Source organism: Pseudomonas sp. BIC9C (assembly GCF_034541995.1).
Classification (GTDB): domain Bacteria; phylum Pseudomonadota; class Gammaproteobacteria; order Pseudomonadales; family Pseudomonadaceae; genus Aquipseudomonas; species Aquipseudomonas fluorescens_CC.
Genome location: NZ_JAWDGM010000002.1, coordinates 864798 through 977290, shown reverse-complemented (window position 1 = coordinate 977290; position 112493 = coordinate 864798). Strand labels below are relative to the sequence as shown.

Here is a 112493-nt window from a genome sequence, read left to right as displayed (position 1 = left end):
ATCGGCCCCGCGCACGGCGCCCACAGCAGGCCGGTGGCCACGCCGACCAGAAACGAAGCAGCGGGACGTGGCCGCGCATCGGCGCCCGCCGCCTCCGACAAACGGCTGCCCGCCGCCACCAACGGCCGGGTCAGGCGCTCGGCCAATTGCGGCAGCAGCAGCGTCAGACCGAACAGCGCGACGAACACCAGCGCCAGCCAGCGCCCGTACTGATTGAGCTGCACCACCCAGCCGCCGCCCACCGCCGCCAATGTGGCAACCAGCGCAAAGGTCAGTGCCATCCCTGTCAGCAGCGGCAATCCGCTTTTGACGAAGGGTTGCCCGGTGCGGGCGAAGACAAACGGCAACACCGGCAGAATGCACGGGCTGACAATCGTCAGCACACCACCGAGATAAGCCAGAACCAGCAGCCACATGGCGATTACCTGCAAAGAGTGAATGGGAGGGAATCACACCGTCTTCGGCACGAATTTCATCGCCAGGCCGTTCATGCAGTAACGCAGGCCGGTAGGTTTCGGGCCGTCATCGAAGACATGGCCCAGATGCCCGCCACAGCGCCGGCAGTGAACTTCTTCGCGAACCATGCCAAACGTACGGTCCTGGCGGGTGGCCACGGCCTTGTCCAGCGTCGCCCAGAAACTCGGCCAACCGGTGCGGCTGTCGAACTTGGTCGCCGAGGAAAACAACGGCAGGTCGCAACCGGCGCAGGCGAAAGTGCCCTCGCGGTGCTCGTTGTTCAGCGGGCTGCTGTAGGCCCGCTCGGTGCCTTCTTCGCGAAGGATTTCGTACTGCTCATCGCTCAGGATCGCGTGCCATTCGCTGTCGCTGTGGGTCACTTCGAATACCTCCGCTGCGCTGGCTTCACTGATCAAGGCGGAGCCTGTGGAAAACTTCGGCAACAGGCCGATCGCCAGGGCTGCAACCCCCAGACCGCCACTCGTTACAAGAAATTGCCGTCGTGAAAACATGCTCGCCTCCAAAAAATCCAGGGGTGTTTCATGGAACACAGCCTAGGCTTTGGGTGATCGCCAAATCCTCACGGGAAGTTAAACAATTCGTGATAACTCGGGCCCCGAAAAACCCGCACAATGCCTGTGCCACTGTAGGAGCGAGCCTGCTCGCGATGGAGGCCAACGATGACGCGGGGCACCTGACACCCCGTTGCGCCCTCAGGTTCTTCGCGAGCAGGGCTCGCTCCTACAGTAGTGGCAATACGCACAATGCGCCGAAGGATGGAAGTGGATGGAACAGACCAAACGAGTCCTCCTGGTCGAGGACGACCTGCACATCGCCGACCTGATCTGCCTGCATCTGCGTGATGAGCAGTTCGAGGTGGTGCACAGCGCCGATGGCGATGAAGGCATGCGCCTGCTGCAGCAAGGCAGCTGGGATGCACTGATCCTCGACCTGATGCTGCCCGGTGTCGACGGCCTGGAAATCTGCCGCCGCGCCCGCGCCATGGCGCGCTACACGCCGATCATCATCACCAGTGCGCGCTCCAGCGAAGTGCACCGGATTCTCGGCCTCGAACTGGGTGCCGACGACTACCTGGCCAAGCCCTTTTCCATGCTGGAACTGGTGGCCAGGGTCAAGGCGCTGCTGCGCCGGGTCGATGCCATGGCGCGCAACCTGAAGATGGATGCCGGCAGCCTGCTCACCGACGGCCTGGCCATCGACCCGATCACCCGCGAAGTGTCCCTCGACGGACGACGCCTGGACCTCACGCCCCGGGAGTTCGACTTGCTGTACTTCTTCGCCCGCCAGCCCGGCAAGGTGTTCTCGCGCATGGACCTGCTCAATGCTGTGTGGGGCTATAGCCACGAAGGCTACGAGCACACGGTCAACACCCACATCAACCGCCTGCGCGCCAAGATCGAGGCCGATCCGGCGCAACCGGTGCGCATCCTCACGGTCTGGGGCCGCGGCTACAAATTCGCCACCGGTGAGGAGCCGCAGCCATGAGGCTGACCCTGACGCAACGCCTGTCCCTGGTGTTCGCCGTGCTGCTGCTGGTGTGCTGCGGCACGTCGGCGTGGATGCAGGTGCGCTCCAACCAGATGCATGAGCAGGAGGTGGTGCAAGGGTTGTCCCGGGACCTGGCGCAGCACATCGCCCGTGACACGGTGCTGATGGACACCCAGGGCCTGATGCCCAACGCCGTGCGCGATCTGTTCAGCAAACTGATGCAGGTCAACCCCAGTGTCGAGGTGTACCTGCTCGATACCGAAGGCAAGATTGTCGGCAGCGCCGCGCCCGAAGGCCGGATCCGTCGCGAGCGGGTCGACCTGGCGCCGATCCAGCGCCTGTTGCGGGGCGATGCCCTGCCGATTCTCGGCGACGACCCGCGCAGCGTCGATGCACGCAAGGTGTTCAGCGCCGCACCGCTGAAGGTTGATGGCAAGCCGGCGGGTTATCTCTATGTGGTGCTGCTCGGTGAGGATCACGACCGCCTGGCCGAACGTGGCGCGACCAGCGCGGCGCTCAACACGGCATTGCTGTCCATCGGACTGGTGGCGCTGCTGTGCCTGATTGCCGGTCTCACGGCATTTGCCTTGATCACCCGGCCGTTGCGCCGCCTGACCGAAACCGTCAGCCAGTTCGACATCGATGGCGCTCCAGTCACACCGGCCCTGCCCGTCACGGTGGAAAAAGCCGCCAGCCACGATGAAATCGCCGTGCTCGATGCCGCGTTCCGGCAGATGCAGGCCCGCCTGGGCGAACAATGGCGCTCCTTGACCCGCCAGGATCAGGAACGCCGCGAACTGGTGGCGAACATCTCCCACGACCTGCGCACGCCGCTGGCCTCGTTGCACGGTTATCTGGAAACCCTGTCGCTCAAGGACGCCACGCTGTCCCCTGCCGACCGCCGTCGCTATCTCGGCATCGCCCTGGACCAGAGCCGCAAGGTCGGCGGTCTGGCGCAGTCGCTGCTGGAACTGGTGCGGCTGGAGCACGGCTTCGTGCAGCCGGTGCTGGAACGTTTTTCCCTGACCGACCTGGCCCAGGATATCTTCCAGAAATTCGAACTCACCGCCGAAGCTCGCAAAGTCGAACTCAAGGCCACGTTCGCGCCAAATGCCTCGGCGGCCTGCGCGGACCTCGGGTTGATCGAGCGGGTGCTGACCAACCTGTTCGACAATGCCCTGCGCCATACCCCGCCCGGTGGCGAGGTCGAACTGGGCCTGCGCCCGCAAGGGTCTTTCATCGAAGTCACGGTCAGCGATACCGGCCCCGGCATTGCCCCGGAACTGCGCGAAGGTCTGTTCCTGCGCCCGTTCAACATCGGCGGCGCACGGCGCGATGGCGGGCTGGGGCTGCGGATCGTGCACCGCATCCTGCAATTGCACGGGCGCGAGATTCAGTTGATCGATGTGCCGGGACGGGGTGCGACCTTTCGTTTTTCGTTGCCGATTGATGAGGAAACGGCAACTGCGTTGGCGGTTCGGTCGATGAACCTCAATACACCGAGGCAGGCCTGAAAAACTTTGGTGCCTGACCGGGCCCTATCGCGGACAAGCCCGCTCCCACAGGGTAAGTGGCTGTACGCAAGATCTGCGAACAACCAAAAACACTGTAGGAGCGAGCTTGCTCGCGATGGACGTTAACGATAACGCGTTCATTCTGGATGAACGCGGTGCCCTTGGGACCATCGCGAGCAAGCTCGCTCCTACAGAAAGGCAAAAACATGACCAGCCGCCCGTTGATCCGTGACAACACGGCGTCGGTCCAATAGATTAGTCGACCTGAAAAAGCCCCCGGGCTTTTTCGCCCCTATTCAAGTTCAAAGAAGTAGTGAAATTTCAATGTCCGATTCCAACACCGCTGAATCCGTAGTCACCTTGTCGTCCAAAGCGGAATACGAAAACTCCATCAATCTTTCACAACACGTACCCCAGGCGAAAACCATCAGCGAGATGGTGCTGGACGCTTTCCAGTCCACCCGCGAAAGCGACCAGATTCGCGAACTGCGCGCTGCGATCCGCCAGGCCCACGACAGCTTCGATGACGACAAGGCCTACGAACTGATGGGCCAGCTCAAGCAGCTCAAGGACGCCGAAGCGGCCGACATTGCCGCCCTGGAAGACTTGAGCAGCAAGTTCCCGATCAGCCGTATCCTGTCCAGCTTCAAGGACGATCCGGCGTTCCAGGAAATCGTCTACGGCCTGGCCCTGAAGGTGCTGAACCAGACGCATCAGGCCATCAGCAACCCGAGCGGCGGCAAGAGCAAAGCCGCCAAGGCGAAGAAAGAAGTCGAAGTGTTCACCATCAGCAAGGACGGCATCAGCGTCACCCTGCCGCTGCGCACCCCGCGTTCGCGCCTGAACGTCGACCGTGAGGCCCTGGAGTTCCTCGGTTTCACCTTCGTTGGCGAAGGCGAAGAGGCGGAACTGGAAAGCGAGACCTTCCTGGACAACAACGGCGCCGAGCAAGCGGTCAACCGCAAGAACATCATCACTGCCCTGCAGCAGCAGACCGCATTCGACGGCTACAGCATCGCCGCGCAGTAATCCAGACCCTTGTGGCGAGCACTTTCCTGTGGCGAGCGAGCTTGCTCGCGTTCGGCGGCGCAGCCGTCGTAAACCCTGTGAATTCGGTTTTTCTGAAGTAACGCGGGTGACTTGATCAGGGCGGCTTCGCCACCCAGCGGGAGCAAGCTCCCTCGCCACAGGTCAATCACTCAAGAGCCCCGCCATCCGTGCGGGGCTTTTTATTGCCCGTGATTCGGGCAAATCCGCGATTACTCTTCCAGTATCGACGCAGAACAACACTTCCCTTCACCCATGAGCACCACGGGTCCGCCTGCGGGGAGCGTCAACTCACTTTCCAGCCCAGACCTCTGTGGTGCAACTGCCGAGGTCAGCATGAACACGCCCCCCTTGTATCGCCAACTGGCCAGCCACTACCTGGACGCCATCCGCAGCGGCACCTTGAAAACCGGTGAACGCTTCCCCTCGATCCGGTTGATGATGGAAAAACACGCCGTCAGCCTGTCGACCGCCGTGCAGGTGTGCCGGGAACTGGAAGACTACGGTGTGCTGGAAGCCCGGCCGCGTTCCGGCAACTACATTCGCCAGCCCGACAGCGTGCCCAAGCCTGCCCCGATTGCCTTGGCGCCAGCACTGGATACCAGCGCGTATGTCGGCATTCATGAACAAGTCTCAACGGTGCTCAAGGCCAGTCAGCGCGCGACGATCAAGGTCAATTTCGCCAGCGCCTACTGCGCGCCGGAGCTGTATCCGCTCAAGACCTTGCAAGACAACATGATCAAGTCGCTGCGCTACGACGCCCGCCTGCTCGGCAGCGCGGGCCCGACCTGCGGCAACAGCGCATTGCGCAGCATCCTGGCCCGGCGGGCACTGGCCAGCAAGACCCACCTGGCACCCGAGCGGATCGTGATCACCAACGGCGCCACCGAAGCGATCAACCTGGCCTTGCGTGCGGTCACCCGCCCCGGTGACACCGTGGCCGTGGAGTCGCCGACGTTCTACGGCCTGCTGCAAATCCTCGAAAGCCTGAACCTGCGGGTGCTGGAAGTCCCGGCTTCAGCCCACACCGGGCTCAATCTGGCGGCCCTGCAACTGCTGCTGCAAGGCCCCGAACGGGTCAAGGCATTGATCGTCATTCCCAACCTGCAAAACCCGCTGGGCAGCATCATGCCCGACGCCAACAAGGCACGGCTGGTGAAACTGTGTGCCGAGCACAACACCGTGCTGATCGAGGACGACACCTACGGCGACCTGGTGGACACCGCGCAGCCGCTGTCCACGCTCAAACAGTGGGACCGCACCGACAGCGTGATCTATTGCGCCTCGCTGAATAAAACCCTGGCACCGGGCATGCGCCTTGGCTGGATCAGCGCCGGCAAATGGCACGACCGTGTGGAGATGCTCAAGCATACGCAGTCACGGGGGTGCGAGGCGTTATCGCAACTGGCCGTCAGCGAATTCATGCGCACACCGTCCTACGAACGTTACCTGCGCCGGTTGAGGAAAACCCTGACCGTACAACGCGAGCAAATGAGCGCAGCGATCACCCGCCAATTTCCCATCGGCACCAGCGTGACCCGTCCCCAAGGCGGCACGCTGTTATGGGTGGAATTGCCTCGCCGGCATTCATCGATGGCGTTTTTTCACGAAGCACTGAAGGTCGGCATCCAGATTTCCCCTGGGGATATCTTTTCCAATGCCGGGCGATTCGATCACTTTGTGCGCATTGGTTGCGGCGCGCCGTATTCGCCACGGATCGATGAGGCCCTGCAGACCTTGGGGCGCATCCTGAAAAATCAGGGTTAACCGCGACCCTGTGGGAGCGAGCTTGCTCGCGATGGCGGTGTGTCAGTTACATCAATGTTGGATCTGCTGCCGTCATCGCGAGCAAGCTCGCTCCCACAGATTGAGGGGTCATGAGAGAGGTGGCTGGTGCAGGCAAATGATATGAGGGTCGTCATTCCAGTGCGGAAAGCACTCGGCGATCAGCGGGTCGTGGCCGGGGATGACGTGGTCTTTGCCATCGGCCAGGCGATCGATCTCGGTGAACGCTTCAAGGGTTTGCGCCAGGTCATCGAGAATCGGAAACGGACTGCGCTCACGAATGTTGACCCACAAATGCGCGGCATCCGAGGCCAGCACGATCCAGCCGCGTTCCGTGTTCACCCGCACGACCTGACTGCCGGGCGTATGCCCGCCCACCGGGTGCAGGGTCACGCCAGGCACGACCTCGACAACACCGCTGTGCAAACGCATCCGCCCTTCGAACAGCGGCGGCAGCGCCGACATCACGTCTTCGACCTCGTAGGTTTTGTTCACCGTGCGATGGACCATTTTCGGCCCGGTGCAGAAACGCAGCTCCGCTTCCTGCAAATGCACGGTCGCCTTCGGGAACAACCCGAGGTTGCCGGCATGATCCCAATGCAAATGGGTCAGGATCAGGTGCTCGACCTGCGTCGGATCGATGTCCAGTTGCCGCAGGGATTCTTCCGGCAGGCGATACATCTGGCGATTGCGCCGGTGCGCCGTGGCCGGTTGAAAACAGGTGTCGACCACGATCACCTGCTGCTCGTTGCGGATGACCCAGAAGTAGTAATCCAGTGGCATCGGCGCATTCGGATCACCACAGCAGGCGTCGTAGAGAAAATTCTCCCTGGCGGTGCGCTGGGCATTGGCACCGACACGGATGGCGAACACTTCGTACACAGGCGTGGACATAAGCACCTCCGGGTTCAGGCGGCCGCCGTGGTTTTGAGGGTCGGACGAAAATCGAAATCGATCTGGTCGCTGATCCCCAGGTCATGGGCCAATTTATGCAGGCCACTGTAGTCACGCATGATGGCCGCGTTCTTGTTGCTCTCGCGGGTGTCGGCAATGATCAGCGCCGCATCCTCGACCCCGAGCTGCGTCAGAATCGCCTCCCACATGGAGTAGTCCTGAGCGATAAAGGCACTCAGCGCTACCGACAGGTTGCGTGCGAAAAATTCCCGCTGGGCGGGCTGCATGTTGGCGTACATGACCTTCGCCACTTCGGCCAGCACCTTGCTGTGGGCATATTCGTCACGGTTGTGCAGTTCGGCCACCCGGCGGTTCTGCGGCTGAATGGTCTGGTCGTCTGCCAGCAAGTCCAGATAGGCGTTGACGCTGATCTCGGCCACCACCGCAAAAGTGATCGCCGCCAGATCCCGCTGCCATTGCTCTGGCAGTTCTGCATGCAGGGCCTTCAGGCGCAGGTAAGTGACGGACGGCGGCAGATCCAGATCCTGATCCAGCGCCCGGTCCAGTTTGGTCCGCTCGATGGCGCGCAGGTGCATCAGCGTGTGGTAGTGCTCGTCGATCAGGGTTTGTTGCATGGCCTCGCGAAAATGCCAGTCATCCTTGCCCAGGTACTGATTGGCGATGACGCTCAGCGCCGGATTGACCACGTGTTCTTCAGCGGTGACGGTGCGCAGGTTGTAGCCGATCCAGCCCCAGGTCACCACGCTGCTCTTGAGTTCTTCGCTCAAGGCCTGGAATTTCGGATGATGGAAGAACGGCACCATGCACTCCGGGTAGTCCGGACGTGCGGGATCGAATGCCTCGTTGACGACGCCTCTATCCGGCGAACACACCGTGGCGCGCTTGGTCCAGGCCTGGTTGAGCCGCACGATCAGTTGATGATCGACCTGGGCGATCTCGATTGCTGTTTGCATGACGCGATACCTGTAAGGCGCGTACCCGCCAGGGGTACGCTAAAAGAATGTAGGGCGACGGAAAAATCAGGCCAGCCAATAGCGGGTCAGGTTGCGCGCCGGGTCAGTGTAACGACTGCGGGCGTGAATCATCCGCCAGTTATCCCAAATCAGCAGGCATCCGTCGGGAATCAGCACCGGAACGTTGTGCTCGACGAAGTACGCTTCGCCGAGCACGGCAAACCTGGCCAGCGGCGAGGTGCTGTTGGCGACCAGGGATTGCTGCAGGGCTTCTTTGGACGGGTTCACGTCACCGTAGTGAAACTGGTTGTAGCTGAAGCGGAAAATATCCCCGTCTTCCGTAGGCGTGAGGATGTACTCCCTGACCCGTCGTTGCCCCGGTTCGCCCGGTTTGGCAGTGGCGACAAATTCTACCGGCGTGTCATCCAGCCACTCACGCAGTTCCGGTTCGCTGTGCTCCAGGGACTTGAGAAACTCATAGCCATCCACCAATCCGGTATGCCCGCCGCCGCACGTGGCCTGTTTATGGCAATGCAACGCCAGATAGCGCGGCGGCGGCCCGTACACCGGCGCCTCGGTGTGCGGGCCGATGCCGTTCATGCTCTGGGAATACGGCAAGTCTTCGTAACCCGGCTTGCGGGTAATGGCAAAGGCCATCTGGCCGTTGAACTGCGGAATGATCCGACCGAACTCTTGCAAGGTGCCTACGACATCGTCGGCAAATTCGTCGGGGGTCAGTACCGTCCAGCCCACCGTCGACAGTTCTTCATGACGATGGCCGAGCGAAATGTAAGGTCGAGACGCAACAATCCCTTGATCTGACATGGTGAGATTCCTGGCAGGTGATCAGGCGTTTACGGTTGAGGTGTAGGCGGCAATGAAGTCGCGGCAGGCGCCACCCGGTCGATAGCGCTGCTCATCGATGCTCTGCACCGGAGTGATTTCGGCGGCGGTGCCGGTGAGAAAACACTCATCGAAGTCGCCAAGTTCCGTAGGCAAAATCGTGCGCTCGACCACCTGATAGTCCAGCGCTTTGGCCAACTCGATCACGGTCTGCCGGGTGATGCCGTCGAGGAAGCAATCCGGCAACGGGGTGTGCAGCGTCCGGCCTTTGACGAAAAACACATTGGCGCTGGTGGCTTCGGCAACGTGGCCGCGCCAGTCGAGCATCAGCGCATCGTGGTACCCCGTGTTCTCGGCGTCGTGCTTGCTCAGCGTGGCGATCTGGTAATGCCCGGAGGCCTTGGCCTGGAACGGGCTGCTGCTCGGCGGCGGGCGGCGCCAGCTCGCGGTTTTCAAGCGGATGCCGGCCATGCGCGCCGCCGGGTCGAAATAGCTCGGCCACTGCCAGCAAGCGATTGCCACGTGCACACGGTTGAAACGCGCCGAGGTGGAAATCATCTCACTACCGCGCCAGGCCACCGGGCGCAGATAGCCGTCGACCACCTTGTTGCGCTGCAGCAGTTCATGGCTCGCCGCTTCCAGTTCCGCCAGCTCATAGGGGATGGCAAAGTCCATCCATTGTGCCGAGCGATACAGGCGCTCGCTGTGCTCGCGCAGCTTGAAGACCTTGCCGTTGTAGACCCGCTCGCCTTCATACACGGTGCTCGCGTAATGCAGGCCATGGGTCAGCACATGCAACTGCGCCCGGGACCACTCGACGAACTCGCCGTCGAGCCAGATAACACCCTCGCGCTGATCAAACGGGATACTGCTCATATCCATATTTCCCCATTGTTCATGAATTTTCCTACGCCGTTTCCAGCAACACAGGTATCAATTCCGTCACGGCGGCGAGCTCGGCTTGAAAGAAGAACGAACGCTCGCCGAATGCCGGTTGCAGGTCGTCGAACCAGGTCACGTGCGGATCGAAGCGCGCATGGAACGTGCGCAACACCCATTGCGGATTGCGTGCCTGGAGGAACTGCAGGACGAAGACCTTTTCCCCGGCGACGGTCTCGATGCCGTTGATCAACACCTTGCCGTAGAAGGTGCTCATCGACGGCCCGCGCACCGTGCGCGCAAGCCCCGATACCGTGCGGTACGCCGCCTGAAAGATCTCGAAGGCCCGGGCCAGCGGCATTGCGAAGTAGTGGCTGGGGCCGGTGTCACGCTCGACGAACATGTAATAAGGCACGGCCCCGAGCCGCACGCCTTCGGTCCACAGCGCTGCCCAGTCGGCCGGGTTTTCGTTGATGTGGCGGATCAGCGGCGCCTGCATGCGCACCGTCGCGCCTGTCGAGCGAATGCGCTCGATGGCCTGACGGGCGATGGCCGGGCGGATCTCCACCGGGTGGTTGTAGTGCCCCATGATCGACAGGTTTTTCCCCGCCGCAACGATTCGCCGGAACAGTTCCAGCAGCTCAGGTGCATCCTTGTCGCTGACAAAACGCTGCGGCCAGTACGCCACGGACTTGGTGCCGATGCGGATGCTCTTCAGGTGTGGCAATTGCAGCAGCGGCTCGATGTAACCGGCCAGTGAACGGGTGTTCATGATCATCGGATCGCCGCCGGTAATCAGCACGTCGGTCACTTCGGTGTGCAGCCTCAGGTAACTCAGCAGTTCCTGGGACTCACGGGCGTTGAACTTGAGTTCTTCTTCGCCAATGAACTGCGCCCAGCGGAAACAGAAGGTGCAGTACGCGTGACAGGTTTGACCGGCACCGGGGAAAAACAGCACGGTCTCGCGGTATTTGTGCTGGATGCCCGGTAGGACTTTGCCGTTGAGGGTGACACCGTTGTGGGTCAACTGCCCGGCCGGATGAGGATTCATGCGCAACCAGATCGCCTCGATCCGACGCTTGATCGCCGCGCTGTCGTCCTGCTCGATCAGTTGTTTGAGCGAGGCATATTCCTCCGGCAGCAGCATGTCCTTGTGAGGAAAGGTCATGCGGAAAACCGGATCGTCGGGAATGTTGTTCCAGTCGATCAGCGTGCCCAGCACGTATTCGTTGGTGCGAAACGGCATGACCCGGGCGACCACGGTCATGGCCTCCTGCAACGCCGGCGTCAGTTTGTGCCAGTAAGGTGAGTCGCGGATGGTGCGTGAGTTATAGGGTTTGTAGCGTTCGTGCTCCGACAGTCCTTGCATGGCCGCGCTCCTGGTGATTGCCCTGAGAGTTGTTACGCAATGGCCGGCGCTTTGCGCTCTATGTCCATCCATGCCCGGACGCTGTCGCGATCCCACTGGCGGCGCACATAGGCCGAGAGCCGTGCCGGCACCGGATCGCCGTTGGCAACCAGTCGGTTGAGCATGATTGCCAGGTCGGTGTCGGCAATGCTCCAGTCACCGAACAGATGCTCGGCGCCCTCCTCCAGCAAACGGTCGGCGACGAAGAACAGGCGCTCGACAGCGGCTTGGGCATCGGCGCTCAGGGGCACATTTTTTTTACCGAAGTAGACCAGGTCAAACGGGCGCTCCTTGCGCACCACCAGCAAGTCACTGCGCAACCAGGCCTGCAGTTGACGGGCACGGGCGCGCTGCTGGATGTCCTGCGGATAGAGCTTTTTATGCCCTGGGGAAAGTTCATCGAGGTATTCGGCAATCGCCGATGATTCCGACAAGGCAAAATCTTCGTGAACCAGCGTTGGGATTTTGCATGTCAGAGAAAGATCGCGATAACTCGGCATATAGTTTTCGCGGCTTTTTAGATCCACCACAACAAGTTCAAATGAAAGTTGCTTTTCCTTGAACGCCACAAAAGCCGACATCGCAAAAGCGCTGACATAATCGGCGCCAACATACAGTTTTAGCTTCCTGTTTTCCATAGAACACTCCATTCACTGACTGCAGGGATTAACGTGCATTGGAAGTGATCGTAGTTAGTTGAATGAAGGCTGAATAGATACAGAATTTGTTCGTTTCAATCGATACAGAAAGTTGTTTTTCACCGGCAGATACGCAGCCAAAACCCCGGCAGTACCGCTGTAAAAGGCGATACCTAGGCAGGTTTTGAAAACAAAAAAAGGGAGCCAACGACGGTTGGCTCCCTCGGCTGATGCGCTGGGAAATTACGGCTGGGTAGTGATCAGGCCTTGGCTGTCGGCAAAGTTCGAGAGCAGTGCCATTTGTGGCATGTTGCTCATGTTCAGCATCGCCAGAGGCTCGTATTTGCTGGTATTGACGAACCCATGTCGGGTCCAGGCCGGCACCAGCAGCACGTCGCCGCTGCTGACCTCGACCTCGTCGGCATCGCCGAGGGTCAACACGCCGCTGCCACACTGGATAACGAACAGATGCCACCAGGAATGGGCATGACCGTTGAGCGTCACGCCGGGGTTCAGCCATTGCATGGCGATCGCCATCCCAGGCGTTACTTCACAGCCTTCAATGCTTTTGTCGTGAGCCAAAGCGACAATATCAATGTCGCTGGCTTCAAGGGCCTGACGCATACCCGCTAGTTCGGCGCCTTTCCATACCTTGGGACTTGGCGTTCTATGGTGCAGGCTTTGACGAAAATCCCTATATGAGAAAAACGCACCTTGAAAGTTATCCATTCGCACGTCCCTTCTTCTTATTTCCCATACTTTAGCGCTAAACCTTAAGTTAACGGTTCAGCACTGTAAAGTCGGGAGATAATTTATAAAGCCGATGGGCGCAAGGCTGCAATCATGTCCACTTCTATCGCGGCATTCTTGGGTAACTGATAAACACCGACTGTAGTGCGCGTATGTTTACCGGCATCGCCCAGTACATGGCTGAACACATCCGAGGCGCCATTGGCCACTTCACTCAAATCGACAAAGTCCGCCGTGGACTTCACATAGACCGTGACCCGGATCAATGACTTGATCTTGTCCAGCGAACCAATGGCATCGACGATCAACGCCAGCCCACGCATCGCACTGATGCTGGCGGCCGCTTGCGCATCGGCCATGGTGAGGTCCAGTCCAACGCGGCCGGGGTAATGGATTTTGCCGTTCATGCGCGGCACCAGGCCGCTGATGTACAGCTCATCGTGATGCCGGATCAGCGGCGCGTAGTGCCCACCTGCGGTGTTTTCGCCGTAGATGTCATAACCAAACTCTTTGGCCAGGGCGATGAAGCGTTCATCGCAGGTCATGTGCTGGATCATTGATCGAACCCTCTTGATCAGTAATGCAAAAAACGGGTGCTTGCTGGCTCAACACACGGCGGTGGCCGGTGCCAGACAAGTCACCTCAGTGCGTGACTCAATTGCCTCGGCCAGACGCAACAGCTCGTTGCTCAGTTGCCCGTAGTGTTCGTTGAACAACACGATGTGGCCGATGAATGAGAAGTTGTCCTTGACCAGCGCACTGACCGAGTCGCCGATTCGCTTGGCGTACTGCCCTTCCACCAGGTCGATATGCAGTGTGCGGGCCAGGGCCTCGATGTCAGGCGTTGCGCGCAGGATGCCGCCGCTCGGCGCCCTGAGCAGGCGAATGCCGCAGTAGCCGCGAGCCACTGGCTGGTGCTGTTCGGTCTTGCCTTCCACTGCCCAGCGCACCCAGCGCTCCCACGGATCGAAATTGACGAAGGCGCGTTTGGCCAGGTCCCAGATGTGCATGCCGCCGGGGCGCATGTTGGTTTCCACGGCGGAGGTCAGGTTGTCGCTGCGCAGGAACACTTCGTTGTGCCAGGCGCCATTGTCCTGGGACACCAAAGACGACATATGCCGACCGGCTGCCATCAAACGCGTCTGTACTTCAGCCGGAAGCGGTGCGGGTACGACTTGCTGGATCTCTGCACGATAGGCGCCTTCGGTGGTGGTCTTTTCAGTGACCCAGGTGCTGCCCGCCACACAGTCCCAGCTGTATTCGCGGGCGTTCTGCACCAGTTCTTCAAGGACGATGCCGCCTTCGCGGTAAGGTTTCAGGGCGAGCCAGGCGTCATCGCATTCCGAAGGGTGCTGGATGACACGACAGCCCCGGCTCGCGCCTTCGCACGCGGGTTTGATGAAGGCCTTGCCGCCCAGTTCGACGACGCGTTGGCGCAGTTCCGGCAGGCTTTCGACCCGCGCGGAAAACACCGGCCGGTATTCTTCGGGGGAGGTGCCGGCCGCCGCTTCGAGCCGGCGAAAGATCTGCTTGTCGAGGCCCGCCCGGGCTTCGTCGGGGGTAATGCCCGGCAGACCGAAGTGACTGGCCAGTGCGGCACCGAGCAGCACGCCACGGTCGGAGAACGGCAGCACGCCGATCAGCTTCCAGCTGTCGGCATTCAGGCACCCGACCACCAGTTCAAGGGACGCCGCCACATCTTTCTCGGCCAGCGAAGTGCTGCAGACGTGATCGGCTACCTGATCGTCATGGGGCTGAATCTTCTCGACCAGCAGGATGAGCCTGGCGTTGTAGAGCGACTTGCACAGCTCGCGCAGTTTCTGGATGTCGTGAACGCGATTGCCGTTGTAACCAACCACTACTACACATGAAGTCGTATTCATTGATGCCCCCGACCTGCAAGTGAAAACCGCAACGACGCTGACTCAGTCATGCAGCGACGCATTGGATTTACGGTTGAGCCAGTACCAGGCCAGGATCCCGCCGGCGCCGATGGCGGCGAGGACCAGCACGTTGTACGGCGCCGGCACCACTCGCATGATCAACACGGTCAGCCCGGCCCCCACACCCAGGGACACTTCCTTGACGAACATGTTGTTTTGCTTGACCGAGAAGTAATCGAGGTAGCTGAAGGCGCATTCGGCGATCGACAGCAGCGCCACCCAGATCAGCGCCCCGGCGAGGGTTTCGACGCGGAACGCGGCTGGCGAAGACAGCACGGCAAAGCCGCCGACGATGATCCCGATCACCGCCACGACCTTGAAGCGCCCGGTGCGCTCGATCAGTTTCATCACCGGCACCTGGGCGAACACCACCACGGCGCTGTTGAGAATCAGCATCAAGCCGTACCAGGCCGGCAGCTCGCCGGTCTTGAGCAGGATCGCCTGTGGCAGGATGGAGAACACCCCGAACAGCTTGATACCCATGATGATCCCGGCAATCACCCAGGGCAGTTTGTTGCCCCGGTTGCTGCCGACCTGACTGGCCGGGCGGGCGACCACCGGTTCGCTGGTGAAGGTGGCGCCGAGGGCGATCGGCAGGCACAGCAACACGAACGCCGCCGCACCGAGGAAAAACATCGTAGGCGTGAGAAGCGGCGACAGCAGGATCAAACCGGCCACCAGGCTGCCCATGTTCATGGCCACGCGGTTGTAGGCCGCGCCCTCCTTGGTCTGGGCCGCTTCGCTCTTGATCAGGTACCCGGCAATGGCAATGCCGTAGGCAAACAGGGCCGCAGCAAACATCACCATGCCTTGATTGCTGGTCAACGCCAGCAACACCAGCCCGAGGCCGGCACACAGCAGCGTAACGCTCAGGGAGCGGCGGCCAAGCACCAGTAAAGTCAGGGGCAACAGCAGCAGCAAGGCGCGATATCCGAGGGCCAGGATGCTGTTGGTGGCCGTGTCGAGCCAGACGTTGGCCTTGCCCAGCACCGCGAACAGCGAGACAGCGGTGATGATCCGGATCGTGAATAAGCGCAGGTTAATGACCGGTTTGGCCACCGCGACCGTTGTTTCGACACTCATGCAACACCTCAAGAACCGGGTGAATGCCCGCCGACAAAGGCCGACACCCAGAAAAGTCTGTAAGGGCATGGTAGTGAGAGAGGCGTGTCCTGATCAGGGCAAGTTCGTATAGAATCCAACGAACTTTACTGCCGCAGAGACCAGTAAAATGCAGGTTCAACGTGCAGTCATTGCCGCCATTGAATTCCAGCCCGGCATGCCGCTGGTGCAGCAGATCGTCGATCAACTGACCCAGGCGATCAGTACCGGTGGCCTGCCCCATGGCGCCAAGCTGCCACCGATTCGCGAACTCTCCGACTTGATGAATGTGGGCAAATCCACGGTGGTCGATGCACTGGACCGCTTGCGGGCCAAGGGGCTGGTGGTGTCACGCCAGGGTTCGGGGCATTACGTGCATCGCTCCAGCGCCGCGCTGCAAAGCGGCACCGGCCCGGACCTGCAACCCCAGGACACCCTCAGCGTGGTACGCCGCGCACTGCTGCTGGACAACGGCGCGCTGCGCCCCGGCTGCGGTTTTCTGCCGACCTCCTGGCTACCCGCCGAAGAATTGCAGAAAGCCGTGCGCAGTACCCTGCGAGCGACGTCGTTGCGCATGGGCGAGTATGGCGTGGCCGGCGGTTACTTGCCGTTGCGCCAGGCCTTGCGGGTCAAACTGGCGACCTTCGGCATCGAAGCGCCGGTGGACCAGATCATCACCACCGCCAATACCATGCAGGCCATCGACCTGCTGATGCGCCTGCTGGTCAAACCCGGCGACACCGTGCTGCTCGACGACCCTTGCTACTTCAACATGCACGCCAACCTGGCGCTGCACGGGGCCAGGGTCATCACCATCGCCCGGGATTGCGACGGCATGGACCTCGACGCGTTCGAGCAACTGCTGATTGCCCACAAACCCGTGCTGTACATGACCAACAGCACACTGCATAACCCCACCGGCCACTCGTTCAGCCCGGCCCAGGTTTACCGCCTGGTGGAGTTGAGCCACCGTTACGGTTTCCACATTGTCGAAGACGATCTGTACTGCGACATCCAGCAACGCCGCACCCCGCGCCTGGCGGCCAGCGGGCTGGACAACGTGAGTTATGTCTCCGGCTTCTCCAAAACCCTGACCGCCAACAGCCGGGTCAGTTATACCGTGCTGTCGCCGCAACTGGCGGCACGCATGGTCGCCCTGAAAATGGCCTGCGGTGGCGTGACCTCGGAACTGGCGGAACAGATCACCTGCACCATGCTCAGCGATGGCAGCTATGCCAAACATGCGCGGCGCACGGTGGATCGGCTGTATGAATCCAATAGCCGCGTGGCCAGTTGGCTGGCGCAGGCCGGGTGTTCATTGTCGTCGTTGCCGGGCGAAGGCGTGTTTATCTGGGCAAGACTGCCGGACGGCTTGCATGCCGAGCATCTGGCTCGACAAGGGCTGGAAAACAATCTCGTATTGGCGCCGGGCACGTTGCTCAGCAAAGGGCCGGATGCCAGCCATTTCCTGCGATTCAACGTGGCGCACAGCGATAGCCTGCAGGTGCGCGAGCGGTTTTTCCGGTTGCTTGATAAACAAAGTAAATAACCGTCGACCCCAAATCCTGTGGGAGCGGGCTTGCTCGCGAAGGGGCCGTAACATCCAGCATCACTGTCGCCTGACACACCGCCTTCGCGAGCAAGCCCGCTCCCACAGGGATTGCGGTGTCCAATGAGATCCCCGGCCACCAGATCGCTACGATTGCCGACCTCATCCTTGCCGGCTAACTTCGCCCCCCGTCGCTGCCAATTCAGCGACCGGGCCTGATAACCCGAGTAAGATACGGGCGCACAAGCGCCACCAATCACGATTGCCGGCGCTTTTTTGTGTCTACACACTCGTGCAATGGCGGCTGTGCGTGGGAGACCTTCGGGTCTGCCGGGTTCCTGTATCTCCGGTTTATCAGCCCGCGCATAGCTGCCACCCATTCGCCTGATAACGAACGTGGTAGCTCTCAACTTGATACGGGAGTTTTACTCATGAACGCTATTGATCAGTCTGCTACACCAGTCACGCCCCTCCACCCCCAGCCCAACAGGAGGTGAAGCCCAATGACCAATCCCCAAGACCTGAAAACCATCGGCCTCACCCCCTTCTCCTATCACGCCAACGAACCGCTGTTCCGCATCAACGCCGGTGTCCCGGTGATTGAAGCCCTCTACCACGCCTCCGACCTGCTCCACGTAGCCAAACTGCTCGCCTCAGACGCCGCCATGGTTCGCGACTCCGACCGTCACGCCTGGGCCTCACATTTTTTGCAGGACATGAGTAAGGCAATTATCGATGACGTGGTGAAGGTGCTCGATGCACCGTGTAACAACCGCGCATGAATGAAAAAACCCCGCGTTTCGTTTGAAACGCGGGGCTTTTCAGATATTCGACGATGTGATCAAACGACTGCCAGTCGATCAACCATATCCGGGAATTTCTCAACCAACCTGATCAGCAAGGCGGCCTGAGCGTTGGGCTTCGACTTTTCCTGCTCCCAGTTTCTCAGGGTGCTGGGACTGGTTCGAATTCGCTTGGCAAAAACAGCCTGGGACATGTGTAGCTTTTCCCGTAGCGCAACGATCTCTTGCGCCCCCACCTCAGGTGCAGGAATGTCCTCCACTGTCGTGTTGCGCAACGTGATCTTGCCTTCGCGTTGAGCCGCCATCTCATCAACGCCCTGCATCAACTCTGCAAACAGGTCGCGTTTTTTCATGGGGTACCTCGTTTTTTCAACTCTGTCTCTATGGCTTTCTTGAGCACCTTCTCTTGGTCGGCGGTCAAGTTCTCAAGCTCATCTTTGTCATAAATTGCAAACATCCAGAACTGGCCATCATTCATAAGCCAATAATAGATAACCCGCAAGCCACCTCGCCTACCTTTACCTCGGCGCCCGTCTGCCCAACGCAGCTTTCGAAAACCGCCTGTTCGAGGCATGACATCACCCGCTTGTGGGCTCAGCTGCATGTGCGACTGCAACGCACGATACTCATCATCCGTCAGATAATCGCCAACGGTAGAAGTGAAAGATGTGGTTTCGAAGAATACAGTTCGCATCGGAAAACTATATGCAATTTGCTTATAGTTGTGCAACCAACGAATCATCTTCCTGACGAGCAGCCCTTGCGATTTGCACCAACAAAAAGCCCCGCTCTTCTCTCGAAGGCGGGGCTTTTCTTTACAACATCCGACGCTTAAGGCGCGTACGTCAGCAGCAGCTCGGTCGGCACTTTGAAGTCCAGGGACATCATCACGCTCAACGCGGTAATGGTGAAGATCGAGAACACGAACAGCTTGCGTGCCCAGACCGTGTCATCCACTGCCTTGTAGCCGGTCCAGGCCATGTACAGCCAGTACATGCCCATGGCCGCGGCGACGGCGAGGTAGCTCATGCCGGCGTAGCCGCTGAAGGTCAGCATCAAGGTCGCCACGAGGAAGGCCAGGATGTAGATCAGGATGTGCTTCTTGGCCACCTGGATCCCGCGCTTCACTGGCAGCACCGGAATCGATGCGGCCAGGTAATCGTTGAAGCGGAAGATCGCGATGGCGTAGGAATGCGGCATCTGCCACAGGCTGAACATCACCAGCAGGGTCAGTGCGGCCATGTCGAAAGTGTTGCTCACCGCGACGTAACCGATCACCGGCGGCATGGCGCCCGACAGACTGCCCACCAGCGTGCCGTGAACCGACTTGCGCTTGAGGTACAGGCTGTAGAAGCCGACGTAGATGATGAAGCCGATGACTGCGAACAGCGCGGCCAACGGATTGGCCACCTTGTACAACAGGGCAACGCCGGCGACACCCAGGACGGTCGCATAAACCAGGGCCAGTTTCAGGGAGATCAAGCCCTGGACCAGCACCCGGTTCTTGGTGCGTTCCATCTTCAGGTCGATGTCGCGGTCGATGCAGTTGTTGAACACGCAACCGGAGGCAACCACCAGGGATGTGCCGATCATGGCGGCCAGGAAAATGGCCAGATCGACATGCCCTTTGGAGGCCAGGAAAAATCCGCCTGCCACAGAAAGCACGTTACCGAAAATGATCCCCGGTTTGGTGATTTGGATAAAGTGCTTGAGGGACATGCGGATTTACCTCACTTCGCCATCATGAACGTGTGGATGCTGAACATGATCCACAGCGACAAGCCAACCAGCAGGACAATCACGATCGCGGCAAAGACAAACGCGATCACGTTGTTACGCTGCGCAGCCGAGCGGTCCAGATGGAGGAAGTACACCAGGTGCACCAGCACCTGGATGACTGCGAACGCGACGACGATCATCAGGGTGATCGACTTCGGCAGCGTCGGGTACATCACCAGACCGAACGGGATCAGGGTCAGGATCACCGACAGGATGAAACCGATGGCGTAGGACTTGACGCTGCCGTGACCGGCGTCATCGTGGCCATGGTGGGAATGAGCTGCGTTAGCCATTTACATAGTCCCCATCAGATAAACAACGGTGAATACACAGATCCACACAACGTCCAGGAAGTGCCAGAACAGGCTCAGGCAGCTCAGACGGGTCTTGTTGGTCGCCGTCAGGCCTTTTTTCTGCACCTGGTACATCATGATCGCCATCCAGATCAGACCGCTGGTCACGTGCAGACCGTGGGTACCGACCAGGGTGAAGAACCCGGACAGGAAGCCGCTGCGGTTCGGACCGTAGCCTTCGGAGATCAGCATGTGGAACTCGTTGATCTCCATGCCGATGAAGCCGGCACCGAACAGGAAGGTCATGGCCAGCCAGCCCAGGACCTGCTTCTTGTTGCCACGGAAGAACGCCAGCATGGCGAAGCCGTAGGTGATCGAACTGAACAGCAGCAGAGCGGTTTCGCCCAGTACGTATGGCAGTTCGAAGATGTCGTGGCCCGACGGGCCACCCGCTACGTTGTTAACCAGTACCGCGTACGCCGCGAAGATCGATGCAAACAGAATGCAGTCGGTCATCAGGTAGAGCCAGAAACCGTATACGGTCATCTCGCCCGAGTCGTGGTGATGGTCATCATGCCCATGTCCATCGACATGGGTGTGTCCAGCATTGGTCACTAAGTTCGACATGGTTTAAGCCTGTTCCAACGAGGTTTCAACACGGGTGGCAGTGGCCGGGATTTTCCCTGCCGCGACCAGACGCTTGTGCTGCTCGGCTTCGATGCGCTCGATCACGTCGACCGGCACCATATAGCCTTGATCATCACGGGCCGCGTGGATCGCAAAGTAGATCACGGTGCCTGCCAGGCTAGCGATCGCCAGCCACCAGATGTGCCAGATCATCGCGAAACCGAACACGGTCAACAGCGCGCCCATGACCACACCGGTCGCGGTGTTGTTTGGCATGTGGATCGGCTCGTACTTGGCCGCAACCTTGTACGCGGTGCCGTTTTCCTTGGCTTCGGTGAACGGGTCGACAACGTCGGCTTTCGGCAGCACGGCGAAGTTGTAGAACGGAGGTGGTGACGAGGTCGACCATTCCAGGGTGTGTGCATTCCACGGGTCGCCGTGTTCGCACATGTTTTCCGGCTTGTTGCGGTCACGCACGCTGACGTACAACTGGATCAGCTGGCAAGCGATACCCACGGCGATCATCACCGCACCGAACATGGCGACGTACAGGTACGGCACCCACTCAGGGTTGGTGGTGGCGTTCAGGCGACGGGTCATGCCCATGAAGCCCAGTGCATAGAGCGGCATGAACGCGACGAAGAAGCCGCTGATCCAGAACCAGAACGCTGCCTTGCCCCAACCTTCGTGCAGCTTGAAGCCGAACGCTTTAGGGAAGTAGAAGCCGAAGCCGGCGATGTAACCGAATACCGCACCGCCGATGATCACGTTGTGGAAGTGCGCGATCACGAACAGGCTGTTGTGCAGAACGAAGTCGGCACCCGGGATGGCCAGCAGTACGCCGGTCATGCCGCCGATGGCGAAGGTCACCATGAAGCCCAGGGTCCACAGAACCTGGCTGGTGAAGCGCAGACGGCCCTGGTAGATGGTGAACAGCCAGTTAAACAGTTTCACACCCGTCGGGATGGAAATCAGCATCGTTGCCAGACCGAAGAAGGCGTTGACGCTGGCACCCGAACCCATGGTGAAGAAGTGGTGCAGCCAAACCATGAAGCCCAGGATCGAGATCGCGCCCGAAGCGTAGATCATCGAGTGGTGGCCGAACAGTTTCTTGCCGGTGAAGGTCGAGATGACTTCGGAGAAGATACCGAATGCCGGCAGGATCAGGATGTACACCTCAGGGTGACCCCAAGCCCAGAACAGGTTGACGTACATCATCGGATTGCCACCAAGTTCATTGGTGAAAATGTGGAAATCCATGTAACGGTCAAGCGTCAGCAGCGCCAGGGTAGCGGTCAGGATCGGGAACGAAGCCACGATCAGGACGTTGGCCCAGGTGCAGGTCCAGGTGAAGATCGGCATGTCCATCAGCTTCATGCCAGGGGTACGCATTTTCAGCACGGTGGCCAGGAAGTTGACCCCCGTCAGCGTTGTCCCCAGACCCGATAGCTGTAGCGCCCAGATGTAGTAATCCATCCCCACGCCAGGGCTGTATTGCAGGCCCGACAGCGGCGGATAGGCAACCCAGCCGGTCTTGGCGAATTCGCCGACGCCCAGGGACAGGTTGATCAGCACCACGCCGGAAACCAGCAGCCAGAAGCTCAGGGAGTTCAGGAACGGGAAGGCAACGTCACGCGCGCCGATCTGCAGCGGCACTGCAAGGTTCATCAGGCCAGTGAAGAATGGCATCGCCATGAAGATGATCATGATCACACCGTGGGCGGTGAAGATCTGGTCATAGTGTTCAGGTGGCAGGTAGCCAGGCGAACCCTCGGTGGCCATGGCCAACTGGGTACGCATCATGATGGCGTCGGCAAAGCCGCGCAGCAGCATGACCATGGCGACGATGATGTACATCACGCCGATTTTCTTGTGGTCGACCGACGTCAGCCACTCGGTCCACAGGTAGGTCCACTTCTTGAAGTAGGTGATTGCAGCGAACAACGCCAGACCACCGAGCGCGATCATGGAGATGGTCACCATGACAATCGGCTCGTGGAACGGGATCGCTTCCCAACTTAATTTACCAAACATCGTTTACTCCTCTGCCCCGGCAGCTGAATGCGAGTTCATGTCCGTAGCGGCCACTTCTTTCTCTTCTTTCTCGTGGTGCACCTTAGGACCCGGTTTCATGCCTTCGTACTTGTCGACGATGGTCTGGAACAGGTTCGGCGTCACCGAGGAGTAGAGCTCGACTGGGTTGTTCTGGCTTGGCTTGGAAAGGGCTGCGTATTCAGCTTGTTCAAGCTGTTTAGGTGCCTTTTTGACTTCGCTTACCCAGGCGTCGAATTCTTCCTGGGTCGTTGCGATCGCTTTGAATTTCATGCCGGTGAAACCAGCGCCGCTGTAGTTGGCGGAGATACCGTCCATTTCAGCGTTCTCGTTGGCGATCAGGTGCAGCTTGGTCTGCATGCCCGCCATCGCGTAGATCTGGCCGCCCAGAGCAGGGATGAAGAACGAGTTCATCACGGCGTCGGAAGTGATCTTGAAGTTGACCGGGGTGTGCGCCGGGAACACGATCTTGTTGACCGTGGCGATGCCTTGTTCCGGGTAGATGAACAGCCACTTCCAGTCCAGCGCGACCACTTCGATGGTCACCGGCTTGACGTCCGATTCCAGCGGCTTGTACGGATCCAGGGCGTGGGTCGACTTGTAGGTGACGTAACCCAGGGCAATGATGATCAGCACTGGAACAGCCCACACCGCGATCTCGATCTTGGTGGAGTGGTTCCATTTCGGGGTGTAGGTGGCGTTGGTGTTGGAGGCGCGGTATTTCCAGGCGAACAGGAAGGTCATGACGATGACCGGAACCACGACCAACAGCATCAGCAGCGTTGCGGTGATGATCAGGTTTCGCTCGTCCAGACCAACCTGGCCCTTGGGATTGAGCAAGGTCATGTTGCAGCCTGACAGCAGCAACGTGCCGATCAGCGGCAATAAGCCTAGTAGTCTGGGGTACCTGTTTTTACTCATCTCACGACCTCTAAAGCAGCTTGCGCAATGCAGTTGGGTTTTGATCGCCAACACTTCACCCTGCCAAGGGTTGGCATTTTTCTTGGATTGAATAAGGGCATGCCCGTCGTGCGTCAGACGCTTTTCGACAAATCCTGGGCCTGCGGTGAGTTCTTATTCGAATTCGTGGTCAAAGGCCTTGTTACAGACCAATTCCATTTGGTGCGGGTAGTTGGAGACTCCGACACCTGGGCATCGCATGAAGCCACCAGACTTCTCGACACCCTGTTTCTGCTCACGCCTGGTTAAGATTTGAGCAGTGCCGGGGGAATTCAGTGCGGGCGATTGTAGATATGTAACGTTTCATAAACCATGTCTCATCCCGAAATAATTTTTATCCGAACCGGCAACAATCATTAACCGTTTTCGCAAAAGTGGCGCATCTTATCGAAATTAATTCTCAACAAAAACACCAAAATTAGTAGGTCTTCCGCCCACAGTTCAGACAGTATCGGTTCCCTCTTCACTGCCCTTGACCTTGCCCTAGGCCCGATATGACGGGGCTCTGGCTATTCGCCAGACCGTGTTAAAACTGCCTGCTTGCGTTCGGAACGGAAAAACCGGAAGCCTGCAATACAGCCCAATTTCGTTACGTTTCCATGCACCAATCCGGCCTCCTCGAACGCCCTGCGACACCGGCTCTGTGACAACATGTCGCACATGTGTCGCACCCTCGACTGCCCTGCATCACGGTCTTTTTATCTGGCCTCCGAACTGTGCTCGGCAAGACAAAAAAAGCCCCGGTCCTCTCTGCGAGGAACGGGGCTTTTTTGTCCGACAATGCGTGGCGGCAGATGACCTCAGCGCAGCGCTTTGCGGTTACGCGACGTCAGCAATGGCACCAGCACCACGATCAGCACGAAGGCGACCAGCGCCCACTGCGCCAGCGACAGACCAAGGATCGGCGGGTATGGCGTGGAACAGAAGCCATCGACCTGGAAGCCCAGCGGGAAGATCTTCGCCAGCGGCAACCCATCGACAATCGGTTGCAGCACATCGATGCCGCAGCTGACCGCCGGATAGAACTGCGTATAGACGTGATGCCCGGCAACGCCTGCACCTGCCAGCGCGCAAATCACCACCAGGGTTTCGAACACCGTGATGCTGCGGCGGGTGCTCATGGCCGCGCCGATGAAGGCGAAGATCGCGATCAGCAGCAACGCATAACGTTGCAGGATGCACAGCGGGCAAGGCGCCTCGCCCAGAACAATTTGCATGTACAACGCGCCGCCGATCAGCGCCAGGCAAATGATGCCCAACAACACCAGGTAGCGCCGTTCACGCCCCAACCGCATGGATTCATCGCTCATCGCGTTTCCCTTCAAAATTTCGAGTGCCCGCCAGTCTACACGCTGACCCGGACCTTTGAGAGTCTGGAGCGTGTCGGGGGATTCGGGGGGAATAGACGACAAGGCGGTTAAGCAGGGATTAACTTTCTGACTTTTTTCAGTTCAAGACCGAGGGAAGCAATCGCGGGCAAGCCACGCTCCCACAGGTTTGCGTCGTTCACATCAATTTGGATCGACATAAATCCCTGTGGGAGCGTGGCTTGCCCGCGATGAAGGCGACGCGGTGAGGCTGACCCACCGCGCCAGAGCCTTACTCCAGTGCCGCTGCCGGCCCGAAGAACTCGTAACGGCATTGCTTCTCCGGTACGCCCAGCGCCTTGAGGTGGCGTTTCATCGCGGCCATGAAGCCTTTCGGCCCCAGGAAGTAAGCGTCCAGGTCACGCTGCTCCGGCAGCCATGCGTTCAACTGCTGCTGGCTCAACAAACCAACCTTGTGCGCCGCCGGGCTCACACCGTCATCTTCGGCGTAGCAGTAGAACCGCTTGAGTTGCGGGTGACGCTCGGCCAGGCCGTCGATCCAGTCGCGGAAGGCATGCACACTGCCATTGCGCGCGCAGTGGATGAAATGCACCGGCCGCCGGGTCTCCAGCGCCGCTTCGAGCATCGCCAGGGTCGGGGTAATGCCGACGCCACCACTGATCAGCACCAGCGGCTTGTCGCTGGCGCTCAGGGTGAATTCGCCCCGATGGCGGGAACAACTGGATGCTGGCTCCGACATGCAACTGGTCATGCAGGTAGTTGGAAACGCGACCACCGGCTTCACGCTTGACGCTGATGCGGTACTGGCCTTTGTTCGCCAGCGCCGACAGCGAGTAGTTACGACGAACCTCTTCACCGTCGAGGATCAGTTTCATGCCGATGTACTGGCCGGGTTCCGCCACCAGGATCGGGCCTTTGTCCGCGGGTTCGAAGTAGAACGAGGTGATCTCTGCACTCTCCTCGACCTTTTCGGCCACGATGAACTCCCGCGCCCCGCGCCAGCCACCGTGGGCCTGCTCCTTCTGGTCGTAGATGCTGGTTTCGGCACCGATCAGAATGTCCGCCAGCTGGCCGTAAGCCGCGCCCCAGGCCGCGATCACTTCAGGGGTGGCGATCTCTTCGCCCAGCACTTCGGCGATGGCCCGTAGCAGGCAGGTGCCGACAATCGGATAGTGTTCCGGCAGGATCTGCAGGGCCACGTGCTTGTTGATGATCTTGGCCACCAGGTCGCCCAACTGGTCGAGTTGGTCGATATGGCGCGCATACATCAATACGCCGTTGGCCAGGGCACGCGGCTGATCACCGCTGGCCTGGTGGGCCTGGTTGAACAGCGGGCGGACTTCCGGGTATTCGGAGAGCATCATGCGGTAGAAGTGCGTGATCAGCGCTTCGCCACCGCTTTCGAGCAGCGGTACGGTGGATTTGACGATGGCACGGTCTTGAACGCTCAGCATAAGGTGACTCCTGGTCTTCTCGGGTTGCTAACGGATTACCCTATGCTTATCAGCTTCCATGCCAACTATTTAATCGTTATAAATCAATAAGTTGAAAACTTAATAGTCATTTCGACACAGCCTGCCTTATAGTCATACCGACTACATGGAGTCACTATGACTGCAAAACCCCTGCTCACTGCCTTGCTGCCCCTGGTCTCCGACCTGTCCCGCGAACTGCCCGAGGGCGAGCGTTATCGCCGTCTGCTGGAAGCCATGCGCGCCCTGCTGCCGTGCGACGCCGCCGCCCTGCTGCGCCTTGATGGTGAATGGCTGGTGCCGCTGGCCGTCGACGGCTTGAGCACCGACACCCTCGGTCGGCGCTTCAAGGTCAGCGAGCACCCGCGTTTCGAAGCGCTGCTCAGCGGCCCCGGCCCGACCCGTTTCGCTGCCGATAGCGACTTGCCTGACCCCTATGACGGTCTGGTCGACGGCTTGGATGATCATCTGGAAGTCCACGACTGCATGGGTTGCCCCTTGTTCATCGACGAGCGGCCATGGGGTCTGCTGACCCTCGACGCCCTCGATCCGGAGCGCTTCGAGCCCATCGAACTGGACGCCCTGCAAGCCTTCGCCAGCCTCGCGGCCGCCACGGTCAACGCCGCCGAACGCATCGAGCGGTTGAACAACCGGGTCGAAGATGAACATCAGCGCGCCGAGGTCTACCGCCAGGCCAGCGGCCAGCAGAGTCGCGAGATGATTGGCCAGAGCAAGGCCCACAAACGCCTGGTTGAAGAAATCAGCCTGGTGGGCGGCAGCGACCTGACCGTGTTGATCACCGGCGAAACCGGGGTCGGCAAGGAGTTGGTGGCCCAGGCCATCCACGCCGCCTCGCCCCGTGCCGACAAACCGATCATCAGCCTCAACTGCGCCGCGTTGCCCGACACACTGGTGGAAAGCGAGTTGTTCGGCCATGTCCGCGGCGCCTTTACCGGGGCGATGAACGACCGTCGTGGCAAGTTCGAACTGGCCAATGGCGGCACGCTGTTTCTCGATGAAGTCGGTGAGTTGTCGCTGACCGTGCAGGCCAAGTTGTTGCGGGTGTTGCAGAGCGGTCAACTGCAGCGACTGGGTTCTGACCAGGAGCATCAGGTCGACGTGCGCCTGATCGCGGCGACCAACCGCGACCTCGCTGAAGAAGTGCGCAGCGGCCGTTACCGCGCCGACTTCTACCATCGCCTCAGCGTTTACCCGCTGCTGGTGCCGGCCCTGCGCGATCGCGGGCGCGATGTGCTGCTGCTCAGCGGTTACTTCCTGGAGCAGAACCGCTCGCGCATGGGCCTCAACAGCCTGCGCCTGAACAGCGACGCCCAGGCCGCGCTATTGGCCTACGACTGGCCCGGCAACGTGCGCGAGCTTGAACATCTGATCGGCCGCAGCGCCTTGAAAGCCCTGGGCAATTGCAAGGAACGGCCGAAGATTCTCAGCCTGAGCGCCGCCGACCTGGACTTGCCCAGTGCCAGCATTGAAGCCGCTACCGAGCAGCCCGCTGCCACCGTCACCCAGGTGGTGACCGGCGACTTGCGCGAGGCGACCGAAAACTATCAGCGCCAGTTGATCGGTGCGTGCCTGGAACGGCACAACAACAACTGGGCAAGCGCAGCCCGTGAACTAGGCCTGGATCGGGCGAATCTTGGGCGGATGGCCAAGAGGCTGGGGATGAAGTGACCCGGCATTGAATGGTGTGAGTTGTTTTTTGTAGGAGCCGGCTTGCCGGCGATAGCGTCCTTAAGGGCGCCTTCGCCAGCAAGCCGGCTCCTACAGTTCGAATCACCATTTGGTGGGCAATGGAGGCATTTGCCCTAAAGCCTGCCCCTATCAAGTCGATAACCCGGCATCGATAGCTTTTGGCGATTGCTTACTCGCCCATCACCTTTTTCCACAGAAGGTTTTTATGTCCACCACCAAAGCCCGCGCAGACTCACTTTCGCTTCTGCTGTTTACCTTGCGCAGCGGCAAGCTGATGGCGATCAACCTGCTCAAGGTCAGTGAAATCATTCCCTGCCCGCCGCTGACCCGGCTGCCGGAGTCGCACCCCCACGTCAAAGGCATCGCCACCCTGCGCGGTGCCTCGCTGTCGGTGATCGACCTCAGCCGCGCCATCGGCGAGCGGCCACTGGAAGACCCGAACGGCGGCTGCCTGATCGTCACTGACGTCAGTCGCTCCAAGCAGGGCCTGCACGTGCAGGCAGTGAGCAAGATCGTCCATTGCCTGACCACCGACATCCGCCCGCCGCCCTTCGGCTCCGGTGGTTTGCGTGCCTACATCACCGGCGTGACGTCGGTCGATGGCACCCTGGTACAGGTGCTGGACATCGAAAAAGTCATCCACGCCATCGCCCCGGCACAAATCGAAATGGCGCCGACCGAACTGAGCATGGAAGACGCCGAACTGCTCGGCAACGCGCGCATCCTGGTGGTCGACGACAGCCAGGTCGCCCTGCAGCAATCGGTGCACACCCTGCGTAACCTTGGCCTGCAATGCCATACGGCCCGCAGCGCCAAGGAAGCCATCGACTGCCTGCTGGACCTGCAAGGCACCGCGCAGCAGATCAACCTGATTGTCTCGGACATCGAAATGTCCGAGATGGACGGCTACGCCTTCACCCGCACGCTGCGGGAAACCCCGGATTTCGCGCATCTTTATGTATTGCTGCACACGTCGCTGGACAGTGCGATGAATGCAGAGAAAGCACGACTGGCCGGGGCGAACGCGGTGCTGACCAAATTCTCTTCGCCGGAATTGACCCAGTGCCTGATCACTGCGGCCAAGGCGGTTGCCGAACAGGGTTATTGAGTGTTGAGCGAAGATTTCTGCTGGCTGATGCGGCGCAACCTCTCTGTCGTCGTGCCGCCCCCCGATTGGCCAGCCGGCCTGCAATTGAGCGAATACCGCCCCGAACTGGGTGCCGCCGTGCACCGGTTGATGGAGTTCGGTTATCTCGACGGCGGTGGGCGCGTAGCCGCGCTGGACATGTGGCAACGGCAGTTCGAAACCGATCCGGAATATGACCCGAGCCTGTGCTTCATTGCCTGGGATGCCGAAGGCGTGGTGGGTGTGTGTCAGTGCTGGACCAGTGCTTTTATCAAGAACCTGGTGGTGCACCCGCGGTTTCAGGGCAAAGGGCTAGGGCGTGCGTTGTTGCTGCAGGCGTTCAAGGTGTTCCAGCAGCGACGCGAAGGATTTGTGGATTTGAAGGTGCGGGAAGACAATCATCGGGCGCGACGGTTATATGAAAGCGTGGGGATGCGCGCAGTCCGCCGAGAGCCGGTTCCGCTCTGATAGGCCGCCTTCGCGGGCAAGCCCGCTCCCACAGTGAACGAGTGCAGCCACAAACTCTGTGCACGACAAATAACCTGTGGAAGTGGCGGTGCGACGATTCGACTTGCCCGCGAAGAGGCCTGCACAACCTCCCCAAAACCGTCAGGCATACTTCTCCCTTGGCCATTGCATATCCAAGGACACCGGAACCATGAAAGTAGCAACCCTGACTTTTCTCTGCCTCACCGCCCTCGCCACCCAGGCCCACGCCTCAAGCCCTGATGCCTGGGCCACCTACGATAAAGCCGTACTCGCCAGTTGCACCAAGGCCAGCGGTCTGAAGGATGCCAAACCCGTGGGCAACGCCGCGCAGTTCGATGACCGGGTCGGCTACACCGCACTCCTGCTCCAGGGCCAGTACCCGCAAAAGCACATGAAAGGTGCACAAGGCACCGAGCTGTGCCTCTACAACAAAAAGGGCAAGACCGCGTACGTTACCGAATGGGACTCCATCCGCCCTACCGGCAAGGCAAACTGAGTGGCGCATTATTTGCTTGGATAGCGGCTTTTACGGCGGCATTCTGTCGCCGTTTCATGCCCTGTAATACGAATACACGTTCAATGAATACGACGTTTTCCTGCGTAGGCTGCGGCAAATGCTGCAACGACCACCATGTGCCCCTGACCTTGAGCGAAGCCCGGATGTGGGCAGCCGACGGTGGTCAGGTGATCGTGCTGGTGGAAGCGTTTCTGGATAACGGCCTGGGTCTGCCGGCGCAACAACGGGAACACGCCGAACGCCGCTCGGTGGCGGTGCGCAGTGGCGAATCCGAGGTGTACGTGGCCATCACCTTCGCCGCCTACAATGTCGGCCCCTGCCGAAATCTTGACGACGACAATCTCTGCCGCATCTACGAACGCCGGCCATTGGTATGTCGCATCTATCCGATGGAAATAAATCCGCACATTACGCTGAACACTGCCATCAAGGAGTGCCCGCCAGAGTCATGGGAAGCAGGGCCGGACCTGATCGTCGGCGGCAATCTGGTCGATCAGGAACTGATGCAATTGATTCAGCACTCGCGCCAGGCGGATCGCGATGATATTCAGACCAAGGATGCGATTTGCGCCTTGCTGGACATTCGCACGACGGCCCTGAAGGGCGACGGGTTTACCGCTTATCTGCCGAATATGGCGGAGTTCGCCAGAGTCATCGACGAACTGACCGGGCAAACTCTGCCTGAGTGGGTCAGCGAATGGCAGTTTCATGTGTCGGGCGACGATATCGCCGGGCAAGTAATGGCGGCTGGCGCACAGGTGACGACGGATGTGCCGGTGAACTATGCGTTTATTTCGTTGCGGGTGGCCTGATCCGGGAATGGCGATGTTTGTGCCGGCCCCTTCGCGAGCAAGCCCGCTCCCACATTTGCTCGCACTCTCATGAAAGAACGCAGATCCCTTGTGGGAGCGGGCTTGCTCGCGAAGACGGCAGATCAGGCACCGCAGAGCTAAAAGCTCAGCGCTTACCCATCGACCGGCGAGTCCCCGGGGGCGCCATGCCCGGGGTCTTGGTATGGCCGTTCTTGGCGCCGTTCTTGTACCACGGCTGGTTCGAGCCCTTGGCGGCCGCCAGCTCACCCGGCTTGAACGGGAATTTGAAGGCCGGGATCCCGGCCTTGGTTTCGCTGTCGGCGCTGGAGTCGACGCTGTCTGGCAGCTCTGCCTGTACGTCGCTCAAAGCGTCGGCTACCGGCGGTTGTTTCGGGGATGTCATGAAAGCTCCGGGTGGTGCGCAAATTGTCGGGCCCAGTGAGCGAGCCGCGAAAGGTCGCAGTATAACTGGATGACGCCCGGCAAGCTGCAAGCTTGCAACGACCGCTGGGCGACTCGCACAAATCCCGCGAAGAATGTTAGCGTGCTCACCATTATCTCCGCCCGACGAGCCCGCCTCCCATGAAAAAGACTGTCCTGGCTTTCAGCCGCGTCACCCCGCAAATGGTCGAACGCCTGCAACAGGATTTCGATGTCATCGTGCCGAATCCGAAAAACGGCGACATCAGCGCCCAGTTCAACGAAGCCCTGCCCCACGCCCACGGCCTGATCGGCGTCGGTCGCAAACTCGGCCGCGCCCAACTGGAAAACGCCGCCAGACTGGAGGTGGTGTCCAGCGTCTCGGTGGGCTACGACAACTATGACGTAGCCTATTTCAATGAACGCGGGATCATGCTGACCAACACGCCGGATGTGCTGACCGAAAGCACCGCCGACCTGGCGTTTGCGCTGCTGATGAGCAGCGCGCGCCGCGTCGCCGAACTGGATGCCTGGACCAAGGCCGGGCAATGGCAGGCCACCGTCGGTGCTCAGCTGTTCGGTTGCGATGTGCACGGCAAGACCCTGGGTATTGTCGGCATGGGCAATATCGGTGCGGCCATCGCCCGGCGCGGTCGACTGGGGTTCAACATGCCGGTCATCTACAGCGGCAACAGCCGCAAGACCGAACTGGAACAGGAACTCGGCGCACAGTTTCGCAGCCTTGATCAACTGCTGGCCGAGGCCGACTTCGTCTGCCTGGTGGTGCCGCTCAGCGAGAAGACCAGACACCTCATCAGCCATCGCGAACTGGCGCTGATGAAACCGAGCGCCATATTGGTGAACATCGCCCGTGGCCCGGTGGTGGATGAACCGGCGCTGATCGAAGCCCTGCAAAACAACCGCATTCGTGGTGCCGGGCTGGACGTGTACGAAAAAGAACCGCTGGCCGAGTCGCCACTGTTCCAGCTGAAAAACGCCGTGACCTTGCCGCACATCGGCTCGGCCACCCACGAGACCCGTGATGCAATGGCCAATCGTGCCCTGGCCAACTTGCGCAGTGCCCTGTTGGGCGAGCGACCGCAGGACCTGGTCAACCCACAAGTTTGGAAAGGCTGATAGACCCCGGGTACGTCTACGCAGATGTACCCATCTATTAAAAACTTGAATAAGCTTTCCAATCCCTCCCGCACTTCATCGAACAATCAATCGAAACAACCTGCAACGTAAGGCCTTCACCAACTTGCGACTACCGAATATAGACTCCGACCAAGACAAATGCACTAACCATGCACTCGGAGAACAACCACATGCACAAAAACACGACCGCAGACATAATAAGACGAAGCAAACTAACCATTGTATTACTGGCGGCATTATTCGGAATCGTAACCCTCATCAACAACTTCACCGACTATACGGCATACGCCGAATACATCGGCAGAATCATCAGCATGAGCGCGACCGAAGGCAATGAATCCAGGCGCTACCGGGCGATCGATTCCAATCTTTTCCATCACCGTTTCTACTGGGCGATAATAACACTGGAGACCATATTCACCTTGAGCTGCCTGATTGCAACTTATCAGCTCTATCGAAAGCTCGATGCGCCGTGCAATGAGTTTCATGAAGCCAAAAAATTCGCCATCATTGGTTTAACCACCGCAATTTTTGCTTACCAGATGTTATACGTAACCATACTCAATGAATGGTTCGACTTGGAGTATTCCGCTCAACGCAATGCTTTTGACTGGGCACAAAACAATATTGAATATATGTTTCTCGGCCTGATCTACCTGGTAGCGGTAAAGGATAGTTGAACGGTATGCGGTTCATGCCAGTTTGCTTGACACCGGGCTGGCGCTCGCCCTGGCCTTGCGAAACACCAGCACGTTACCCAGCATCACCATCACCAGCCCCACCAAAGCCGGTGCCGTCCATTGATAGCCCTCGGCGAACGCTGACACATTGAGCGCCACCACCGGAAACAGCACCGTGCAATACGCAGCACGCTCAGGCCCCATGCGACCGACCAGCGTCAGGTAAGCGGTAAAACCGATCACCGACCCCGGGATCACCAGGTACAACAGTGACCCGATGTAACGTGCGCTCATTTCCATGTCGAAGGGAATGCCTTTGACCAGGCACCATACCGAGAGCATCGCCGCCCCATACGCCATGCCCCAGGCATTGGTGGTCAGCGGCTTGAGACCGGCCTTCTGCTGCAGGCTTGAGAGCATGTTGCCCGCCGAGAAACACAAGGTGCCGCACAGGGCCAGGCCGAGGCCGAGCAGCGTTTCCGGGCTGGCGGTATGCCCGGCCAGTTCAGGCCAGAACAGCAGACCCAGCCCAAGCAGGCCCAGCGCACCGCCCGTCAGCACATTGCGGGCGATTTTCTGACCGAAGAACACCCGCGCGTTAAAGGCATTCCACAGGGTGGCGGTGGAAAACACCACGGCCACCAGACCGCTGGGGATCCACTGGCTCGCGGTGAGGAAGCACATGAAATTGACGCAGAACAGGCACAAGCCCTGAGCCAGGCAGATCAGGTGCCCGCGACGGTTCATCACTTGCAGGCGTTTGCTGAGCAGCAAGATCACGAACAGCACCAGCGCAGCGAGGCCGAAGCGATAGACGATCGACACGGGAATGGCCACCACGCCCAGTTGCCACTTCAAGGCAATCCAGGTGGTGCCCCAGATCAGCACGGTCAGCAAGTACAAAGAAAGGTTCATGACAAAAGCTCCTCGATTGGAGCCCAGTGTCCGGCGCCACGCCTGGGCGCACTTGCATAAACTTGCGCTTTTGTCTGGCGACAGGCTGGCAGGCGCATGTCTACGGAGTAGGATGCAAGGCGTTGGATGCAGGTGTTAGAGAGCAACGATCATGGCTGCACTGGATACCCTACAAGTCTTTCAAGCCCTCAACCGCTCGCCGAATGCTCGCCTCGAGCACAGCGCCGAGCTCGGTGATGGCTTGTCTGCGGCCTTGTGGAGCAATCACCACGATGCCCAGGAATACGAAGCGCCCAGCCACCACACCTTGTCCTGTTATCTCGCCGGCGGTACCGGCACCTTTCGCCGCGACCAGCCCGGCAACAAGGGGGGACCGGACAAACTGTGCATCCTGCCGGCCGATCACCAGTCAGGCTGGGTGATCAATGGCGACATTCGCCTGGCACACCTGTATTTCAGCCCCGAACAATTTGCCCTCGGCTGCGTCACCCTGCTCGATCGCGAACCACGGGAAATGCAGCTGCGCGAACAGACCTTTCTCGATGATCCGCAACAGGCGCTGCGCTTTCGGCGGTTGATCGCCTTGAACTGGGACGAGCCGGGCGAGCGTCTGCTCACCAGCAGCCTGGCTCACGAACTGCTGAGCCACGCCCTGCTCAGCCAGGTGAATGTGCGTCAGGGCCTGCGCCTTAAAGGTGGGTTGGCCGCGCATCAGCGCCGGCATCTGGTGGAGTTCATCGACAGCCATCTGGACGAGGCCATCAGCCTCGGTCAGTTGGCGGCGTTGTGCGCGTTGTCGGAATACCACTTCGCACGGATGTTTCGCGAGAGCTTCGGCTTGCCGCCCCACCAGTACCTGCTGGCGCGGCGCCTTGACCGGGCGCGGGCGTTACTGCGCACGACCTCGCAGCCACTGGGGGAGATTGCCCTGGCTTGCGGCTTTTCCAGTGCCAGCCACTTCACCAACCGCTTTCGCCAGGCCCTGGGCGGAACGCCCGGTGAGTATCGACAGGCGTTTTTGCGCTAGTCCCGATTTTTTATCGCCTGTACGGCCGCCTTCGCGGGCAAGCCCGCTCCCACAGGTTCAGTGCAGTCCTTTGTGGGAGCGAGCCTGCTCGCGAAGAACGATGACGCAGTCTGTCCTCAGAACTCCAGCGTGCTGGACAGTGAAATCTGCCGCGAATCGCCCATCGACACAAAGAACCGGCTCGCCGCCGAGGTGTAGTAGGTGCGGTCAAACAGGTTCTTCACGTTGAGCTGGAACTTGACCTTCTGTCCTTCGACCCTGGTGTCGTAAGTGGCGAACGCATCGGCCACGGTGTAGCTCGGCAACTCGAAATCATTCACGGCATTACCTTCCCTTTCACCTACGTAACGCGCCCCGGCACCGACCCGCAACTGATCGCCGCCAACAAGGGTGCCAAAGTCGTAGACCGCCGACAGCGAGCCGCTGTTCTTCGCCACGTTTTGCAGTTGATTGCCTTTATAAACCGGGTCTTCGGTGACTTCGGCATCGGTGTAGGCGTAGCTGCCGATCATGCTCCAGCGATCGGTGAGCTGACCGCTCAAGTCCACTTCCAGGCCACGGGAACGCACTTCGCCGGCAGCGCTGTAAATCGTGGTCGGGCCTTCGGCGTTGGCCACCAGCACGTTGCGTTTCTTGATGTCGAACAGCGCAATGTTGCCGGTGACGCGCCCCGGCAGATCAAGCTTGGCGCCCAGCTCCCAGGACTTGGCCTCTTCCGGCGCAATGCTGCCGTCAAGTACGGTACTGCTGCCGCTCAACGGCGCGATGGTCGAGTTGGGTTTGAACGACTCGGTGTAGCTGCCGTAGAACGACAAGGCATCGGTGTACTTGTACACCAGGCCAGCACGCGGCACCCATTTCTGCCCGTTACTGTCGGTGTTGGCGTGGAACGGCACGCCTTTGCCGGCATATTGGTCGTACGCCTGGAAACGCGCACCGGCCACCAGAATCCATTGCTCGTTGAGGTGGATGGAGTCCTGCAGGAAGACCGAATCGCTGCGCAATTCATCGGTCTGCGCGCTATCAGCCGCGCTGACGGTGGAGCCCGGCACTTCCTGACCATAGACCGGGTTCACGTAGCTGAACTGAGTACGGCTTTTCTGGCGGATCAGGTCTTCGCGAAAGATCTTGCGGTACTCGTCATCGACACCGAACAGCAGGTCGTGCTGCATGCCGAGCACATTCACATTGCCTTCGAGGCTGGCGGTGGTGAAACGGTCGGTGCTAATCGCGTTTTGAGTACCGTCCATGCTGCGGGTCAGGGTGCCCTTTTTGGTGTCGATGGCGGTCACGCGCACCTGGCTGGCGTCGTAGGTTTCGCGGTTCCAGCTATAGCCGAAATGGGCTTTCCAGTTGTCGTTGAGTTCGTGATCGGCTTCGAAGTGATAGAGGTCCGAACGCCCCTCCATGTTGTTGAACGGCTCGTCGAGACGCTCGTTGCGCGAGATGTCCAGCGGATGGTTGGTCCGTGGGTCGATCAGCGTGCCACGGTCGAAGGGTGTGAGAAATTCGCGGTGCTCATAGGCCAATAGCAGCTTGGTGCTTTCGCCGAACCAGGCCAGCGATGGCGCGATCAGCCTCTCGCGATGCACGCCGAAGTTACGCCAGTAATCTTCGTCTTCGTGATCCAGCACCATGCGGTAGGCCAGTCCGGAATCGCCGAGGGCACCGGTGCTGTCCAGACTGCCGCCGCTGCCGTTCTTGCCGTCGCCATAGCTCGAGCCACGCAAGGTCAAGGCGTTGTACTGCTCAAGCTCGGGCTTCTTGCTGACCATATTGACCACGCCGCCCGGATCCTGGATGCCATAGAGCAACGAGGCTGGCCCCTTGAGCACTTCAACCCGGTCGACGCTGGCGTTGAGGCCACGGCCCTGCACGATTGGCATGCCGTCACGCATGATCGAGCCGTTACGGTTGTCGCCAAAGCCACGAACCATCACCGAGTCCTGGGTACTGCCCAGGGTGTTGGCCTGGGTGATGCCGCTGACGTTGGCCAGGGCATCATCAAGATTGCGCGGAGCCTGGTCGCGGATGACCTGGGCCGGGACGACATTGATGGTCTGCGGGATTTCCTGAATCGGGGCCGAAGAACGCATCACCGAGGAGGTCGGTGGCGGCTGGTAGCTCATGGACTCATCCATCACCGAGGTGATGGTAGTAGCACCCAGGTTCAACGCACCTTCTGTCGGCCGTGGTTCCAGTGCAATGGTGTGGCCGTCGGTGCGACGGAACGTCAGGCCCGAACCGGTGAGCAGACGTTGCAGGGCCTGTTCGGCGCTCATCTGGCCATTGATTGCCGGCGCATTGAGTCCGTACGGCGCTTCATCGGTGTAGACGACGCTGATGCCGGTCACCCGGCTGAAATCACTCAGGGCCTGGGGCAGCGGTTTGGCGGCCAGCGAAAAACTGAACTGTGCACGCGGTTGACTGCTGCCCGTCTCTGCAGCCAGCGCTACGCTCAGCGGCAGCAACGCCAATGCCGAAAAGCCCAACGCAGACACACCCAACCATTGTTTGACCGAACCCGATTTTGCCCTGGACTTCATGACTCATGACCTGTGTAGAACCACAACGGATGCGAATGACTCGCAGTTTCAGTCACTACACGGATGGCAATCGGGTTTACCTCAGCAAAAATTTGAAAATATTTTTCGTGTGTGATGAGGAGACCGAACCGGCCCCTTCGCGAGCAGGCTCGCTCCCACAGGAAATGTATTACTCTGTGGGAGCGAGCCTGCTCGCGATGGGGCCAGTCGCTTCAACGCAGAATAATCAGATGCCCCAATACCTCATGTTGATCAAACCCCAACACGCCCTGCAACGAACTCAACACGGCCTGCGGATTCCTGCTTGGAAAGCTGCCACTGACCCGGCGCGCCGCCAATTCATCGTTGAGTATCAAGATCCGTCCCGGGTAATAGCGCCCCAAATCCTGCACCACATCGGCCAACGTCGCCTTGTAGTAATTGAGCCAGCCCTGGCGCCATGCCAGTTGAGCTTCGCTGTCCACCGCGTGGAGTTTTTCCGCCGAGCCTTCGCCGTAGGCGACTTGCTGGCCGGCGGTGAGAATTTGCTGCTCGGCATTTTTGTCCGCCGTCACGCCGACTCGCCCGGACAGCACCGTGACCTGTGCACCGCGGGGCTGCAAACGGACTTCGAACTGCGTGCCCAGGACCCGCGCCTGGCCTTTTTCCGCATCGACCACAAACGGTTGCCCCGTATGCGTCACGCTGAAAAAACCGGCGCCGCGACGCAGTTGTACATGCCGCTCGCCGCGACTGAAGTCCACGGCGATGGCACTGTCGGCATCCAGTGTCACCTGCGACTGATCGGCCAGGGTGACGGTGCGGATTTCCCCCGGTGCCGAGACGAAGTCCGCGCCCAGGTCCTCAATCCAGCGCAAAGGCTGCCAGCCTGTGCCGAGACTGATCATCAACAGCAGACACGCGGCCATCGCCAGCGCACCGGACCAGCGTCCGACCGTGCTGCGCCGCGACTCGTCCATGGCGTTGAGATACCCCTGCAAGGCCAGGGCGTCTTCATCGGCGAGCGTGCGCGCCGGTCCCTCACTCAACTCCCACAAGACCTGCGCCTGAGAATAAGCCTCGGCATGGGTGGGGTCGGCCTGCAACCAATGACTGAAAGCAGCCTGGTCAGCGCTGCTGGGCTGGTCATGCAACAGGCTCAGCCAGGCCAGCGCTTGCTGTTCCTGAGCGGGCGTCGGGGTGACGCGTTCGAAGTTGTTCACGGTGCTTTCCCTGGCGTACGCGTTTCCGGTTCCCGAAGGCTCGCCTTGCAGGCTTCGAGGGCGCGCATCATATGTTTTTCCACGGCACTTTGGGACAAGCCCATGGCCTTGGCGATCTCGGCGTATTTGCGGCCGTGAATGCGATTGAGCAAAAAAATCTGCCGCGTGCGCTCCGGTAACGCACGCAACGCAGCTTCGACGTGGCGCAAATCGTTGCCCGCCTCCAGCGCCGCTTGCGGTCCGCTGTCATGGCTGTCCGGGGGTTCCACCATCAAACCTTCGCTGGCCCGGACCCGCGTGCCTTCACTGCGCAAATGGTCGATGGCGATGTTGCCGGCGCAGCGCAACAGGTAGGTGCTGAGCTCCTCGACGTGCACCAAAGGCCGCCGCCAGAAACGCAGGAACAAGTCCTGTACCAAATCAGCCGCCGTCGCCCGGCAACCGACACGCCGACTCACCAGCGCTTCCATTTGCGAACGCTGGGAGAGAAACACCTGGAGAAAGTGCGCACGGTCACCGCGCTGTTGGTCGCGCTCGATATCGTGGGGGTCGGGAGGGAGGGTGATCATCGATTCAATACCGCGCAAACACGGCAATAGGACTGGCCAGCGCCGCGACGAGGTAACTGCCGAAGACGAAAGCGAGCACCCGCGAAGCGACCGCCAATCGGCAGGAAACGGGAAGTGTGCGGAGTTTGGCGTTCATGTTTCGACCTGGAAACCGGATAAGGCCACGACAGCGTCAGGGGGCCGGCAAGGCCACAATACTAATGATAAATATTCTCATACGCAAAATGATCGGATAACCCTCGCTATTACGCCAGTTGGTTGCGGCGCAATGCCAATCGCTTTTGTGGCAAAGCTGACAAACACCAGAAACCAAAACGGGCCTGCAATGCAGGCCCGTTCTCATGGGAAGGTAAAAAGTGAATCAGGTGTCAGCCGTTGAGCGCCGCCTGTTCGTTTTCCAGAAACTCTTCTTCCAGCAGCCGGTCGGCATGGGTGCCACTTTCGATAGGCACCACGTTGGCGCGTTTACCGCGCAATTTGCCGAACATATGCTCCAGCGCATGTTCAAGTTTGGCCGCTGCACCGTCGATCGCCTGCTCCATGGTGGAGGCTTTATGGGTGACGGAAACCGGTTGATGGCCTTTTGGCCGCGCCTCCAGCTGGCAGCGCATGTCGTGGGGACCTGGCTTGTCGCCGTTCTCGTCCCGCAGGTGAACCTCGACTCGTGTCAGGTCCTCTTCGTAGCGTTCGAGCGTGCTCTCAATGGTTGTACGTACCCACTCCTCCAGTCGTTTACTGCCTTGAATATGGTTATCGCTATTGACTTGGATTTGCATAGTTCATCCCTTATTTCAGCTAGCTCGCGAGAGGCCGGTCAGCTAAGCCCTTGGGCGTCATCACCGTGACCTCTTGCTTACACAATCGGTCTGTACGCTGAACAATTCAACCCCTGTAAAAAGATAAATTTTCATACACAAAAAAAGCCGGACAACGAGCAAAAGCGCTGTTAAGGTCGGGAGTCGGGTCGCCCTGCCTGACTGCCCGAATTCCTTACATCTGCCGCTCGCCCAGCGGGTGCAGACTGCGAAAAATCCCCGCTTCTTCCACCAGCCAGTCATGCACCGCACGCACGCCGGGATGGCTCAGCGCACCCGGTGCATAGAGCAGCATGTAGCGTTTGTGGTTAGGCACCGCCAGACCGAAAGGCACGATCAACGCACCACGCTCCAGCTCATCGTTGAGCAGCGTTCGTCGGGCAATCGCCACCCCCATCCCGGCGATGGCCGCTTCGATCGTCAGGTGATTGCGATTGAAGGTATGCCCGCGTCGCACATCCGCCCCCTCGAAGCCGATGGCATTGAGGTAAAACTCCCATTCCGCGTACTCGTAGCTGCCGCGCCAGGCGGTGATGTCGTGCAGCAAGGGAAAGTGCACCAGGTCTGCCGGACCGTGCAGCGGCGGACGACCACGCAACAGGCCCGGCGCGCACACCGGAAAAATCTGCTCATCGAGCAAGGCTGTGGATAACAGGCCCGGGTAGCTGCCGTCGTTCAGGTCGATCGCCAGATCGAAGTCGCCTTCATGCAACGGCACGCTGCTGTCCTCGGCCACCAGGCGCAATTGAATGTCCGGAAAACGTTGCTGCAAGCGCGGCAGACGCGGCGTCAGCCATTTGCTCAGGAACGACGGAATCGAACGCACCCGCAGAATCCCGCTGATCATGCCCGCATCCAGTCGTCGCAATTCCGCGTCGATGCTGCCAAAGGCCTCGTTGACGGTAATGGCCAGGCGCTGCCCCTCGGCGCTCAGCTCCACTCCGCGGGCGCGGCGGTGAAACAGGCGAAAGCCCAGGCGATCTTCCAGCTGGCGGATCTGCTGGCTGACTGCTCCAGGGGTGATGTGCAGTTCCTCGGCGCAGCGAGTGAACGACAGGTGCCGCGCGGCACAGGCGAACACGTTCAGCCAGACATACGTCTGGGCGTGTAATTGTCGGCTCATCGTTTAGTACTGCTAAAGGATGTCTTAGGAAATTTCGTTGGTCACGTAGGACCTTCACGGGCAGTATCGCCGAAATTGCGCTTGTCCTACAAAAATGGCGGCGATTCCTCTTCCATTACTTGTACAGGCTTTAGCATGGCTATCAGTGTTTTCGATCTCTTCAAAGTCGGCATCGGCCCGTCCAGCTCCCATACCGTTGGTCCGATGCGCGCCGCCGCGACCTTTGCTCAACAACTGCTCGATCAGGGTTTTCTGGCTGACGTGCGACGTGTGGAGATTCGCCTTTACGGTTCTCTGTCGGCGACCGGCGTCGGCCACGCAACGGACCGCGCCTGCGTCATGGGCCTGATGGGCGAATGGCCCGACCGCATCGATCCCAACACCATCGACAGCCGCATTCACACCCTGCGCGAGACCGGCAAACTGTGTCTGGCAGGCATTGCAGAAATTGCCTTCGACTGGCAAACCGATCTTCTGCTGCTCAACGAGAGCCTGCCCTATCACCCCAATGCCATGTCCCTGACAGCCTTTGGCGAAACAGGTGAACTGTTCGGGCAAACCTATTACTCGGTGGGTGGCGGCTTCATCATCGAGGCGGCCGAAGCCGAGTCCGGGATCGCACCGGTTGGCGATGTGCTGCTGCCTTACGACTTTTCCAGTGCCGCCGAACTGCTCAAGCTGTGCAACGAGCACGGGCTGCGGGTGAGTGAACTGATGATGGCCAACGAACGTGCATGGCGTGGTGATGCCGAGATTCGCCAGGGCCTGTTGCATATCTGGTCGGTGATGCGCGAATGCGTCGAGCAGGGCTTGCGCCACGAAGGCATCCTGCCTGGCGGCCTGAATGTTCCACGTCGAGCGGCGAAACTGCATCGCAGCCTGCAGGAAATCGGCAAGCCGAATGTCATTACGTCCACCTTGTCAGCGATGGAATGGGTCAACCTGTACGCGTTGGCCGTGAACGAAGAAAACGCGGCAGGCGGACGCATGGTCACGGCGCCGACCAACGGCGCGGCGGGGATCATTCCGGCAGTGCTGCACTACTACATGAAATTCAATGCCGATGCGTCTGACGACGACGTGGTCGCGTTCTTCCTGGGCGCAGCGGCCGTCGGCATCCTGTGCAAGAAAAACGCTTCGATCTCCGGGGCCGAAGTCGGCTGCCAGGGTGAAGTCGGCTCCGCCTGCGCCATGGCCGCCGCAGGCCTGGCAGAGGTGCTTGGCGCCACTCCGGAGCAGCTGGAAAATGCCGCCGAAATCGGCCTGGAACACAACCTCGGCCTCACCTGCGACCCGGTTGGCGGACTGGTGCAGGTGCCGTGCATCGAGCGCAACGCGATCGCCGCCGTGAAGGCCATCAACGCCACGCAAATGGCCTTGCGCGGCGACGGCCAGCACTTCATTTCCCTGGACCGGGTGATCCGCACCATGCGTGACACCGGGGCCGACATGCACGACAAGTACAAAGAGACGTCACGGGGCGGACTGGCGGTGAACTGGGTGGAATGTTGATCGCTTTGGAGGCACGTCGAGGTTTATTGCCCTGAAACGTGCAGAAAACGCGGCCCCTGTAGGAGCGAGCTTGCTCGCGAAAAACCCTCAGGCGCCGCGAACCTTCTGATCTGACGCGTTATCGTTCACGACCATCGCGAGCAGGCTCGCTCCTACAGAACGTGTTTTCTGTCCGACAATTTTGTCGGCATGCCCCTTGCTACATCCCTGATGCAAGCCATGGAATGGCCGATGGTCTGGTGTTGCGAACTAATCCCGATATCGACCGGTCAACAACTGCACGTTCAATCAGGCGGTGACGCATCATGGACAACCCTTTCCAGCTCATTACCGATGCCTTTGCAGCGGATTACCAGATCAACCTGAGCATTCAGGGCCTGGACGGCAGCATCATGCTGACCCTTTCCAACAGTGGCCGCGTGGTGGCCAAACGCATGATCAGCGCCGAACAACGCAATGACCCTCAACGCCTCAAGCGTCTGGTTCAAAGCATTCAATTCGGCATTGCCATCGAACAAGGCCACAGCGCCGTGGCCATCCTCGAAGCCATGACCACCGGCAGCGGGCGGACCTTGCCGCCTCCTCCCGTCAAAGGGCGGCAACGCCCCGCGCTCGGGCTCTAGATTTCGCCCTTCTCGACCTCTGGATGTTCACTGGAACCCGCACCGGTCTTGCGTTGCGGGTTTTCGATCTTCACCGAGGGAAATTGCGACGAAGCGTAACGCACCACCAGGATCGCAAACGCCAGCAGCAGAATCCCACCGCACAGGTAGATGATCCCCAGGTCCGGCGGATTGTGGTGCGAAACGTTGGAAATCAGCAGCCGCGTCAGCGCGGTGATCGCCACGTAGATCAGGAAGCGCACGGGCATGTGGTTGGTCTTGAAGTAAATCCCGACCATCGCCCCCAGTTCCAGGTAGATGAACAACAGCAAGATGTCATCGATCTTGATGTGCCCCTCTTCGATCATCCCGAGAAATTCCATCACCGCCGCCCACGCGGTCACCGCACCAATGGCGAACAGCGCCAGGTAGTGAAAGGTTTCGACGAACAGATTGCCCAGGGACTCGGCCAGTTCATGCACGTTCCGCCGCAGTTTTTCGGCCCAGTTGATTTTCACGATGATGCTTCCTTAGGTCGGCTCGACCGGATGATGCGGGTTGGACGTGACGGTTATTCTGCATGCAGAAAAAAGGCCAGCCCATGATGGCGAGCCGCTCTGGATTGCGCGCCGTGGCGTTTGGTCGCACCTGTGCGGCGCCTCGCCTGACAAATGTCGAATCCGGTCTACATTAAAAAGCCACTACCCAAAAGGCAGGGATTCGCTTATCCTTTTAGCTGTATATAGATACAGTAGTCGAAATCGACAACCAATGTGAAGGCATGTGAGGTGGTGAATGGCCGTCGAAGTGGTATACCGCAGCAGCCGAGATCTGGAGCGCTTGTTCATGGATAAAGCCGAAGCTGACCGTCATGACAAAATGCTTGAACTGGCCGAATTGCTGGCTGAAGTGTTGCAAAAAGCCGTTCCGTCCCTGACCGAGCAGCAAGTGGAAGAAGCCGGGATCTACATGGCGAAGAATCGCGATGTGTTCGCCAAGGCGTTCAAGAGCCAGCCGGACGCCCTGTCCGAACTGCTCAGCGCACCGGTCGAAGTTGCAGAACCTGTTGCAGCGGCCGAGGTCGTTGAAGCCGCTGAGCCGGTCACCCCGGCCAAGCCTGCCAAGGCCCCAAAAGCCGCCAAGTAAGCAAAGCCAAAATTGAACAGGCCCTGAGTCGAATGGCGCAGGGCCTTTTTCATGCCTGTGGAAAACTCATGCCCCATTCAGCGGTACAGCACTTTCTCCGCCAATTCATCTGCCACCCGGGCGGGGGAGCGTTTTTCCGCCTGGGCGTGGGCGAAGACTTCGGTGAGTCGCGAACTGATTTTCGACAGGTGTGCGGTGATGGTTCCCAGCTCTTCGCCCCGATGTTTGAGCGAAACATAGATCAAACCGCCGGCATTGATCACGTAGTCCGGTGCATACAGGATGCCCCGCCGTTCCAGCTGATCGGCGACGTCCAGATGGGTCAGTTGGTTGTTCGCCGAACCGGCCACTGCCGAGCAGCGCAGTTGCGTCACGCTGTGGCTGTTGAGCACCCCGCCCAAACCGCACGGCGCAAGAATATCGCAAGGCGTACTGAGCAGTGCGTCGTTGGCGATGGGGTGAGCCCCGAGTTGCTCCATCGCCAGTTGCACCTTGCCGTGATCGATATCGCTGACCAGCAGTTCGGCCCCGGCGGCATGCAACTGTTCGGCCAGGGCATAACCGACGTTGCCCAGGCCTTGAATGGCGACGCGCAGGCCTTCGAGATTATCGCTGCCCAGTCGCGCCATCGCCGTGGCGCGAATGCCGGTGAATACGCCCATCGCCGCGTGTGGCGCAGGGTCACCCGCCGCGGTGGTGCTGGTGACGTGTTGGGTTTGCTGGGCGATGCAATCCATGTCCGCCACTGAGGTTCCACTGTCGATGGCCGTGATGTAGCGCCCGTCAAGCTGATTGATACAGCGCCCGAAGGCTTCGAACAGCGCGGCGCGGTTGGCCACGTGAACCGGGCGTATGATCACCCCCACGCCACCGCCCTGGGCCAGGCCGGCCAGTGCCGCCTTGTAACTCATGCCTTGGGCAAGGCGCACCGCATCCTCGACCGCAGACTCGTCGCTGGGATAGGCAAGGTAACGACAGCCGCCCAGGGCAGGCCCCAGGCGACTGTTATGAATGGCAATGACCGCCTTCAACCCGGTGGCCGGGTCGACGCTCAGATGCAGCGATTCAAGGCGAGTGCTTTGCATGAGAGCGAACATCGTAGGGCTCCCGAATCACTTCTTGTAGTCGCCAGTATAGGCTTGCGCCCAAAAATTGCAGAAGCGCACCGGAATAAGCACGGCCACAATGCAGGCTTTCGGTAATAACCCGTGATCGCCTGTTTGCGGCACTGGACGAATGCCGGAGAGGGGCTAAAACGAGGCATTGCCCGGAGATTTGATGACCCCGCGCCAATCGTTCTTCGCCTGTCTGCAACGTTCACCGCCCGCGCTGTTCGAGGCGGCACTGTGGATTGCGGCCGAGCACGACAGCGAGGTGGAGCCACAAGCACTGCTGGCCGATTTCCAGGCGTTGCAACAACGGGTCAGCGGCGGCTTGCCGATGCTGCCAGTCAGTGAACTGGCCCAGCCGCTGTTGCGGCGCATGAACGACCTTGGCTTCGCCCAAGACGACTTCACACCCTTGCGCCCGCAAGTGGCACTGATGGACAAAGTACTGGAACTTCGACGAGGGCAACCCTTGACGCTGGGGCTGATTGCGCTGGAGTTGGCCAGGGGCCTGGAGATTCCCATGGTCGGGGTCAACTTCCCTGGGCATTTCCTGCTGCGGGTGCCGGGTGCCGATCATTTGCTCGATCCCTGCGGCGGCCGTCGCCTTTATCCCAATGATTGTCGGGAGTTGTTGCACCGCCAGTACGGCCCGAACATCAAGCTCAGCGCCGAGCACCTGGAAACCGCCGATCCGGCGCAGATGCTGCAACGGCTGTCGCGCAACCTGCGCCAGTTGTACCTGTCCCACGACGATGTCATCAGTGCCTTGATCGACGCCGATCGCGTCCTGGAACTGGGCAACGCCAGTGCCACCGACTACCTGGCCCGGGCCAGCCTGTACCAGCGGCTGGACTGTCCGAACGCCGAGCGTTTTGACCTGGAGCACGCACTGCTGCTCAGCGACGACCCGATCCAGCGAATTCGCCTCACGGAACGACTGGGGCATCTGCCGCCGAACGCCATCGTTCACTGATCACCAAAACCTGTGGGAGCGGGCTTGCTCCGGGCGGCGATCCGACGAAAGCGGTGTGTCAGCCACACAATTGTTGACTGACACGCCCTCTTCGCGAGCAAGTCGGACCGCCGCACCGCCGCTCCCACATTGGGACGGTGTGAGGCCTCAAGGCGTGTCTGGCTGATTCGCCGGATGCGCCTTGATGAACGCCGGGTGCGTCGCCGCCAACGCCGCCACTCGCCGGATGCGCGGATAAGCCTCAAGTGAAACATTGAAACGCTCGGCCGCGTACAGCTGCGGGATCAAATAGACGTCCGCCAACCCGGGCTCGGGGCCGAAGCAGTAACCGTCATCACCGATCAACTGCTCTACCGTGGCCAACCCCTGGCCGATCCAGTGGCCGATCCACTCCACCACCTGCGGTTCGTCGTAGCCCGATTGGCGCAGCCGGTTGAGCACGCTGACGTTGTGCAGCGGGTGCACATCGCAGCCGATCACTGCCGCCACGCCGCGCACATGAGCGCGGGCAGCCAGGTCCCGGGACAGCAATGGCACCTGTGGATAACGTTCCTCCAGGTATTCGATGATCGCGGGAGACTGGATCAGCAATTCGCCTTTATCGGTGCGCAAGGCCGGCACGCGGCCCTGTGGGTTGATGCCCAGATAAGGCGGCTGCCGGTGCTCGCCGCCCTGCGGTGCGATCAGGTTGACTGGCAAGGACTGATAATCCAGGCCCTTGAGCGCCAACGCGATCCGCACCCGGTACGAAGACGTCGAACGGTAGTAGGTATAGAGTTCCATGCCCCACTCCTCTCAGCGTGCCGGCAGCACTTTGCCACGGCATTCGCCGAAGCCGATGGATGCGAAACCATCGCGGATGCATCGTCCGCGCAGGATGATTTCGTCACCGTCTTCAAGGAATTTACGCACCTCGCCCGATGCCAGTTCGATCGGTTTTTTACCGCCCTCGGTAATTTCCAGCAGGCTGCCGAACTGACCGTTCTCAGGACCTGACAACGTGCCCGAGCCGAACAGATCACCGGCCTGCAACTGGCAACCATTGACGCTGTGGTGCGCGACCATTTGCGCCACGGTCCAGTACATGTGCCGGGTGTTGCTCAGGGTCAGGCGATGGGCCGGCAGGTTCTGCTCGCGCATGGCCTCGGTGAGCAACAGGACTTCCAGTTCGATGTCGAACGCGCCAGCGGCCTGATCGCGCTTGTCGAGCAGGTATGGCAGCGGCTGCGGATCACCTTGCGGACGCGCAGGCTGGGCACGACGGAACGGCTCCAGCGCTTCGGCGGTGACCACCCACGGCGAGATGCTGGTGATGAAGCTTTTCGACAGGAACGGCCCCAGCGGCTGGTATTCCCAGGCCTGGATGTCCCGTGCCGACCAGTCGTTGAGCAGGCAGAAACCGGCGATGTGATCGGCAGCGTCGCCAATGGCAATCGAGTCGCCCATGTCGTTGCCCTGGCCGATCCAGATACCCAGTTCCAGTTCGTAGTCCAGGCGCGCGCAAGGGCCAAAGGTCGGCTCGGTTTGACCGGCTGGCAAGGTCTGGCCTTTCGGGCGGCGAACGTCGGTACCGGATGGGCGAATCGTCGACGCACGACCGTGGTAGCCGATTGGCACGTACTTGTAGTTCGGCAGCAACGGGTTGTCCGGTCGGAACAGTTTGCCGACGTTCTGCGCGTGCTCGATACCGACATAGAAGTCGGTGTAGTCGTTGATTTTCGCCGGCAGGTGCATCTCGCAATCCACCGCCAGCGGCAGCAGTTTTGCGCCTTGGGCTTCGATCTTGCCGTGCAGGGTGCTGCCCTCGGCGAACAGTTCCAGCAAACGCTCGCGCAACGCGACGCGAGCCTCGCGGCCCAGTTCGAAGAAGGCATTCAACTGGCCGCCACAGGTGGCCTCGACGGCAGCCTTCGCGGCGCCATCGAACAACTCGGCCTCCAGGGCTGCTTGCAGATCAAAGATATGTTCGCCAATGGCCACGCCACTACGCGGTGCCGAACCGTGGAGGCTGAACACGCCCAGCGGCAGGTTTTGCAGTGGGAAATCAGCATGGCCGTTGGCGGATGTAACCCAGCTGCGAGTGATGGAAGTCTGCGTCATGGGTTATCTCCGGGTCGGGTCGAAAGTGGCGGGCAGCGTAGCCCAGCAGGCATCGTAAGTGTTTTGCAATTGCGGGCAATCGAGAGCGAAACGGCTTGGTCGCAGCACCTGGCTGGTCTCGAACATGAACGCCATGGTGTTGTCGATTTTCGCCGGGGCCAGCTCGGCATTGATTGCCCTGGTGCAGGTTTCGCCGTCCGGGCCATGGGCGCTCATGCAACTGTGCAAGGACGCACCGCCCGGCACGAAACCTTCGGCCTTGGCGTCGTATTCGCCTTGGATCAAGCCCATGAATTCATTCATCAGGTTGCGATGAAACCATGGTGGACGGAAGGTTTTCTCGGCCACCATCCAGCGCGGCGGGAAGATCACGAAGTCGAGGTTGGCCAGACCGTGGACGCTGGTTGGCGAGGTCAACACGGTGAAGATCGACGGATCGGGGTGATCGAAACTGACAGTGCCGATGGTGTTGAAACGGCGCAGGTCATATTTATACGGCACGTTATTACCGTGCCAGGCAACCACGTTGAGCGGCGAATGATTGAGCTCGCACGCCCACAACTGGCCGAGGAATTTCTGCACCAGCGTGGTGGGTTGCTGCAGGTTTTCGTAAGCCGCCACCGGGGTCAGGAAGTCCCGCGGATTGGCCAGGCCATTGCTGCCAATCGGCCCCAGGTCCGGCAGACGCAGCGGCGCGCCATGGTTTTCGGCAACGTAACCGCGGGCTTGCGGGTCGAGCAGTTCGATGCGGAATTTCAGGCCGCGTGGCAGTACGGCAATTTCCAGCGGTTCCAGTTCAAGCACGCCGAGTTCGGTGGCAATGCGCAGGCGCCCCCGTTCAGGCACCAGCAACATTTCGCCGTCGGCATTGAAGAACACACGCTCCATGGAACGGTTGGCGCGGTAGTTGTAGATGCTGATCCCGGCCGGTTTTTCTGCGCCCGAGTTAGCGGCCATGCTCACCAGACCGTCGATGAAATCGGTCGGCTCGGCGGGAATGTCCAACGGGTTCCAGCGCAGGCGGTTGGGGGTCACGTCCCCCAGCGGGCCGCCGGCCAGTTGCCGCTCGAGCTTGACGAACGCCGGATGATTGGCCGACGGCTGAATGCGGTACATCCAGGTGCGACGCGCCTCGCTACGCGGCATGGTGAACGCCGTGCCGGAGAACAGTTCGGTGTAGAGGCCGTACGGGGCTTTTTGCGGGGAGTTCTGGCCGACGGGCAGCGCGCCGGGCAGCGCTTCGCTGCTGAATTCGTTGCCGAAGCCTGACAGGTAAGCCAGCGCTGGCATCGTTGAATCGGGGTTCATGGAGCCTCCTGAACAGGGAGTCGGCAATGCCGGTCACTTTGAGGAGAGTGAGTGGCCTGCCTGGGTTATTTTTATCGTAATTCAATTACGCATAACGTAATTTGATTGGTATTGACCGTCAAGCTATAAAGACGCCCATTCGTCCCGGGATCCCAGCCACCATGGAAAAAACCAGCGACAACAACGGTAAACAGAAAGTCCGCTCGGCCGAGGTTGGCACCGACATCCTCAAGGCTCTGGCCGAGTTGTCGCCCTCGACTTCTCTGTCGCGCCTGGCCGAACATGTGCAGATGCCGGCGAGCAAGGTTCACCGCTATTTGCAGGCCTTGATCGCCAGCGGCTTTGCCGAACAGAACGCTGCCACCAACCATTACGGCCTGGGCCGTGAAGCCTTGCGCGTGGGGTTGGCGGCACTCAACAGTATGGACGTGCTGAAAGTCGCCGCCCTGCCACTCGCCGAATTGCGCGATGACTTGAACGAAACCTGCTTTCTGGCGGTATGGGGCAATCAGGGCGCGACCGTGGTGCATATCGAGCCGGCGGTGCGCGCGGTGACGGTGGTGACACAATTGGGCTCGGTGCTGCCATTGCTCAGTTCTTCGACAGGACTGGTATTTGGCGCCTACCTGCCAAAACGCGAAACCGAGGAACTGCGCGTGCAGGAGTTGCAGTCCCATGCAGACCACGCACTGACAGACGATCGGGCCTATGCAGCCCAGTGCGAACAAATCCGTTCCCGCGGTTTGCACCATGTGCATGGTTTGCTGATGCCAGGGGTTGATGCCTTGTCGGCACCGGTGTTCAACGCGGTGGGGAAAGTAGCGGCCGTGATGACTGTGGTGGGGCCGACATCGTTGTTCCATGCCGATGAAAACGGTCCGGCGGCGCAGCGTCTGTTATCCGCCAGCCATGCGGTCAGTTGGCGCATGGGTTTTGAATCCGCCGCACCCACAACTTGATTGCGGCAGCTGTGCCAACTAACGGTTTGGCACAGCTACTTTTACAGAAACACTAATCAGCTCAGGAAATCCCGTGCAATTGCTGCACCCATCTCATTGAGCTCATCTAGTCTCACACCCTCGAAACGATATTGTGAGTCAAACGTGTACGGTTGGGAAAAGATCCCCAGATTCTCACTGGAGAACGTTGGAACTTCACCACCCTGCAACTTAAGGAAAAATGCCGACACCAGTGACTCAGAGTAAATAACCGTCGGGTCGTCAGCCGAGGCAACTGCATTAATATATACCTTTTCGACATCAATCCCGCGACCACCAAGCCTTGCGTGCAACTTCGCCCGCATCAACTCCATTGTCAGCTGCTCCATGCTTTGAAACTCCATAATTAATAATTAATAGCGCCTTAACGCCAAGACAAACATTACCTTGACCTGGCGCTATCGAACATTTTAATCACCCTCCTGAGCAATGCACGCAATCGAGTATTTGCAATTATTACACTTGTGTAATAACCCCCAACTTCTTTGCCACGGCCACTGCTTGAGTACGACGTTCGACACCCAACTTGCTGTGTATTCTTCGCGCGTGGGTTTTAACCGTATGCAATGAAATGAATAGTTGCTCGGCAATTTGCTGATTGGAACTGCCTTGGGCAATAAGACCCAGCACTTCAATCTCCCGGGCACTCAGCGGGCTGACATCAGCGAACATGCCCGTCACCGACTCTTCCCCGCGCAAACGGCTGAGCAAGTTCGGCAGGCGCAGCCCCAGTTCACGCAACGCCTGTTGCCCATTACAGCGTTTCACCAGCGCCAGGCCCGCCTCCAAAGCCGCCTTGGCCAGCTTGGGCTCAGCGGTCAGATCCGCCACTTCGCTGATCGCTAAATGCAATTCCGTTTCCAGCGCCAGCATGGCGTGTCTTTGCGCGTGATCGAGCAACGCCTGCAACCGATCCAGCGGCTTTTGCGTCTGTTGCAAATGCGTCTGCGCCAACACTAATTGGTACTCGATACGGGCAATCAGCTGAAACGTGGCCGGTGGCGCCTGGCGCGCACGAGGCCCGCGATAGTGACGCAAGACGCGGGTCAGCGCCTCACAGGCCAATTCCGGTCGCCCTTGTTGCAGCCAGAAATGGCTGCTGATCTGCAGCAACACACTACGATAAACCGTATCGGGAATCTGCCGCTGCTGCATCAGGCGCTCGGCTTCGCGCAGACGATCAAACGCGTGGGCGTAATCGCGCTGATTGGCGGCTATCTGCGCGTGCCCAAGAAAGCCATACAGCACGTGCTTGTCCTGGCTTTGCAGGCAGTCCTCGAGGCCGGACTGGAAGAAACCGGCGGCCAACTCATCTTGTCCCTGCCAGAGGGCCAGCCGCCCTCGCCGCAGGGCGATTCGTCCCAATAACGGCGTCGGTCGATCAGCCTGTCGGGACAACAGTGCAAAGACATCTGCCAACATGCTCTCGGCGCGCCGGGACGCTCCGCGCAGCTCCAGCAACTGTGCGTGATCGAGTTCAAGCAGCCCTTCGAACAACAGCGAGCCCTGGGCGCGAGCCAGACACAACGCCTCACGATTGAGCGCCTGCGCCGCATCGAGTTCGGCATTGAGCAACGCCTGCTGGGTCAGACCCGACAGGCACAACAATCGCGCCGGCCAGGCATCGACGCTCAACTCGCCCAGCGCATCGAGAAAGTGCGCGCGGGCCGCCTCCATACGGCCTTGCAAATGCAGCAACCAGCCCTGTTGCGCCTGCCAGCGTGCCAGTAGTTGTCGCTGCAAGGACGCCGTCGGCTGTGGGGTGAACCGCGCCAACTGCCCAATGCACGCAGCCGCCTGCTCGAAGCGCCCGGCAAACAGCAACGCGGCCGTAATCAACCCCACCCGTTGCGGTGTCCCCAGGGTCAATTGCTCACCCAGGCGCTCATGCAGCTTGAGTAACAAGTTGACATTCTGACGCTTGAACAAATGCTCAAAACTGAAGTGCTGCAACAGGCTGACAGCGACTTCGTATTCTTGAGCCAGCAGCGCCTGCTCGAATGCGCCTTGCCAGTCCTCTTCTGCGCTGAACCATTGGCATGCGCGGCGATGCCAGGATCGCGCGGCCGGGGTTGGCTCTTCACGCATCACCCGGGCCAGTGGCTCGAAGATCCGCAACCACTCGACGGAGTCTTCCCAGGGTTCAATGAAGCAGCCCATTTCCTGCAACGCGTGCATCCACTGCGCGCCCTCCCCCGTACCGAAAAGATGCTCGCACAAGCTGGCGTTGAAGCGTGGCAGATGAACCAATACCAGCCAGACCTCAACCAACTCCGAGGGCAAGGTGTTGAACAACTCGTGTTGCAGATAATCGAGCAATGTTGCCGAACGCCCCTGCTCACCCGACCACGGGCAACCATTGAGTAACGCGATCCGCACGCCAGCGCACCAGCCACCGCTGCGCTCAACCACCCTTTTGGCGGTTTGTGCCGCCAGGGTCGGCTCGACATGACTGAGCAATTGCCCGACCTCGGCCTCGGTAAACGCCAGCGTCCGGCCGTCACACTCGTACAACTCATCATCGAGCAGCAGCCGCGGCCAGTTACAGGAAGGTCGTCGACGGGCGCTCAGCCACCAGGTAACCGTCGGGCTGGCGACAGCCAACAGGCGATCGAGCATCCGGTCGAGTTCCGGGTTGGGTGCGCGACAGAAATCGTCGAGAAACAGCCAGGTTGGCGTCTGTAATCGGGCCAGATGCGCCAGCAGCCCCGGCTCATCCGCCGAGGGCAGATCCAGCGCTTGCGTCAGGCGCAACAGAAAATCCGCCCCTCTCAACGACTGCCCCGCCAGCGGCAGCCAACAGACCCGACAGTGCTCCGGCGCTCGCAACAGGCATTCGCTGAGCAACGCGCTCTTGCCACTACCGGCCGGTGCACAAAGCAACTTCACCCGCGCAGCCGAGACCAGCATGGGCTCAATCAGCCGCTCGCGGGACAGATGATGGGACGACAGTCGGGGCAGGAAGCCAGGGCGGTCCAGACAGTGCGTCATTGCAGTCATTGTGGTGCGCCTTTTTTATAATTCTGGCGCCACCCTAGACCCCTCCCGAGCGCTTGTTGAAGAAGTATTCAACACACTGATCGCCCCCTATAAAAAAGGTGACCATGAGGTCACCCTTTTGTGCAGGAGGATGTAGGAAACCTACCTTACCCCCGTGCTACGCAAGGCCGCCGGTGTGTAGTCCCCCGCCTTTGCATCGATGTTGAATTCGAAACTGCGCTTCTCTTCGTTCTTCATTCCCAGGGCGATATAGCGACCGGCAATCAAGTCATACAGCGCTTCGACGGTGTAGGCCGGCACCTGGTGATCGTAGTAGAACTGGGCATGCCCCTCGGCGACGCGCCAGAGCTGGCCACGCCCGTCGTAGTGGTCGGCCAGCGCCACTTGCCAGCTGTCTTCATCGATGTACATGTGGCGCTTGGCGTACACGTGCCGCTCATTCGGCTTGACCGTGGCGACGATTTCCCAGACCCGGTGCAACTCATAGCGAGTCAGGTCCTGATTGATGTGCCCGGCCTTGATCACATCGGTGTACTTGAGGTCTGGCGAGTCGAGTTTGTAGCTGTTGTAGGGGATGTACATCTCCTTCTTGCCGACCAGTTTCCAGTCATAGCGATCCGGCGCACCGGAAAACATGTCGAAATTGTCGGTGGTGCGCAGGCCGTCGGATGAGGTGCCAACACCGTCATAGGCTACCTGCGGCGCACGCCGTACCCGGCGCTGGCCAGCGTTGTAGATCCAGGCCTTGCGCGGTTCCCTGACCTGGTCGAGGGTCTCGTGAACCAGCAACACATTGCCCGCCAGCCGCGCCGGTGCGGTCACTTCCTGCTTGAAGTAGTTGAGGACGTTATCGTCGCTGCCCGGTTTCAGATCGCTGAGCAACGACGGCACGGCGACCTCGTCCTTGAAGCGGATCACCGTGAAATCGCCATTGGACTGCGGTGTTGCCTGGGTGATGGTGCGCCGCAGATTGCCGCCGTGGTAACGGGTCACGTGGTTCCAGATCACTTCCACGCCATTCTTCGGAATCGGGAATGCGTAGTAGCGATTACCGGTGAAATTGGCCAGACCGTTACCGTCGTTGATCGGTGTTACGTTCAGCGCACTGCGCTTGGCCGACTCATAGATTTCAGCCGGTAATGCCACGGTACGGTGGCTCGGGTAGACCGGATCCTGTAGGTCTCGGGGTAGCGCTTGAACATCGCGATCTGGCCGTCGGAGAGTTTGTCCTTGTACTTGTCGACGGTCGCCGCGGTGATCACGAACAACGGTTTTTCGCTGGCGAACGGGTCAGCCAGGAACCCCTTGCTGTCCACCGCGCCCGCGTTTTTCGGGATGCCGCCGGTCCAGGCCGGAATCGAGCCATCGGCATTGCCGGCCTTCTCCGCACCGAGCGGCGTAAGGCTGGTGCCGAGTTTGTTGGCTTCTTCAGGCGACACCGCGGCCATCACGTTGGCGGCCAGCAACCCGAGGGTCAGCGCGCCCAGTTGCAACATTATCTTGCGCATCGAAATCATCCTTTTCAGCCAGGTCAGAAGTTCACGCCAAAGCTCAACGCCACGAAGTCACGGTCGGTGAGGACGTTGAAGTCCCCGCCGAAAAAGTCGGTGTAACTGAGGCTCGCGGTGTAGGTGTTGCGATAGTCCGCATCGACACCGAGGCTGATGGCCTTGGCGCCTTCGTTGAACAGACCGTTGGGGCCAAAGCCTGCGACGTCGTGGGACCACGAGAGGTTGGGTCTGAAGTTGATCCCGGCGATGAGGTTGTTGTAGTCGAGGATGGCCCGGGCGCGATAACCCCATGAAGTCGAGGTCACGAAGCCGTCGGTATCGCCGCCGAATCCATACTGGCCATACACCGAGTCGCGGCCGTAGCGCAGTTTGGTACGTGCTTCCAGACCACCGACCCGAACCACCGCCGCCTCGCCCACCAGTGTCAGGCGATCTGCACCCGCGACCTGATCGATGAAGTGCGTCAGGGTGCTCTGGATCTGCGTCACCTCCTTGCGGCGGTAGCCTTTGTTGTCGGCCCCCGGTGACGTGGCAATGGGCGATGCTGCTCCGCCCGCGATCGGGTTGAGCAACGCCAGGGTCAGGTCATTGGTGTTGACCTGCACCGGGGCGTTGGGGCGGTAACTGATTTCCCCGTTCCACGCGGTGCCGGTGGATAACGTGGTGGAGAAGCTGGCGCCGTAGAGGCGGATGTCTTCCGGATATTCGAGGTAATACTGGCCGCGACCGAGCATCACACTTTGGGCCAGGCCTGAACCGGTGCCGGGCGCGATGCGGTTGGCGGTAGCAACGATCCCCGGAATGCTCGCCAGTGTACTGAGGCCGGCGGTGGTGGTCCCGACGCTCGGACCGCGGCTGTGGTAGTTCAAGAAATACAGGCCGTATTCGGTGTCATCCCCCAGCCAGCGCAACGCCGTACCCCACTGTCCGGAATCCCGGGCATCGCGGTCGCCGCCACGGGGAACGATCACGCCCTCCTTGCTGACCTCGAAGCCCTGGCCAAAGGCAGCCGCAATCGGCTGCAACGGTGCAATGGCCGGGTTGGCGACGGTGTAGCCCTTGTTGCAGCCGTCCGCCACCACATCGACACCAAAGAAGGTGCCACAGTTATCGACGACCGTCTGGTCCCATTCCAGTTGATAGAAGCCTTCGATGGTCAACTTCTCCGTCAGGCCCTGGGAGGCGAACAGCATATTGACCGGGATCAGGCCCTCCTTGATCTCGGCTCCGGGACGACGGAACGCGGACACGTCGACCGGGTTGATGCTGTTGATCGAGTTACCGATGAAAGTGCTCTCCCCCCAACTGACCACCTGCTTGCCGGCGCGGACCGTACCCGGCAAATCGGCGAGGGAATAGTTATGATAGACGAAAGCGTCGAGGATTTGCCCGCCTGAAGACTTGGCGCCCTCTTTGCGATTGTGATCGCTGATGTCCTTGAATGGTCGGCTTTCATCCTTCAGTTCGAAGTCGTACCAGTACTTGCCACGCACAAACGCACCGGTGTCGCCGTACTTCAGTTCGAGGTCGTGAATACCCTTGAAGATCTTCGAGTAGGTTTCGCCCTTCTTGAAGTTCAATCGCCCGTCGTCACCGGTCGAAGACTGGCCGGAACCGCCGTTGACGATGCCCACCAGGGATTTATCCGCGTCACGCATGCCCCAGCTCGCGCCGACCGACAACGAGGAGTCGAACGTCCCCTCGATTTCCCCGATGTTGAATGAAAGGGCCTGCGCCTGGGCGCAGCAGCCTAATGCCACCGCAGCCGCCAGCGCCTGCGGTGTGAAGATGGCGCGCATTGTTGTTTTTGTCATGCGTCTTCCCCGGTGAGTGACAGAAGGCCTCACCCTACTGCCGGGCACCGGGGTCGATAAGCGCACCAAGGAGGTATTCGTGGTGTACCTCTAAAGGATGACTGGCACGGGGGCATCATCCAGACGACGAGCGCGCGATTGCTGACTGTTGCCCGGGCTGCAACAGTGCATGTCCGGAATTGGTATTTTTCCTGCGACACCAAGGGCTTATTCTTGCCTGGCTGCCACGGTAAACCGCCGCAAGGCACGATGTACCGGCCCGCGCCGTGATGAAAGATTTCAGATGAATCGAAGATTCGGTTCATCGCCCCGTGTTCACTGACGTTGATTTGTAGCTCCTGATCCAACGTCTTACCTTGGCCGCTGCGTTTGCAGCGGCCTTTTTTATGGGCAATGGTTTTTGATGAGTAACGGTTGCCAGTCGGTAACCCTGACCATCCGGACAAAACTTCGCACGCCTACATTTCTTTCAGAAAGCGACTACAAGCATAGGTAACCACCAAAAGCACTCACCCCATTAAGTTGAACAGCAAGTCGGCGAACGACTTCAAACTTACTTATTGCGAGTGCAACCATGAAGCCCATCAACTACAACCAGTATCGTTCGAGCAGAAGCGTTAGCAGTCGAATACGCTTTCTGATTTTTCACTACACGGCCGCTAACTTTTCAAGTTCTGTCAGCGCCCTGACCGGCCCGAATGTCAGCGCGCACTATCTGATTCCGGATATCACCGACCCCAGTTACCTGAGAGCCGGTTATACCGGGCAGGAAGTTTTCAATCTGGTGGATGAAACTTATCGTGCGTGGCACGCGGGCGTCAGTCAGTGGGCTAATCGCAGCAATCTGAATGACACGTCCATCGGTATTGAAATCGTCAACCTGGCGACGGACAACAAAGGCGAATTCACCTTCCCGCCGTATCACCGAGAGCAGATTGCTGCGATTGAACAACTGGCGCTGAACATCCTCAAGCGCTACCCGGATATCACACCACCGCAGGTTTTGGGCCACTCCGATGTTTCGATCGGCCGCAAAAGTGACCCGGGGCCGATGTTCCCCTGGCAGGCGCTGTACTTGAAAGGCGTTGGCGCCTGGTTCGATGAAACCACTCGGGACGAGTATCTGTGCCACTACAACACATCGGGCATCCCAGCCCGAAGCGAATTGCTGGGACTGTTCAAATCCTATGGATACGATGTTTCAGGCGCCTCGACGGAAGAGGGTTTTCAAAGGTTGGTGCGGGCATTCCAGATGCATTTTCGCCCGGAAAACTTCGACGGAAAAATGGACGCACAAACAGCCGCCAATCTGAAGGCCCTGGTAATCAAATACTTTCCAGGCTGATCGCCAGCAAAGGTTTAGCAACCAATAGATGCAACAACCGGCAAGGCCAGTCAATGTGACCTTGCCGACGCTATCAGAGCGAATACTGCTGCAGATTCCCCATCATTTCCTTCAGAGCTTCGATGTTGTCCTTGGGATGCGCCGCGCCTTCGAAGTCGCAAATCTGCTGCCAGTGCGCCGCCACGTCTTCCGGGGAGAACCCCGCCCGTGGATCGAACCCGACGCCGAGGCTGCGCTCCCAGCGGACCTTGCCCATCCAGCCGCCGCCGACTTCGAACAGACCGGAGGTTTCCTGGCAGTTCTCGCTGGCCAGGTACACCACCAGCGGGCTGACCAGTTCGGGCTTGAGCTGTTCGAAGACTTGCGGCGGGATCAGGCCTTCGGTCATGCGCGTACCACCGGTGGGGGCGATGGCGTTGACCAGGATGTTGTTCTTGCGGCCTTCGATGGCCAGGGTGCGGGTCAGCCCATAGAGACCGAGCTTGGCCATGCCATAGTTGGACTGGCCGAAGTTGCCATAGATGCCCGAGGTCGACGCGGTGAAAATCACCCGGCCGTAGTTCTGTTCGCGCATGTGCGGCCAGGCGGCGCGGGTGACTTTGTAGGCACCTTCGACGTGGACGCGGTAAACCAGGTCCCAGTCGGCGTCTTCCATTTTGTGGAAGGTCTTGTCGCGCAGGATCCCGGCGTTGTTCACCACCACGTCGACGCGGCCGAAGACGTCCAGGGCGTGTTGCACCAGTTTGTCACCGTCGGTGACCGAGTCGTGGTTGGCCTCGGCGATGCCGCCGGCCTCGCGAATGTCCGCGACCACACGGTCGGCGGCCGAAGCGTTGGCGCCTTCGCCCTGGGCCGAGCCGCCAAGATCGTTGACCAGCACCCTGGCGCCCTGTTTGGCGAACAGCAGTGCATGCGCCCGTCCCAGGCCGCCACCGGCACCGGTGATGATCACGACTTTATCTTCGAAGCGCACAGACTCATTCATGGGGGACTCCAGCAGGCCAAGGGACAATGAGACCGAGTTTCAGGCACGACGCTGCCGGTCACAATGAACACTGGGGAGGCTGAATGGTGCGCGATAAGGCCGGGGATGATTGATCTTGGTTATGATCAGTGGCGAGGGAGCTTGCTCCCGCTCGGCTGCGAAGCTGTCGTAAACCTGTGTCCCGGAATAATTGTCTCAGGGCCGCTTCGCGCCCCAACGGGAGCAAGCTCCCTCGCCACAGGGGCTCAGCGTTAAGCAGCACTCAGGAGCAGGCGACTTTGCGCGGCGGCAAGAGCAGTTGATCGCGAAACGCCAGGTAGTGCTTGAGCACCTCGCCGGGCGCCTCGATCTGTGGGTAGTGGCCAATGTCTGGCAACACCACCGTATCCGCCTCCGGTATCAATTCCCGATAACGCTCGACCATGTGCACACCGGAGACCGGATCCACCCCGCCATCGATTACCCGCAGCGGCACTTCACCGCGTTGCATCGCGCTCACCCAGCGGTTGCGCCAGACGCGTCGCTCCGGGATGTAGGCGATCAATTTATGCATGATCCGTGGCCCGCGATGGCTTTCGACCAGGCTCCAGAAATCATCCATCTGGCTTTCACTGGGACGGGTCTGCGGACCGAAAATCTGCCGAAAGCTTCTCACCAGACCATCGCGACTGAAGGCGCGGCCAATCATCCAGCCCAAAGGGCTGAGCAAGAGTTTTTGCATCAGTACCGGGCGATGGGTTTCCGGAAACAACCCGCCATTGAGAAACACGCAACTGGCCAGTTCCACCCGCGATTCGTAATGCCGGGCCAGCAGTTCCTGGGCCACGCTGTCGCCATAATCGTGGGCGAACAGGTGCACCGGCTGCTCGACATTCAAGTGTTCAAGCAGTGCCTGTTGCAGATCCGCTTGCTCCAGCAGGCTGTATTCGTGATTCGCCGGTTTGGCCGAATCGCCGAAGCCCAGCATGTCACAAGCGATCACGCGAAAACGTTGGGTCAATGGCTGCCACAGGTAATGCCAGTCCCAACTGGCGGACGGAAAGCCGTGAATGAGCAACAGCGGCTCACCCTGCCCTGCCGCCCAGTAACGGATGCTCTGGCCACGGAATACGAACGCCTGGCTGCGTTTACGCCAGACACACAAAGGGATCTCGGCGAGTTCCATCAGAGTTTATAACCCGGGTCCAGTTTATCGAGTTTGCGCAGCAGCGCCGGCCAGGCCAGCGCTCCGCCCATACCTTGAGGACTTCTGGTGACACCCGCGATCATGGCTTTGGCGCCGGCCAGAATCTGCGGTTCGATGGCGATCAGTTCAGCAGCACCGTTTTGCGCCATGACCTGAATGTCGCAGGCCCGCTGAAAGGTAAACATCATCAGGAACGTATCGGCGATGGTGCTGCCGCAGGTCAGCAGACCGTGGTTGTGCAGCATCAGGAAATTGTTTTCGCCGAGGTCGGCCTGCAGCCTCACCTTCTCTTCATGGTTGAGCGCCACGCCTTCGTAGGCGTGATAGGCCAGGCTGGAAAGCACGAACAACGACTGTTGGCTGATCGGCAGGACGCCCTGCTTCTGTGCCGACACGGCAACCCCCGAAGCCGTGTGGGTGTGGAGCACGCAGACGACATCGTGACGGACTTCATGCACGGCGCTGTGGATGGTGTAACCCGCCGGATTGATCTCGTAAGGGCTGTCCATCAGCTTGTTCCCGGCCTGATCCACCTTGACCAGGCTCGACGCGGTCATTTCGTGAAACATCAACCCGAACGGGTTGATCAGGAAGTCTTCGGTGCCCGGCACCTTGGCGGAGATGTGGGTAAAGATCAGGTCATCCCAACCATGCTGGGCTACCAGACGATAACAGGCAGCGAGGTCGACGCGGGTTTGCCACTCGGCGGGGCTGACCAAGTCTTTGACACTCTGGGACGATTGGACGGGGGTTACGCTCACGGATAGGAACCTCGGTTTTTATTATGGAGTGTTTCCAATGAATACCGAGTCTAGTCACCCCTTGAGGTTCGTGTAGTTGCATTGGCAGCCAGCTTGATGGCCCAGCGAGTCAGTCGCCCGGCTGCTCTGGATCCATGTCAAATGACCGACGCCGGCAAGGGTCCGACAGGCAGCGTTTACTGTACTGTCAGAACCCTGACTGACCTGGGTGCCGTGGCAACGGTCAGTTGCGAAGTGCGCTGATCAGGTCCGCCAGCCAAGGCTCGGCGTCCGTTTCGGGGGTCACACTTTCGCTGGCATCCAGACGCAGCATCGGCACTACTTCTCGAATGCCCAGCTCACCGAACAATTCGCGCATCAGTTCGCCGCCCCCACAAAACGTATCGCCATAGCTCGCATCGCCCAGGCCGATCACCGCACCCGGCAAACCACGCCAGGCAGCGGGCAACTGGTCACGAATCGCGAAATACAGCGGTTGCAGGTTGTCCGGCAGCTCGCCCATGCCAGTGGTCGACGTCACCGCCAGAAAGGCTTCGGGGCCAAACGCCAGGATATCGGCGAGGGTTGCACGCGGGTTGTGCCAGGTTTCGAAACCGGCGGCTTTCAACAGGCTGGCGGCGTGGCGGGCAACTTCTTCGGCTGTGCCGTACACCGAGCCGGAAATGATGGCGACTTTCATCAATCTGATCCTGAATCCGAGTAAAAGACCGGGATATTAACAGCACGGTCGTGATTGTTCTTTTAGAATGCGATCGACAATCAATCAGGAAAGGATACTCCGATGATTAACGCACAACTGCTGCAATGGGTGATCAACGCTTCAAACGACGGTATCGTGATTGCTGAAAAGGAAGGCGAGCAAGACAACATCCTCATTTACGTCACCCCGCGCTCGAACGCCTGATGGGGTACTCCAGCGAAGAAATTCTCTATCAGGATTGCCGCTTCCTGCAGCGTGGCTCAACTGGAGACGCAATTGGCTGAACTCCAGGCCGAGCTTGCTGCGCTCAAGGCGACGAACGGCAAAAACCAAATCCGGAATTAATGGTCAGTAACTACAATCACCACTGACTTTGTAACTATATCTTCCGAGTTGGCCATGCACCGCGACGCACTCCTGACCCAGGATGAGCTGGATTTCATCCAGACCATGCAGCACAACCCGCAGCTCAATGTGCGGGACGCGACGTCGAGCCTGCTGGTCAACGGTGGATCGCAAATCCGTGACCTGCTCACCCGCCTGGCGGCCCATGAGCAGGTCACCATTCACGCCAGCTTCGAAAACCAGCAGATGACCTTCCCCCTGCACCTGGTGGAAGACGAGTTCCATGCGCTGCATTTGCGTCTCGGCGTGCCGAGCATCTATGAAGGCGGGCCGATGGTCCGGCCCTGGCGCCTGGTACTGGACGAACCGGTAGCGCTGGAAAACGCCAAGGGTCAACCCGGCGCCCTGTGGGTACACGAAGTGTCGTGCAAAGGGGTCTTGCTGGAAGTTCGCAACAAGACCAAGCCGCCGAAGCATTTCGCCTTGTGGTTCAGCCCGTCAGGCTATGAGCGGATTGCCTTGCGTGGCACTTTCGAGAAAGAAAACGAACAGGGCTTCTATGCCTATCAGCTGAGCCAGAGCGATACGGACGAAACCGAGCGTCTGCGTCAGTTCATCCTGCAACAGCATCGCTTGACTCATCCAGCGCTGCACCTCTGAACTTCAAGTACCCAGATTACCCGCCAGGAACTGTTTCAGACGCTGGCCCATGACCTCCCCTTCATTGCCCAGGCAACCGATCGATGACCCGACCAGGCGATTCAAGCGCTGGGGCAACTCGGGACGGCACATGTTGCCATTGAGCGTTGTCAGCCAGCACAAGGTCTTTGGGAATGATGTGGGACAGCATTTGAATTGGTGCTGCCTTGGCCAGTAACGTGCCGATTTTACTGACCGCCACACCGCGGTCGATCCAGTCGAGAATGCTGCGAACACGCTCAATATCGGTCACTGAATAGAGGCGATGCCCACTTTCGGTGCGAATTGGAACAATCAGGCTATAGCGGCGTTCCCATGTGCGAAGCGTGACCGGGTTGACACCAGTCAGGCGCGCCACCTCGCGAATCGGATAAAGCTGTTCCTGTTCAAGGGAGACAGCCCGCGGTACACCTGAAACCACGTCAGTAAGGACAGGCATCTGGGGTTGTACATCCATGTGCAGATGGGAAGTTATTCCAACTCCGCTGCCCCGTAATGCTCCAAGTTCATAATCGAAGAAAAACGTTCAACGACGAAACCGGCAGAATCAGGAATAATCCTTGCTTGTTCCGAGTCGCAGCCCACCACCCCGGCGCTGCGCCTGGCGAAGTTCCTATCCGGAGCGACGCGAATGTCTTATGGAGATACACAATGTCTACCCCACCCGTCACGCTGATGGTCGCGCGTCGTGTTGCCAATGGTCGCTATCAAGACCTGATCGCCTGGTTGCGCGAAGGCGAACAACTGGCCACCGATTTTCCCGGCTACCTCGGCTCCGGCGTACTTGCACCGCCGCCCGGCGATGACGAATTCCAGATTATCTTCCGCTTCGCCGACGAGCAGACCCTGCATGCCTGGGAGCACTCCGCCTCGCGCAGCGCCTGGCTCGGACGCGGCAGCGACCTGTTCGCTCACCCGACAGAACATCGGGTCAGCGGCATCGAGGGTTGGTTCGGTGCCACCGGTCAACGCCCGCCACGCTGGAAACAGGCCGTGGCGATCTGGCTGGCGTTCTTTCCGGTTTCACTGCTGTTCAACTTTGTGCTTGGGCCTTTGCTTGGCGAGATGGCGCTACTGCCTCGCGTGCTGATCAGTACCCTGTGCCTGACGCCACTGATGGTTTACTTCTTCATTCCACTGTCGACCCGCCTGCTGGCCACCTGGCTGAACAGCACGCCAGCACGACCATTGCCCGCCCGACCCTCCACCCAAAACCGCTGATGACCCCTTGTGGGAGCGGGCTTGCTCGCGAAGGCGGCGTATCAGTCAACATTTGTACTACCTGACACCGCGCTTTCGCGAGCAAGCCCGCTCCCACACAGGCCCGTTTTGCACAATAGGTAGAGTGCTACCGTCGCTGGTATAGTTTTGCTCTCACCGCGATGCGAGCCGTTCATGACTTCTACCGCAGCCCCTATCCTCATTACCGGCGCCGGCCAGCGTGTCGGCCTGCACTGCGCCCGGCGATTGCTGGAAGATGGCCATCGCGTGATTTTCAGCTACCGCAGCGAACGACCCGGCGTACAAGCCCTGCGCGATCTGGGGGCCACCGCGGTGTTCGCGGACTTCGCCAGCGAGGCCGGGATCCTCGCCTTCATCGGCGAACTGAAAACCCGTACCGACTGTTTGCGGGCAATTGTCCACAACGCCTCCGAGTGGCTGGCCGAAACACCGGACACTGACGCCGCAGCATTCACCCGCATGTTCAGCGTGCACATGCTGGCGCCTTACCTGATCAACCTGCATTGCGCCGAGTTTCTGCAACGCTCAAGCCCCGCCGACATCGTGCACATCAGCGATGACGTGACCCGCAGGGGCAGCAGCAGGCACATCGGCTATTGCGCCAGCAAAGCCGGGCTCGACAGCCTGACCCTGTCCTTCGCCGCCAGGTACGCGCCGGCCATCAAGGTCAACGGGATCGCGCCAGCCCTGCTACTGTTCAAGCCTGAGGACGACGCGGCCTACCGCTCCAAGGCGCTGGCCAAGTCCGCGCTCGGCATCGAGCCCGGCTGCGAAGTGATCTACCAGAGCCTGCGCTACCTGCTCGACAACCCCTATGTCACCGGCACCACCCTGACCGTCAACGGCGGAAGGCACATCAAATAAGTGTCCCGCGAGGATTTTCCATGACGTTATCCCTGCCCCAGAATTACCGTGAAATCCTCATCGGCCTCGGCGAAAACCCCGACCGCGAAGGGTTGCTCGATACGCCGATGCGTGCGGCCAAAGCCATGCAGTACCTTTGCCATGGTTACGAGCAAAGTGTCGAAGAGATCGTCAACGGCGCGCTGTTCGCCTCCGACAACGATGAAATGGTGATCGTCGACAACATCGAGCTGTACTCGCTTTGCGAACACCACATGCTGCCCTTCATCGGCAAGGCGCATGTGGCTTATATTCCAACCGGCAAGGTGCTGGGCCTGTCGAAAATTGCGCGGCTGGTGGACATGTTCGCCCGGCGCCTGCAGATCCAGGAAAACCTCACCCGGCAAATCGCCGACGCGGTGCAACAGGTGACCGGTGCGGCAGGCGTCGCAGTGGTCATCGAAGCGCAGCACATGTGCATGATGATGCGCGGCGTCGAGAAACAGAATTCGACCATGAACACCTCGGTGATGCTCGGCGCCTTCCGCGAGTCGAGCAACACCCGCCAGGAGTTCCTGCAATTGATTGGACGGAGCAAGTAGCAATGCCACAACTTCAGCCAGGCATGGCACGCATCCGGGTCAAAGACCTGTGCCTGCGTACTTTCATCGGCATCAATGAGGATGAAATCCTCAACAAGCAGGATGTACTGATCAATCTCACCATCCTGTACGCAGCCCAGGAAGCGGTACGAGACAACGACATCGATCACGCGTTGAACTACCGCACGATCACCAAGGCGATCATCGCCCATGTGGAAGGCAACCGCTTTGCGCTGCTCGAACGCCTGACCCAGGAAATTCTCGACCTGGTGATGGCCAACGCATCGGTACTCTACGCAGAGGTGGAAGTCGACAAGCCCCACGCACTGCGATTCGCCGAGTCAGTATCGATAACACTTGCAGCAAGCCGCTAGCTACAAGCTTCAAGCGGCAAGCTGTAAACTTCGACCTACGCAATCCATCTTGCAGCTCGAAGCCTGAAGCTCACAGCTGTCTCGCAGAGACCTCCCATGAACGATCAACAACGCCTGGAACTTGAAGCTGCCGCCTTTCGCCGGCTGGTGGCCCACCTGGACAGCCGCAAGGATGTTCAGAACATCGACCTGATGAACCTTTCGGGCTTCTGCCGCAACTGCCTGTCCAAGTGGTACAAGGCCGCGGCTGACGAGCGCCAGATCGAGGTCAGCCTCGACGAAGCCCGCGAAGTGGTTTACGGCATGCCGTACGCCGAATGGAAAGCCCAATATCAGCAAGAGGCCAACGCCGAACAACAAGCGGCGTTCGCCAAAGGAAAACCCAATGAGTGATTTGAACACCCTGCGCACCAGCCTCAACAGCGGTGAACACGCCTTCGCCGATACCCTGGCGTTCATCGCCGCCGGTTACGACTACCAGCCTCAGGCTTTCAACAATGGCGGCGTGGAAAACGCGGCCGGGCAGAACGAAGGCTCGTGCAAGACCCTGGGTCTGGCGCTGCTCGAAGGCTTGAGCAATGAAGAAGCCCTGCTGGCGTTCGGCGAGCACTACCGTTCGGTGCTGGCGACGCCTGAAGGCAGCGATCACGGCAATATCCGTGCGTTGATGGCTCACGGTCTGTCCGGTGTGAAGTTCTCTCAGCAACCGCTGACTCGCCGCTGATGTAATTCGCTGCCGATTAAACCTGTAGGAGCGAGCCCGCTCGCGATGGACTGAAGAACGCCACGGGGTGTCAGGCTCCCAGCGTCATCGTTCACGACCATCGTCGGAGCGCCGCCCGGAGCAGGCTCGCTCCTACATGACTTTAAAGATTGACCCGGCAACTTTATTTCGTTTGCCGCGTACCACCGCTCACGGCTTAGATAAAAAGAAGTCCTCCTTCTTCCGAGCCGGTCATTCATGCGCAGCGAAACCATCAGCCAGTCGATCAACATCGTTCATCCTGTCACCCTCAGCCACGGCAAAAACGCCGAAGTCTGGGACACCGACGGCAAACGCTACATCGACTTCGTCGGCGGCATCGGCGTGCTGAACCTCGGCCATTGCCATCCGCACATCGTCGAGGCCATTCGAGAGCAAGCCACCCGACTGACCCACTATGCGTTCAACGCCGCGCCCCATGTGCCTTACCTCGAACTGATGGATCGCCTCAGCGCGTTTATCCCTGTGGACTATCCGGTCAGCGGCATGCTCACCAACAGCGGCGCGGAAGCGGCGGAGAACGCCCTGAAGATCGTCCGTGGCGCCACCGGCCGCACCGCAGTCATCGCCTTCGACGGCGCGTTTCACGGCCGCACGCTGGCCACACTCAACCTCAATGGCAAAGTAGCGCCCTACAAACAGAAAGTCGGCGTGCTGCCGGGACCGGTGTATCACCTGCCGTTCCCCAGCCAGGACAATGGCGTGACTTGCGCCGATGCGCTGAAGGCCATGGAGCGGTTGTTCAGCGTCGAGATCGATGTCGAAGACGTCGCCTGCTTTATCGTCGAACCGGTGCAGGGTGAAGCTGGTTTCCTGGCCATGGAGGCCGAGTTCGCCCAAGCGCTGCGCAAATTCTGCGACGACAAGGGCATTGTGCTGGTCGCCGATGAAATCCAGTCCGGTTTCGGTCGTACCGGCCAACGCTTTGCATTTTCGCGACTGGGTATCGAGCCTGACTTGATCCTGCTCGGCAAAAGCATCGCTGGCGGCGTGCCGCTGGGAGCGGTGGTCGGGCGCAAATCGCTGCTGGACAACCTGCCCAAGGGCGGCCTCGGAGGTACCTATTCCGGCAACCCCATCGCCTGCGCGGCGGCATTGGCGACCCTGGACGAAATGACCGATGCCAACCTGCACGCCTGGGGCACGCAGCAGGAAGAGGCGATTGTCGGCCGCTACGAAGCCTGGCGCTCAAGCAGACTGACGCCGTACCTGGGTCGCCTGACCGGCGTCGGTGCCATGCGTGGTATCGAGTTGATCAACGCCGATGGCTCGCCAACATCGGCGCAATTGACGCAACTGCTGGCGCTGGCGCGGGACGCCGGGTTGCTGCTGATGCCCAGCGGCAAGTCGCGGCACATCATTCGGTTGTTGGCGCCACTGACCACCGAGGCGGCGGTGCTTGAAGAAGGTTTGGATATCCTGGAGGCGTGCCTGAAGAAATTGGCCTGATCCACAGCACCCACTGTAGGAGCGAGCATGCTCGCGAAGAACCTGAGAGCCCCGCGGGGTGTCAGGCTCCCAGCGTTATCGTTGACGACCATCGCGAGCGCGCTCGCTCCTACAGGGACATGTGTATTTTCCGAAGGCACAAAAAAACCGGCCGAAGCCGGTTTTTCGTTTCTACAGAATCAAGCGTTCTGCAGACCGTCGAGGTAACGCTCGGCATCCAGTGCCGCCATGCAACCGGCGCCAGCCGAGGTGATGGCCTGACGGTACACGTGGTCAGCCACGTCACCGGCGGCGAAGATGCCTTCAAGGCTGGTGGCAGTGGCGTTGCCGTCACGGCCGCCCTGCACAACCAGGTAGCCGTCTTTGAGAGTCAACTGACCTTCGAACAGCGAAGTGTTCGGCGTGTGGCCGATGGCGATGAACACGCCGTCGACTTTCACTTCGTCGAAGCTGCCGTCGTTATTCTTCAGGCGGGCACCGGTCACGCCCATGTTGTCACCCAGCATTTCATCCAGGGTTGCGTTGAGCTTCAGCTCGATCTTGCCTTCGGCAACGCGGGCGTTCAGCTTGTCGATCAGGATCTTCTCGGCGCGGAAGGTCTCGCGACGGTGGATCAGGGTGACTTTGCTGGCGATGTTGGCCAGGTACAGGGCTTCTTCGACAGCGGTGTTGCCGCCACCAACCACGGCAACCGGCTTGTTGCGATAGAAGAAACCGTCGCAGGTTGCGCAGGCGGAGACGCCTTTGCCCATGAACGCTTCTTCCGACGGCAGGCCCAGGTAGCGAGCGCTGGCGCCGGTGGCGATGATCAGGGCGTCGCAAGTGTAAGTCGCGCTGTCGCCGGTCAAGGTGTACGGCTTGGCAGCGAAGTCCACGGCATTGATGTGATCGAAAACGATCTCGGTTTCAAAGCGCTCGGCGTGCTCGCGCATCCGCTCCATCAGCGCCGGGCCGGTCAGGCCGTGGACGTCGCCCGGCCAGTTGTCGACTTCGGTGGTGGTGGTCAGTTGACCGCCGGCCTGCATGCCGGTGATCAGCAGTGGCTTGAGGTTGGCACGGGCGGCATAGACCGCGGCGCTGTAACCGGCAGGGCCGGAACCGAGAATAATCACTCGCGAATGACGAACTTCAGACATGACCTGCTCCTGTTGACCGGCCCGGAACACCTGGCGCGGAACGCCGGATTGCCGGCTGGAATAAAAAAGAACGGTTGAAAGCACTTGGGGAAGGCTTGAACCCGACCGTCCTGTAAAAGATTGGGTGCAGCGTATCGAGGGGGCGAAGATTAAGGAAATACGGTTTAACAATCCAGCTCATAGGTGGTCTCTATGCCATCTGGCCGACGATATCGACGTCTTTGTTACAGTGAATGTCGATACCGCCACCGCGCTTTCGCATAAGAAGCAAAGCCGGTAAGGTCGGCGCGTTTTCCCTCTGTTCGGAGCACCTTATGCCCGCCCCTGTTCTGTCCGGCCCGCAATACCTGCGCGAAGGCCTCAAGCTGGTGCTCAGCCCCAGCCTGCGTTTGTTTGTGTTGTTGCCGCTGGCGATCAACCTGGTGCTGTTCGTCGGATTGATCTACCTGGCCGGCCATCAATTCAGCCTGTGGGTCGACACGCTGATGCCGTCCCTGCCCGACTGGCTGAGTTTTCTCAGCTACATCCTCTGGCCGCTGTTCGTGGTGCTCGTCGTACTGATGGTGTTCTTCACCTTCACCATACTCGCCAACGTCATTGCCGCGCCGTTCAACGGCTTCCTCGCGGAGAAAGTCGAAGTGGTGGTGCGCGGCACCGATGATTTCCCGGCCTTCAGTTGGGGCGAACTTGTGGCGATGATCCCGCGCACCCTGGCCCGGGAAATGCGCAAGCTCGGCTATTTTCTGCCCCGGGCGATCGGGCTGTTCATCCTCTCGTTCATCCCGGTGGTGAACATCATCGCCGCGCCGCTGTGGCTGTTGTTCGGGGTGTGGATGATGGCGATCCAGTACATCGACTACCCGGCGGACAACCACAAGCTGGGCTGGAACGAGATGCTCGCCTGGCTGCGCCAGAAGCGCTGGCAGAGCATGAGCTTCGGCGGCAGCGTCTACCTGGTGCTGCTGATTCCGGTGGTCAATATCCTGATGATGCCCGCCGCCGTGGCCGGGGCGACACTGTTCTGGGTGCGTGAACGCGGCGCGGAAAACCTGGTGGCACAGCGCTAAGTCACAAATCCATCATCCCGACGTCACACTGACGACATGGCCCCAGCCGACACTGGGGTCATGACGACAGCTCTGCATATCACCCTGATCACCGAAACCTTCCCTCCCGAAATCAACGGCGTGGCCAATACCCTTGGTCGCTTGTGCGACGGCTTGCGCGCGCGCGGGCATCAGGTGGAATTGGTGCGACCGCGTCAAGGCTGCGACCAGCAGTTGGGCAGCGACGATGAACTGCTGCTGTGCCGCGGCTGGCCGCTACCGGGCTATCCCGGTTTGCAATGGGGTCAGTCGTCGATGCACAAACTGCTGCGGCGCTGGACGCGCCACCGCCCGGACGTGCTCTACATCGCCACCGAGGGCCCGCTGGGCCTGTCGGCCTTGCGTGCGGCACGGCGACTGGGGATTTCCGTGGTCAGCGGGTTCCACACCAATTTCCAGCAGTACTCCAACCAGTACGGGCTTGGTTTGCTCACGCGCCTGCTGACTCACTACCTGCGCTGGTTCCACAACCGCTCGACCATGACCCTGGTGCCCAGCGTCAGTCAGCGCATGGAGCTGGAGCGGCGGCATTTCGAACGACTGGCGTTGCTGTCCCGAGGGGTCGACAGCGAACTGTTTCACCCGGCCAAACGTTTGAATGCCCTGCGCGAGCAATGGGGGCTGGCCGAGGAAGACATCGCCGTCATTCATGTCGGACGCCTGGCCCAGGAAAAAAACCTTGGCCTGCTCAAGCGCACCTTCAATACCCTCAAGGCGAGTTATCCCCAGCGCATCCTGAAACTGATCGTGGTCGGCGACGGCCCGCAGCGCCAGGAACTGGAAAACGACATGCCCGAGGCTATTTTCTGCGGCACCCAACGAGGTGAAACCCTGGCGTGTCACTACGCGTCGGGCGACGTGTTTCTGTTTCCGAGCCTGACTGAAACGTTCGGCAATGTGGTGCTTGAAGCACTCGCCTCGGGACTCGGCGTGGTGGCCTACGATCAGGCAGCGGCCGCCCAGCATATACGTCATGGCTACAACGGTGTATTGGCGATGCCGGGAGATGAAGAAGCGTTCTGCGATGCAGCGGCATGGCTGCTGGAGGAAAGGGAAACCTTGCGCAATGTGCGCCTCAATGCGCGCCAACATGCCAGTCGCCAGGGCTGGGCGACGATCATCGAGCAGTTCGAGGGACAATTGCGCGGGGCGTGTGCCGGGGAGATGGTGGTGCCGAATGCACCGACTGTTCCCTGATTTGCAGTGTTTTTGAGTCAGTCTTCGCGAGCAAGCCCGCTCCCACAAGGGATCCAGTGTGGGAGCGGGCTTGCTCGCGAAAGCGTCAGTGCCGACGCCGCTTAAACCAGCGTCATCAACGCCGCACGGCTGAACGGCAGAATGTCTTCCTCGCGACCGTCACGCACTTTCTGCGCCCAGTCCGGGTCCACCAACAGCGCGCGACCGACCGCCACCAGATCGAACTCGTCGTTGTTCAGGCGCTCCAGCAGTTTTTCCAGGCTGGCCGGCTGTGCGACCTTGTCGGTGTTGACCATGAACTGCAGGAACTCGCCATCCAGGCCGACGCTGCCCACGGTGATGGTCGGCTTGCCGGTGAGCTGGCGGGTCCAGCCAGCCAGGTTCAGCTCAGAACCGTCGAACTCGGGCTCCCAGAAACGGCGGGTCGAGCAGTGGAAAATATCCACGCCCGCGTCGGCCAACGGCTTGAGGAATTCGCCCAAGGCTTCCGGGGTTTGTACCAGGCGTGCGGTGTAGTCCTGCTGCTTCCACTGGGAGAAGCGGAAGATGATCGGGAAACCTTCACCGACCGCAGCACGCACCGCCTGAATCAATTCAATGGCGAAGCGCGAACGGTTGGCCAGGCTACCGCCGTATTCGTCGGTACGCTGGTTGCTGCCTTCCCAGAAGAACTGGTCGATCAGGTAACCGTGGGCACCGTGGATTTCCACGCCGTCCATGCCGATGCTCTGGGCGTTCTTGGCGGCCTGGGCGAACGCGGCGATTACGTCCCGGATATCCTGTTTGGTCATGCCATGCACCACGACCTGGCCTTCCTTCACTTTTTCCGACGGGCCATAACCCGGCACGCTGGCGTCCGGCTCGGTGCCGATACGACGTACGCTGCCCACATGCCACAACTGCGGCACGATCTTGCCGCCTTCGGCGTGAACCGCGTCGACGACTTTCTTCCAGCCGGACAGGGCGGCCTCACCGTAGAAATGCGGAACGTTCGGGTAGCCGTTGGAAGCCTTGTGACCAACGGTGGTGCCTTCGGTGATGATCAGGCCGACGCCCGCAGCGGCGCGGCGACGGTAGTATTCGATCACTTTGGAATTAGGCACGCCGCCCGGAGAAAACGAGCGGGTCATCGGTGCCATGACGACGCGGGTCGGCAGTTCAAGGGTGCCGAGGTGGAACGGTTTGAACAGGGCTTTGACGGGCATGGGACGCTCCACAGGGAATGACTTTATGACGGCGATAATATGGAGGTTCGTGCGTACTGAACAGCACTATTGATTTAGGTGATGTAGGAGCGAGCTTGCTCGCGATGGTGGTCAACGATAACGCTGGCGGTCTGATGCCCCGCGGTGTTCCGACAACCATCGCGAGCGAGCTCGCTCCTACAGAGGGAGAGGAGAATGTCAGCTCAGTGCTTTTTCAATCGCATGGACGATGGTCGGATCATCCGGCGCCGTGCGTGGCGAAAACCGTGCCAGTACACGGCCGTCCTTGCCCAGCAGGAACTTCTCGAAGTTCCAGGTGATATCGCCTGGAAATTCCGCACCCTCGCCCGCCAGCAGGCGGTACAACTGATGACGCTCATGCCCGTTGACTTCCAGCTTGCTCGACAACGGAAAGGTCACGCCATAGTTGAGAGCGCAGAATGTTTTGATCTCCTGCTCGGTCCCCGGTTCCTGCCCGGCAAACTGGTTGCACGGCAAGCCCAACACGCTGAAGCCTTTGGCCTTGTATTGCTGGTAGAGGTTTTCCAGCGCCGCGTACTGCGGGGTCAAGCCGCATTTGGAGGCGACGTTGACCACCAATACAACTTGGCCTTTGAAAGGCGCCAGAGGTAGCTCCTGTCCATCCAGGGCTGTCAATTTAAGGTCGTGAAAAGCACTCATGGCGTACTCCAGATTCCCGTGTTCTTCTCGAAACAGCCACTTGGCGGTGTCGTCAGGGACAGCCGCAGACTAAAAAGGCGCCCACAGGGCGCCTCTCCAGTTATCTGAGCTTAGCGCAGAAATCAGTGGTGATGGCCACCTTCGCCATGGACGTGGCCATGAGCGATTTCTTCCTGGCTGGCGTCACGGATAGCAACGATCTTGACCTGGAAATTCAGGCGCTGACCGGCCAACGGGTGGTTGCCGTCAACGGTGACGTCGTCGCCGTCCAGATCACGGATGGTCACGATCTGCATCTGGCCGTCCGGAGCGGAAGCGTGGAACTGCATGCCCACTTCCAGCTCGTCGACGCCTTCGAACATGCTGCGGCTCAGGGTGCTGACCAGTTCGGCAGCGTATTCGCCGTAAGCGTCTTCCGGTTCAACGGCTACGGTCAGTTCGTCGCCGACAGCCTTGCCTTCCAGAGCCCCAGGCCCGGGATGATGTTACCTGCGCCTTGCAGGTAGACCAGCGGCGCGCCGCCGGCGGAGCTGTCGATGACCTCACCAGCGTCGTTGGTCAGGGTATAGTCGATGGAGACAGCCTTATTGGCGGCGATCAGCATGGGGCGAGACCTTTTGCATAAGAAGATTGAAGGGCCAAGTTTAGCGAAGCAATCGTCCGAAAGCGAACACAACCCGGACAGACGGGATTCGACGGTCACAGGCTTTCATCAGGACGAGGACGGTCACTGGGTGGCCGAGCTTTCCTGCGGCCATACCCAACACCTGCGGCACCAGCCACCATGGCAATCCCGCGCCTGGGTCATGGACCCTGCGCAGCGCCAGGAAAAAATAGGCCAACCCTTTGCCTGCGGTTGGTGCGCACAAGGCTCGGTTAGCGATAACCTTGGCGACTGAATTTCGGTAGTCGACCAGTCATAGGTCGTCACCATTGCCATGCACCTCCAGAGAATCCGCATGCAAACTTTTTTTATCGCGCCCACCGATTTTGGTGTGGGTCTGACCTCCATCAGCCTCGGGCTGGTGCGTACCCTTGAGCGAGCCGGGCTCAAGGTCGGCTTTTTCAAACCGATTGCCCAGCCGCATCCGGGCGACACGGGCCCGGAACGTTCCACCGAACTGGTGGCGCGCACCCACGGCTTGAAACCGCCTCAGCCACTGGGCCTGGCCCATGTCGAGCGCATGCTCGGCGATGGCCAGCTCGATGAATTGCTCGAAGAAATCATCACCCTGTATCAGCAGGCTGCCATCGGCAAGGACGTGCTGATCGTCGAAGGCATGGTGCCGACCCGTAGCGCCAGTTACGCCGCGCGGGTCAACCTGCACCTGGCCAAGAGCCTCGATGCCGAGGTGATCCTGGTCTCGGCACCGGAAAACGAAGTGCTGACCGAACTCTCCGGCCGTGTCGAGTTGCAGGCGCAATTGTTCGGCGGCCCGAAAGACCCGAAAGTCCTCGGCGTGATCCTCAACAAGGTCAAGACCGAAGAAAGCATGGAGGCCTTCGCCACGCGCCTCAAGGAGCATTCGCCGCTGTTGCGCAGTGGTGATTTCCGTTTGCTCGGCTGCATTCCGTTCCAGCCGGAACTGAACGCCCCGCGCACCCGCGACGTCGCCGACCTGATGGGTGCGCAAGTACTCAACGCCGGTGATTATGAAACCCGGCGCATGACCAAAATCATCATTTGCGCCCGCACCATGCGCAACACCGTGGAGTTGCTCAAACCCGGCGTGCTGGTGGTGACCCCCGGCGACCGCGACGACATCATCCTCGCTGTCAGCCTCGCGGCCTTGAACGGCGTGCCTTTGGCCGGGCTGCTGCTGACCAGCGACACCCTGCCCGATCCACGCATCATGGACCTGTGCCGCGGCGCCCTGCAGGCCGGGTTGCCGGTGCTGTCCGTGAGTACCGGCTCCTACGACACCGCCAACCTGCTCAATGGTCTGAACAAGGAAATCCCCATCGATGACCGCGAGCGCGCCGAAATCATCACCGATTTCATCGCCAGTCACCTCGATGCCAACTGGTTGCATCAGCGCTGCGGCACACCACGGGAGATGCGCCTGTCACCAGCGGTGTTCCGCTATCAACTGATCCAGCGCGCCCAGGCGGCCAACAAGCGCATCGTGTTGCCCGAAGGCAGCGAGCCGCTGACCGTGCAGGCTGCCGCGATCTGCCAGGCCCGTGGCATCGCTCGCTGTGTGTTGCTGGCCAAGCCCGAGGACGTGCAGGCTGTCGCCCGTGCCCAGGGCATCGAGTTGCCTCCAGGCCTGGAAATCATTGATCCGGACTTGATCCGCGAACGCTATGTCGAGCCGATGGTTGCGCTGCGCAAAAGCAAAAGCCTCAATGCGCCGATGGCCGAGCAACAACTGGAAGACACCGTGGTGATCGGCACCATGATGCTGGCCCTGGATGAAGTCGACGGCCTCGTATCGGGCGTGATCAACACCACCGCCAACACCATCCGCCCGGCCCTGCAGCTGATCAAGACAGCGCCGGGTTGCACTCTGGTGTCGTCGGTGTTCTTCATGCTGTTTCCCGAAGAGGTGCTGGTCTATGGCGACTGCGTGATGAACCCGCACCCGAGCGCCAGCGAACTGGCCGAGATCGCCCTGCAAAGCGCTGACTCGGCCGCCGCATTCGGCATCACGCCACGGGTGGCGATGATCAGCTATTCCAGTGGCGATTCGGCGAGCGGCGAAGAAGTCGAGAAGGTCCGCGAGGCTACCCTGCTCGCCCACGAACAACAGCACTCGCTGCTGATCGACGGCCCCTTGCAGTACGACGCCGCCGCCAACGAAAACGTGGCCCGGCAATTGGCGCCGAACAGTCAGGTCGCCGGTCGGGCCACGGTGTACGTATTCCCCGACCTCAACACCGGCAATACCACCCACAAGGCCGTGCAGCGCAGCGCCGACTGCGTCAGCCTCGGGCCGATGCTGCAAGGCCTGCGCAAACCGGTGAACGATTTGCCGCGCGGCGCGCAGGTCGATGACATCGTCTACACCATCGCCCTGACCGCGATTCAAGCCGCCAACCGACCTATGGATGTGTAAATGCTGGATTTTCTACCTGCCCCGTTGCGCGGCGTGATCGCCGCGCTGCTGTTGGCACTGAACACGATATTGCTCTGCTCGTTCCTGTTCTGCGTGGCGCTCGTCAAGGTATTGCCATTCGCCCTCACCCAGCGCATCGCCCGCTGGCTGATGAGCCATACCCATGAAGCCTGGATCAGCATCAACAAAGGCTGGATGAACCTGGTCCGTCGCACCCGCTGGCACATCAGCGGCCTGCAAGGCCTCGACTACCGGCACTCGTACCTGATCACCAGCAACCACCAGAGCTGGGTCGACATTCTGGTGCTGCAATACGTGCTCAACCGGCGCATTCAACCGCTGAAGTTCTTTCTCAAGCAGGAGCTGATCTGGGTCCCGGTGATCGGTCTGGCCTGGTGGGCGCTGGGCTTTCCGTTCATGAAGCGCTACTCCAAGACGTACCTGGAGAAGCATCCGGAAAAGAAAGGCAAGGACCTGGAGACCACCCGCAAGACCTGCGCGAAATTCCGCGACAACCCGGTGGGCATTTTCAACTTCGTCGAAGGCACGCGTTTCACGGAGGGCAAGCATGCCCAACAGCAATCGCCGTTCAAGTACCTGCTCAAGCCCAAGGCCGGTGGCATTGCCTTTGTGCTGGATGCGATGGGCGAGCAGCTGGAGTCAATCGTCAACGTGACGATTCATTATCCGGCTGGTCGTCCGGGCTTCTGGGACTTGCTGTGCGGTAACGTTGCGGACGTGGTGGTGCATTTTCAGGAGCTGAACATTCCACCGCAGTTCATCGGCAAGAACTATGACCAGGATGGTGAGTACCGGTTGCAGTTCCAGGGCTGGATCAATCAGTTGTGGCAGGACAAGGATGCGTTGCTGGACCAGATGCACCGCGAGTATCCAGCGAAGTAATGCGATGACTGTTCCGGCCTCTTCGCGGGCAAGCCCGCTCCCACAGTGATCTTCAGAGAACACAAATATTGTGTACGGCGGAGAAACCTGTGGGAGCTGCGGTGCGACGATTCGACTTGCCAGCGATAGCAATCTCAAGGCAACAAAAAACCCGCAGACAATCACTTGTCTGCGGGTTTCTTTTTACCGGCTAACGCTTAGATCGCACCACGCTCACGCAGCAGACCCAGCACTTGCTTGACGCCTTCGTCCAGCGACACAGACTGGGTGTCGATGACCAGGTCGGCATCCAGCGGTACGTCGTACGGGAAGGATTCGCCCGGGATGTTATCCCCGGCGGCCGCGTACAGGCCTTGCGGATCACGCTCGGCGCAGACCGTTGGCGAAGCCTGGACGTAGACCGTCAGCAGACGCTCCTTGCCGATCAGTTCCCGAGCCTGTTCACGACCTTCGGCACTCGGCGCGACGAACGCCGCCAGGGTCAGCAGGCCGGCTTCGTTGAACTGACGCGCAACATGCGCGGCACGACGCCAGTTCTCGGTACGCCCGGCGCGATCCTGTGGCAGACCTTTGTTCAGGTCGTGACGCAGGTTCTGACCATCGAGCACGAACACCGCACGGCCCAGGTCGAACAGCTTGCGCTCGACCGCATACGCCAGGGTGCTTTTGCCTGCGCCCGACAGGCCGCTGAACAACACGGTGGCCGGTTGCTGGCCGAAGCGCTGTGCGCGCTCTTCAGTGGCGACGTGAGCCAGTTTGCCGTGGTGCGTGGTGCTGCCATGGGCCAGAGGCTGGGCGACGATCATGCCCGCGCCAACGGTGCCGTTGGTCAAGCGGTCGATGATGATGAAGGCGCCGGTGGTGCGGTTGCTGTCGTAACCGTCGAGGGCAATCGGCGCATCGAGCGCGATCTTGACCTTGCCGATTTCGTTCAGCTGCAACGCGCTGGCCTGGCCTTCTTCCAGGGTGTTCACGTCGACCTTGTTGACGATGCTGGCGATGGAGCCCGGCACGTAACTGGTGGCGCGCTTGATGTCGTATTTCTTGCCTGGCAGCATCGGCTCTTCGGCCATCCACACCAGCATGGCTTCGAAGCTGTCGGTCACCGGCGGCACGTTGTCGGCGTGAACCAACAGGTCGCCACGGGAGATGTCGATTTCGTCTTCCATGGTCAGCGTGACTGCCTGACCTGGGCCGGCATGCTCCAGTTCGCCTTCAAAGGTGACGATGGACTTCACGCGGCTGCTCTTGCCCGACGGCAGCACCACGACCTCGTCGCCCTTCTTGACGATACCGCTGGCCAGGGTGCCGGCGAAACCACGGAAGTTCAGGTTCGGGCGGTTGACGTACTGCACCGGGAAACGCAGGTCGGTGAAGTTGCGGTCGCCCGCCACTTCCACGGTCTCGAGGATTTCCATCAGCGACTGGCCGGTGTACCACGGCGAACGCTCGGACTTGTTCACCACGTTGTCGCCCTTCAGGGCCGACATCGGCACGAAGTGCATGCTGGTCGGCTTCATCTTCAAGCCTTCGGCGAACTTCAGGTAGTCGGCCTTGATCGACTCGAACACGCCCTGATCGAAGTCCTTGAGGTCCATCTTGTTGATGGCGACGACGATGTGCTTGATGCCCAGCAACGAGGCGATGAAGCTGTGGCGACGGGTCTGGGTCTGCACGCCGTAGCGGGCGTCGACCAGGATGATCGCCAGGTCACAGGTGGAAGCACCGGTGGCCATGTTGCGGGTGTACTGCTCATGGCCGGGGGTGTCGGCAATGATGAATTTGCGCTTGGCGGTGGAGAAGTAGCGGTACGCGACATCGATGGTGATGCCTTGCTCGCGCTCGGCCTGCAGGCCGTCGACCAGCAACGCCAGGTCGATGTCTTCACCGGTGGTGCCGACTTTTTTCGAGTCACGGGTAATGGCTTCCAGGTGATCCTCGTAGATCATCTTGGAGTCGTGCAGCAGGCGCCCGATCAGGGTGCTCTTGCCGTCGTCGACGTTACCGCAGGTCAGAAAGCGCAGCAGCTCTTTACGTTCGTGCTGGCCCAGGTAGGCGAGGATGTCCTCGCTGATCAAATCAGATTGATGCGACATGACAGCCCCTTAGAAATAACCTTGACGTTTTTTGTCTTCCATCGAGCCTGCGCCATCGTGGTCGATGACACGGCCCTGGCGCTCGGAAGTTCGCGTCAGGAGCATTTCCTGAATGATGTCCGTGAGGCTTTCGGCCTCGGACTCCACCGCGCCCGTCAACGGGTAGCAACCAAGGGTACGGAAACGCACTTTCTTTTTGACGATGCGCGCTTTGTCTTCATCGCTCAGGTATTCGAGGATGCGCTCGTCGTCGATCATGATCAGCGTGCCGTCCTTCTCGATGACCTCACGCTCGGCGGCGAAGTACAGCGGGACGATCGGGATGCCTTCAAGGTAGATGTACTGCCAGATGTCCAGTTCGGTCCAGTTCGACAGAGGGAATACGCGGATCGACTCGCCCTTGTTGACCTTGCCGTTGTAGACGTTCCACAGCTCGGGGCGCTGGTTTTTCGGATCCCAGCGGTGCTTGCTGTCGCGGAACGAGTACACACGCTCCTTGGCGCGGGATTTCTCTTCATCGCGACGGGCGCCGCCAAAAGCTGCGTCGAAACCATGCTTGTCGAGTGCCTGCTTAAGGCCCTCGGTCTTCATGATGTCGGTGTGCTTGGCGCTGCCGTGGGTGAACGGGTTGATGTTCTGCGCCACGCCGTCCGGGTTGACGTGGGTGATCAGGTCCAGGCCCAGCTCGGCAACCATCTTGTCGCGGAAGGCGTACATCTCCTGGAATTTCCAGCGAGTGTCGACGTGCATCACCGGAAACGGCAGCTTGCCCGGGAAGAACGCCTTGCGTGCCAGATGCAGCATCACGGCGGAGTCTTTACCGATGGAGTACAGCATCACCGGGTTGTCGAACTCGGCGGCCACCTCGCGGATGATGTGGATGCTTTCCGCCTCCAGCTGTTTCAGATGCGTCAGTTTGTCGACCATGGCTACTCACGAAAGCTTTCTTATGAACGGCCAGCGGGCCGTGTTCGAGCGGGGATCCTAGCACAGCGACCTCTTCTAATCAGGACGCCAACTAGATCGAAAGAGCATATGAATATGCCTGCCTGTTTGGGCTCAACCCCTGTAGGAGCGAGCTTGCTCGCGATGAACCTGAAGACACCACGGGGTGTCAGATTCCCAGCGTTATCGTTGACGACCATCGCGAGCAAGCTCGCTCCTACAGGAAGAGGGTGGGCTGTCAGATCGGATTCGGGCAATCGATGAAGATGTGCTCCAGGGCAAAGCGCCGCGCCAGGTAATCCCCCAGCGCCTGGACGCCGTAGCGTTCGGTTGCATGGTGACCGGCGGCGATGAAGCTGATGTCGTTTTCCCGGGCACTGTGGAAGGTTTGCTCGGAAGCTTCGCCGCTGAGGTACAGATCGACACCGGCCAGAATGGCCTGGTCGATGTAACCCTGGCCGCCACCGGTGCACCAGCCGACACGGCGGATCATGGCGCTGCCTTCGATCAACAGCGGCTCACGGCCCATGACTTCCTGCACGCGGCGGGCGAAATCCCGGGGCGTCATCGGCTCATTCAGCGAGCCGACCAGGCCGACAATCTTCAGGTTGTCCGGGGCCAGCGGACCTTCGACAGTGATGTCGAGCTGGCGCGCGAGCTGCACGTTATTGCCGACGTCCGGGTGCAGATCCAGCGGCAGGTGATAGGACAACAGGCTGATATCGTGCTTGAGCAGGGTCTTCAAGCGGCGCTGCTTCATGCCGGTGATGCATGGATTCTCACCTTTCCAGAAATAGCCATGATGCACCAGTACCAGGTCGGCATTGGCCTCCACGGCGGCATCGAGCAAAGCCTGGCTCGCGGTGACGCCACTGACAATGCGCATCACTTGCGGCCGCCCCTCGACCTGCAGGCCGTTGGGGCAATAATCGGCAATCTTGGCACTGTTAAGGTAACGGTCGGCTTCTTCGACCAGGGTGCTCAGGGCTACGGCCATGAAAGACTCCTAAATATCCCGTTCAGAGGCGCGTGCGGCCTCGTATAATGCGCGTCATTATGAGCGGTCTCATACCGCCTGCAACTCTCTCAGGACGTGCTTAATGCTCAAGGCGCTGCGTTTTTCCGGCTGGCCGCTGTTGGCCGGCGTGCTTGTCGCTCTTTTGATAATCCAGCGTTACCCGCAGTGGGTCGGGCTCCCGAGCCTCGACGTCAATCTGCAACAGGCGCCGCAAACCACCAGCATGCAGCAGGGCCCGGTGTCCTATGCCGAGGCGGTAACCACCGCGGCGCCGTCGGTGGTGAACCTGTACACCACCAAAGTCATCAACAAACCCAACCATCCGTTGTTCGAAGACCCACAGTTCCGGCGCTTCTTCGGCGACAACTCGCCCAAGCAGAAACGCATGGAGTCGAGCCTTGGCTCCGGCGTGATCATGAGCCCGGAAGGCTACATCCTGACCAACAACCATGTAACCAGTGGCGCCGACCAGATAGTGGTAGCGCTCAAGGACGGCCGGGAAACCCTGGCGCGGGTGATCGGCAGCGACCCGGAGACTGACCTCGCGGTTCTGAAAATCGACCTGAAAAACCTGCCATCGATCACCGTGGGGCGTTCCGACAACATCCGCATCGGCGACGTCGCGCTGGCCATCGGCAACCCGTTCGGCGTCGGCCAGACCGTGACCATGGGCATCATCAGCGCCACCGGCCGCAACCAGCTGGGCCTGAACAACTACGAAGACTTCATCCAGACCGACGCCGCCATCAACCCCGGCAACTCCGGCGGCGCGCTGGTGGATGCCGTCGGCAACCTGACCGGCATCAACACGGCGATCTTCTCCAAGTCCGGGGGCTCCCAAGGGATCGGCTTCGCGATTCCGGTGAAACTGGCGATGGAAGTGATGAAGTCGATCATCGAGCACGGCCAGGTGATTCGTGGCTGGCTGGGTATCGAAGTGCAGCCGCTGACCCAGGAACTGGCCGAATCGTTCGGCTTGTCCGGACGCCCGGGCATTGTCGTGGCGGGGATTTTCCGCGACGGTCCGGCACAGAAGGCCGGCCTGCAACTGGGTGATGTGATTCTTTCCATCGATGGCGAACCGGCCGGTGATGGCCGTCGCTCGATGAATCAGGTGGCGCGTATCAAGCCGACTGACAAGGTTACGATCCAGGTGATGCGCAACGGCAAGGAACTCAAGCTGACCGCGGAAATCGGCTTGCGTCCGCCACCGGCACCGGTCAAAGACCAAGAAGAAGAGTAAGCGGCTAATACAATCCCTTGTAGGAGCGAGCTTGCTCGCGATGGTGTGTCAGTGACACCGCTTAACCTGACACTCCATCGCGAGCAAGCTCGCTCCTACAAGGGGGCAAAGGTGGTTTAGAGGTCGCCGAGACCGTCGATCAGCGCCTGATTCTGCTCTGGCGTGCCGATGGAGATCCGCAGGAACTGGGCAATCCGCTCCTGCTTGAAGTGCCGGACGATCACGCCTTGCTCACGCAACTTCGCTGCCAGGCCCGCCGCATCATGCCGGGGGTGACGAGCGAAAATGAAATTCGCCGCCGAGGGCAGCACTTCAAAACCCTTGGCCCGCAATTGCCCGACGACCTTGTCGCGACTCTCGATCACCAACGCGCAAGTCTTGTCGAAGTACTCACGATCTTCGAACGCGGCCGCCGCCCCCACAATCGCCAGACGATCCAGCGGATAGGAGTTGAAACTGTTCTTGATCCGTTCCAGCGCCTCGATCAGGTCCGGATGCCCCACCGCCAGGCCAACCCGCAGACCTGCCAGGGAACGGGACTTGGACAGGGTCTGGGTCACCAGCAGGTTCGGATAACGGTCGACCAGCGTGATTGCCGTCTCGCCGCCGAAATCGATGTAAGCCTCATCCACCACGACCACCGAATCCGGGCTGGCCTTGAGAATCTGCTCCACCGCCTCCAGCGCCAACAGGCAGCCGGTCGGCGCGTTCGGGTTGGGGAAGATGATCCCGCCGTTCGGCTTGGCGTAGTCCGCCGGGTTGATCTGGAATTGCTCGTCCAGCGGCACCGCGTCGAACTGGATGCCGTACAACCCGCAGTAGACCGGGTAGAAGCTGTAGCTGATGTCCGGGAACAGCAGCGGCTGATCGTGCTGCAGCAAACCGTGGAAGATGTGTGCCAGCACTTCATCGGAACCGTTGCCGAGGAATACCTGATTGCCTTGCACGCCGTAGTACCTGGCGACGGCTTGCTTGAGCAGATCGCTGTTCGGGTCCGGGTACAGACGCAGGTTGTCATTCAGTTCGGTTTGCATCGCAGCCAAGGCTTTCGGCGATGGGCCGTACGGGTTTTCGTTGGTGTTGAGCTTGACCAGCTTGGTCAGCTTGGGCTGTTCGCCCGGCACGTAAGGCACCAGATTCTTGACGAACGGGCTCCAGAATTTATTCATGCTCAGTTCCCCTGCTTGTCGTCAACGATGCGGTATTCGGCGCTACGAGCGTGAGCGCTCAGCGACTCACCACGGGCCAGTACGGAAGCGGTCTTGCCCAACTCGGAAGCGCCCTGCTCGGAGCAGAAGATGATCGACGAGCGTTTCTGGAAGTCGTACACACCCAGCGGCGAGGAGAACCGTGCCGTGCCGGAAGTCGGCAACACGTGGTTCGGGCCTGCGCAGTAGTCGCCCAGGGCTTCGGAGGTGTGACGGCCCATGAAGATTGCGCCGGCATGGCGGATTTTTGGCAGCCAGGCTTGTGGATCGGCAACGGACAATTCAAGGTGCTCCGGTGCGATGCGGTTGGCGACTTCGATCGCCTGTTCCATGTCGCGAACCTTGATCAGCGCACCACGGCCATTGATCGAGGTTTCGATGATTGCGGCACGCTCCATGGTCGGCATCAACCTGGCGATGCTGGCGGCGACCTTGTCGAGGAACTCGGCGTCGGGGCTGACCAGAATGGCCTGGGCGTCTTCGTCGTGCTCGGCCTGGGAGAAAAGATCCATGGCAATCCAGTCCGGATCGGTCTGGCCGTCGCACACCACGAGGATTTCCGAAGGGCCGGCGATCATGTCGATCCCGACCTGGCCAAACACGTGGCGCTTGGCGGTAGCCACATAGATGTTGCCCGGGCCGACGACCTTGTCGACTTGCGGCACGCTTTCGGTGCCGTAAGCCAGGGCCGCGACAGCCTGGGCGCCGCCGATGGTGAACACGCGGTCAACACCGGCGATGCAGGCGGCGGCCAGTACCAGCTCATTGATTTCACCGCGCGGGGTCGGAACGACCATGACCACTTCGGAGACACCGGCAACCTTGGCCGGAATCGCGTTCATCAGCACCGATGACGGGTACGACGCCTTGCCACCCGGTACGTACAGTCCGGCGCGGTCCAGCGGCGTAACCTTCTGGCCCAGCACGGTGCCGTCGGCCTCGGTGTAGCTCCAGGAGTCCTGCTTCTGTTTTTCGTGGTAGCTGCGCACACGTGCCGCGGCAACTTCCAGGGCTTCACGCTGGGCCACGGAGATGCGGGTGAGCGCCAGCTCCAGACGCTCACGCGGCAGGATCAGGTCGGCCATGGACTTCACGTCCAGGCCGTCGAACTGGCGGGTGTAGTCCACCAGAGCCGCGTCGCCGCGCTCACGCACGGACTTGATGATGTCCAGCACCCGCTGATTGACCGAGTCGTCAGACACACTTTCCCAGCTCAGCAGATGATCCAGATGATGCGCGAAATCCGGGTCAGCAGCGTTGAGTCGGCGAATTGCAGTCAGTGCGGTCATAGCGAGAGCCTCATAGGAATGGCAAAAACTCAGGCGCCCGAAGCTAGCACTCCATCCGCTTGGGCACCTGAGAATTCTGGCTATGAGGCGGATAGACGGGCGCGACTCAAGGTCGCGCAGGTGAATCAGCCGCGGTGTCGAGACTCCACTGCCTTGCGCAGGGTGTCGATCAACGCCTGGATACGGGCGTGCTGCATCTTCATCGATGCCTTGTTGACGATCAGCCGCGAGCTGATGGCCGCGATGAAATCCTGTGGCTCCAGGCCGTTGGCCCGCAGCGTGTTACCGGTGTCGACCACGTCGATGATCTTGTCCGCCAGACCGATCAGCGGCGCCAGCTCCATCGAACCGTAGAGCTTGATGATGTCGACCTGACGGCCCTGTTCGGCATAGTAGCGCTTGGCAACGTTGACGAACTTGGTGGCGATACGCAGACGGCCCTTGGGCTCGACCGCGCCGACTTTACCGGCGGTCATCAGCTTGCACTGGGCAATCTGCAGGTCCAGCGGCTCGTACAGGCCCTGGCCGCCGTATTCCATCAGCACATCTTTACCGGCGACACCGAGGTCGGCGGCACCATGCTCGACATAGGTCGGCACATCGGTGGCACGCACGATCAGCAGACGAACATCGTCTTGGGTCGTGGGGATGATCAGCTTGCGGCTCTTGTCCGGATTCTCGGTCGGCACAATGCCCGCTTCAGCCAGAAGCGGCAGGGTGTCGTCAAGGATGCGGCCCTTGGACAGTGCGATAGTCAGCATGGGAAACGCCTTAATCAGGAATCTTATGCCCGGTCGCAATCGGCGCCGGACACGCGCCGAGCCGGAAACCGGCTCGACCTGCAACAATCCAACGGGCACCTCCCTGTGCCCATGCAGCAGAAACTAGCCCGGAACGCGACGGATCCTGGCGCCCAGCATCTGCAGTTTTTCTTCGATGCACTCGTAGCCACGATCTATGTGGTAGATGCGATCGATCAGCGTGTCGCCTTCGGCGACCAGGGCCGAGATCACCAGGCTGGCCGAAGCACGCAGGTCGGTCGCCATGACTGGCGCGCCCTTGAGCTTTTCGGTACCGGTGACGATTGCCGTGTTGCCCTCGACCTGAATCTTGGCGCCCATGCGGTGCAGTTCGTAGACGTGCATGAAACGGTTTTCGAAGATCGTCTCGATCACAGCGCCAGTGCCTTCGGCAATGGCGTTGAGGGAGATGAACTGCGCCTGCATGTCGGTCGGGAACGCCGGGTACGGAGCAGTCCGCACGTTGACGGCCTTAGGCCGCTTGCCATGCATGTTCAGCTCGATCCAGTCTTCGCCGGAGGTGATTTCGGCACCGGACTCGCGGAGTTTTTCCAGAACGGCTTCGAGGATGGTCGGATCCGTATCCTTGACCTTCACGCGGCCACCGGTCACGGCTGCCGCCACCAGATAGGTGCCGGTTTCGATACGGTCGGGCATCACTTTATAAGTGGTGGTGTGCAGACGCTCGACGCCATCGATGGTGATGGTATCGGTACCGGCGCCGGAAACCTTGGCGCCCATGGCGTTCAGGAAGTTCGCCAGGTCGACCACTTCAGGCTCGCGAGCGGCGTTTTGCAGGACGCTGCGGCCTTTGGCCAGGGCAGCGGCCATCATGATGTTTTCGGTACCGGTCACACTGACGGTATCGAAGAAGAAGTGCGCACCGCGCAGGCCGCCTTCAGGCGCCTTGGCCTTGATGTAGCCGCCCTCGACGTCAATGACTGCGCCCATGGCTTCCAGGCCACGGATGTGCAGGTCAACCGGACGCGAACCGATGGCGCAACCACCTGGCAAGGCGACTTCGGCTTCACCGAAACGGGCAACCATCGGGCCCAGCACCAGGATCGACGCACGCATGGTCTTGACCAGTTCGTACGGTGCAACCAGAGTCTTGATGGTGCGCGGGTCGATCTCGACGCTGAGTTTCTCGTCGATCACCGGCTCGATGCCCATGCGACCGAACAACTCGATCATGGTGGTGATGTCGTGCAGGTGCGGCAGGTTGGCCACGGTCACCGGACCATCGCACAGCAGGGTGGCAGCCAGGATCGGCAGGGCAGAGTTCTTTGCCCCGGAAATGCGGATCTCGCCATCAAGACGAGCGCCACCGGTAATAATCAATTTATCCATAAGAATCTCGACGCCCTTGGGCTCAGGTGCGCTCGGCCCAGGCCGCGCTGCTGAAAAATTTCATAGTGACCGCATGGATGCTGCCATCGACGATCCACGGGTTCAAATGGGCATAGACCTGCTGCTGACGCTTGACCGGGCTCAATGCCGCCAGTTCATCGCTAATCACGTTCAGCTGGAAATTGCAGCCTTCGCCCTCGACTTCTACTTTCGTTCCGGGCAGCTTTCCTTCAAGGAAGCTCTTAACTTCTACGGCCTGCATGCTCAACCTCAATCGGCGCCCTGTGCGCGCGGGTCGGACATCATACAAAAAAGCCCCGCGCCTGCGAACCCCGCCAAGCAGGACTCAGACGGGGGGCTTCTTTATAGATGCGAGTTAGGGGTGCGCCAACAGCTCGGTCAGCTCGCTGACCTGAGCGATTTCACGCATGTCTTCCGGCATCCCACGGATGCTCAGGGCCTTGCCGGCCGCCTGCGCATCGCGGATGAAGCACAGCAGCAACGACAAACCGACACTGCTGGACTTGGACACCGCCGAGCAATCGACCACCAGCGCCGCGGCCTTGCTGGCCTTGATCAGCGCTTTACCCTGCTCGCGCAGGCCAGGGCCAGTGCGGTAATCCAGCACGCCGCTGAGTCGCAACTCGCCCGCTTCGTCCATCAGGACTGCCGACTCACTCATTGGGCTGACTGCTCCGGTTTCTTGTCGGTGGCTTCCTTGGCCTTCGCGACTTCCCCGGCCCAACCGTTGATGGTCTTGTCCAGGTCGTTGCCATTACGCTGCATCGCATCGGCGAACTGATCGCGGAACAGCTTGCCGATGTTGATGCCGTTGATGATGACGTTACGCAGCTTCCACTCGCCGTTGATCTTTTCCAGCGTGTAGGACACAGGATAGATCGCGCCGCTGCTGCCCTTGACCGTCATGCCAACGCTGGTACGGTCACCCGACTCGTCTTTGGCCGGTTCAACGGTGATCCCCTGGTTGTTGTACTCCAGCAAGGCGTTGCCATAGAACTGGAACAGACCCTTCTTGAAGTTTTCTTCGAAGGTCTTCATCTGCGCAGGCGTAGCTTTCTTCGAGTATTTGACCGTCATGATGCTCTTGGAAATACCCTCGGCATCCACAACCGGCCCGACGATGGTGTCCAGCGCCGTATAGAAGTCCTGCGGGTCCTTCTTGTATTTCTCTTTGTTTGCCGCCAGATCCGCGAGCATACGATTGGTTGTGTCCTGCACCAGCTCGTGCGCCGAAGGCGCCGCTACGGCATTGGACACCAACGGAAACACCGCGAGCATTACCAACAGGCCACGTCGCAAGATAGAGATCATTTAACAGTTCCTCATTTAGCTTCTTTGCTAACGGTATTGAGCAGGAATTTACCGATCAGGTCTTCAAGCACCAGCGATGACTGCGTGTCATGGATGGTTCCACCATCCTTGAGCAGGGTGTCTTCCCCGCCCACGCTGATACCGATGTACTTCTCGCCCAACAGGCCAGCGGTCAGGATAGATGCAGTAGAGTCCGCTGGCAGGTTATCGATGCGTTTTTCCAGCTGCATGGTCACCCGACCAGTGAAACTGTCGCGATCCAGATCGATGGCCGTGACCTTGCCGATGGTCACACCGGCCATGGTCACCTTTGCTCTGACAGTCAAACCGGCGATATTGTCGAAGTAGGCGTAAAGTTTATACGTGTCGGTGCTCGGAGTCGGGGACAGGCCGCTGACCCGCAACGCCAACAAGAGCAAAGCCAGGATGCCAGCCAGCAAGAAAAGGCCGACACCGATTTCCAGGGTGCGGTTTTGCATCAGAAATCTCCAAACATCAAGGCGGTCAGAATAAAGTCCAGGCCGAGTACTGCCAACGAGGCATATACAACGGTCTTGGTAGTGGCACGACTGATCCCCTCGGAAGTGGGCTCGCAGTCATAGCCTTGGAATACGGCGATCCAGGTCACGACAAAGGCAAAGACGATACTTTTGATGATCCCGTTGAGCACATCATCGGAGAACGTCACGCTGTTCTGCATGTTCGACCAGTAGGAACCTTCATAGACCCCCAGCCAGTCGACAGCCACCCACGAGCCGCCCCAGATACCCACCACGCTGAAAATCATCGCCAGCACCGGCAGGGAAATGAACCCGGCCCACAAGCGTGGCGCGATGATGTACTTGAGCGGGTCAACCCCGATCATTTCCAGACTGGACAGTTGCTCGGTGGACTTCATGTTGCCGATTTCGGCGGTCAACGCCGAACCGGCGCGCCCGGCGAACAGCAAGGCAGTCACCACCGGCCCCAGCTCACGCAGCAGCGTCAGGGCAACCATCTGCCCGACAGCCTGCTCCGAACCATAGCTGGAAAGAATGTTGAAGCCCTGAAGCGCCAGCACCATGCCGATGAACACCCCGGAGACCACGATGATCACCAGGGACATCACGCCCACCGAATGCAGCTGCTTGACCAGCAGCCCGAAGCCGCCGCCGATACCGCCCCGCCCCAGCAAGGCATGGAACAGGAACAAGCTCGAACGCCCGAACACCGCCAGCGCATCGATGCCGGCCTGGCCGAAGCGGCGAACGCGTTCTATCAATGAAATTCTGCGCATCAGCGCTTCCCCAGAAGATCTGCGCGGTAATCCGTCGCTGGAAAGTGGTACGGAACCGGGCCGTCGGGTTCGCCAGTCATGAACTGACGAATGCGCGGTTCATCCGAGTTCATCAACTCGTCCGGCGTCCCCTGCCCCAACACCTGACCATCGCCCACTACATAAATGTAATCGGCAATGCTCGCCGTCTCGGCCAGGTCGTGGGATACCACGATGCTGGTGATGCCCAGCGCATCGTTGAGCAGACGAATGAGGCGCACCAGAACGCCCATTGCGATAGGATCCTGGCCGACAAAGGGCTCGTCGTACATGAGGATCTGTGGGTCGAGCGCAATCGCCCGGGCCAGCGCGACACGGCGCTTCATGCCGCCGGAAAGCTCGTCGGGCATCAGATCGATGGCACCGCGCAAGCCCACGGCCTGCAGTTTGAGCAGGACGATGTCGCGGATCATTTCATCCGGCAGTTGCGTATGAACCCGTAACGGAAAAGCGACGTTCTCGAACACATCGAGGTCGGTAAACAGTGCGCCGCTCTGAAAAAGCACGCCCATATGCTTGCGCGCATCGAACAGGTCGCTGCGCGACAGTTTGGGCAGATTCTGACCGTTGACCCAGACTTCGCCCTTGGTGGGCCGCAGCTGGGCGCCCATCAGGCGCAAAAGCGTGGTCTTGCCACACCCGGAAGGCCCCATGATGCCGGTGACCTTGCCGCGCGGGATACGGATATCGACATTATTGAAAATGCTGCGCGCACCGCGCTTGAAGGACAGTCCCTTCAGCTCGACCGCGTAGGCGTTATCGGCACTCATCTAAACTCCTTGCGATGCAGCCTCTCACTCGGACGCCTGGCTTTCTCACGAAAGCACATACCTCCCGGGCAGGCCGAACTGGCGGCGAACTATATCACTGCAAAGGGTACGCGCCCAAGGCCAAAGCCGAGCCAAGTTCAACCCCATGACCGCTTGAAAGCCCCATTTAGAAGGTTTCCGGTGACCGGAAATAACAATGCGCGACGAACTTGCGTGAGGGATTCAATCATAACCGCTATAATCGCCGCCTTTTCATCAGGCTATACGATTTCTGACATGAGCCAATCCAGCGACCTGATTCAATCAGCACAACGCACCATCCGCCTCGAAGTAGAAGCCGTGCAAGGCCTGCTACCCCAGATCGACGCAGATTTCGTACGCGCTTGCGAGATGATTCTGGCCAGCAAAGGCCGCGTGGTCGTGGTCGGCATGGGCAAGTCGGGGCACATTGGCAACAAGATCGCCGCGACCCTGGCCAGCACCGGCACCACGGCTTTTTTTGTGCACCCGGCTGAAGCCAGCCATGGTGACATGGGCATGATTACCCGCGACGACATCATACTGGCGCTCTCGAATTCCGGCTCCACCAATGAAATCGTTACCCTGCTGCCACTGATCAAGCGCCTGGGCATTCAGATGATCAGCGTGACCGGCAACCCTGACTCGCCGCTGGCCAAGGCCGCCGAAGTCAACCTGAATGTTCACGTCGAACACGAAGCCTGCCCGTTGAACCTGGCACCCACTTCGTCGACCACCGCCGCCCTGGTCATGGGCGATGCCCTGGCAGTCGCGCTGCTGGAAGCCCGCGGATTTACCGCCGAAGACTTCGCCTTTTCCCATCCTGGCGGCGCCCTGGGCCGACGCCTGTTGCTGAAAGTGGAGAATGTCATGCACGCAGGCCAGGAACTGCCGCAGGTCCAGCGCGGCACCCTGCTCAAGGATGCCCTGATGGAAATGACCCGCAAGGGCCTGGGCATGACCGTCATTCTGGAATCCGACGGCAAACTGGCCGGGATCTTCACCGACGGTGATTTGCGCCGCACACTGGACCGCAGCATCGATATCCACAGCGCTATCATCGACCAGGTCATGACGGCCCATGGCAAGACCGCACGCACCGAGATGCTCGCCGCCGAAGCACTGAAAATCATGGAAGACCATAAAATCAACGCACTGGTCGTGGTCGACCGAGAAGACCGCCCGGTCGGCGCCTTGAACATGCACGACTTGCTGCGTGCAGGAGTAATGTAATGAGTGCGGACCTGTTGCAACGTGGCAAACAGATCAAACTGGCGGTGTTCGATGTCGATGGCGTGCTCACCGATGGACGCCTGTACTTCCTCGAAGACGGCAGCGAATTCAAGACGTTCAACACACTCGATGGCCAGGGCATCAAGATGCTGATGGCCGCCGGCGTGCAAACCGCTATCATCAGTGGTCGCAAGACCCCGGTGGTCGAGCGACGAGCGAAGAACCTCGGCATCCCGCATCTCTATCAGGGGCGCGAAGACAAACTGGTGGTACTCGACGAGCTACTGGCCCAACTGAACCTGAGCTATGAACAGGTGGCCTACCTTGGCGACGACCTGCCGGACCTGCCGGTGATTCGCCGTGTCGGCCTGGGCATGGCGGTGGCCAATGCGGCCAGTTTCGTGCGTGAACACGCTCACGGCATCACCCTCGCCCGTGGCGGCGAAGGTGCCGCTCGCGAATTCTGCGAATTGATCCTGCGCGCCCAGGACCGCCTCGATGCGGCCAATGCGGCGTACCTGTGAGCCCACTATGCTGAGCAAAAAGTTTCGCAACACCCTATTGTTCAGTTGCATCGCGGCGATATTCGCCGCGGCTGGCTACTGGAACATCAGCCCGGAACGCTTCCTCGACAAGCCGGTAACGCCGATCGATGAAAGCGCGATCGACTATTACGCCATCAACGCCCACAGCGTGCAGTACCTGCCCGACGGCAAGCTGCAATATGATCTGGTATCCGACAAGGTCGAGCATCTGAAAGCGACCGAGGTGACATTGCTGACCAACCCCGACCTGAATGTGTTCCGCGGCACTGAATACCCTTGGCACGTCCAGAGTCTGCAGGGCGAGGTCAACCCTGACGGCACACAGGTCGAACTGATCGATGACGTGCGCATCACGCGCTTCGATGAGAAAAACCGTAAAACCCTGATCACCAGCACCCGCATGACTGTGTTCCCGCAGCAGCAATATGCGCAGACCGAGCAAGACGTTAGAATCGACGGCGCTGGCGGTGTATCGACTGGCAAGGGAATGAAAGCGTATTTGAAAGAAAGCAGGATACACCTGCTATCGAACGTAAGAGGACAGTATGAGGCTCGTTAAAACCCTCCCGATTTTGCTCAGTCTGGGCGCAGCACTGGGAAGCGTGAGCGCCTGGGCTCTGCCGGAAGATCAACAGCAGCCTATCCGCATTCAGGCCGACGATGCCCAACTGGACGACAAGCAAGGTATTGCTACCTATAAGGGTGACGTGATCATCACCCAAGGCTCGATGAAGGTGACAGGCAACACTGTGACCATCACCCGCACCCCGACTGGCGACATCGACGTAGTGACCTCGGTGGGCAACCTGGCGTACTTCGAGCAGTTGCAAACGGCTGGCGATACCAAGCCCGTTCAGGGCTGGGGCGTGACGATCCAGTATCACGCCGCGCAAAACCGCGTCGTACTGATCGACAAGGCCAAAGTTGTCGACAAGGACAACAACGTCACCCAAGGCGAAAAAATCGTCTACGACACAGTCAAGAAGCTCGCCAGCGCCGGTCGCGCCACGGGCAGCAAGGTCACCGAGGCACGCCCGCGTATCGACATGGTGATCCAGCCGAAGAAGAAAAACGAAGAGAAAACCCAGTAATGGCAACTCTGAAAGCTCAGCATCTGGCCAAGGCCTATAAAAGCCGCCAGGTCGTGCGCGATGTCAGCCTGTCGATCGACAGCGGACAGATCGTAGGCCTGCTCGGCCCCAATGGCGCCGGCAAGACGACGTGCTTCTACATGATTGTCGGCCTGGTCCAGGCCGATCAGGGTCGCGTCCTGATCGACGACCTGGACGTCAGCCACCAGCCCATGCACGGTCGCGCCAAAGCCGGTATCGGCTATCTGCCGCAAGAAGCGTCGATCTTCCGCAAACTGTCGGTGGCCGACAACATCATGGCCATCCTCGAGACCCGCAAGGAACTCGACAAGGCCGGCCGTCGCAAGGAGCTGGAAAGCCTGCTGCAGGAATTCCACATCAGCCACATCCGCGACAACCTCGGCATGAGCCTGTCCGGTGGTGAGCGCCGTCGCGTGGAAATCGCCCGCGCCCTGGCCACCAACCCGAAATTCATCCTCCTCGACGAACCCTTTGCCGGCGTGGACCCGATTTCGGTCGGGGACATCAAGCAGATCATCTACCACCTCAAGGCCAAGGGCATTGGCGTGCTGATCACGGACCACAACGTTCGTGAAACCCTGGATATCTGTGAAACCGCCTATATCGTCAATGACGGCCAACTGATTGCCGAAGGTGACGCAGAGACCATCCTGGCCAACAACCTGGTCAAGGAAGTGTACCTGGGCCATGAGTTCCGCCTGTAAAGGCAGAGGTATCTGGCAGGTCGTCCGAGCGCTTGTCCCGATAAAAAATCAACACTTTTTTATTGTTACAGCGCTCTAGGCAAACGCTACGGTTTCGGGCATATAATTTGCTTATGTTTGGCGCTCCGGCGCCCCGTAGTGGATGGCGCATGTGCGCCGGCGAATAAGGTGTTAAGCCCCAGCCATGAAACCATCGCTAGTCTTGAGAATGGGCCAGCAGCTGACGATGACACCGCAGCTGCAACAGGCCATCCGCCTGCTCCAATTGTCGACCCTGGACCTGCAACAGGAAATCCAGGAGGCCCTGGAGTCCAATCCGATGCTCGAACGCCAGGAAGAAGGCGACGACTTCGACAATTCCGACCCCTTGGCCGACAACGCCGAACAAAAGCCCAACACTGACATCCAGGAACCCTCCTACCAGGAAAGCGCCCCGACGGTTGATAACCTCGATGAAGGCGACTGGAACGAGCGCATCCCCAACGATCTCCCCGTCGACACCGCGTGGGAAGACGTTTACCAGACCAGCGCCAGCAGCCTGCCCAGCAACGATGACGACGAGTGGGACTTCACCACCCGCACCTCGGCCGGCGAAAGCCTGCAAAGCCACTTGCTGTGGCAACTGAACCTGGCTCCGATGTCCGACACCGATCGCCTGATCGCCGTGACCCTGATCGATTGCATCAACAATCAGGGCTATCTGGACGAAACCCTCGAGGAGATCCTCGAAGCCTTCGATCCGGAGTTGGACATCGAACTGGACGAAATCGAAGCCGTCCTGCACCGCATCCAGCAATTCGAGCCCGCCGGCATCGGCGCCCGCAACCTGGGCGAATGCCTGCTGCTGCAATTGCGCCAGTTGCCAGCCAAGACCCCTTGGCTGGCCGAGGCCAAGCGCCTGGTCACCGATTACATCGACCTGCTTGGCAGCCGCGACTACAGCCAGCTGATGCGCCGCATGAAGCTCAAGGAAGACGAGCTGCGCCAGGTCATCGAACTGGTCCAGAGCCTCAACCCGCGCCCAGGCTCGCAGATCGAGTCCACCGAAGCCGAGTACGTCGTTCCTGACGTTATCGTGCGCAAGGACAACGAACGCTGGCTGGTGGAGCTGAACCAGGAGTCGGTGCCACGGCTGCGGGTCAACGCCCAGTACGCCGGTTTCGTACGCCGCGCCGACACCAGCGCCGATAACACGTTCATGCGCAATCAGTTGCAGGAGGCCCGCTGGTTCATCAAGAGCCTGCAAAGCCGCAACGAAACCCTGATGAAAGTAGCCACCCAGATCGTCGAGCATCAGCGCGGCTTCCTGGAGTATGGCGACGAAGCCATGAAGCCGCTGGTCCTGCATGACATCGCCGAAGCGGTCGGCATGCATGAATCGACGATTTCACGGGTAACCACTCAGAAGTTCATGCATACCCCCCGGGGCATTTATGAACTGAAATACTTTTTCTCAAGTCACGTAAGCACCTCCGAAGGCGGTGAATGCTCGTCCACGGCGATCCGGGCGATCATCAAAAAACTGGTTGCCGCGGAAAATCAGAAAAAGCCGTTGAGTGACAGCAAGATCGCTGGTTTACTGGAGGCACAAGGCATTCAGGTGGCCCGCCGCACCGTCGCCAAGTACCGCGAATCCCTCGGGATCGCGCCTTCGAGCGAACGCAAGCGGTTGATGTAGGGCCACGCCACAGCGTTCCAGTGGTAGATCATCTGGTCTACCGCTTTATGCACTGGCAACGAAGGAGAAGCTGTATGCAAGTCAACATCAGTGGACACCAACTGGAAGTGACCGAACCTCTCCGCTCCTACATCGGCGAAAAACTCGAACGATTGGAGCGACACTTCGACAAGATCACTAACGTGCAGGTCACGATGACCGTCGAAAAGTTGAAGCAGAAAATCGAAGCCACGCTGCATATTCCCGGGAATGAAGTGGTCGCAAACGCGGAGCATACCGATATGTACGCTGCGATCGATGCACTCACCGACAAGCTGGATAAACAACTCAAAAAGCATAAGGAAAAGACCCAGAGCCTCCTTCAGGGCGCAACCGGTCGTTAACACTCCCAACCCATGATCCGACTTGAAAGTATCCTGACCCCCGGCCGTTCCCTGGTGAACGTGCCGGGTGGCAGTAAAAAGAAAGCCCTCGAACAAATTGCCAATCTGATCGCCCGCGAAGTGCCGGCTCTGGAGATGCAAGATGTCTTCGAGGCGCTGATTGCCCGTGAAAAACTCGGCTCCACCGGTTTTGGCAACGGCATCGCCATTCCACATTGCCGTCTCAAGGGCTGTGTTTCGCCCATCAGTGCATTGATGCACCTGGATGCCCCTATCGATTTCGACGCCATCGACGGCGCGCCGGTTGACCTGCTGTTCGTATTGCTGGTCCCGGAAGCCGCTACCGATGCGCACCTTGAGCTGCTGCGACAGATCGCCAGCATGCTCGATCGCAAGGACGTGCGCGACAAACTGCGCAGCGCTCCGAGCAATGAAGCCCTGTATCAGGTTGTCCTGGACGAGCAAAACGGTCAGTAATCATGCGCTTGATCATCGTCAGTGGCCGCTCCGGCTCAGGTAAAAGCACCGCCCTCGACGTCCTTGAGGACAACGGGTACTACTGCATCGACAACCTGCCTGCCGGCCTGCTGCCGGAACTGGCAGAACGAGCGCTGATTCATACCGAGTTGATGCAGCCGCTGGTCGCCGTTTCCATTGACGCCCGCAACCTGCCCAGCCACCTGTCACGCTTCCCCGACCTGCTCGAAGAAGTCCGCAGCCGCCACATCCAGTGCGATGTCCTGTACCTGGACGCCGACGAAGAAACACTGCTCAAGCGCTTCTCGGAAACCCGCCGGCGCCACCCCCTGACCAACGCCAACCGCTCGCTGGCCGAAGCCATCAGCGTCGAGAGCGTCCTGCTCGGGCCGATTGCCGACCTCGCCGATCTCAAGATCAACACTACCAGCCTGAACCTGTATCAACTGCGCGATGCCATCAAACTACGCCTGTTGAATCAACCGGAACCCGGCACTGCGTTCCTGGTGGAATCCTTCGGGTTCAAACGCGGCATGCCGGTGGACGCCGACCTGGTGTTCGATGTGCGTTGCCTGCCAAACCCTTACTGGAAACCGGAATTGCGCGAGCAGTCCGGGCTCGATCAACCGGTTGCCGAATATCTGGCGGCACAGCCGGATGTCGAAGAGATGTTCCAGGACATTTCCACATACTTGCTAAAGTGGCTGCCTCGTTTTGCCGCCAGCAACCGCGCCTACGTCACCATTGCCATTGGCTGCACTGGTGGACATCACCGCTCCGTCTACCTGACCGAGCGTCTGGGGCAGACGCTGCAAAAATCCCTGAAGAACGTCCAGGTTCGCCACCGCGACCTCAGCTAAAGGATTCACATCGCGATGCCTGCTCTGGAAATCATGATCATCAACAAGCTGGGCCTGCATGCCCGAGCTTCTGCAAAATTCGTTGGAGTGGCGGGTCAGTTCCCGTGTCAGATCCGCGCCGGTCGTACACCAGAGTCCATGGTCGATGGCAAAAGCATCATGGCGATGATGATGCTGGCCGCCGGCAAAGGCACCACGATCCACTTGAGCACGGAAGGCGAGCAGGAACAGGAAGCGCTGGATGCGCTAGTGGCCTTGATCAACAACTTCTTCGACGAAGGCGAATAAAGAGATCGCAGCCTGCGATCTTTTCAGGCCAGCGCCGTATCCATCACCATCATCAAGCAGAATCCTGCCAGCAAACCTAGGCTGGCAAGCTTGTCATGACCATTACGGCGCGATTCGGGTATGACTTCGTGGGTCACCACCAGCAACATCGCCCCCGCCGCCAGCGCCAACCCCAATGGCAGCAGCCGCTCGGCCAGGCTCACCCGCCAGGCGCACAACAGCGCGAACACCGGCTCGACCAACCCTGATTCGGCTCCGATCAGGAACGCCTTGACCCTCCTCCTCCCTTCAAGCCCTACCATACAAGAGAGCCTGCCCGCGAAAGCGAAGTGTCAGACGACGCCGAAAGCGAGGACGCATTCGCGAGCAGGCAGGGGACAACCCCAATAAAAAAGGCGCGCCACCCATTGGGTGGCGCGCCTTTTTGTATCACAGGGAGACTTAGCTACCCGCCACCGTCATCCGCTCGATCAGCACCGAACCGGTGCGGATGTTGCTGCGAAGTTCGAGATCATTACCGACCGCGACGATCTGTTTGAACATGTCGCGCATGTTGCCGGCGATGGTCACTTCCTGGACCGCGAACTGGATTTCGCCGTTCTCGACCCAGTAACCCGCCGCGCCCCGGGAATAATCGCCGGTGACCATGTTCAGCCCCTGGCCCATCAACTCGGTGACCAACAGCCCGCGTCCCATGCGCCGCAGCAACGCCGCCTGGTCTTCATCGCCATGGGTGACGAACAGGTTGTGCACGCCGCCGGCGTTGGCCGTGCTCGGCATGCCGAGCTTGCGACCGGAGTAGGTGCCGAGGATGTAGGACACCAACTCGCCTTTTTCGACGAACGGTTTGGCATAGGTTGCAAGGCCATCGCCATCGAACGCAGCACTCCCCAATGCCCGCATCAGGTGCGGACGCTCGTCGATGGTCAGCCACTCGGGAAACAGCTTCTGACCGAGAGTGCCCTCAAGGAACGAAGACTTGCGATAAAGGCTGCCGCCGGAAATCGCCGACAGGAAACTGCCGAACAGGCCCCCGGCCAACTCTGCGGAAAACAGCACCGGCACCTCACAAGTCGGCACCGGACGCGCCCCCAGACGGCTTGCCGCCCGTTGCGCAGCGCGCTGGCCGATGCTGACCGGGTCGGCGAGCAGATCGCCCTGGCGGTTCACGTCGTACCAGTAATCGCGCTGCATCTGGCCGTCCGCTTCGGCGATCATCACGCAGCTCAGGCTGTGGCGAGTCGATGCGTAACCGCCGATAAACCCATGGCTGTTGCCGTAGACGCGGCAGCCCTGATGGGTGCTGAGGGTAGTGCCGTCGGCGTTCCTGATACGGCTGTCGGCGGCGAACGCCGCAGCTTCGCAGGCCAGGGCCTGTTCGATGGCTTGTTCCGGAGTAATGTCCCACTGGTGGAACAGATCGAAATCCTGAATGTCCCGCGCCATCAGCGCGGCATCCGCAAGGCCCGAAGCTTCATCTTCCGAAGTGTGCTTGGCGATGGCCAGTGCAGCGGCAACCGTTTCGCGAATCGCTTCCGGACCGCTGGCCGAAGTGCTGGCCGAGCCTTTGCGCTGGCCGACATACAAGGTGATGCCAAATCCCTGATCGCGGTTGAATTCGACCGTTTCGACTTCACGCTGGCGCACCGTAGTCGACAAACCCTGCTCAAGCGACACCGCCACTTCACAGGCACTGGCCCCCTGGCGCCTGGCTTCAGCGATGATCTGCTCGACTTGTTCCTGCAGTGCCGGCAACGCTTGTGGGCCGACGCTTTCAACTGCACTCATGCTGTTCTCCACTCAAATTCTGCTTTCGGTAACGGTCATCGAGCGACCGGGCCGGACAAGCGGCCCCCGACTGGTTATCATGGCGGCGTTTCTTAGCGGACTGCCACCATGGTTGATTCTTACGACGACTCCCTCGATACGGGAGAAAAAAGCAAATCCCAGGTCAAACGCGAGCTGCATGCTCTGGTTGACCTTGGCGAGCGCCTTACAACACTCAAGCCTGACTTGCTGGCCAAACTGCCCTTGACCGACGGTTTGCGCCGGGCTCTGGCCGATGCGCCCAAGCACACTGCGAACATCGCGCGTAAACGGCACCTTCAGTTCATCGGCAAACTGATGCGCGATCAGGACACTGACGCCATTCTGGTTCTGCTCGATCAACTCGATGCCTCCACCCGTCAATACAACGAACGCTTCCATAACCTGGAACGCTGGCGCGATCGTCTGATCGGTGGCGACGATGCAACCCTGGAAAAATTCGTCACCGAATACCCGGACGCGGATCGCCAGCAATTGCGTTCCCTGATCCGTCAGGCCCAGCATGAGGTTGCGCAAAACAAGCCTCCTGCTTCCAGCCGTAAAATCTTCAAGTACATCCGTGAGCTGGACGAGACTCAACGCGGTCTGCGTTGAATCCCTGATCGGGTGAGTTGCCCTGCAACTCACCCGAAGCTTCACTGTTTCAAAAACCGCTTACGCGCCCGTGCCACCCACGGTGATCGCATCAATCTTCAGCGTTGGCTGGCCGACACCCACCGGCACCGACTGCCCATCCTTGCCACACGTGCCCACACCGCTGTCCAGCGCCAGATCATTACCGACCATCGACACCTTGCTCATGGCTTCCGGCCCGTTGCCGATCAACGTCGCGCCTTTGACCGGTGCAGTGATCTTGCCGTCCTCGATCAGGTACGCCTCGCTGGTGGAAAACACGAACTTGCCGCTGGTGATGTCCACCTGACCGCCCCCCAGGTTGGCGCAGTAGATGCCGCGTTTCACCGAAGCGATGATTTCCGCCGGGTCGCTTTCGCCGGCGAGCATGTAGGTATTGGTCATGCGTGGCATCGGCAGGTGCGCGTAGGACTCGCGACGGCCGTTACCGGTGCGTGCCACGCCCATCAGACGGGCATTGAGCTTGTCCTGCATGTAGCCCTTGAGCACGCCGTTTTCGATCAGCGTGGTGCACTCGGTCGGCGTGCCCTCGTCATCGACGCTCAACGAGCCGCGACGACCGGCCAGGGTGCCGTCATCGACAATGGTGCAAAGCTTCGACGCAACCATCTCGCCCATGCGCCCGCTATAAGCCGAACTGCCCTTGCGGTTGAAATCGCCTTCCAGACCATGCCCGACGGCTTCATGCAGCAGCACGCCCGACCAGCCGGAACCGAGCACCACCGGCAAGGTACCGGCCGGTGCCGGAATCGCTTCAAGGTTGACCAGCGCCTGGCGCAACGCTTCACGGGCATAGCCCATGGCACGGTCTTCGCCGAGGAAATAACGGTAATCGGTCCGACCGCCACCGCCATGACCGCCGCGCTCGCGGCGACCGTTCTGCTCGACGATCACGCTGACATTGAAACGCACCAACGGCCGCACATCCGCCGCCAGACCGCCGTCGGTGGAAGCCACCAGAATCCGCTCCCAGACACCGGCCATGCTCACGGTGACCTGCTGGATGCGAGGGTCGAGGGCACGGGTCGCAGCGTCGACTCGCTTGAGCAAGTCGACTTTCTCGGCACGGGTCAGCACCTCCAGGGGATTGTCCGGCGCATACAACTGCGCAACGTCCTGGCTGGTGAATGCCTGTACCGTGCCGTGCTGCCCGGCCCGGGAAATCGAACGGGCGGCACGCGCCGCCGCGCCCAGGGCTTCAAGAGTGATGGCATTGCTGTAGGCAAAACCGGTTTTTTCCCCCGATTGCGCGCGCACGCCCACACCCTGGTCAAGGTTGAAGCTGCCTTCCTTGACGATGCCGTCTTCCAGCGCCCAGGACTCGGAGATCTGCCCCTGGAAATACAGATCGGCCGCATCGATGCCCGGCCCGGCCAGATCGCCGAGCACGCCTTGCAGGCTTCGATCGTGACGCCACCGGGCGCCAACAGGTGTTCACTGACTGAGGACAACAACTCGCTCATATGCTTTACGCCTTAAATTCGTCGTTCTGATGCAGGTCGCTGGGCGCCCTGCGAGAAAAAGCGCCGGTGACTGGACACCGGCATCCGCGCCCGGATGGACGCCTGTTCGCTGCTGTCGCGTTTGGCCAGCAGCACGGCCTCGCCTTGATCCTGTTGTGCCAGCACACGACCCCACGGGTCGACGATGGCGGCATGCCCGAATGTTTCCCGCGGCCCCGGATGCGTCCCGCCCTGGGCAGCCGCGAGCACATAACACTGGGTTTCGATGGCCCGCGCGCGAATCAGCACGTCCCAGTGCGCGGCGCCGGTCACGGCGGTAAACGCCGACGGCGCGGTAATCAGTTCCGCGCCGGCCGCGCGCAGTTCGCTGTACAACTCGGGAAAGCGCAAGTCATAGCAGACGGTCAGGCCGACCCGGCCGACCGGTGTGTCCGCCACGACCACCCCGTTGCCATAAGCATAGTCATCGGATTCACGATAACGGCCACGATTGTCCGCCACGTCGACGTCGAACAGGTGCAGTTTGTCGTAGCGCGCCACCGTTTCTCCTTGATCGTTCACCAGTAACGAACAGGCGTGCACTTTGGCCGTCGGTTGATCCACCGGCGGTAACGGTAAAGTGCCGGCCACTATCCATAACTTGAGGTCGCGTGCGGTCTGTTTCAACCAAGGCAGGATCGGGCCTTCGCCCAGTGCTTCGGCGCGCCCGATGTCGGCAATGTCACGCCGGCCCATGGCGGCGAAGTTTTCCGGCAATACCGCCAGTTTCGCACCGCCAGCGGCCGCTTGTTCGAGTAGTCGACGGGCCTGGGCCAGATTGGCCAGCACATCGCTCTGGCTGACCATTTGAATCACCGCGACAGACATGGCTTTATCCTTGTTGAAATAAACACAGACCTTGTAGGAGCGAGCTTGCTCCGGGCGGCGCTCCGACGATGAATTTGAACGCGACGCGTTTTTTCAGACGGCCTGCGTCATCGTTCACGTCCATCGCGAGCGAGCTCGCTCCTACAGGGGGGCGAGCCGTAATGGTCATGCTACTCCATAGGCCCGAAGGATGGCTTTTCAAAAAGGCTTGTCGAAGGTGATTTTCGGTTCTTTCCACGGCCCGTTGACCGTGTATTTCACACTGGCGAAACGGGCGACCCGGTCACCGATCAGCTTGTCGATCAGGAACAGTGCCCCACCGACCGCAGGTGCACCGACGATCAGTGCGGCGATCGGCAGGTTATTGGTCACCGGCAAGGTCACCAACAGTTTCGCATCGATCTGATCGGCCACCATGTTCAGGGTGCCGTCGAGCTCGATGGTGCTCGACGGCCCCGTCAGCCGGATCGGCTCGCGGGTGACATACACGCCATTAGTCCCGACCAGCAGCCCTTTGACCTTGTCATAACTCAGGCCTTTGCCGAACAGGTCGGAGAAGTCCAGGCGCAGGCGCCGGCCGATGGAATTGAAGTTGAGCAAACCAAATACCCGTAACGCCTGGGCACTGCCTTCGACCTCGACGAACTGGCCCTGATTGAGCGTCGCATCGAGCGAGCCGGAGAAGCGCTTGGTCGCCACCCAGGCCGGCGATCCGGGCCAGCGGCCATCGACATCCATATAAAAGTCCTGGCTGGTGACGCTCGGTGCATACCCCCAGTTCTTGAGCACATCGGCGAGGTTCTTGCCGCTGATGCGCCCCTTGTACCAGCTAGTGCTTGCGCCGGGCACGCCTTCCCAGCCACCGCTACCCACCAGCAAAATACCCTTGAGGCCCAGGTCCAGCGAGTTGAACACGATGCCCTTGGCCGTCGGACGAATTTTCAGCGACCAGCCGCCCACCAGATCCTGGCCCTGGAATAACTGATTGATGGTGATGTCCATCGCGGGGATTTTCGTCGGGTCTACCGAAGCCAATGGATCCGGTGAGTTTTCATCGGCCTGCACGGCCGGGTCCGGTGCGGGCAGGCGCACGGTTTGCAGATTGATCGTGATCGGCACCGCGTTCGTATCGGGCAGGTTGGCGTTGCCCTTGATCTGCTGGCTGTCGAGTTGCAGCGCCCAGGCGGAAGCCTTACGCGTCAGCTGGATCGAGGCCTGATCGAGCGTGGTGCCGATACCGCTGAGCTTGCCCACCTTGAAATCCGCGCCGCTGAGCAATTGCCTGGCGCTGCCGCTGGGGTCCTGTCCGGCGTATTTATCCACCAGATCCTTCCACGGGCCAACGTCCAGCTCCGACAGCACGCCTCGTACCCGCAGGCCTTTGGTATCAGGCAATACCGACTCGCCGCCACCGAGGGACAATTCCCCGCGACCGTCGGCGAAATTGCTCGCCGGGGCCGCGAACGTGAAGCTCGCCAGATTCCCGTAGTTGACCCAATAGCGCCGTTCGTCGCCCTGCAAGGTCATACGGAACGTCGTGTCGCGCCCGGTATCGGCGGTCATGCCGAACGGCGCAGGCAAATCGACGGCCACGCCCTTGAGGCTGGAATTGACCCGCAATTGGCTGTCGGCGCCGTTGAGGGTCAGTTGCAGTTGATAAGGGATCACGCCACTCACCGGCAGAGGCTGGGTCACCTTCAGCCAATCGGTCAGTTTCCTGACCTCGACCTGGCCCGACGCGGTCACCCGGGTATTGAGTTTACCCGGGCTGCCATCAGCAAAAATCTGCGCGCTGACCGGCTTGTCGAATGCCCTTGCGCTGATGCTCTGCCCGCTCAGGCCCTTGGCACTGTCGAAACGGAAATCACCTTTGAGCTGGGTCAGTTCCAGCACAGGTTCGGCCAGTTTCAAGCGTGCCTTGGCGGTCTTGAAATCGACGAGGATCTTCGGCTCCTCGCCTTTTGCCAGTGGAATGTCCAGGTTCAACTTGCCTTGCAGGTCGCCCTCGCCTTCCCAGCCGGCAAAGGTTGCCCCGGTGCCGATCGGCGCTTCCTGGAGGATTTTCAGGCCATCGCCCAAACCGCCGGCAAATCCGCCATCGAGGAACAAATGAACGTTCTGCCCGGCAGGCACATGGGGAATGTTGACGTAAACATCGTTGACCTGGGTGTCGAGCAATTGGCCCTTGCTGGCCAGAATCCGCACACCGCTGTCTTCGACGAACACGTCGCCGCTGACCTTGCCGACATGGGGCCAGCCCGGCTGGAAGGCCAATTCGGCATCGTGAACCTTGAAGTACAGGCTGATGCTGCGATCCGCGTCTGCGGCACCGTGGCTGAGCGACCCTTGATACTGGAAGAAGCCTTGATCCACCGCGCCCTTGAGAATCGCGGTGCGCAGCCATTCATCCAGCGCCGGGCTGAGGACCGCCGGCAAGTACTTGGCGGTGTAGCGACCGTCACCGTCCACCAGGCCGACCCGCAGGTCCATGTAGTCTTCCTGGGTGTGATCGAAATGCAGGCGAATCAGGAAGTCGCCGGCAATCTTGCCTTCCTCGCCCAGCACTTTCAGGTACGGCGCGATCAGGGTGAAACCTTCTTTATCGAGTTTCCAGGTCAGCCGCGCATTGGCCTGAATGTACTGCCATGGCTTGGCGAAAATCGGGTCCAGATGCAGCATGAAATCCTTGCTGTCCATGCGCAGTTCGCCGTGTCCCAAGTCACCGCTGATGCTGCCGCTGACATTTCGGGCCGCCGGCGCACCGTGATAGGCATCGAAGCCTACCTGGTCGAGGTTGGCGGCAAACCCGAACTTGCTGTCGTCGGTGGCATTGGGGCGGAAGTCGACCAGCACGTTACGCAAGCCACCCGTGACTTTGAGCCGCTCGACAACGCTGGCAAAGCCTTCCGGCAGCGGCGCAAGGGCATTGATCAGCGGTGTGAGCGGGGTCAGGTCGACGCGGTCGGCTTGAAGATGCCAAAGTTCTTCGGTCTTGTCGGTGGCGGCGCTTTGCTTGAGCTGCAAATGCGTTTCCCAGCGAGCGTCGCCGAGGTTCATCGCCAGGGAATCCAGAGTCACCTGCACGCCTTCGGCACTGCGCTGGAAATAACCGTTGAGCGCCAGGTTGTTGATCTGGATCGGCTTGCGCTCGTCGTACGCACCCTTGAGTTGTGGCGCGTTCAAGCGCACTGCCGCACTTTGCAGGGTGCCTTTGGCCCAGGTCGCCCACAGCTCGCCGCCGGCCTTGATCTCGGAGAAACTCCATTGCTGGCTTACGCGCTCGGGCAACCACTTCGACCACTCGCTTTGCGGCAGGCTCAGGTAGACCTCGGCTTCAGCGTCCTTCCATTGGCTGGTACTAATGCGGGTACGCAAGCTCATGGCCACCGGGTGCCCGTCAGGCAGGGTCAAGCGCACGTCGAGCCGCTGGCGCGACGCCCCGGTTCTCAGATTAAGGCCAACATAAGTCAGGGTCAGTGGCGAATGTGCAAATGGCTGCAAGGTCACCTGGCTGTCAAGCACCGACAGTTGCTGGATCATCTGCATGCGATTGAGTAGCTGTTCCGGATCGGTGGGTTGATCCTGTTGCACCGGCAAACCTTCCAGTGCCCATTCACCGTCGTTACCCTCCTTGACGCTGATCTTCAGGCCACTGAGCTCCAGATGAGCGATGCGTACCTGACGGGTCAGCAGACTGGCCCAAAGGTCCGGCACCGCGCGCACCTGATCCAGGTGCAAGGCATTGGCACCCTCGCCGACCGTCACGTCGTGAGCCATCAATATGGGGGCAAATCCACTCCAGCTGCCTTCGAGTTCACCGATCTGCAATGGCATGCCCAAGGCATCGCTGGCTTTGGTTTCGATGTCGGCACGGTACTCGGCGACTAACGGCGTCAGCTCCCGGCCAAGGCTGACGTAGAGCGCCATCAACACCAAAACCAACGCGCACAGGCCCAGACCCCAGCGGGTCAGTGCGGCCAAAATGCGTGTCAGACGGTCCATGTCAGATGGCCCCCATGGCAAAAAATTTGCAAAAAGCTGAGGCCAGCCATTCTTGAACAATCAAAACGATACGCTTCAGAGCAGCACCACGTCGTATTGTTCCTGGGAATACATGGTTTCGACCTGAAAGCGGATGGTGCGCCCGATAAACCCTTCCAGCTCGGCGACGTTGCCCGACTCTTCGTCGAGCAGGCGGTCCACCACTTTCTGGTTCGCCAATACACGATAGCCTTCCGCCTGATAGGCGCGAGCCTCACGCAGGATTTCGCGGAAGATTTCGTAGCAAACGGTTTCCGGTGTCTTGAGCTTGCCGCGTCCCTGACAGGCGTTGCACGGCTCGCACAACACTTGCTCAAGGCTTTCGCGGGTACGCTTGCGGGTCATCTGCACCAGGCCCAGTTCGGTGATACCGATGATGTTGGTCTTGGCGTGATCGCGTTCCAGTTGCTTTTCGAGCGTGCGCAACACCTGGCGCTGGTGTTCTTCATCTTCCATGTCGATGAAGTCGATGATGATGATTCCGCCGAGGTTACGCAGACGCAATTGACGGGCGATGGCCGTCGCGGCTTCGAGGTTGGTCTTGAAGATGGTTTCTTCGAGGTTGCGATGGCCGACGAACGCCCCGGTGTTGACGTCGATGGTGCTCATGGCTTCCGCCGGGTCGACCACCAGATAACCACCGGACTTGAGCGGGACCTTGCGCTCGAGCGCCTTCTGGATTTCGTCTTCGACGCCATACAGGTCGAAAATCGGCCGCTCGCCCGGGTAATGCTCCAGACGGTCGGCAATCTCGGGCATCAATTCGGCGACGAACTGCGTGGTTTTCTGGAAGGTTTCCCGGGAGTCGATACGGATCTTCTCGATTTTCGGGCTCACCAGGTCACGCAGGGTGCGCAGCGCCAGACCGAGGTCTTCGTAGATCACGCTCGGCGCACTGATGGTTTTGATCTGGGCGCTGATCTGATCCCAAAGTCTGCGCAGGTAGCGGATGTCCATGAGGATTTCATCGGCGCCGGCGCCTTCGGCTGCCGTGCGCAGGATGAAACCGCCGGCCTCCTTGATACCTTCCTTGGCCACGCAATCAGTGACCACTTGCTTGAGGCGTTCGCGCTCGGCTTCGTCTTCGATCTTCAGGGAAATGCCGACATGGGCCGTGCGTGGCATGTACACCAGGTAACGCGAAGGGATCGACAACTGGGTGGTCAGGCGTGCGCCTTTGGATCCGATCGGGTCCTTGGTCACTTGCACCACCAAGCTCTGGCCTTCGTGCACCAGGGCACTGATGCTCGACCGCCGGGCCTTCGCGCAGGGAAATTTCCGATGCATGAATGAACGCGGCGCGATCCAGGCCGATATCGACGAATGCCGCCTGCATCCCCGGCAGTACCCGCACGACTTTGCCTTTATAGATGTTGCCGACGATCCCGCGCTTTTGCGTACGCTCGACGTGGACCTCTTGCAGGACACCGTTTTCGACCACCGCCACGCGCGACTCCATCGGCGTGATGTTGATCAGGATCTCTTCACTCATGGCAGGGTCTCGTTCAGGCATGTTCACGATAATGGCCGCATCTGTTCAGAACGTTGCTTGGTGTGCGTTCCGGGTTTGCCAACAGGGTATGCCGAAATGGCCGAGCAGTTCCGCGGTTTCGCAAAGCGGTAGTCCGACCACCGCTGAATAACTTCCATCGAGCCCGGCGACAAACACCGCACCCAGTCCTTGAATGCCATAACCGCCCGCCTTGTCCCTTGGTTCGCTGCTGGCCCAATAGGCTGCGGCTTCGTCACGACTGATATCACGAAAACGCACCCGGCTGGTGACAACCCGGGACTCGCAACGTTCGCCATCGAGCACGGCAATCGCGGTCAGGACCTCATGTTCACACCCTGACAACATCATCAGCATGGTGCACGCATCCGCTTGATCAACCGGTTTGCCGAGAATTTTTCCGTCGAGCACCACGGCGGTATCGGCGCCGAGCACACAGAACGGGCCATCGGACACGACAGCGCTGCGCCCCGCTTCGGCTTTGCCGCGCGCCAGGCGCTCGACGTAGGCCGAAGGGGATTCTTGTGGTAAAGGGGTTTCATCGATATCCGCACTGACGGCGGAGAATGGAACGCCGATCTGCGTGAGCAGTTCACGTCGACGCGGCGAGCCAGAGGCGAGGTACAACCGTTTCATCAAGACCTCTCCCTGTCTAATGCCTGACCGAATCAATTGATTTTGTAGCGTCGACGCAATCCGCGCAAACCGAAACTGATCCAGGGCCAGAGCAATGCACTGACCAGTGCCGGCAGCACCAGCGCCAGCGTCGGCTGACGATTGCCGGTCAAGGCACTGAGCCATAGTTGTACAAGCTGGGCGAGGCCGAAGATCACCAGGATCACCAGGCTCTGCTGCCACATCGGGAACATCCGCAGGCGTTGTTGCAGCGCCAGTACCAAATAGGTGATGAGGGTCAGGATCAAGGCGTTCTGCCCCAGGAGCGTGCCGTACAGCACGTCCTCGGCCAGGCCCAGGCAAAACGCCGTCACCATCCCGACTGTCTGCGGCAGGTTCAACGCCCAGAATGCCAGCAGCAAGGCCAGCCACAGCGGGCGCAGGATTTCCATGAATTGCGGCAGAGGCGAAACGCTCAGCAGCAGACCGACAGCGAACGTCAGCCAGACTATCCAGCCGTTTCGGGATGCTTTTACACCGCCCATTATTCTCTCCCCACTGGAGTGGCCGGCGCGGCGACTGGCGGTTTGGCGGCAGGCTTCGCGGCAGCGGGTTGCGCCGCTGGCGGTTTAGCCGCAGCAGGATGCGTGGCCGCAGGCTTGGCTGGCGTGGTGGTTGGCTTGGCTGGCGCAGTGGTGCCGCAGGCGCCGCCGTGGCAGGCGTCGTCGGTGTGGCGGCCGGTGCAGCAGGAGCTGCGGGGTTGACCAGTTTCGGAACTGTCGCAGGAATGATCGGGCCACCGCCCTGTGCGTCCAGGTTTTCCTGGGCCTGGGCGGCGGCATTGGCGCGTTCTTCGGCAGTACGGTTGTCGCTGAACACCAGCAGCAGGTAACGGCTGCGGTTCAAGGCGGCGGTCGGAATGGCGCGGACAATGGCAAACGGTTGGCCGGAATCGTGAATCACTTCCTTGACCGTCGCCACCGGGTAACCGGCCGGAAAACGTTGCCCGAGGCCGGAGCTGACCAGCAAGTCGCCTTCCTTGATATCCGCGGTATCGGCCACATGACGCAACTCGAGACGCTCCGGGTTGCCGGTGCCGCTGGCAATCGCCCGCAAACCGTTACGGTTCACCTGCACCGGAATGCTGTGGGTGGTATCGGTCAACAGCAGGACGCGAGAGGTGTAGGGCATCAACTCGACCACCTGGCCCATCAGGCCGCGGGCATCGAGTACCGGCTGACCGAGGACCACGCCGTCGCGCTCACCTTTATTGATGATGATGCGATGGGTGAAGGGGTTGGGGTCCATGCCGATCAACTCGGCCACTTCGACTTTCTCGTTGACCAGTGCCGAAGAGTTGAGCAACTCGCGCAGCCGAACGTTCTGCTCGGTCAGGGCGGCAAGTTTTTGCATGCGCCCCTGCAACAGCAGGTTTTCAGTCTTGAGTTTTTCGTTTTCGGCGACGAGCTCGGTCCGGCTGCCAAACTGACTGGCAACGCCTTCCCATAGTCGTCCGGGCAGGTCGGTGATCCAGTAGGCGTCCATCAGCACCAGCGACATCTGGCTGCGTGCAGGCTTGAGCAGACTGAAACGGGCATCGACCACCATCAGCGCGACCGATAGCACGACCAGCACCAACAGGCGCACGCCCAGTGAAGGGCCCTTGGTGAAAAGCGGTTTAATAAGCCGCTCCTTCCAGGCAAATATTCTGTTTATTCATACGGCGGCAATCCGGCCTGGATGCAGACTGACAGAAGATAAACGCGAACAGGCAGCACTGCAAAGTGCCGCCTGCGCGCTCAACAGCATAGAGGCGATCCGGCGACTTATTCGCTGGAAAGCAGATCCATGGTGTGTTTATCCATCATTTCCAATGCACGGCCACCACCGCGAGCAACGCAGGTCAGCGGGTCTTCGGCAACGATCACCGGCAGACCGGTTTCCTGGGCCAGCAGTTTGTCCAGGTCACGCAGCAAGGCGCCACCACCGGTCAGTACCAGGCCACGCTCGGCGATGTCGGAAGCCAGTTCCGGAGGCGATTGCTCCAGGGCACTTTTCACGGCCTGAACGATGGTTGCCAGGGACTCTTGCAGAGCTTCCAGCACTTCGTTTGAGTTCAGGGTGAATGCGCGTGGAACGCCTTCGGCCAGGTTACGGCCACGAACGTCGACTTCGCGAACTTCGCCGCCCGGGTAGGCCGTACCGATTTCCTGCTTGATGCGCTCGGCGGTGGACTCGCCGATCAGGCTGCCGTAGTTGCGACGCACATAGGTGATGATCGCTTCGTCGAAGCGGTCGCCGCCAACGCGGACGGACTCGGCGTACACCACACCGTTCAGGGAGATCAGTGCGATTTCGGTGGTACCGCCACCGATATCGACGACCATCGAACCGCGGGCTTCTTCAACCGGCAGGCCGGCACCGATGGCAGCAGCCATTGGCTCTTCGATCAGGAATACTTCGCGGGCACCGGCACCGAGGGCCGATTCGCGGATGGCACGACGCT

General features: G+C 60.1%; 107 protein-coding genes and 11 pseudogenes (2 of these 118 cut by a window edge). 47 read left to right on the top strand and 71 right to left on the bottom strand.

Features of this window, described 5'->3' with window-relative positions; translation table 11 throughout:
• Positions 1-416, bottom strand: partial view of a cytochrome c biogenesis protein DipZ gene (locus tag RS887_RS14435; RefSeq protein WP_322615880.1) — the 5' end (the start) only. It extends 1360 nt beyond the left edge of the window; only the first 416 of its 1776 coding nucleotides appear in the window; its start codon is at positions 414-416; the stop codon falls past the left edge of the window.
• A 33-nt stretch (positions 417-449) separates the two neighbouring features.
• Positions 450-968, bottom strand: coding sequence for a peptide-methionine (R)-S-oxide reductase MsrB (gene msrB, locus RS887_RS14430; RefSeq protein WP_322615879.1), 519 nt, complete (start codon positions 966-968; stop codon positions 450-452).
• 274 nt (positions 969-1242) lie between these two features.
• On the opposite strand from msrB, the gene RS887_RS14420 reads away from it, so the two are divergent.
• The 4 genes from RS887_RS14420 (at position 1243) to RS887_RS14405 (ending at position 6293) form a co-directional block, all read left to right on the top strand.
• The gene (locus RS887_RS14420; protein ID WP_322615878.1) at positions 1243-1962 is read left to right on the top strand and encodes a response regulator transcription factor; all 720 of its coding nucleotides are present in this window, start codon (positions 1243-1245) and stop codon (positions 1960-1962) included.
• Positions 1959-3479, top strand: coding sequence for a HAMP domain-containing sensor histidine kinase (locus tag RS887_RS14415; protein WP_322615877.1), 1521 nt, complete (start codon positions 1959-1961; stop codon positions 3477-3479). Before RS887_RS14420 ends, RS887_RS14415 begins: the two co-directional genes overlap by 4 nt.
• A 324-nt stretch (positions 3480-3803) precedes the next feature.
• Positions 3804-4508 carry a hypothetical protein gene (locus RS887_RS14410; protein ID WP_322615876.1) on the top strand — a complete coding sequence of 235 codons (705 nt, stop codon included), beginning with the start codon at positions 3804-3806 and terminating at the stop codon, positions 4506-4508.
• Between the two features lie 354 nt (positions 4509-4862).
• Positions 4863-6293, top strand: a complete 1431-nt coding sequence (locus tag RS887_RS14405) for a PLP-dependent aminotransferase family protein (RefSeq protein WP_322615875.1) — start codon at positions 4863-4865, stop codon at positions 6291-6293.
• Between the two features lie 108 nt (positions 6294-6401).
• Here the strand turns inward: RS887_RS14405 and RS887_RS14400 are convergent, their stop codons facing one another.
• From RS887_RS14400 to RS887_RS14355, 10 genes are all read right to left on the bottom strand, one after another.
• Entirely contained in the window at positions 6402-7205 is an 804-nt protein-coding gene (locus tag RS887_RS14400) for an N-acyl homoserine lactonase family protein (RefSeq protein WP_322615874.1), read from the bottom strand.
• 14 nt (positions 7206-7219) lie between these two features.
• Positions 7220-8179 (bottom strand): diiron oxygenase, encoded by a 960-nt coding sequence (locus RS887_RS14395; RefSeq protein WP_322615873.1) that lies wholly within the window; start codon positions 8177-8179, stop codon positions 7220-7222.
• A gap of 66 nt (positions 8180-8245) precedes the next feature.
• The gene (locus tag RS887_RS14390; protein ID WP_322615872.1) at positions 8246-9004 is read right to left on the bottom strand and encodes a TauD/TfdA family dioxygenase; all 759 of its coding nucleotides are present in this window, start codon (positions 9002-9004) and stop codon (positions 8246-8248) included.
• 21 nt (positions 9005-9025) lie between these two features.
• Positions 9026-9898, bottom strand: a complete 873-nt coding sequence (locus tag RS887_RS14385) for a branched-chain amino acid aminotransferase (RefSeq protein WP_322615871.1) — start codon at positions 9896-9898, stop codon at positions 9026-9028.
• A gap of 31 nt (positions 9899-9929) precedes the next feature.
• Complete coding sequence (locus RS887_RS14380) at positions 9930-11270, bottom strand: lysine 2,3-aminomutase (protein ID WP_322615870.1); 1341 nt, start codon at positions 11268-11270, stop codon at positions 9930-9932.
• Positions 11271-11302: 32 nt separating this feature from the next.
• Complete coding sequence (gene yfcF / locus RS887_RS14375) at positions 11303-11947, bottom strand: glutathione transferase (RefSeq protein WP_322615869.1); 645 nt, start codon at positions 11945-11947, stop codon at positions 11303-11305.
• Between the two features lie 243 nt (positions 11948-12190).
• On the bottom strand, positions 12191-12676 hold the full coding sequence (locus RS887_RS14370; protein ID WP_322615868.1) for a cupin domain-containing protein: 486 nt from the start codon (positions 12674-12676) through the stop codon (positions 12191-12193).
• Positions 12677-12759: 83 nt separating this feature from the next.
• Positions 12760-13254 (bottom strand): RidA family protein, encoded by a 495-nt coding sequence (locus RS887_RS14365; protein ID WP_322615867.1) that lies wholly within the window; start codon positions 13252-13254, stop codon positions 12760-12762.
• A gap of 48 nt (positions 13255-13302) precedes the next feature.
• Positions 13303-14580, bottom strand: coding sequence for a biotin carboxylase (locus tag RS887_RS14360; RefSeq protein WP_322615866.1), 1278 nt, complete (start codon positions 14578-14580; stop codon positions 13303-13305).
• Between the two features lie 42 nt (positions 14581-14622).
• Entirely contained in the window at positions 14623-15723 is a 1101-nt protein-coding gene (locus tag RS887_RS14355) for a hypothetical protein (RefSeq protein WP_322615865.1), read from the bottom strand.
• 148 nt (positions 15724-15871) lie between these two features.
• Between RS887_RS14355 and RS887_RS14350 the strand changes: the two genes are divergently transcribed.
• Entirely contained in the window at positions 15872-17290 is a 1419-nt protein-coding gene (locus tag RS887_RS14350) for a PLP-dependent aminotransferase family protein (RefSeq protein ID WP_322615864.1), read from the top strand.
• A gap of 503 nt (positions 17291-17793) precedes the next feature.
• A complete protein-coding gene (locus RS887_RS14345; RefSeq protein WP_007970376.1) occupies positions 17794-18072 on the top strand; it encodes a DUF3077 domain-containing protein in 279 nt (92 codons plus the stop codon).
• A gap of 59 nt (positions 18073-18131) precedes the next feature.
• Here RS887_RS14345 and RS887_RS14340 read toward each other — a convergent pair whose 3' ends face one another.
• From RS887_RS14340 to cyoA, 7 genes are all read right to left on the bottom strand, one after another.
• Complete coding sequence (locus tag RS887_RS14340; RefSeq protein WP_008060552.1) at positions 18132-18446, bottom strand: helix-turn-helix domain-containing protein; 315 nt, start codon at positions 18444-18446, stop codon at positions 18132-18134.
• The gene (locus RS887_RS14335; RefSeq protein ID WP_322615927.1) at positions 18443-18787 is read right to left on the bottom strand and encodes a toxin; all 345 of its coding nucleotides are present in this window, start codon (positions 18785-18787) and stop codon (positions 18443-18445) included. The genes RS887_RS14340 and RS887_RS14335 overlap by 4 nt, the downstream gene beginning before the upstream one ends.
• Positions 18788-18924: 137 nt before the next feature.
• Positions 18925-19812: a heme o synthase gene (gene cyoE, locus RS887_RS14330; RefSeq protein ID WP_008018863.1), complete on the bottom strand. Its 888-nt coding sequence runs from the start codon at positions 19810-19812 to the stop codon at positions 18925-18927.
• 11 nt (positions 19813-19823) lie between these two features.
• Positions 19824-20165, bottom strand: coding sequence for a cytochrome o ubiquinol oxidase subunit IV (gene cyoD / locus RS887_RS14325; protein WP_322615863.1), 342 nt, complete (start codon positions 20163-20165; stop codon positions 19824-19826).
• Positions 20166-20792 carry a cytochrome o ubiquinol oxidase subunit III gene (locus RS887_RS14320; protein WP_008000700.1) on the bottom strand — a complete coding sequence of 209 codons (627 nt, stop codon included), beginning with the start codon at positions 20790-20792 and terminating at the stop codon, positions 20166-20168. It lies immediately after the preceding gene.
• 3 nt (positions 20793-20795) lie between these two features.
• On the bottom strand, positions 20796-22826 hold the full coding sequence (gene cyoB / locus RS887_RS14315; RefSeq protein WP_111281029.1) for a cytochrome o ubiquinol oxidase subunit I: 2031 nt from the start codon (positions 22824-22826) through the stop codon (positions 20796-20798).
• Positions 22827-22829: 3 nt separating this feature from the next.
• Positions 22830-23765 carry a ubiquinol oxidase subunit II gene (gene cyoA / locus RS887_RS14310; RefSeq protein WP_322615862.1) on the bottom strand — a complete coding sequence of 312 codons (936 nt, stop codon included), beginning with the start codon at positions 23763-23765 and terminating at the stop codon, positions 22830-22832.
• Positions 23766-23792: 27 nt separating this feature from the next.
• Here cyoA and RS887_RS14305 point away from each other — a divergent pair, with 27 nt between their 5' ends.
• Positions 23793-24053, top strand: coding sequence for a hypothetical protein (locus tag RS887_RS14305; protein ID WP_322615861.1), 261 nt, complete (start codon positions 23793-23795; stop codon positions 24051-24053).
• Positions 24054-24604: 551 nt separating this feature from the next.
• On the opposite strand, the gene RS887_RS14300 is transcribed toward RS887_RS14305, so the two are convergent.
• Together RS887_RS14300 and hmpA are read right to left on the bottom strand one after the other, a co-directional pair.
• Complete coding sequence (locus RS887_RS14300) at positions 24605-25114, bottom strand: disulfide bond formation protein B (protein ID WP_111281026.1); 510 nt, start codon at positions 25112-25114, stop codon at positions 24605-24607.
• Positions 25115-25403: 289 nt separating this feature from the next.
• Positions 25404-26586, bottom strand: a pseudogene (gene hmpA / locus RS887_RS14295) (NO-inducible flavohemoprotein).
• Positions 26587-26742: 156 nt separating this feature from the next.
• Between hmpA and norR the strand changes: the two are divergent.
• From norR to RS887_RS14270, 5 genes are all read left to right on the top strand, one after another.
• On the top strand, positions 26743-28293 hold the full coding sequence (gene norR, locus RS887_RS14290) for a nitric oxide reductase transcriptional regulator NorR (RefSeq protein ID WP_322615860.1): 1551 nt from the start codon (positions 26743-26745) through the stop codon (positions 28291-28293).
• A 226-nt stretch (positions 28294-28519) separates the two neighbouring features.
• The gene (locus RS887_RS14285) at positions 28520-29422 is read left to right on the top strand and encodes a chemotaxis protein (RefSeq protein ID WP_322615859.1); all 903 of its coding nucleotides are present in this window, start codon (positions 28520-28522) and stop codon (positions 29420-29422) included.
• Between the two features lie 27 nt (positions 29423-29449).
• The gene (locus tag RS887_RS14280; RefSeq protein ID WP_322615926.1) at positions 29450-29908 is read left to right on the top strand and encodes a GNAT family N-acetyltransferase; all 459 of its coding nucleotides are present in this window, start codon (positions 29450-29452) and stop codon (positions 29906-29908) included.
• A gap of 190 nt (positions 29909-30098) precedes the next feature.
• Positions 30099-30425 (top strand): hypothetical protein, encoded by a 327-nt coding sequence (locus RS887_RS14275; RefSeq protein ID WP_322615858.1) that lies wholly within the window; start codon positions 30099-30101, stop codon positions 30423-30425.
• An 83-nt stretch (positions 30426-30508) separates the two neighbouring features.
• Positions 30509-31258, top strand: coding sequence for a YkgJ family cysteine cluster protein (locus RS887_RS14270; protein ID WP_322615857.1), 750 nt, complete (start codon positions 30509-30511; stop codon positions 31256-31258).
• A 145-nt stretch (positions 31259-31403) separates the two neighbouring features.
• Here the strand turns inward: RS887_RS14270 and RS887_RS14265 are convergent, their stop codons facing one another.
• Complete coding sequence (locus RS887_RS14265; protein ID WP_085714606.1) at positions 31404-31661, bottom strand: hypothetical protein; 258 nt, start codon at positions 31659-31661, stop codon at positions 31404-31406.
• Between the two features lie 179 nt (positions 31662-31840).
• Here RS887_RS14265 and RS887_RS14260 point away from each other — a divergent pair, with 179 nt between their 5' ends.
• Together RS887_RS14260 and RS887_RS14255 are read left to right on the top strand one after the other, a co-directional pair.
• Positions 31841-32815, top strand: a complete 975-nt coding sequence (locus RS887_RS14260) for a D-glycerate dehydrogenase (RefSeq protein ID WP_322615856.1) — start codon at positions 31841-31843, stop codon at positions 32813-32815.
• A gap of 191 nt (positions 32816-33006) precedes the next feature.
• Positions 33007-33516 (top strand): DUF2165 family protein, encoded by a 510-nt coding sequence (locus tag RS887_RS14255; RefSeq protein ID WP_322615855.1) that lies wholly within the window; start codon positions 33007-33009, stop codon positions 33514-33516.
• A gap of 12 nt (positions 33517-33528) precedes the next feature.
• On the opposite strand, the gene RS887_RS14250 is transcribed toward RS887_RS14255, so the two are convergent.
• On the bottom strand, positions 33529-34431 hold the full coding sequence (locus RS887_RS14250) for a DMT family transporter (RefSeq protein ID WP_322615854.1): 903 nt from the start codon (positions 34429-34431) through the stop codon (positions 33529-33531).
• 151 nt (positions 34432-34582) lie between these two features.
• Here RS887_RS14250 and RS887_RS14245 point away from each other — a divergent pair, with 151 nt between their 5' ends.
• Positions 34583-35458 carry an AraC family transcriptional regulator gene (locus tag RS887_RS14245; RefSeq protein ID WP_322615853.1) on the top strand — a complete coding sequence of 292 codons (876 nt, stop codon included), beginning with the start codon at positions 34583-34585 and terminating at the stop codon, positions 35456-35458.
• A 116-nt stretch (positions 35459-35574) separates the two neighbouring features.
• Here the strand turns inward: RS887_RS14245 and RS887_RS14240 are convergent, their stop codons facing one another.
• From RS887_RS14240 to RS887_RS14215, 6 genes are all read right to left on the bottom strand, one after another.
• Positions 35575-38004, bottom strand: coding sequence for a TonB-dependent receptor (locus RS887_RS14240; RefSeq protein WP_322615852.1), 2430 nt, complete (start codon positions 38002-38004; stop codon positions 35575-35577).
• Positions 38005-38216: 212 nt separating this feature from the next.
• The gene (locus RS887_RS14235; protein WP_322615851.1) at positions 38217-39206 is read right to left on the bottom strand and encodes a FecR family protein; all 990 of its coding nucleotides are present in this window, start codon (positions 39204-39206) and stop codon (positions 38217-38219) included.
• Positions 39203-39775, bottom strand: a complete 573-nt coding sequence (locus RS887_RS14230; protein WP_322615850.1) for an RNA polymerase sigma factor — start codon at positions 39773-39775, stop codon at positions 39203-39205. Before RS887_RS14230 ends, RS887_RS14235 begins: the two co-directional genes overlap by 4 nt.
• 4 nt (positions 39776-39779) lie before the next feature.
• Entirely contained in the window at positions 39780-39911 is a 132-nt protein-coding gene (locus tag RS887_RS14225) for a hypothetical protein (protein ID WP_416339961.1), read from the bottom strand.
• 232 nt (positions 39912-40143) lie between these two features.
• Positions 40144-40551 carry an HPF/RaiA family ribosome-associated protein gene (locus RS887_RS14220; protein ID WP_008021437.1) on the bottom strand — a complete coding sequence of 136 codons (408 nt, stop codon included), beginning with the start codon at positions 40549-40551 and terminating at the stop codon, positions 40144-40146.
• A gap of 214 nt (positions 40552-40765) precedes the next feature.
• A complete protein-coding gene (locus RS887_RS14215; RefSeq protein WP_322615849.1) occupies positions 40766-41713 on the bottom strand; it encodes a LysR substrate-binding domain-containing protein in 948 nt (315 codons plus the stop codon).
• Positions 41714-41848: 135 nt separating this feature from the next.
• Between RS887_RS14215 and RS887_RS14210 the strand changes: the two genes are divergently transcribed.
• A complete protein-coding gene (locus tag RS887_RS14210; RefSeq protein ID WP_322615848.1) occupies positions 41849-43225 on the top strand; it encodes an L-serine ammonia-lyase in 1377 nt (458 codons plus the stop codon).
• A 305-nt stretch (positions 43226-43530) separates the two neighbouring features.
• A complete protein-coding gene (locus RS887_RS14205) occupies positions 43531-43848 on the top strand; it encodes a DUF3509 domain-containing protein (protein WP_322615847.1) in 318 nt (105 codons plus the stop codon).
• Here RS887_RS14205 and RS887_RS14200 read toward each other — a convergent pair.
• On the bottom strand, positions 43845-44345 hold the full coding sequence (locus RS887_RS14200) for a phosphate-starvation-inducible protein PsiE (protein WP_008021445.1): 501 nt from the start codon (positions 44343-44345) through the stop codon (positions 43845-43847). The two genes, RS887_RS14205 and RS887_RS14200, sit on opposite strands and share 4 nt — an antisense overlap.
• A gap of 277 nt (positions 44346-44622) precedes the next feature.
• Between RS887_RS14200 and RS887_RS14195 the strand changes: the two are divergent.
• Positions 44623-44862 (top strand): annotated as a pseudogene (locus tag RS887_RS14195) (YebG family protein); the annotation flags it as partial.
• Between the two features lie 188 nt (positions 44863-45050).
• Here RS887_RS14195 and RS887_RS14190 read toward each other — a convergent pair.
• Positions 45051-46070: a Glu/Leu/Phe/Val dehydrogenase family protein gene (locus tag RS887_RS14190; RefSeq protein ID WP_008021449.1), complete on the bottom strand. Its 1020-nt coding sequence runs from the start codon at positions 46068-46070 to the stop codon at positions 45051-45053.
• A 181-nt stretch (positions 46071-46251) separates the two neighbouring features.
• Here RS887_RS14190 and RS887_RS14185 point away from each other — a divergent pair, with 181 nt between their 5' ends.
• Positions 46252-47055, top strand: coding sequence for a SirB1 family protein (locus RS887_RS14185; protein WP_322615846.1), 804 nt, complete (start codon positions 46252-46254; stop codon positions 47053-47055).
• A gap of 147 nt (positions 47056-47202) precedes the next feature.
• On the opposite strand, the gene maiA is transcribed toward RS887_RS14185, so the two are convergent.
• Genes maiA through hmgA form a run of 3 tightly spaced genes read right to left on the bottom strand, consistent with a single transcriptional unit; the run spans position 47203 to position 50463 of the window.
• The gene (gene maiA / locus RS887_RS14180) at positions 47203-47838 is read right to left on the bottom strand and encodes a maleylacetoacetate isomerase (protein WP_322615845.1); all 636 of its coding nucleotides are present in this window, start codon (positions 47836-47838) and stop codon (positions 47203-47205) included.
• A gap of 12 nt (positions 47839-47850) precedes the next feature.
• On the bottom strand, positions 47851-49155 hold the full coding sequence (gene fahA / locus RS887_RS14175; RefSeq protein WP_322615844.1) for a fumarylacetoacetase: 1305 nt from the start codon (positions 49153-49155) through the stop codon (positions 47851-47853).
• A 3-nt stretch (positions 49156-49158) separates the two neighbouring features.
• Positions 49159-50463, bottom strand: a complete 1305-nt coding sequence (gene hmgA, locus RS887_RS14170; protein ID WP_322615843.1) for a homogentisate 1,2-dioxygenase — start codon at positions 50461-50463, stop codon at positions 49159-49161.
• Between the two features lie 161 nt (positions 50464-50624).
• Between hmgA and RS887_RS14165 the strand changes: the two genes are divergently transcribed.
• Positions 50625-51422, top strand: coding sequence for an IclR family transcriptional regulator (locus tag RS887_RS14165; protein WP_322615842.1), 798 nt, complete (start codon positions 50625-50627; stop codon positions 51420-51422).
• A gap of 56 nt (positions 51423-51478) precedes the next feature.
• Here RS887_RS14165 and RS887_RS14160 read toward each other — a convergent pair whose 3' ends face one another.
• From RS887_RS14160 to RS887_RS14145, 4 genes and pseudogenes are all read right to left on the bottom strand, one after another.
• Positions 51479-51790, bottom strand: a complete 312-nt coding sequence (locus RS887_RS14160; RefSeq protein WP_322615841.1) for a hypothetical protein — start codon at positions 51788-51790, stop codon at positions 51479-51481.
• A gap of 127 nt (positions 51791-51917) precedes the next feature.
• On the bottom strand, positions 51918-54461 hold the full coding sequence (locus RS887_RS14155) for a LuxR C-terminal-related transcriptional regulator (RefSeq protein ID WP_322615840.1): 2544 nt from the start codon (positions 54459-54461) through the stop codon (positions 51918-51920).
• A 141-nt stretch (positions 54462-54602) separates the two neighbouring features.
• Positions 54603-55969: pseudogene (locus tag RS887_RS14150) on the bottom strand (DUF1329 domain-containing protein).
• A 23-nt stretch (positions 55970-55992) separates the two neighbouring features.
• Positions 55993-57786: a DUF1302 domain-containing protein gene (locus tag RS887_RS14145; RefSeq protein ID WP_322615839.1), complete on the bottom strand. Its 1794-nt coding sequence runs from the start codon at positions 57784-57786 to the stop codon at positions 55993-55995.
• Positions 57787-58360: 574 nt separating this feature from the next.
• Between RS887_RS14145 and RS887_RS14140 the strand changes: the two genes are divergently transcribed.
• The gene (locus RS887_RS14140) at positions 58361-59131 is read left to right on the top strand and encodes an N-acetylmuramoyl-L-alanine amidase (RefSeq protein WP_322615838.1); all 771 of its coding nucleotides are present in this window, start codon (positions 58361-58363) and stop codon (positions 59129-59131) included.
• Positions 59132-59204: 73 nt separating this feature from the next.
• Here RS887_RS14140 and RS887_RS14135 read toward each other — a convergent pair whose 3' ends face one another.
• The 4 genes from RS887_RS14135 to RS887_RS14120 all read right to left on the bottom strand — a co-directional run bounded on the left by RS887_RS14135 (position 59205) and on the right by RS887_RS14120 (position 62742).
• On the bottom strand, positions 59205-60116 hold the full coding sequence (locus RS887_RS14135; RefSeq protein ID WP_322615837.1) for an SDR family oxidoreductase: 912 nt from the start codon (positions 60114-60116) through the stop codon (positions 59205-59207).
• A gap of 262 nt (positions 60117-60378) precedes the next feature.
• Positions 60379-61281 carry an alpha/beta fold hydrolase gene (locus tag RS887_RS14130; RefSeq protein ID WP_111280969.1) on the bottom strand — a complete coding sequence of 301 codons (903 nt, stop codon included), beginning with the start codon at positions 61279-61281 and terminating at the stop codon, positions 60379-60381.
• The gene (locus tag RS887_RS14125; protein WP_322615836.1) at positions 61281-62063 is read right to left on the bottom strand and encodes a class II aldolase/adducin family protein; all 783 of its coding nucleotides are present in this window, start codon (positions 62061-62063) and stop codon (positions 61281-61283) included. Before RS887_RS14125 ends, RS887_RS14130 begins: the two co-directional genes overlap by 1 nt.
• Before the next feature lie 223 nt (positions 62064-62286).
• The gene (locus RS887_RS14120) at positions 62287-62742 is read right to left on the bottom strand and encodes a flavodoxin (protein WP_322615835.1); all 456 of its coding nucleotides are present in this window, start codon (positions 62740-62742) and stop codon (positions 62287-62289) included.
• 102 nt (positions 62743-62844) lie between these two features.
• Between RS887_RS14120 and RS887_RS14115 the strand changes: the two are divergent.
• Positions 62845-63023: pseudogene (locus RS887_RS14115) on the top strand (PAS domain-containing protein); the annotation flags it as partial.
• 139 nt (positions 63024-63162) lie between these two features.
• Positions 63163-63768: a hypothetical protein gene (locus tag RS887_RS14110; RefSeq protein ID WP_008023250.1), complete on the top strand. Its 606-nt coding sequence runs from the start codon at positions 63163-63165 to the stop codon at positions 63766-63768.
• A gap of 133 nt (positions 63769-63901) precedes the next feature.
• Here the strand turns inward: RS887_RS14110 and RS887_RS14105 are convergent.
• Positions 63902-64246 (bottom strand): annotated as a pseudogene (locus RS887_RS14105) (MerR family transcriptional regulator); the annotation flags it as partial.
• A 212-nt stretch (positions 64247-64458) separates the two neighbouring features.
• Here RS887_RS14105 and RS887_RS14100 point away from each other — a divergent pair.
• The 7 genes from RS887_RS14100 to RS887_RS14070 all read left to right on the top strand — a co-directional run bounded on the left by RS887_RS14100 (position 64459) and on the right by RS887_RS14070 (position 69080).
• Positions 64459-65028, top strand: coding sequence for an antibiotic biosynthesis monooxygenase (locus RS887_RS14100; RefSeq protein ID WP_322615834.1), 570 nt, complete (start codon positions 64459-64461; stop codon positions 65026-65028).
• 174 nt (positions 65029-65202) lie between these two features.
• Positions 65203-65913: a dihydromonapterin reductase gene (gene folM, locus RS887_RS14095; protein ID WP_322615833.1), complete on the top strand. Its 711-nt coding sequence runs from the start codon at positions 65203-65205 to the stop codon at positions 65911-65913.
• Positions 65914-65933: 20 nt separating this feature from the next.
• Positions 65934-66494 (top strand): GTP cyclohydrolase I FolE, encoded by a 561-nt coding sequence (folE, locus tag RS887_RS14090; protein WP_085714576.1) that lies wholly within the window; start codon positions 65934-65936, stop codon positions 66492-66494.
• A 2-nt stretch (positions 66495-66496) separates the two neighbouring features.
• Positions 66497-66868, top strand: a complete 372-nt coding sequence (gene folX, locus RS887_RS14085; RefSeq protein ID WP_007970304.1) for a dihydroneopterin triphosphate 2'-epimerase — start codon at positions 66497-66499, stop codon at positions 66866-66868.
• 96 nt (positions 66869-66964) lie between these two features.
• Positions 66965-67261 (top strand): DUF1244 domain-containing protein, encoded by a 297-nt coding sequence (locus RS887_RS14080; protein ID WP_074873820.1) that lies wholly within the window; start codon positions 66965-66967, stop codon positions 67259-67261.
• A complete protein-coding gene (locus RS887_RS14075; protein WP_322615832.1) occupies positions 67254-67592 on the top strand; it encodes a HopJ type III effector protein in 339 nt (112 codons plus the stop codon). Before RS887_RS14080 ends, RS887_RS14075 begins: the two co-directional genes overlap by 8 nt.
• Positions 67593-67829: 237 nt before the next feature.
• Positions 67830-69080, top strand: a complete 1251-nt coding sequence (locus RS887_RS14070; protein WP_322615831.1) for an aspartate aminotransferase family protein — start codon at positions 67830-67832, stop codon at positions 69078-69080.
• A 2-nt stretch (positions 69081-69082) separates the two neighbouring features.
• Here the strand turns inward: RS887_RS14070 and RS887_RS14065 are convergent.
• Positions 69083-69172: pseudogene (locus tag RS887_RS14065) on the bottom strand (outer membrane lipoprotein carrier protein LolA); the annotation flags it as partial.
• A gap of 87 nt (positions 69173-69259) precedes the next feature.
• Positions 69260-70216, bottom strand: a complete 957-nt coding sequence (gene trxB / locus RS887_RS14060; RefSeq protein ID WP_322615830.1) for a thioredoxin-disulfide reductase — start codon at positions 70214-70216, stop codon at positions 69260-69262.
• A 314-nt stretch (positions 70217-70530) separates the two neighbouring features.
• On the opposite strand from trxB, the gene cysZ reads away from it, so the two are divergent.
• Positions 70531-71283 (top strand): sulfate transporter CysZ, encoded by a 753-nt coding sequence (gene cysZ, locus RS887_RS14055; protein WP_322615829.1) that lies wholly within the window; start codon positions 70531-70533, stop codon positions 71281-71283.
• A 36-nt stretch (positions 71284-71319) separates the two neighbouring features.
• Positions 71320-72519, top strand: a complete 1200-nt coding sequence (locus RS887_RS14050; RefSeq protein WP_322615828.1) for a glycosyltransferase family 1 protein — start codon at positions 71320-71322, stop codon at positions 72517-72519.
• 101 nt (positions 72520-72620) lie between these two features.
• Here the strand turns inward: RS887_RS14050 and RS887_RS14045 are convergent, their stop codons facing one another.
• The 3 genes and pseudogenes from RS887_RS14045 to RS887_RS14035 form a co-directional block, all read right to left on the bottom strand.
• On the bottom strand, positions 72621-73724 hold the full coding sequence (locus RS887_RS14045; RefSeq protein ID WP_322615827.1) for an NADH:flavin oxidoreductase: 1104 nt from the start codon (positions 73722-73724) through the stop codon (positions 72621-72623).
• 198 nt (positions 73725-73922) lie between these two features.
• A complete protein-coding gene (locus RS887_RS14040; RefSeq protein WP_322615826.1) occupies positions 73923-74405 on the bottom strand; it encodes a glutathione peroxidase in 483 nt (160 codons plus the stop codon).
• Positions 74406-74527: 122 nt separating this feature from the next.
• Positions 74528-75009 (bottom strand): annotated as a pseudogene (locus tag RS887_RS14035) (FKBP-type peptidyl-prolyl cis-trans isomerase).
• Here RS887_RS14035 and RS887_RS14030 point away from each other — a divergent pair.
• Genes RS887_RS14030 through RS887_RS14020 form a run of 3 tightly spaced genes read left to right on the top strand, consistent with a single transcriptional unit; the run spans position 74978 to position 78367 of the window.
• Positions 74978-75304, top strand: a complete 327-nt coding sequence (locus RS887_RS14030; protein WP_322615825.1) for a DUF3565 domain-containing protein — start codon at positions 74978-74980, stop codon at positions 75302-75304. The pseudogene RS887_RS14035 and the gene RS887_RS14030 overlap by 32 nt on opposite strands.
• A gap of 60 nt (positions 75305-75364) precedes the next feature.
• Positions 75365-77464, top strand: a complete 2100-nt coding sequence (pta, locus tag RS887_RS14025) for a phosphate acetyltransferase (protein ID WP_008023219.1) — start codon at positions 75365-75367, stop codon at positions 77462-77464.
• Entirely contained in the window at positions 77465-78367 is a 903-nt protein-coding gene (locus tag RS887_RS14020; protein ID WP_322615824.1) for an acyltransferase, read from the top strand.
• 197 nt (positions 78368-78564) lie between these two features.
• On the opposite strand, the gene cysN is transcribed toward RS887_RS14020, so the two are convergent.
• The 3 genes from cysN to RS887_RS14005 all read right to left on the bottom strand — a co-directional run bounded on the left by cysN (position 78565) and on the right by RS887_RS14005 (position 82405).
• A complete protein-coding gene (gene cysN, locus RS887_RS14015) occupies positions 78565-80463 on the bottom strand; it encodes a sulfate adenylyltransferase subunit CysN (protein WP_322615823.1) in 1899 nt (632 codons plus the stop codon).
• Between the two features lie 9 nt (positions 80464-80472).
• The gene (gene cysD, locus RS887_RS14010) at positions 80473-81390 is read right to left on the bottom strand and encodes a sulfate adenylyltransferase subunit CysD (RefSeq protein WP_008018697.1); all 918 of its coding nucleotides are present in this window, start codon (positions 81388-81390) and stop codon (positions 80473-80475) included.
• Between the two features lie 256 nt (positions 81391-81646).
• Positions 81647-82405, bottom strand: a complete 759-nt coding sequence (locus RS887_RS14005) for a Nif3-like dinuclear metal center hexameric protein (protein ID WP_322615822.1) — start codon at positions 82403-82405, stop codon at positions 81647-81649.
• 103 nt (positions 82406-82508) lie between these two features.
• On the opposite strand from RS887_RS14005, the gene algW reads away from it, so the two are divergent.
• Positions 82509-83669, top strand: a complete 1161-nt coding sequence (algW, locus tag RS887_RS14000; protein WP_322615821.1) for a Do family serine endopeptidase AlgW — start codon at positions 82509-82511, stop codon at positions 83667-83669.
• Between the two features lie 116 nt (positions 83670-83785).
• Here the strand turns inward: algW and hisC are convergent, their stop codons facing one another.
• From hisC to RS887_RS13950, 10 genes are all read right to left on the bottom strand, one after another.
• Positions 83786-84838 (bottom strand): histidinol-phosphate transaminase, encoded by a 1053-nt coding sequence (gene hisC, locus RS887_RS13995; protein ID WP_322615820.1) that lies wholly within the window; start codon positions 84836-84838, stop codon positions 83786-83788.
• Positions 84839-84840: 2 nt separating this feature from the next.
• Positions 84841-86166, bottom strand: coding sequence for a histidinol dehydrogenase (gene hisD / locus RS887_RS13990; protein WP_322615819.1), 1326 nt, complete (start codon positions 86164-86166; stop codon positions 84841-84843).
• Positions 86167-86291: 125 nt separating this feature from the next.
• Positions 86292-86927: an ATP phosphoribosyltransferase gene (gene hisG / locus RS887_RS13985; protein WP_007970278.1), complete on the bottom strand. Its 636-nt coding sequence runs from the start codon at positions 86925-86927 to the stop codon at positions 86292-86294.
• A 123-nt stretch (positions 86928-87050) separates the two neighbouring features.
• On the bottom strand, positions 87051-88316 hold the full coding sequence (gene murA / locus RS887_RS13980) for a UDP-N-acetylglucosamine 1-carboxyvinyltransferase (protein ID WP_322615818.1): 1266 nt from the start codon (positions 88314-88316) through the stop codon (positions 87051-87053).
• 22 nt (positions 88317-88338) lie between these two features.
• Positions 88339-88578 (bottom strand): BolA family protein, encoded by a 240-nt coding sequence (locus RS887_RS13975; RefSeq protein ID WP_111280923.1) that lies wholly within the window; start codon positions 88576-88578, stop codon positions 88339-88341.
• Between the two features lie 114 nt (positions 88579-88692).
• Entirely contained in the window at positions 88693-88998 is a 306-nt protein-coding gene (locus tag RS887_RS13970; RefSeq protein ID WP_322615817.1) for an STAS domain-containing protein, read from the bottom strand.
• A complete protein-coding gene (locus RS887_RS13965; protein WP_322615816.1) occupies positions 88995-89648 on the bottom strand; it encodes an ABC transporter substrate-binding protein in 654 nt (217 codons plus the stop codon). Before RS887_RS13965 ends, RS887_RS13970 begins: the two co-directional genes overlap by 4 nt.
• Before the next feature lie 11 nt (positions 89649-89659).
• Complete coding sequence (gene mlaD / locus RS887_RS13960) at positions 89660-90127, bottom strand: outer membrane lipid asymmetry maintenance protein MlaD (RefSeq protein ID WP_007970271.1); 468 nt, start codon at positions 90125-90127, stop codon at positions 89660-89662.
• Complete coding sequence (gene mlaE / locus RS887_RS13955) at positions 90127-90924, bottom strand: lipid asymmetry maintenance ABC transporter permease subunit MlaE (RefSeq protein WP_085714555.1); 798 nt, start codon at positions 90922-90924, stop codon at positions 90127-90129. The genes mlaD and mlaE overlap by 1 nt, the downstream gene beginning before the upstream one ends.
• Positions 90924-91733 (bottom strand): ATP-binding cassette domain-containing protein, encoded by an 810-nt coding sequence (locus RS887_RS13950; protein WP_008018709.1) that lies wholly within the window; start codon positions 91731-91733, stop codon positions 90924-90926. The genes mlaE and RS887_RS13950 overlap by 1 nt, the downstream gene beginning before the upstream one ends.
• A 276-nt stretch (positions 91734-92009) precedes the next feature.
• Between RS887_RS13950 and RS887_RS13945 the strand changes: the two genes are divergently transcribed.
• The 10 genes from RS887_RS13945 (at position 92010) to RS887_RS13900 (ending at position 99031) form a co-directional block, all read left to right on the top strand.
• Entirely contained in the window at positions 92010-92984 is a 975-nt protein-coding gene (locus RS887_RS13945) for a KpsF/GutQ family sugar-phosphate isomerase (protein WP_322615815.1), read from the top strand.
• Positions 92984-93508, top strand: a complete 525-nt coding sequence (locus RS887_RS13940) for a KdsC family phosphatase (RefSeq protein ID WP_008018712.1) — start codon at positions 92984-92986, stop codon at positions 93506-93508. Before RS887_RS13945 ends, RS887_RS13940 begins: the two co-directional genes overlap by 1 nt.
• 7 nt (positions 93509-93515) lie before the next feature.
• On the top strand, positions 93516-94088 hold the full coding sequence (gene lptC, locus RS887_RS13935; protein WP_322615814.1) for an LPS export ABC transporter periplasmic protein LptC: 573 nt from the start codon (positions 93516-93518) through the stop codon (positions 94086-94088).
• The gene (lptA, locus tag RS887_RS13930; RefSeq protein ID WP_322615813.1) at positions 94075-94620 is read left to right on the top strand and encodes a lipopolysaccharide transport periplasmic protein LptA; all 546 of its coding nucleotides are present in this window, start codon (positions 94075-94077) and stop codon (positions 94618-94620) included. The genes lptC and lptA overlap by 14 nt, the downstream gene beginning before the upstream one ends.
• Complete coding sequence (gene lptB, locus RS887_RS13925) at positions 94620-95345, top strand: LPS export ABC transporter ATP-binding protein (RefSeq protein WP_008018715.1); 726 nt, start codon at positions 94620-94622, stop codon at positions 95343-95345. Before lptA ends, lptB begins: the two co-directional genes overlap by 1 nt.
• 184 nt (positions 95346-95529) lie before the next feature.
• Entirely contained in the window at positions 95530-97023 is a 1494-nt protein-coding gene (locus RS887_RS13920; protein WP_322615812.1) for an RNA polymerase factor sigma-54, read from the top strand.
• Between the two features lie 74 nt (positions 97024-97097).
• Positions 97098-97406, top strand: a complete 309-nt coding sequence (gene hpf / locus RS887_RS13915) for a ribosome hibernation-promoting factor, HPF/YfiA family (RefSeq protein ID WP_008018717.1) — start codon at positions 97098-97100, stop codon at positions 97404-97406.
• Positions 97407-97418: 12 nt separating this feature from the next.
• Positions 97419-97883: a PTS IIA-like nitrogen regulatory protein PtsN gene (gene ptsN / locus RS887_RS13910; protein WP_085714549.1), complete on the top strand. Its 465-nt coding sequence runs from the start codon at positions 97419-97421 to the stop codon at positions 97881-97883.
• A gap of 2 nt (positions 97884-97885) precedes the next feature.
• Positions 97886-98743: an RNase adapter RapZ gene (gene rapZ, locus RS887_RS13905; protein ID WP_057398881.1), complete on the top strand. Its 858-nt coding sequence runs from the start codon at positions 97886-97888 to the stop codon at positions 98741-98743.
• 15 nt (positions 98744-98758) lie between these two features.
• The gene (locus RS887_RS13900; protein WP_322615811.1) at positions 98759-99031 is read left to right on the top strand and encodes an HPr family phosphocarrier protein; all 273 of its coding nucleotides are present in this window, start codon (positions 98759-98761) and stop codon (positions 99029-99031) included.
• Positions 99032-99054: 23 nt separating this feature from the next.
• Here the strand turns inward: RS887_RS13900 and RS887_RS13895 are convergent.
• Positions 99055-99318: pseudogene (locus RS887_RS13895) on the bottom strand (ZIP family metal transporter); the annotation flags it as partial.
• A gap of 154 nt (positions 99319-99472) precedes the next feature.
• Positions 99473-100819: a metalloprotease PmbA gene (gene pmbA, locus RS887_RS13890; RefSeq protein ID WP_322615810.1), complete on the bottom strand. Its 1347-nt coding sequence runs from the start codon at positions 100817-100819 to the stop codon at positions 99473-99475.
• A 108-nt stretch (positions 100820-100927) separates the two neighbouring features.
• Between pmbA and yjgA the strand changes: the two genes are divergently transcribed.
• A complete protein-coding gene (yjgA, locus tag RS887_RS13885; RefSeq protein WP_085714545.1) occupies positions 100928-101452 on the top strand; it encodes a ribosome biogenesis factor YjgA in 525 nt (174 codons plus the stop codon).
• 60 nt (positions 101453-101512) lie between these two features.
• On the opposite strand, the pseudogene tldD reads toward yjgA, so the two are convergent.
• The 8 genes and pseudogenes from tldD to mreB all read right to left on the bottom strand — a co-directional run.
• A pseudogene (gene tldD, locus RS887_RS13880) lies at positions 101513-102954 on the bottom strand (metalloprotease TldD).
• 12 nt (positions 102955-102966) lie between these two features.
• Positions 102967-103821, bottom strand: a complete 855-nt coding sequence (locus tag RS887_RS13875) for a carbon-nitrogen hydrolase family protein (RefSeq protein WP_322615809.1) — start codon at positions 103819-103821, stop codon at positions 102967-102969.
• Positions 103822-104019: 198 nt separating this feature from the next.
• A complete protein-coding gene (locus tag RS887_RS13870) occupies positions 104020-107823 on the bottom strand; it encodes a YhdP family protein (protein WP_322615808.1) in 3804 nt (1267 codons plus the stop codon).
• Positions 107824-107898: 75 nt separating this feature from the next.
• A pseudogene (gene rng / locus RS887_RS13865) lies at positions 107899-109354 on the bottom strand (ribonuclease G).
• Positions 109355-109399: 45 nt separating this feature from the next.
• On the bottom strand, positions 109400-110008 hold the full coding sequence (locus RS887_RS13860; protein ID WP_322615807.1) for a Maf family protein: 609 nt from the start codon (positions 110006-110008) through the stop codon (positions 109400-109402).
• A 32-nt stretch (positions 110009-110040) separates the two neighbouring features.
• On the bottom strand, positions 110041-110532 hold the full coding sequence (gene mreD, locus RS887_RS13855; RefSeq protein ID WP_007970244.1) for a rod shape-determining protein MreD: 492 nt from the start codon (positions 110530-110532) through the stop codon (positions 110041-110043).
• Positions 110532-111634: pseudogene (mreC, locus tag RS887_RS13850) on the bottom strand (rod shape-determining protein MreC). The gene mreD and the pseudogene mreC overlap by 1 nt, the downstream one beginning before the upstream one ends.
• A 179-nt stretch (positions 111635-111813) precedes the next feature.
• Positions 111814-112493: the 3' portion of a rod shape-determining protein MreB gene (mreB, locus tag RS887_RS13845; RefSeq protein WP_002555108.1), read on the bottom strand. The gene runs 358 nt beyond the window's last position; the window shows 680 of its 1038 coding nt (coding positions 359-1038); its start codon lies beyond the right edge, outside the window — the gene reads right to left on this strand; its stop codon occupies positions 111814-111816.

What these genes read in the sequence shown, in the direction of transcription:
- msrB (WP_322615879.1), bottom strand. Translation starts at nt 968, where the DNA reads ATGTTTTCACGACGGCAATTTCTTGTAACGAGTGGCGGTCTGGGGGTT.
- RS887_RS14420 (WP_322615878.1), top strand. Translation starts at nt 1,243, where the DNA reads ATGGAACAGACCAAACGAGTCCTCCTGGTCGAGGACGACCTGCACATC.
- RS887_RS14415 (WP_322615877.1), top strand. Translation starts at nt 1,959, where the DNA reads ATGAGGCTGACCCTGACGCAACGCCTGTCCCTGGTGTTCGCCGTGCTG.
- RS887_RS14410 (WP_322615876.1), top strand. Translation starts at nt 3,804, where the DNA reads ATGTCCGATTCCAACACCGCTGAATCCGTAGTCACCTTGTCGTCCAAA.
- RS887_RS14405 (WP_322615875.1), top strand. Translation starts at nt 4,863, where the DNA reads ATGAACACGCCCCCCTTGTATCGCCAACTGGCCAGCCACTACCTGGAC.
- RS887_RS14400 (WP_322615874.1), bottom strand. Translation starts at nt 7,205, where the DNA reads ATGTCCACGCCTGTGTACGAAGTGTTCGCCATCCGTGTCGGTGCCAAT.
- RS887_RS14395 (WP_322615873.1), bottom strand. Translation starts at nt 8,179, where the DNA reads ATGCAAACAGCAATCGAGATCGCCCAGGTCGATCATCAACTGATCGTG.
- RS887_RS14390 (WP_322615872.1), bottom strand. Translation starts at nt 9,004, where the DNA reads ATGTCAGATCAAGGGATTGTTGCGTCTCGACCTTACATTTCGCTCGGC.
- RS887_RS14385 (WP_322615871.1), bottom strand. Translation starts at nt 9,898, where the DNA reads ATGAGCAGTATCCCGTTTGATCAGCGCGAGGGTGTTATCTGGCTCGAC.
- RS887_RS14380 (WP_322615870.1), bottom strand. Translation starts at nt 11,270, where the DNA reads ATGCAAGGACTGTCGGAGCACGAACGCTACAAACCCTATAACTCACGC.
- yfcF (WP_322615869.1), bottom strand. Translation starts at nt 11,947, where the DNA reads ATGGAAAACAGGAAGCTAAAACTGTATGTTGGCGCCGATTATGTCAGC.
- RS887_RS14370 (WP_322615868.1), bottom strand. Translation starts at nt 12,676, where the DNA reads ATGGATAACTTTCAAGGTGCGTTTTTCTCATATAGGGATTTTCGTCAA.
- RS887_RS14365 (WP_322615867.1), bottom strand. Translation starts at nt 13,254, where the DNA reads ATGATCCAGCACATGACCTGCGATGAACGCTTCATCGCCCTGGCCAAA.
- RS887_RS14360 (WP_322615866.1), bottom strand. Translation starts at nt 14,580, where the DNA reads ATGAATACGACTTCATGTGTAGTAGTGGTTGGTTACAACGGCAATCGC.
- RS887_RS14355 (WP_322615865.1), bottom strand. Translation starts at nt 15,723, where the DNA reads ATGAGTGTCGAAACAACGGTCGCGGTGGCCAAACCGGTCATTAACCTG.
- RS887_RS14350 (WP_322615864.1), top strand. Translation starts at nt 15,872, where the DNA reads ATGCAGGTTCAACGTGCAGTCATTGCCGCCATTGAATTCCAGCCCGGC.
- RS887_RS14345 (WP_007970376.1), top strand. Translation starts at nt 17,794, where the DNA reads ATGACCAATCCCCAAGACCTGAAAACCATCGGCCTCACCCCCTTCTCC.
- RS887_RS14340 (WP_008060552.1), bottom strand. Translation starts at nt 18,446, where the DNA reads ATGAAAAAACGCGACCTGTTTGCAGAGTTGATGCAGGGCGTTGATGAG.
- RS887_RS14335 (WP_322615927.1), bottom strand. Translation starts at nt 18,787, where the DNA reads ATGCGAACTGTATTCTTCGAAACCACATCTTTCACTTCTACCGTTGGC.
- cyoE (WP_008018863.1), bottom strand. Translation starts at nt 19,812, where the DNA reads ATGTCCCTCAAGCACTTTATCCAAATCACCAAACCGGGGATCATTTTC.
- cyoD (WP_322615863.1), bottom strand. Translation starts at nt 20,165, where the DNA reads ATGGCTAACGCAGCTCATTCCCACCATGGCCACGATGACGCCGGTCAC.
- RS887_RS14320 (WP_008000700.1), bottom strand. Translation starts at nt 20,792, where the DNA reads ATGTCGAACTTAGTGACCAATGCTGGACACACCCATGTCGATGGACAT.
- cyoB (WP_111281029.1), bottom strand. Translation starts at nt 22,826, where the DNA reads ATGTTTGGTAAATTAAGTTGGGAAGCGATCCCGTTCCACGAGCCGATT.
- cyoA (WP_322615862.1), bottom strand. Translation starts at nt 23,765, where the DNA reads ATGAGTAAAAACAGGTACCCCAGACTACTAGGCTTATTGCCGCTGATC.
- RS887_RS14305 (WP_322615861.1), top strand. Translation starts at nt 23,793, where the DNA reads ATGCAGTTGGGTTTTGATCGCCAACACTTCACCCTGCCAAGGGTTGGC.
- RS887_RS14300 (WP_111281026.1), bottom strand. Translation starts at nt 25,114, where the DNA reads ATGAGCGATGAATCCATGCGGTTGGGGCGTGAACGGCGCTACCTGGTG.
- norR (WP_322615860.1), top strand. Translation starts at nt 26,743, where the DNA reads ATGACTGCAAAACCCCTGCTCACTGCCTTGCTGCCCCTGGTCTCCGAC.
- RS887_RS14285 (WP_322615859.1), top strand. Translation starts at nt 28,520, where the DNA reads ATGTCCACCACCAAAGCCCGCGCAGACTCACTTTCGCTTCTGCTGTTT.
- RS887_RS14280 (WP_322615926.1), top strand. Translation starts at nt 29,450, where the DNA reads ATGCGGCGCAACCTCTCTGTCGTCGTGCCGCCCCCCGATTGGCCAGCC.
- RS887_RS14275 (WP_322615858.1), top strand. Translation starts at nt 30,099, where the DNA reads ATGAAAGTAGCAACCCTGACTTTTCTCTGCCTCACCGCCCTCGCCACC.
- RS887_RS14270 (WP_322615857.1), top strand. Translation starts at nt 30,509, where the DNA reads ATGAATACGACGTTTTCCTGCGTAGGCTGCGGCAAATGCTGCAACGAC.
- RS887_RS14265 (WP_085714606.1), bottom strand. Translation starts at nt 31,661, where the DNA reads ATGACATCCCCGAAACAACCGCCGGTAGCCGACGCTTTGAGCGACGTA.
- RS887_RS14260 (WP_322615856.1), top strand. Translation starts at nt 31,841, where the DNA reads ATGAAAAAGACTGTCCTGGCTTTCAGCCGCGTCACCCCGCAAATGGTC.
- RS887_RS14255 (WP_322615855.1), top strand. Translation starts at nt 33,007, where the DNA reads ATGCACAAAAACACGACCGCAGACATAATAAGACGAAGCAAACTAACC.
- RS887_RS14250 (WP_322615854.1), bottom strand. Translation starts at nt 34,431, where the DNA reads ATGAACCTTTCTTTGTACTTGCTGACCGTGCTGATCTGGGGCACCACC.
- RS887_RS14245 (WP_322615853.1), top strand. Translation starts at nt 34,583, where the DNA reads ATGGCTGCACTGGATACCCTACAAGTCTTTCAAGCCCTCAACCGCTCG.
- RS887_RS14240 (WP_322615852.1), bottom strand. Translation starts at nt 38,004, where the DNA reads ATGAAGTCCAGGGCAAAATCGGGTTCGGTCAAACAATGGTTGGGTGTG.
- RS887_RS14230 (WP_322615850.1), bottom strand. Translation starts at nt 39,775, where the DNA reads ATGATCACCCTCCCTCCCGACCCCCACGATATCGAGCGCGACCAACAG.
- RS887_RS14225 (WP_416339961.1), bottom strand. Translation starts at nt 39,911, where the DNA reads ATGAACGCCAAACTCCGCACACTTCCCGTTTCCTGCCGATTGGCGGTC.
- RS887_RS14220 (WP_008021437.1), bottom strand. Translation starts at nt 40,551, where the DNA reads ATGCAAATCCAAGTCAATAGCGATAACCATATTCAAGGCAGTAAACGA.
- RS887_RS14215 (WP_322615849.1), bottom strand. Translation starts at nt 41,713, where the DNA reads ATGAGCCGACAATTACACGCCCAGACGTATGTCTGGCTGAACGTGTTC.
- RS887_RS14210 (WP_322615848.1), top strand. Translation starts at nt 41,849, where the DNA reads ATGGCTATCAGTGTTTTCGATCTCTTCAAAGTCGGCATCGGCCCGTCC.
- RS887_RS14205 (WP_322615847.1), top strand. Translation starts at nt 43,531, where the DNA reads ATGGACAACCCTTTCCAGCTCATTACCGATGCCTTTGCAGCGGATTAC.
- RS887_RS14190 (WP_008021449.1), bottom strand. Translation starts at nt 46,070, where the DNA reads ATGTTCGCTCTCATGCAAAGCACTCGCCTTGAATCGCTGCATCTGAGC.
- RS887_RS14185 (WP_322615846.1), top strand. Translation starts at nt 46,252, where the DNA reads ATGACCCCGCGCCAATCGTTCTTCGCCTGTCTGCAACGTTCACCGCCC.
- maiA (WP_322615845.1), bottom strand. Translation starts at nt 47,838, where the DNA reads ATGGAACTCTATACCTACTACCGTTCGACGTCTTCGTACCGGGTGCGG.
- fahA (WP_322615844.1), bottom strand. Translation starts at nt 49,155, where the DNA reads ATGACGCAGACTTCCATCACTCGCAGCTGGGTTACATCCGCCAACGGC.
- hmgA (WP_322615843.1), bottom strand. Translation starts at nt 50,463, where the DNA reads ATGAACCCCGATTCAACGATGCCAGCGCTGGCTTACCTGTCAGGCTTC.
- RS887_RS14165 (WP_322615842.1), top strand. Translation starts at nt 50,625, where the DNA reads ATGGAAAAAACCAGCGACAACAACGGTAAACAGAAAGTCCGCTCGGCC.
- RS887_RS14160 (WP_322615841.1), bottom strand. Translation starts at nt 51,790, where the DNA reads ATGGAGCAGCTGACAATGGAGTTGATGCGGGCGAAGTTGCACGCAAGG.
- RS887_RS14155 (WP_322615840.1), bottom strand. Translation starts at nt 54,461, where the DNA reads ATGACTGCAATGACGCACTGTCTGGACCGCCCTGGCTTCCTGCCCCGA.
- RS887_RS14145 (WP_322615839.1), bottom strand. Translation starts at nt 57,786, where the DNA reads ATGACAAAAACAACAATGCGCGCCATCTTCACACCGCAGGCGCTGGCG.
- RS887_RS14140 (WP_322615838.1), top strand. Translation starts at nt 58,361, where the DNA reads ATGAAGCCCATCAACTACAACCAGTATCGTTCGAGCAGAAGCGTTAGC.
- RS887_RS14135 (WP_322615837.1), bottom strand. Translation starts at nt 60,116, where the DNA reads ATGAATGAGTCTGTGCGCTTCGAAGATAAAGTCGTGATCATCACCGGT.
- RS887_RS14130 (WP_111280969.1), bottom strand. Translation starts at nt 61,281, where the DNA reads ATGGAACTCGCCGAGATCCCTTTGTGTGTCTGGCGTAAACGCAGCCAG.
- RS887_RS14120 (WP_322615835.1), bottom strand. Translation starts at nt 62,742, where the DNA reads ATGAAAGTCGCCATCATTTCCGGCTCGGTGTACGGCACAGCCGAAGAA.
- RS887_RS14110 (WP_008023250.1), top strand. Translation starts at nt 63,163, where the DNA reads ATGCACCGCGACGCACTCCTGACCCAGGATGAGCTGGATTTCATCCAG.
- RS887_RS14100 (WP_322615834.1), top strand. Translation starts at nt 64,459, where the DNA reads ATGTCTACCCCACCCGTCACGCTGATGGTCGCGCGTCGTGTTGCCAAT.
- folM (WP_322615833.1), top strand. Translation starts at nt 65,203, where the DNA reads ATGACTTCTACCGCAGCCCCTATCCTCATTACCGGCGCCGGCCAGCGT.
- folE (WP_085714576.1), top strand. Translation starts at nt 65,934, where the DNA reads ATGACGTTATCCCTGCCCCAGAATTACCGTGAAATCCTCATCGGCCTC.
- folX (WP_007970304.1), top strand. Translation starts at nt 66,497, where the DNA reads ATGCCACAACTTCAGCCAGGCATGGCACGCATCCGGGTCAAAGACCTG.
- RS887_RS14080 (WP_074873820.1), top strand. Translation starts at nt 66,965, where the DNA reads ATGAACGATCAACAACGCCTGGAACTTGAAGCTGCCGCCTTTCGCCGG.
- RS887_RS14075 (WP_322615832.1), top strand. Translation starts at nt 67,254, where the DNA reads ATGAGTGATTTGAACACCCTGCGCACCAGCCTCAACAGCGGTGAACAC.
- RS887_RS14070 (WP_322615831.1), top strand. Translation starts at nt 67,830, where the DNA reads ATGCGCAGCGAAACCATCAGCCAGTCGATCAACATCGTTCATCCTGTC.
- trxB (WP_322615830.1), bottom strand. Translation starts at nt 70,216, where the DNA reads ATGTCTGAAGTTCGTCATTCGCGAGTGATTATTCTCGGTTCCGGCCCT.
- cysZ (WP_322615829.1), top strand. Translation starts at nt 70,531, where the DNA reads ATGCCCGCCCCTGTTCTGTCCGGCCCGCAATACCTGCGCGAAGGCCTC.
- RS887_RS14050 (WP_322615828.1), top strand. Translation starts at nt 71,320, where the DNA reads ATGGCCCCAGCCGACACTGGGGTCATGACGACAGCTCTGCATATCACC.
- RS887_RS14045 (WP_322615827.1), bottom strand. Translation starts at nt 73,724, where the DNA reads ATGCCCGTCAAAGCCCTGTTCAAACCGTTCCACCTCGGCACCCTTGAA.
- RS887_RS14040 (WP_322615826.1), bottom strand. Translation starts at nt 74,405, where the DNA reads ATGAGTGCTTTTCACGACCTTAAATTGACAGCCCTGGATGGACAGGAG.
- RS887_RS14030 (WP_322615825.1), top strand. Translation starts at nt 74,978, where the DNA reads ATGGAGACAGCCTTATTGGCGGCGATCAGCATGGGGCGAGACCTTTTG.
- pta (WP_008023219.1), top strand. Translation starts at nt 75,365, where the DNA reads ATGCAAACTTTTTTTATCGCGCCCACCGATTTTGGTGTGGGTCTGACC.
- RS887_RS14020 (WP_322615824.1), top strand. Translation starts at nt 77,465, where the DNA reads ATGCTGGATTTTCTACCTGCCCCGTTGCGCGGCGTGATCGCCGCGCTG.
- cysN (WP_322615823.1), bottom strand. Translation starts at nt 80,463, where the DNA reads ATGTCGCATCAATCTGATTTGATCAGCGAGGACATCCTCGCCTACCTG.
- cysD (WP_008018697.1), bottom strand. Translation starts at nt 81,390, where the DNA reads ATGGTCGACAAACTGACGCATCTGAAACAGCTGGAGGCGGAAAGCATC.
- RS887_RS14005 (WP_322615822.1), bottom strand. Translation starts at nt 82,405, where the DNA reads ATGGCCGTAGCCCTGAGCACCCTGGTCGAAGAAGCCGACCGTTACCTT.
- algW (WP_322615821.1), top strand. Translation starts at nt 82,509, where the DNA reads ATGCTCAAGGCGCTGCGTTTTTCCGGCTGGCCGCTGTTGGCCGGCGTG.
- hisC (WP_322615820.1), bottom strand. Translation starts at nt 84,838, where the DNA reads ATGAATAAATTCTGGAGCCCGTTCGTCAAGAATCTGGTGCCTTACGTG.
- hisD (WP_322615819.1), bottom strand. Translation starts at nt 86,166, where the DNA reads ATGACCGCACTGACTGCAATTCGCCGACTCAACGCTGCTGACCCGGAT.
- hisG (WP_007970278.1), bottom strand. Translation starts at nt 86,927, where the DNA reads ATGCTGACTATCGCACTGTCCAAGGGCCGCATCCTTGACGACACCCTG.
- murA (WP_322615818.1), bottom strand. Translation starts at nt 88,316, where the DNA reads ATGGATAAATTGATTATTACCGGTGGCGCTCGTCTTGATGGCGAGATC.
- RS887_RS13975 (WP_111280923.1), bottom strand. Translation starts at nt 88,578, where the DNA reads ATGCAGGCCGTAGAAGTTAAGAGCTTCCTTGAAGGAAAGCTGCCCGGA.
- RS887_RS13970 (WP_322615817.1), bottom strand. Translation starts at nt 88,998, where the DNA reads ATGAGTGAGTCGGCAGTCCTGATGGACGAAGCGGGCGAGTTGCGACTC.
- RS887_RS13965 (WP_322615816.1), bottom strand. Translation starts at nt 89,648, where the DNA reads ATGATCTCTATCTTGCGACGTGGCCTGTTGGTAATGCTCGCGGTGTTT.
- mlaD (WP_007970271.1), bottom strand. Translation starts at nt 90,127, where the DNA reads ATGCAAAACCGCACCCTGGAAATCGGTGTCGGCCTTTTCTTGCTGGCT.
- mlaE (WP_085714555.1), bottom strand. Translation starts at nt 90,924, where the DNA reads ATGCGCAGAATTTCATTGATAGAACGCGTTCGCCGCTTCGGCCAGGCC.
- RS887_RS13950 (WP_008018709.1), bottom strand. Translation starts at nt 91,733, where the DNA reads ATGAGTGCCGATAACGCCTACGCGGTCGAGCTGAAGGGACTGTCCTTC.
- RS887_RS13945 (WP_322615815.1), top strand. Translation starts at nt 92,010, where the DNA reads ATGAGCCAATCCAGCGACCTGATTCAATCAGCACAACGCACCATCCGC.
- RS887_RS13940 (WP_008018712.1), top strand. Translation starts at nt 92,984, where the DNA reads ATGAGTGCGGACCTGTTGCAACGTGGCAAACAGATCAAACTGGCGGTG.
- lptC (WP_322615814.1), top strand. Translation starts at nt 93,516, where the DNA reads ATGCTGAGCAAAAAGTTTCGCAACACCCTATTGTTCAGTTGCATCGCG.
- lptA (WP_322615813.1), top strand. Translation starts at nt 94,075, where the DNA reads ATGAGGCTCGTTAAAACCCTCCCGATTTTGCTCAGTCTGGGCGCAGCA.
- lptB (WP_008018715.1), top strand. Translation starts at nt 94,620, where the DNA reads ATGGCAACTCTGAAAGCTCAGCATCTGGCCAAGGCCTATAAAAGCCGC.
- RS887_RS13920 (WP_322615812.1), top strand. Translation starts at nt 95,530, where the DNA reads ATGAAACCATCGCTAGTCTTGAGAATGGGCCAGCAGCTGACGATGACA.
- hpf (WP_008018717.1), top strand. Translation starts at nt 97,098, where the DNA reads ATGCAAGTCAACATCAGTGGACACCAACTGGAAGTGACCGAACCTCTC.
- ptsN (WP_085714549.1), top strand. Translation starts at nt 97,419, where the DNA reads ATGATCCGACTTGAAAGTATCCTGACCCCCGGCCGTTCCCTGGTGAAC.
- rapZ (WP_057398881.1), top strand. Translation starts at nt 97,886, where the DNA reads ATGCGCTTGATCATCGTCAGTGGCCGCTCCGGCTCAGGTAAAAGCACC.
- RS887_RS13900 (WP_322615811.1), top strand. Translation starts at nt 98,759, where the DNA reads ATGCCTGCTCTGGAAATCATGATCATCAACAAGCTGGGCCTGCATGCC.
- pmbA (WP_322615810.1), bottom strand. Translation starts at nt 100,819, where the DNA reads ATGAGTGCAGTTGAAAGCGTCGGCCCACAAGCGTTGCCGGCACTGCAG.
- yjgA (WP_085714545.1), top strand. Translation starts at nt 100,928, where the DNA reads ATGGTTGATTCTTACGACGACTCCCTCGATACGGGAGAAAAAAGCAAA.
- RS887_RS13875 (WP_322615809.1), bottom strand. Translation starts at nt 103,821, where the DNA reads ATGTCTGTCGCGGTGATTCAAATGGTCAGCCAGAGCGATGTGCTGGCC.
- RS887_RS13870 (WP_322615808.1), bottom strand. Translation starts at nt 107,823, where the DNA reads ATGGACCGTCTGACACGCATTTTGGCCGCACTGACCCGCTGGGGTCTG.
- RS887_RS13860 (WP_322615807.1), bottom strand. Translation starts at nt 110,008, where the DNA reads ATGAAACGGTTGTACCTCGCCTCTGGCTCGCCGCGTCGACGTGAACTG.
- mreD (WP_007970244.1), bottom strand. Translation starts at nt 110,532, where the DNA reads ATGGGCGGTGTAAAAGCATCCCGAAACGGCTGGATAGTCTGGCTGACG.